Here is a 112,883-nt window from a genome sequence, read left to right as displayed (position 1 = left end):
GCGTATTGCGGCTTCACCAGTTACGACCTCGTCTACATCATCGCGGACGCGATCAGGCGCAACAAGGGCTCGTCCGATCCGGACCAGATGGTCGACGCGCTCGAGAAAACCGACTACGTGGGCACGATCGGGCGCTGGCAGTTCTATGGTAAGAGCGATCAGTTCACGCACGCGCTGAAGTACGGGCCCGGCTATATCACGGGTATCAACCTGCAATGGCAGAACGGCAAGCAGGTCGCGATCTGGCCCAAGTCGATCGCCAACGGCGCGGTGAAATTCCCGACCTTCATCAAGGTGAAGCAGGCAAGCGCGAACTAGCCGTACGACGATCGCGACTGTCCGGGAAGACCCGGACACCGCACGAATCGACACCCTAACCAACATGAAAGGCCGGGCATGTTGCTACTGCAGATTCTCGTCGACGGCTTTGCAATCAGTTCCCTCTATGCGCTGGGCGCGATCGGCTTCACGTTGATCTTCGGCGTCTCCGGCATCCTGAATCTCGCGCACGGCGGCGTGATGCTGGTCGCGGCGCTGATGGGCTGGATGCTCGCGGGCGAGGCGGGTCTTGGCACCTATCTCGGCACGCTGCTCGGCGTGATCGCGGGTCTCGTGACGGCCTTCGTCACCTACTTGATGGTGGTGCGGCCCATTCAACGCTCGGCTGCGATTCCCGGCGAAGAGAAGGAAATCTTCGTGCTCACCGGCACGCTGCTGTGGGGCATCATGATCCAGCAGGGCATGGCGTGGCTCTTCACCGACAACCCGGTGACGATGCGCCCGCTGATCAGCGGGGTGGCGATGGTGGGCAGCGTGCGTGTGCCGTACAACGAAATCATGATCGCCGTGGTCTGCTGGGCCGTGATCGGCATGCTGTGGCTGTTCGTGAACCGCACGCGTGCAGGCAAAGCGCTGCTCGCGGCTTCGATGAATCCGCGCGGTCTCACGCTGCTCGGCTTCGAACTCTCCAGGATCTATCTTCTCGCGTGGAGCATCTACGGCGTGCTGGCCGGCATTGCGGGCGTGCTGCTCGCTTCGTTCCTTGGCGTGAGCACGAACAATGCGGGGCAGCTCACGGCCAGCGCGTTCTCGATCGTCGTGCTGGGCGGACTCGGCAGTGTGTCGGGCTCGTTGATGGCCGCGTATGTCGTGGGTTATCTGGAGACGGTCACGGCCTATCTGATCGCGCCGACGCTGCGCCCGCTGCCCGCGTTGCTGCTGCTGGTGCTGGTCGTGTATGTACGGCCCCAGGGCTTCCTGGGACGCCGCTAACCGTGCGAATGGAGCGTACCCCTATGTCCGTTCTTCTCCGTTCGCGTGGCGCATGGATCGCCGTTGCGCTCGCCGTGATCGCCGCGACGTTGCCGTGGTGGCTTTCTGGCTACATCCTCGGCGTGCTCACGGTTGCGTTTTACTTCGGCGTGTTCGCGATGTCGTGGGACCTGTTGTTCGGCTTTGCCGGCGAGGTCAACTTCGGGCCGACGTTCCTGATCGGACTCGGCGCCTATTCGGCTGCGATCCTCAACGCCAGATGGGGCCTGCCCATACCCGTTTGCGTGCTCTCGGGCGGCGGCGTCGCGCTAGTGGGCGGCTTGCTCCTCGCGGTGCCCGCGCTGCGGCTGCGCGGTCCTTACTTCGGTCTGGTTACGCTCGTGGCCGTGCTGCTGCTGCAAAACGCCATCGTGATTTTCGCGGGCATAACGGGCGGCGAGATCGGCATGATGGTGCCGGACGTGATGTCGGTCGATGCGAACCATAACTACTGGATCGCGCTCGCGTTCCTGATCGTTTGCGCGATCCTGCTGTTCGGCCTGTCGCGTTCGGCAGTCGGTCTGATCCTGCAGGCGAGCGGCCAGGACGCGACCGGCGCGCAGGCGTTGGGTTTCAATGTCACGCGGCACAAGCTCGTGGCCTTCTGCATCAGCGCCGTTTTCTCGGGCGTGGCCGGCGCGATGCTGGTGTTCTATCAGGGCACGGCTTCCGTGAGCACGGTGGTGGATCTCAGCGTGGGCGTGCAGATCATCATCGCGGCCGTGCTCGGCGGACGCCGGACGATACTCGGCGCGGTGATCGGCTCAATCTTCCTGATCGTCGCCGGCGAGTTCCTGCGACCGCTCGGGCAGCTCAACACGTTCGTCGTCGCGGCGGTCGCGCTGGCTGCGCTGCTGTTCTTTCCAGACGGTCTGCTCGGCAATCTGCTACGTGCGAGGGAGCGCCAATGAACGACACGCCGCTGCTCTCCGTACGCGGGCTGACCAAGCGCTTTGGCGGTCTCGTCGCAGTCAAGGATATCGGCTTCGAGATCCGGCCCGGCGAGATCCTCGGTCTGATTGGACCGAACGGCTCGGGCAAGTCCACGGTCATGAAGCTGATCATGGGCATCGAACGGCCCAATGCGGGGTCGGTCAAGGTGAACGGCGTGGAGATGGCCGGCTGGGCGCCGCACCGCATCGCGCGCGCGGGCGTGGGCATCGTGTTTCAGCATTCGCGGCCGCTGCATCGGCAAACGGTGCTGGAACATATCAAGCTCGCGCTGCTGCCTGATTCGCTCGTCAAGCTCGCTGCCGAACCCCACGTGCACCAGCGCGCGCAGGAAATCGCCGAGCGCGTGGGCCTTGCCGGCGTCATGCATCGGCATCCCGCGACGCTGCCGTTTGCGGATCTGCGCCGCATGGAGATGGCCAAGGCGATTGCGCGCGACCCGCAGGTCGTGCTGGTGGACGAGCCGTTCGCGGGACTGACGGTGGCGGAATCGCACGCGTTTTCCGAGCTGATTCGAGGCTTTCGCGCCGAAGGGCGCGCGGTGCTGCTGGTCGACCACAACGTGAAGAGTCTGTCCGCGCTCGCCGACCGCGTGCTGGCGATGTACCTTGGCGAGCGTGTCGCCGAGGGCACCGCCGAACAGGTGATGCAGAACGAGACGGTGCGCCGCGTCTATCTGGGCGGCAAGCTGGAGCTGCGCCAGCGCACTGGAGCCGCGGGCAATGCGAAGCCCACGATCCTCGAGGTGAGCGGTGTGCGCGTGCTCTACGACAAGGCGTGCGCACTCGACGACGTCAGTCTGCAAGTGCGCGAGGGCGAGTTCGTCTCGGTTGTCGGCCTGAACGGCGCGGGCAAGACGACGCTTTTCAACGCGCTCTCGGGCCTCGTGCCGTACAAGGGGACGATCCGCTTCGACGGCCGCGATCTGCGCGGTATCAGCGGTGCCGCGATCTCGCGCGCCGGCCTCGTGCAATGCCCGGAAACGCGCGAGCTATTCGGCGACATGACGGTACGCGAGAATCTCGAACTCGGCGGATATCATCTTGCTGATTCGGCGCGCGCTAAACAGCTGTCGTGGCTGTTCGATCTGTTTCCGATCCTGAAGTCGCGCCAGGGCCAAACCGCGCGTACGCTGTCCGGCGGCGAGCAGCAAATGCTCGCGATCGCGCGCGCGCTAATGACCCAACCGAAGCTGCTGATTCTCGACGAGCCGACACTCGGCCTCGCGCCCGTGATTCTCGAGCAATTGTCGAAAGCGCTGGATTCGCTGCAGAAGTCCACGCCCATCACCGTCTTGCTGGGCGAGCAGAACGTCAGGTTTGCGCTGCCGCATGCCGATCGCGTTTACGTTCTCGAACACGCGCGCATCATCTGGGAGGGCAGCGCTGCGCGCTTCGAGGCGGAGATGGGGCGCGGTTTTCTCGAGGCGGTGCCTGCCAATGACGCCGACACCACGACCTCCGGCGGCTCGCGAACCTAAGGCGTGTCGCGGCACGCGAGCCTATAGCGTGGCATCAGGACAGGGACGCAAAGCGGAATCGGCCAGCCGCCCGGGTCAATAGGCCAGTCTGCTCGGTGAGCGACGCGGCCGCGGCGGCTGCCTGTTCGACCAGCGCGGCATTTTGCTGCGACATCTGATCCATCTGCGTAATCGCGCGATTGACTTCCTCGATGCCATCGCTCTGTTCGGCCGAAGCCGTCGCGATGTCGCTCATGATCGACGTGACGCGACCGACGGCCGTCTGTACTTCGCCCATGGTCTCACCGGCCCGGCCGACGAGGCGCGAACCGTCGGCGACGCGCGCGGTCGACGCGTCGATCAGCTCCTTGATTTCCTTCGCCGCGGTCGCCGAGCGCTGAGCGAGATTGCGTACCTCGCCGGCGACGACGGCAAAGCCGCGTCCTTCCTCTCCGGCGCGCGCGGCCTCGACAGCCGCATTCAACGCGAGGATGTTGGTCTGAAAGGCGATGCCTTCGATCACCCCGATGATCTCGCCCATTCTTTTCGCGCCGTCGTGAATGTCGCGCATCGCGTCGATGACCTGACGGACGACGTCCGCGCCCGCACCGGCCGTCGCCTTCGTCGCGTCGGCGAGCTCGCGCGCTTCACGCGCGTGCGCCGCGTTCTCCGTGACGGCGTTGGTCAGTTGTTCCATACTCGCCGCCGTTTCCTCGATGGACGCCGCCTGCGCCTCGGTGCGCGCCGACAGGTCCGCGTTGCCGGCCGAAATTTGCTGGGTCGCGGACGCGATCGACTCGCTGCCGCGAGCGATCTGTTCGATCATCGTGCCGATGTCCTTCTGCATCTGCCCAACGCTTCTGACAAGGCGACCCATTTCGTCGTTACTGTCGAACCGCAGTTGCTGCGACATGTCGCCCTGAGCGAGTCGCTCGACATGGCGCACCGTCATGTCGATCGGGCGCGCGATTGCGCGAAGCAGCGTGAAGCCGCAGGTGACGCAGGTCAGAAGACCGACGGCGATCGCGACTGCGGTAATGGTCACGAGGGTGTCGTAGCGGTCCTGCGCTGTCGTGTAGCGGTTATTGCCCTGCGCGTTGCGAAACTTGTCCAGCTCCGCGGATTTCTGCGTTAGAGCCGCGGCAAACGGCGGCATAACGACCATCGCGATCTGGTCGGCACCCTCGTGGTCGCCACGGCTCATCGCGTCCATCATCGGCTCGAGTGCGCCATGCAGCATCGCTTCGCGGGCGTCGGCGACAGCCTTAGACAAGGCCGCTTCCGCATCGGAGACGGGCAGTGCGCGGTACTCTTTCCAGGCTTTGTCGGAGACCGCTAGATAGTTGCGCGCCTTATCGATGAGGGCGGCTCTATCCGCCGCCTCCGGGTGCAGCAGCACGCGATCGAGCGTAGTGCGCACTACGGTCAGGTTCAGGTTGGACTTGCCGAGCGCGGTCGCGGCGGCCACGTCGTTGGTATACGCCTGCGCAACCGCATGGTTCGAACCGCGCATGCCGGCGATACCCAGTACGCCAGTCACCGTCAGCAGGAACCCGAGCAGGGTGAGGGTGGCGAGAAGACGGAACTTGATGGTCAGTTTCATGCTGAATTCGGAAGAGTGAGATACCGCTGAGTTAACGGCACACGTTCCGAAAAGTTCAGTTCTATTGATGGTTCGCTGAGCCATCGAGGAGCGCCTCCGCTTCAGTCGGCAATGTCGGCGAGACTGCGGGTTGCGTGGCAGGACTGGGTGTCTGGACGTGAGCCGTGTTGTCGCGATTCAGCACCGCGCGCGCCAGGTTCCTATCGAGTTGGCCCTCCCAGCGAGCGACGACGACGGTCGCAACGCCATTGCCGATCAGGTTCGTGACCGCACGCGCCTCGTTCAGAAAGCGGTCCACGCCGAGCAGCAGCACGAGGCCTTCGACGGGAATCCTGTGCATCGAGGCAAGCGTCGCGGCCAGTGCGACGAATCCCGCCCCGGCCACGCCCGCGGAGCCTTTCGACGTGAGCAGCAGCACGCCGAGCACGAGCAACTGGTCCCAGATACTGAGGTGGACGTTCATCGCCTGGGCGATGAACAACGCCGCCATCGTCAGATAAATCGCCGTTCCGTCGGCATTGAACGTATAGCCGGTGGGCAAGACCATGCCGACCACCGGGCGAGCGCAGCCCATCGCCTCCATCTTGATCAGCATCTGCGGCAACACCGCTTCCGTCGATGCGGTGCCAAGCGTAATCAGAATCTCGTCCCTTATGTAGCGAAGAAACTTCCATAGCGAAAGCCCGCACATCTTCATGACAAGGCCAAGCACGACGAACACGAAGAACAACGAGGTCAGATACAGACAAAGCATCAATTCGCCGAACGATGCCAACGTGCCGATGCCGTATTTGCCGATCGTGAAGGCCATGCCGCCGAATGCGCCGATCGGAGCAACGTACATGACGATCCGCACCACGCCGAACATGCCTTGAAGGAACATGTCGAGCATGTCGACGAATGGTGAGGTATGGGGTCCGAGCTTCGCCAGCGAGATAGCGAGCAGAACTGAAAAGAAAATGATCGGAAGCATCTCACCCTTGGCGAATGCCCCGACGATGCTATTCGGAACGATGCTCATGAAGAAGTCGAGCATCCCGTGTTGCTGTGCCGCGTGCGTATAGGTCGAAATCGCGGCCGCATCGATCTGCGAGGGATCGATGTTCATGCCGCTGCCGGGTTTGATGACATTGACGACCACCATCCCCGCAATCAGCGCGACCGTCGATGCCAGTTCGAAATAGAGAAGGGCTTTCACGCCTACCCGGCCCGCCTGATGGAGGTCGTTCATGCGCGCGATCCCGACCACGACCGACGCGAAGATGATCGGCGCAAGCAGCATCCGGATCAGCTTGATGAACAGGTCGCCCAGCGGCTTCATCTGCGACGCGAGATCGGGGTAGAAGTGGCCCAGCAGGACACCGGCCACGATCCCGATGAGGACCTGAACGTACAGCTTGGAAAGTGCTCTTCGTACTTTCGATACTGGCATGTCTGTGTCCTGTGCGTGGCGTCTTCAAAGGGAAAATGCGGCCTTCCCACGCGAGCAGCGTGGGAAGGCCGCATTGAGCCGGCTTCGTTCCGTCTTTTTATGAACCATTCAAGCGGGAATGTTTGTCGGTATTGTTGCGAGCGCGCGTTATTCAGCCAGCTTGCGCATCTCGGCGATCAGGTCGGATTTGCCTTCGAAGCCGATGCCGGGCAGCTCCGGCATCGTGATATATCCGTTCTCGACGCGAACGCCGTCCGGAAAACCGCCGTATGGCTGGAACAGGTCCGGGTACGATTCGTTGCCGCCGAGTCCGAGGCCCGCCGCGATGTTCAGCGACATCTGGTGCCCGCCGTGGGGAATGCAACGGCTTCTCGACCAGCCATGCTGATGCAGCATATCGAGCGTTCGCAGATATTCGACGAGACCGTAGCTCAATGCGCAATCGAATTGCAGCCAATCGCGATCGGGGCGCATACCTCCGTAGCGGATCAGGTTGCGGGCATCCTGCATCGAGAACAGGTTTTCACCGGTCGCCATCGGCTTGTCATAGTAGTTGCGCAGCGTCGCCTGCAACTCGAAGTCGAGCGGGTCGCCCGCCTCCTCGTACCAGAACAGGTCGTACTGCGACAGCGCCTTCGCATAGCTGATCGCGGTATCGAGATCGAAGCGGCCGTTGGCATCGACCGCGAGCTTCTGGCCGTCCTGCAGCACGCTGAGGATCGAGTCGATGCGCCGCAGGTCTTCGTCGAGCGACGCACCGCCGATTTTCTTCTTCACGACCGTGTAGCCCCGGTCGATGTAGCTGCGCATCTCATCCTTGAGCTTCTCGTGGTCCTGGCCCGGATAGTAGTAGCCGCCCGCCGCGTAGACGAAGATCTTGCGGTTGGCCTCGCCATTGCCGTACCGCTCGGCGAGCAACTGGAACAGCGGTTTGCCGGCGATTTTCGCCACCGCGTCCCAGACGGCCATATCGATCGTGCCGATCGCGACGGAGCGCTCACCGTGGCCGCCGGGCTTCTCGTTGATGAACATCGTCGCCCAGATCTTGTGGGGATCGAGGTTGTCGCCGGAGTCGTCGACGAGCGCGGCCGAGTCGGCCTCGAGCAGTCGCGGGATGAAGCGCTCGCGCATCAGTTTGCCCTGACCGTAGCGGCCGTTCGAGTTGAAGCCATAGCCGATCACCGGCTTACCGTCGCGGATCACGTCCGTGACGACCGCGACGAGACTCAAGGTCATTTTGCTGAAGTCGATGTAGGCGTTCCGGATCGGGGAACTGATCGGAACGGTCTTTTCGCGGATTTCAACGATTCTCACGCCATTGTCTCCAGAGATTTGAACGGTTATTGAGCCACCCTGGCTGCAATGTGGTGCATAGCTTAGCCGCGAAAGAGCTTGCTAGAATTCACTTGCGTTCACTACATATTTCACCAAAAGTGAGTACTGCACCCGTATCCGACTTCGAGTTCTTCATTCTTCTTGCGAAACTCAGGAGCATGTCCGGCGCCGCCCGGGCGCTCGATCTCAGTCCGCCAGCGGCGACCAAGCGGCTGGGGATCATCGAGCAGCGGCTCGGCGCCCGTCTGGTCAACCGGACTACGCGCAGCGTCAGCCTGACGCCCGAGGGAGAGACGTATCTGCGCTACGCGTCCCAGATCGTCGGGCAGGTCCGCGAGATGGAGGAGGCCATCTCCGGCGCCCGGCGCGATCCGCATGGGCCGTTGCGCATCAACGCGACGCTGGGTTTCGGCAGGACGACCATCGCGCCGCTCGTCTCCGACTTCGCCAGGCGTTTTCCGAACGTCGAAGTGCAGTTCGAGGTGACGGACCGGCCGGTCGATCTCGTCGAAGGCGCCTTCGACATGGCGATACGGTTCGGCGAGCTGCCGGACAGTCGGCTGAGCGCGAGGCGCATCATGAGCAATCGCCGTTTTCTTTGCGCGTCGCCGAAGTATCTGGAGCGTTTTGGAGCGCCCGAGCGCGTGGAGGACCTGCATCAGCATCGCTGCATCATTCATCGGCAGAACGATGATGCTTATGGCGTGTGGCGCTACATCGTGAACGACCACATCGAGGCGATCAAGGTCAAGGGCGTGCTATCGAGCAACGATGGCGACATTGCGCTTCGGTGGGCGCTCGACGGTCACGGGATTCTGATTCGCTCCGAATGGGATCTGGCCAAGTACGTACAGAGCGGGCGCCTCAAGCTGGTGCTGCCGAATACCGTGCTGCCGTCGGCGGATCTGTTCGTCTACTACCCGAGGCAGCGCAATCAGACGGCGCGGGCGCGAGCCTTCATCGATTTCCTCGTCGATCATTTTCAGGCGCCGTTCACACCGGTCGACACTACCGTCGAAGTTCCGGAAAGGAAGAAGAGGGGCTCGCGGAAGTGAGGTTCATATCGCTAGGCGTCGCCGCGACAGGTGCATAGCACTTGTTGGGGCGAAGCTTTCGATTACCCGACCAAGCTAGTCAGATAACCCTCAATATTTTGAGGGTATTGCCGTTAGAGCGTCCATTGACCGACATTCCGGCGCCTTCAGCAGAGCGCGGTGCCTCGCTAACGACCTTCATGCGCAATAACCAGCCTGTAACACAACGCGAATTCGATTTCCCCGCCTCGGAGATGCTTGTCTCGGCAACCGACCTGAAAGGAAGGATTCAGTACTGCAACCCCGCATTCATTGCGATCTCAGGCTTCGTGCGAGAAGAGTTGCTCGGCGCGCCACATAACATCGTCCGGCATCCCGACATGCCGCGCGACGCGTACGCCGACATGTGGGAGACGATCCGCGCGGGTCAGCCCTGGACGGCGCTCGTGAAAAACCGCCGCAAGAATGGCGACCACTACTGGGTATGCGCAAACGTCACGCCGGTGATCGAAAGCGGTCAGACGGTCGGCTATCTGAGCGTTCGCACCAAGCCTTCTCGCAACGAAGTGAGGCTTGCCGAGTCAACCTATGCGCGGATGCGCGAAGGCACGTTGCGCTCGCACAAGTTGCGCCGCGGGAAGCTGGTGCGTACCGGGATAGCCGGCAAGCTGCAGGTACTGACGCACTTGTCCGTCGTGGCGCGCATCGGTATCGGCTATGCGATCGCGCCGCTGGTCTTCCCGCTCGTCGGTGCGGCGCTGTACGGCGGGATGCCGCCGCTGCCGTACTGGAGCGCGACTGGCGTCACCGCGGTGCTGGCCGGCCTGGCCTGGCTGGCGTTGCGAAAGCAATTGGGTGCGCCGCTCGCGGGGCTCTCCAGTTTCGCCACCCGTATGGCTGCCGGTGATCTGACCGCCGAAATGGGCATCTCGAGGAACGGCGATTTCGGCGACGTACTGAGCGCGCTGAACCAACTGAAGGCGAACCTCGGCGCGATCGTGCTGGACGTGCGTGGCCAGATCGGCGGGGTGGTGGACTCCGCTCGTGAAATGTCGAGCGGCAATGAAGATCTGGCGCGCCGCACTGAATCGCAAGCGGCGTCGCTCGAGGAAACCGCTGCGACCATGGAGCAATTCACCACCAGCGTGAAGGCCAATGCAGACGCCGCCGCGTCCGCGCTCGGACTTGCGCGGGAAGCACAGGATGCCGCGGCGCTTGGCGGCGAGATCGTCGGTCAGGTTGAGCGGACCATGTCCGGCATTACGTCGGCGTCTCAGCGTATCGCCGATATCACGGGCGTGATCGATGGCATCGCCTTTCAGACCAACATCATTGCTTTGAACGCGGCGGTCGAAGCCGCCCGTGCCGGCGACGCCGGCCGATCGTTCGCGGTCGTCGCCACCGAAGTGCGCATGCTCGCGCAACGTTGCGCGGAGTCCGCGCGGCAAATCAAGTCCGTGGTGGATCTGACCGTCGCGGAAGTCTCGCAAGGAACGGAACTGATCGACCGCACCGCGTCGCAGATGAAAGTGATCGACGAGACGGTCAGACGCGTACTGACCATCATCGACGATGTGTCAAACGCAAGCGACGAGCAGGCCAAAGGCATCATGCAGGTGAATCAGGCAATCACGCACCTCGACAGCGCGACCCAGCAAAACGCCGCGCTGGTGGAGCAAGCGACGGCCACCGCGCAACGGCTGATCGACTCCGCTCAAGTGCTGGATGAGACCGTGCGCCTTTTCACCATTTCCGGTCAGCGTGAGTCGTCGCTCTCGGCCGCTCGATGATCGGTCTGTTGCTTTGCAGTCAACCTAGTTCGAACGTACTCACCCCGAACACGCGTTGCACGGGAATGGCCGGCGCGGCGCGCGTGTACATGCGCGCCGTTTCGAATGCGCTCACCATGCCGTAGCGTTCAGCGAGCGCGACCGCAGCCGCGTTGACTTCCGGGACATCGAGCGCGATGACTTCGCCTGCGGCGCTCGCGACCAGCCCGTCGAATAGATCGTTGGCAATCCGTGCGTCGTCGGCAAAGAGCGGACCGATCTTGTAGCCGCTCCTGCAGCGGCGCAGCACACCGTACCCTCTAATCTGATCGTTGCGCACATCCGCCAAAGCCAGCGCCTGTGATTGCGCGATCCAGTCCGCGAGGAAGCGGGAACGGTTGGTCGAAAAACATGCGCTGTCGTAGGCGAGCAGTTGCGCGAAGGGTACCTCCCGCGCGTTCGTCAGCCTGGGCGCCGACGCGGCTCGCACGACGCCCTGGAAGCGGATGTTGCGATACGCGAGCTGGAAGCCGGATTTCTTATAGTTCTGCTGTTGGGCAACGACACCATCGAGGCCGATCGTCCGATCTCCCAGATAGCGCATCGCGTGCTGCCACGTGCGCAGACCGAAACCCCTGGCGCGAAATGCCGGCTTGACGATGTAGAGGCCAATGAAACCGAAGCGCTCGTCGTAGGCGACTGCCGAGATGCATGCCACCGGCTCGCCGCGCCAGATACCGACGAAAAAGCCATTGGGGTCTGCATTCCAGAAGCATCGCGCGTCGTCGAGGCCCGGATTCCATCCCTCTGCCGCAGCCCATTCGATCGCCAGATCGACCTCGCTGGACGACATGTTGCGCACAACGAAATCGCTATGATCATCCATGCTCAAACGCAGCAACGTGATTGGCTACAACGTCTATGCGGGCGTGAAGACGACAGCGCCATGCCCGGCAACTTGCGCGAAGGTCCGGGCGAAGCGATAGGCCTGTCCTTCGATGACCACCTGGTTGAATCCCGACCGGGTGGTCTCCAGAAGCGCGTGGACCATCGTGTTCGGAATGGCCGCGCAGCTTGTCCAGTCCGCGTCTGGCTCGCCGGGGTCGCCAAGATAGACTTCGCTATTTTCGCCGTGAGAGAGCACGAAAATCAGGCTCTGTCCCTTGTCTAGCGAAAGCTCCAGGTACTCCGAAAGCGTGGATGCCGCCTCGGTCGCTACTTCGAGCGGGGCGCGAGAGGAAGAATTCATAAGTGGCCTTTGTGGTCGGGCGTGGCATCCACGGGTTACAAGACATCGCATACCAGCAAGACGATCAATCCGGCGACTGCCCGGGCGCACCATCCAGAATGCGAAGCTTGTCGTCGATATCGGAAAGCTGATGGCCGGCCGCGCGAAGCTCGTTGACGAGCCGATGCGCGGTTGCACGACACTGCGCCAGCGTCTCATGCAGTCGCGGTTCGCCCCGCAGACCCGCCACCACCTTTTCCAACTCGGAGGGGGGCTCGCTCAGCAGCGCGGGCACCACCTCTTCCGGCGGAATCAGCGACCCGTGGCTCAAAAGCTGAGCCGTCCAGTCGCATCCATACAGCAGCGCGCGCCGCTCGGTCCGTTTCGCTTCGTCCTGCTCCAGGGTCACGAGACTGTGCCGATTCTTGTGAATCGAAGCGCGCCAGGTTGCAAGTATGTCGGCGCGCAACTCCGCAATTGCATTGCCGAGAGACGTGCTCTGTCCGCCAACCACGAGCCGGCGTTCATCGAGCCTGTCGACGTGGTCCCGGTATCGTTCGAGGAAGGGCTGCCAGTTCAACGGCAATTCGGTCGTCTCGGAGAACGAGCGGCTGATCTCATTGAGCTCGCTCCTGACCTCCTCGATGGCCCGCGCATCGGCAAGTCGTGCCTCATAGACCTCGTGAGCGGTCACCATCTGGCGATGAAGCGCGAACAGCGGATTCTTGTGGCGCCGTTGCAGGTGTCGCTCGGCAGCGCCGGGATGAGCGCTCCATCGCCAGTTGGGCAGCGATTTCGCGTCGAACTCGACCGCGTCTACCATCGGCCGGAATACCGCCAGCCCCTCTTCGGTTGCATGGCGGAAACAGTCGGCCAGTTTGAAGTCGTTGCCTTGCACGTGAGTGCCTTCGGTCCCCGCATATGGAGAATCCGGTGCGAGCCGCAGGAAGGCGGTAGCGAGGAAAAACTCCATCGGCAGCTCGACGGACAGTCCCTCCAGGCGGAAGGTGCGCTGTTGAGCGGAAAGGTCTTCGACAGAATGCGCGAGGCGGTTTTCGAGCTCGAGGAGCGTGTCGATCTTCTCACCGGACGACGGCTGCATCGCGTCGGCGAGCAGGCAAAAAGATTCGCGCACCATTTTTGCCGCGATGGTGCCGTGCTTCTCGGCGAAAAGCCACAGCCAGAGGGCAAGCTGATAGCCCCGCACTCCGTTTCGGGCGAGCGTTTCGACTTCGGGCGTGAAGGTGATCCCGGGCGCGGCCCAGTTCGCAAACGGTGGCGAGTCGCTGACCAGGTACATGTCCAGAAGCTGCTTCAACGACTCATGCGTCCCGCTCGGCCAGCTTCGCGTCTCGTCGTTCTGCTTCTCGGTCTTCCAAAGTTTCCAGGCCATCGTGGACCTCGCAAGAGTGTGCGGGATGCGGCTTGGTGAAGATACTTGCACACTCGGTCGGGGGCGTAAACCGGCGCTTGACCTTGTTGACCCGGACAGGCTACTGCGGCGCGATGGGGGCTTAAAGCGGGTCAAAACGCTATGACGGAGACGCGGGTTCTGGCCGATCAATGCCGCCATAAGTCAGGCTATCTCTGCCTGTTCGACGTAGGTCTTATGCTAGCCGGATACGGCTTTTCGGGCAGCCGCGGCGCGGATCGTGCGCCGCGACGGCGCAGGTTTCCTGGATGCCGGGATCGCTTCAAGATAGACCCGCAACGAGCCACGTGCGGTACGCGACGACCTCCGGAATTCGGGAATTCGTGGCGTCGTTCGCCGGAGGCCCGGTTTTCGTACTAGGCTAGAAGCCGGATCGACGAAGACCGGCTGACGCGCGAACCATCCGCAGTCGGGCTGGCCGGTGTTCGACGTGTTTTCATCGGCGTGTTGCCGCAATGGAGCGAGGTCCACCATGCAATTGTCCGCCGTCAAGGTCGTCAAGCCCGAAGCGACCAACTTCATCCTCGGGCAAAGCCACTTCATCAAATCCGTCGAGGATATTCACGAAGCGATGGTCGGCACGGTGCCAGGCATCAAGTTCGGGCTCGCGTTTTGCGAGGCCTCCGGCAAGCGCCTCGTGCGGCGCTCCGGCACGGACGACAGCCTCGTCGAAATCGCATGCCAGAACGCGACCAACGTCGGCGCGGGCCATAGCTTCTTCGTATTTCTCGGCGACGGCTTTTTCCCCGTCAACGTGCTGAACACGATCAAGGCCGTGCCCGAGGTCTGCCGCATCTTCTGTGCAACGGCGAACCCCGTCGAAGTGCTGATCGCTGAAACGGATCAGGGGCGCGGGATCGTCGGCGTGATCGATGGCTTTCCACCCGTCGGCACCGAAAGCGCGGAAGACGTTCAATGGCGCAAGGATCTTTTGCGCACGATAGGCTACAAACTGTAGCCGCTGCGCTTTCACTCGCTTTACACGCGCCGCCCTACCTGCCGACATGCTATGGAACGACAACGACGCCTGATTCCGGGCACGCTGTGGCCCGCCATTCTGCGACAGACCGACCATGCGCTCGGTTGCGGCGCGCTGCGGCCGATCGACACGCAACAGTGCATGATCGACAGCGGCGGCATCCGCTTTCTCGTGCGTCAGGTGTCGAGCCTGACGCACAAGGAACAACAGCGCGAGCAGGCGCACAAGCTGCAGACCGCAAAGCGCCCGCAAGCGGACCCATTTCTTCCTCCAGACCCGGATCTGTTCGTCGCCGACATCTCCGACACGCATCTAGCATTGCTCAACAAGTTCAACGTGATCGATCATCATCTGCTGATCGTCACGCGCGAATTCGAACCGCAGGAAGCGCTGCTCGATCTTGCCGATTTCGAAGCGCTGCTCGCGTGCATGGCCGAATTCGACGGCATCGGCTTTTACAACGCCGGCACGGAGGCGGGTTCGAGCCAGCCGCACAAGCATCTGCAGATCGTGCCGCTGCCGCTCGGGGACGCCGATCCGCCCGTGCCTATCGAGCCCTTGTTGGGTGCGCAGGACCGCGTGCCGGAGCTGCCGTTTTGGCATGCGTTCGCGCGCTTCGACGCGGATGATCTGACGCGCGCGGATGCGCCGAAGCTGGCGCTGTCCCGCTATCGCACGCTGCTCGAAGCGGCGGGTGTCGGCGCGCTCGAAATCGATCGTGTGTGGTGTCATGCGGCGCCCTACAACCTGCTGGTCACACGGCGCTGGATGCTGCTCGTGCCGAGATCGCAAGAGCGTGTCGAAGGCGTGTCGGTCAACGCGCTCGGCTTTGCGGGTTCGCTGTTCGTGCGTGACGCGGCTCAACTGGACGTAATCGAAAGGCTAGGCCCGATGACGGTATTGGAACGCGCCGCGCTGCCTGCGAACACATAGTGACCGAGCGGCGACCTCACGCACCGTCCGACTGCAAGTACCTGTGCGCGAAAGCAATCGCCATGCTGCCTTCGCCGACGGCCGAAGCGACGCGCTTCACAGGGCTCAGCCTCACGTCCCCGCACGCAAACACGCCAGGCACACTCGATTCGAGCAGATAAGGATCGCGGTGATGATACGGCCAGCGTGCGGCCTTGACGACGTCGTCGCCGGTCAGGACATAGCCGCGTACGTCGCGCGCGATTTCGGACGGCAGCCATTCCGTCTGCGCATCGGCTCCGATGAAGACGAACAGGCCGCCGCAGTCGTGCCGGCTTACTGCGTCCGTCGTCGAATCGCGAATGTCGATCGCCGTCAGATGCGTATCGCCATGCGCGCCGACGACTTCCGAGCGCAAGCGCACCGCGACATTCGCTTTGCCCGCAAGCTGTTCGACCAGATAGCGCGACATGCCCTTTTCGAGCGAATCGCCGCGCACGACGAGCGTCACGCTGCGCGCATGATTGGCGAAGAACAACGCCGCCTGGCCGGCCGAATTGCCGCCGCCGATCAGATGGACATCGAGGCCGTGGGTCGCGCTCGCTTCGCTGCGCGCCGCGCCGTAGTAGATCCCCTTGCCGATAAAGCGGTCGAAGCCGTCGATGGCAAGCCGCCGCCACGTGACGCCCGTCGCGAGAATGATGGTTCGAGCGTGTACGGCGTCGCCGCCGTCGAGATGAATCCGCCGCGTCTTTACATCGATGCGCTCGACCGAGCGCGTCACGAGGATTTCCGCGCCGAGCCGCCGTGCCTGTTGCAGCGCGCGGCTCGCCAGTTCGTCGCCGGAAACGCCATTGGGAAAGCCGAGATAATTCTCGATGCGCGACGACGTGCCCGCCTGTCCGCCCGGCGCCTCGCGCTCCAGCACCAGCGTGCGCAGACCTTCGGACGCGCCGTACACCGCGGCAGCCAGCCCCGCGGGGCCGCCGCCGATGATCGCCGTGTCGTATCCGTCCAGACGCGGCTGCGTCTGAAGGCCGAGCAGTCCCGCCAGTTCGCGGGTCGCGGGCCGGCTCAGCACCGTGCCGTCGACGAGGCGCAACGCGGGGCACTCGCGTTCCGTTGGACAGGTGCCAGGCCAGCGCGCGGCCAGTTCGGGCGCATCCGGCGCCAGCCAGTCGGCGCTGATCTGATTGCGCGCGAGAAACTGGCGCAGCAGCGTGCACGCATCGTCCCAACGGTTGCCGACGATCGTCACACGCGCTTTCGGCGGCTCGGCGGAAAGGCTTTGCAGCCCGCCGATGCGTTCGCGCGCGAGCGCCCCCATCTTGAACGCCACCTCGGGCGACGCCGCCGCGAGCGCATAGTATTGCGGCGCGTCGACGCGCATCACGCGCGAAGGCTCGGCTGCGCGATAGGCGCCCGGAAACGGCGAACTCAGCGCAAGCGGCACTTCGCCGAAGATCGTGCCGGGCAGACGCCAGCCCAAGGTCCGCTCGATGCCGTCGAACGTCTTGATGACTTCCATCTTGCCCGACAGCACCGCGTATAACGCGCGCTCGCCGCCTTCATGAACCGCGAACTCGCCCGCGCACAGATGCAGGTCCGCGGCCGTGTGCGCGAGGGTTTCCAGTTCGCTGTCGGGGAGGGTGGAGAACAGCGGCACGGCGCGAATGTCGTCGATCGTCAGCATGGCTTTGTTTTCCGTTTGTCGAACTCGCGCCAAGGCATACGCGGACAACGCGCATAGCCACCAACCGCATCGACCCAGTATAGGATTTTCGGATCGCGGTGCAGACGATCGAAAGTCCTAAGATGGGTGAAGAGCCAAGATGTGAGTGGCGTATTTCGTCGTTGCCATGCAACCAGTACCAGGCGATCAGCGCGGAGGTGCGCAATGATGTTTCGATGGATGCGAATGGTCGGTCTGGCGACGTATGTGTGTGCCAGCGCGGACGGATGTCTCGCGGCGGATGCGTCGGCAGCGCTCGCGGCTGCTGCCGCGCCGCCGGTTGTCTATGTCGCCGATTTCGATCTCGACGCCGCGAATATCGCCCCTGACAGCGGGCCGGGCCACCGCGCGCGGGGCATCGTGGGCAATCTGGTGCCGGCGGGTCCGTTGCGCCAGCAGCAGGACCCGCAGGCGCGGGCGCGAGAGATCGTCGCGCTGATGGCGCAATCCTTGACGGACGATCTGAAGAAGGCCGGAGTAGACGCGCGCCGCGTCGCGCCGGGTGAGCCGCTGCCTCACGACGGCTGGCAGGTGCGCGGTGTTTTTCTCAGCGTCGACGAGGGTAACCGGCTGCGTCGCGCGATGGTGGGCATGGGCGCGGGCCAAAGCCAGTTTCAGGTCGCGGTTTCCTGCGATAACCTGGCTGCGCCGGAGTTGCCGCCGCTTTATGAAAGTGTTGAAGAGGGCAAGAGCAGGGATATGCCGGGCGCGGTGGTCAAGCTCAATCCGTACGTGATCGCCGCGAAGGTCGTTCTGTCCGGTCGCGATGAAAAGATGGCGGTCAGAAACAGCGCGCAGCAGATAGCCGACGAGCTCGCGCGACGGCTTCAGACTGGCGCCAGGTAGAAGACTCGACTTCGTTGCGACGACTTTCGACCGGAACTGCGCGGGCGGAGCAACAGCGCAGCCCCCGCCCGATAGGCGGCCGAAGCCGCCTGATCAGCAGCCCGTCTGCTTGATGCGCTCGACCGGGAGGCCGAACAGCGGACGCAGCTTGGTGCCGACCACGTTGCCGAAAAATGCCGCGACGAGCCACAGCCAGCCGTGCAGGCTGCCCGACACGATGCCGCTGAAGTACGCGCCGATATTGCAGCCGTACGCGAGACGCGCGCCGTAGCCGAGAATCAGACCGCCGACGATCGCCGCGATCAGCGAGCGCAGCGGCAGACGCCACACCGGCGCATAGCGGCCGGCCAGCGAAGCGGCGAGCATCGCGCCGATCACGATGCCGATGTCCATCACCGACTTCATGTCGTGGCTGATCGGTGCGGCGAGGGCGGCCGCGTTCGGGCCGGTGCTCCACACCGGCCAGCTCGCGACGTCGACGCCCATTGCGGAAAACGCCTTGGCGCCCCACAGCGCGAACGCCGACGTGATGCCCCACGGACGACCCGACAGCGCGAGCGTTACGAAGTTGAGGATGGCGAGCACGACGCCGCCGGCGAGGAGCGGCCACGGGCCATGCAGCCACGGCGATGCGTTCGGTGCGCGCTCCACCTCGCTGACCAGACGGCCGTGACGGCGCTTCTCGATCAGCACGGTGAGCGCGGCGATCGCCGCGAACACCACGAGGTTCAGCGCGATCCCCGGAACCACGCCGAGCGTTTGCACGAGCGAGATCGGCGGCAGATGCGGCAGCGCGGACCAGAACGGCATGTGCGCCGTGCCGATCACCGAACCGATGATGAACGCGATCAGCGTGACCACCATCCGCGTGCTGCCGCCGCCGACCGTGTACAGCGTGCCGGACGCGCAGCCGCCGCCGAGCTGCATGCCGATGCCGAACATGAACGCGCCGACCACGACCGAGGTGCCGACGGGCGACACTTCGCCGACCACCGGATGCCCGAACAGCGTGCCGGCGGACAGCGCCGGGAAGAACAGCAGCACGCCGACCGCGAGCATCAGCATCTGCGCGCGCAGGCCGGCGCCGCGGCCGTCGGCGATGAACACGCGCCATGCGGACGTGAAGCCGAACGCGGCGTGATAGAGCGTGATGCCGAGCAGCGCGCCGAGGACATACAGCGCGGCCTGCTTCACGCTGACCGTCTGCGCGAGATAGATCGCGCCGAGCACGACCAGCGCGAGCCCGACGGCGAGCGGCTTCGGATTGATGTTGACGACACGGCGAGGCGCGCCGAATGGCGTGGAGAGATCGGACATGATGAGTGGAGCGGACGCGCTTGTCGCGCGAAGGCGGCGCGCCGGTCAAACGGCGGTCGCTGCGCGGGAAGTGCCGCGAATAATCGTTTCGGGAAAGCCCGGGAGTATACCGAAATGTCAGGTTGCGGCCGCTGCCTGCCAAGGTTCGCGCTACTCGACGGCAACTCGGGGCGCGTGCGGTGTCGCGAGCCGGCAATGCCCGCCGGACGGGGTTTTTGCGGAGATCGACGGTGGTCGGAGGTCCGTCGTTTAATAACCTGTCGTAATAACGGTATTTCAAACTTGCATTGAAATCGTCATCAACGTGGAAGGCGGTGGTAATAAACGGCGTCGCGAAGCCACGGCCTTCAAACCAAGCGGCCGTCGTGCGGCGAGACCGGTGCAAAAGCCTTACACGAAGGCGCAAATCGTTGAGATTGCCTGCAACTGGCGAGGAGGCGAACTGCTAGTCTTCATACGGGGCGCAGCCGTTTCGCGCGAGCGTGGAAGGGGGGATGTATGAGAACTCGAAGGTCACCTCTGCTGCGACGACGTGCATCGCAACGTCGTCATTCAAGTGGGCGAATTTCATTCGCCATCGTTGTTTCATTGACCGGACTTTTCACGACGCACGTCGCGTGCGCGGCGGGGACTCTGCCGCAGGGCGGGCACTTCGTCGCCGGCTCCGGAAGCATTGCTCAGAACGACGCCGGCATCAGCATCACGCAAGCGGGCTCGCGCGGCATCATCGAATGGAACAGTTTTTCGATCGGATCGCGCCGCACGGTGTCGATCGACAACGGCACCGGCGCGACGCTCAATCGCGTGACGGGTAACGATGTGTCGGCGATCTACGGCACGCTGAAGGGCACCGGCAGCATCTACCTGATCAACCCGCATGGCGTGCTGATCGGGCCTCGCGGCGTGGTGTCGACGGGCGGGCGCTTCGTCGCCTCGACCCTCGACGTCCCCAACGATGTCTTTCTCAACCCGCCCGTGATCGGTGGGTCAGTCTATACAGGCAGTTCTACGGCGGATGTCGTCAATCTCGGCAAGATCAGTTCGTCGGGTGGAGACGTGTTCCTGATATCGGCCAGCAAGGTCACGAACGCAGGGACGATCGTTGCGCCGAACGGCAATGCCGAACTCGCCACGGGCCGTCAGGTGCATCTATACGACGGCAACTATCAACAAGTCTTCGTGGACGTGGGAAGCGGCGGCACGGTGACGAACTCGGGCACGGTGCGGGCGGCGATCGTCAACCTGCAGGCGGCCGACGGCAACATCTTCGCCCTCGCGGGTCATTCGGGTGCGCTGCGCGCCACCGGCACCGCGACGCGCGACGGCCACGTATGGCTCGTCGCGAACACGACCGTCAACGGAGTCCTCGTCAACTCCGGCAACGTCGATGCGCGCGGCGCCCAAATCAGCGCGCGCAATGCGGACGGCAGCGGTGGCACGGTCGACATGTCAGGCAAAGACGTCAAGCTCGGCGGCGCCAACGTGCGAGCGAAAGCATGGAACATCACAACTGGGGACTTCATCGCGGACGTCCCGACCGCCACCACGCTCGGCGCAAGCCTGAACAACGGCACGACCATCTCCGTGATCGCGAATGGCGGGGACGGCAAGCTCGGTGCGACCGGTGAAGGGGACATCGCGATCGAAGCGAGCGTGCGCTGGCACGGGGCCTCCGCGCTGACGCTCGATGCGGCTCACTCGCTGACGATCGCACCGCGGGCGACCATCGCCAATAGGGGCGCAGGGTCGCTCACGCTGTCCGCCGATACCTATGGATTCGACAACGGCGGCAGCCTGACCAATCTGGGCACGATCGACTGGTCACGCAGCATGGGCGTCGTCAGTGGCTTGTACGACATGAACGGCAGCTACACGCCCGGCACCGTGCGCACCAACGCATTCTGGCACCCTGCGCCGTTCAGTGGGCTCGTCACGCAGTTCACGGCCTATCAGCTCGTCAACTCGATGGCGGACCTGAGCGCCGTGAACAACAACCTGTCCGGCAACTATGCGCTGGGCAGCAGGGGGCTGGAATTCGCGGGTGCGCCGGACTTCGGCGGCATCGGCACCGCGGCGAATCCGTTCACCGGTCAGTTCGACGGCATGGGGCATCTGCCCGCGGACCTGCATCTGTCGACCGCGGCCGATACCGGACTCTTCGGCGTGATCGGCAAGGGCGGCGTCGTGCGCAACTTCACGCTGGCGGACGGCGCCGCGACCTCATCGGGAGGAACGGTCGGCTTGCTGGCCGGCGTCAACTACGGGTCCATCGTGAACGTCGGCGCAACGGGGACCATCAATGTGACAGGCAACACGAGTACGGTGACCGGCGGCCTGGTGGGCGAGAACTTTGGACGTATCGAGCGCTCGTGGGCTGGTGTGAGCATCAATGGCGCGGATCAGGTCGGTGGACTCGTCGGCCTGAACGATGGCCGCATCGGTCAGTCTTTCGCGATCGGCCGGGCAACAGCCGGTGCGCAAAGCATAGTCGGCGGACTCGTCGGCACCAACCGTGGCGCGATCGCCCAATCGTATGCAGACGAATTCCTGAGCGGCGGCGCGACTGTCGGAGGGCTTGTCGGCAGCAATGCGGGCTTCATCCGCGAGTCGTATGCCGCGTCCAGGCTCACGGCGGGCGCGAACGCGACGACAGGCGGTATCGCGGGCACGAACAGCGGCCGCATCGCCGCGAACGTGTTCTGGAACCGCGAATCGTCCGGAGCGGCGGCGGGTGTCGGCTCGGGCACGGCGGTGGCCAACTCGAGCGGACTCACCGATCAACAGCTGCTCGAGCCGGCGAGCTTCGGTCCCACGTGGGATTTCAGCGCGAACGGCACGTGGGTCGCGGGCTATCCGGGGCCAGAGTTGCGCTGGCTGGCGGGGCCCTGACATCGAGGGTCCGATAGAGGCATGCGTCGGGGGCAGCCATGAGGCCGCGCGAGCCGGCTTGCGTGATGCCGATGCCGGCGTCGTTCTGAGCGACGGTTGCCGGGCCGGCGACGAAGTGGCGGCCCTGAGGCGGGGTCCCCGCCGCGCACGCGACGCTTTCGGTGAGCGCATCGGCTACCATATAACCATGGTCGCAACCTAGAAAGGAGGCTGCCATGACTCAGTCAATGATCGGCCTGGTAGTGGCGTTGGCGGCCCTGCTGGTCATCGCGTTCGTGTTCGCGCGGCGATACAGGCACGCGCATCGACAAGAGACCATGACCCAGTGGCTCGACGCCCATCACATGGGTTGGCTACATCACAGGCACTGATTCCGGAGCCTGGCGGGTAGAGTCCCAGATGACATCCCGGCGATCGAACTCACCCCGATCGGCATTCGGTCGTGCCTGTCACACACGCGCCGCGCTGTTCTGCGCGGCGTTATTCGCGCTCGGGGCCTGCGCGCAGCCGTGGGAGGCGTTCCATGCAGGCGAACCGGAATCGGCCGTCGTCGCCCGATTGGGGCAGCCGCGCGAGGTCTACGAGATGCCCGACGGTTCCCGGCGGCTGATGTGGCCGACGCAGCCCATGGGGGAAGTCACCGTCGCCGCGGACATCGACCCGACCGGCAAGGTGATCCGCGTCCGGCAAGTGCTGCAGCCGAACGAGTTTTACCGCGCGGAGCCTGACAAGTGGACGAAGAATGACGTTCTGATCAACTTCGGCCGCCCGGAGGAAACGACTTACTTTCCGGTGATGAAACGCGAAGTCTGGAGCTATCGCTATCTGGAAGACAACGTGTGGTACCTGCTGTTTAATTTCTATTTCGACGACACCGGCGTGCTGCGCTCAACCCAGAAGAGCCCGGACCCGCTCCACTTGCAGGGTGGCGACAACAAGCCGATGTGATGTCGATTTCAGCTTCGCTAGCGCTCCGACGACTGCTCGCGCAGGAAGGCCTGCGCTTCCGCCTCCGTCTCATAGACATAAGGTGACAGCCCGCGCCGCGTCAGTGCGCCGCCCAGCTTGGCGCGCATGAAAGCGCTGGTAGTAAAGCGCGTCACGCCGAGGTAGTAGCGCTGCACCATATCCTCGACCATTTCGACATACGCGTCTTCCAGCGCGGGGTCCAACACGAAACCTTCGTAGTTCACCACTGCATAAACCTTGTGGTCCAGTGGTTCGCAGACGCGGCATACCTGAGCCCGGATCGCGGCGATGTCGTCGGGACGCTTCACCTCGAGACGCGAGAAGTTGAGAAACATGATGTTCTTGTCGTCGTCGTAGATGAAGCGCGCTTCCAGCGGCAGCCGCAAAACATTCGAGCGCAGGCCCATCGGTTCCGGCAGGAAAATCCGCTCATCCATCTGCTTCGGCGAACGCAGGATCGGTGCGAAGTCCATCCTGGCCAGAATATCGCGCTCCAGATCGACGCCAGGTGCGATCTCGATGAGTTCCATGCCCTCGGCGCCCAGTTCGAACACGCAACGCTCGGTGATGTAGAGGACCGGTTGTCCCGCTGCCGCCGCATACGGGCCAGAAAACGTGCGATGCTCGACTTCCTCGATGAACTTCCTGGCCGTGCCGTCACGGTGGATGTGCAGCTTGCCGTCGACGACTGAAATCTGGCTTTGGCCCGCCATGAACGTGCCGACAAACACGACCTTCCTGGCATTCTGGCTGATGTTGATGAAGCCTCCGGCACCAGCCAGGCGCGGCCCGAATCTCGACACGTTGAGGTTACCCATCCGATCGGCCTGCGCGAGGCCGAGAAACGCGATGTCGAGCCCGCCGCCGTCATAGAAATCGAACTGGGCGGGCTGATCGATGATCGCCTGCGGATTGGTCGCCGCGCCGAAGTTCAAGCCTCCCGCCGGAATGCCGCCGATCACGCCGGGCTCGGTGGTCAGCGTCAGCAGGTCGAGGATTCTTTCCTCGTTGGCGACGCTGGCGATGCCCTCGGGCATGCCGATTCCGAGATTCACCACGCTGTTCGGCTGGAGTTCCATTGCCGCGCGCCGCGCGACCACCTTGCGCTCACTCATCGGCATCGGCGCCACACTGCTCACGGGCACCCGGATTTCGCCGGCGAACGCCGCGCTGTACGGTGTGGCAAAGGTCTGCTGGTGGTTCTCGGGCGGCGCCAGCACGACGCAATCGACCAGCACGCCGGGGATCTTGACCTGTCGCGGATTGAGCGAGCCGCTTTCGGCGATTCGCTCCACCTGGACGATCACCAGACCGTGGCAGTTGTGCGCGGCCATGGCGATCGCCAGAGCCTCCAGGGTCAGCGCTTCGCGCTCCATCGTCACATTGCCGTCGGGATCGGCGGTGGTGCCGCGCACGATCGCGACGTTGATCGGGAAGGACTTGTAGAACAGATATTCCTCGTTGCCGATCTGCATCAACTCGACCAGGTTCTCGGTGGTGCGTTCGTTCAGTTTGCCGCCACCGAAGCGCGGATCGACGAAGGTACCGAGGCCGACTCGTGAAAGATGGCCGGGTTTTCCGGCTGCAATGTCGCGAAACAGGTGACTGATCACGCCCTGCGGCAGGTTATAGGCTTCGATCTGGTTATCCACCGCAAGCCGCTGTAGCTTCGGCACCAGACCCCAGTGTCCGCCGATGACGCGTTTGACGAGTCCCGGCGTCGCCAGGTGGTTCAGTCCCCGATCCTTGCCGTCTCCCTGACCGGCCGCATAGACCAGCGTCAGGTCGCGGGGCTTTGGGAGGGTGACTAACGCATCCTCGTCACGGGTCGTACAGAGTTCCTCGATGGCGATAGCGATGTCTTCGGCGAAGCCGATGCCGACGAAGCCGCCTGTCGCGACCGTATCGCCGGCGCGGATCAGGCGCACGGCATCGCGCGCGGACGCCACTTTGCCGGACGAGCGGGAAAGGATCGCCGGTGAAGGCGTCCCCGCGGTTGATTGCGTGCTCACGTTTCACCTCGTCTGATTCGAGCGCGACCGTCTAGTAGGCGCCGCCGGTATCGATGGTCAGATGGAGCATGTCGTCCTCGAGAACCCGGATGAAATGCTCATCCTCCTGCAGGAGTTCCTCCAGCACGTCACTGTCGGAAAGCACGCCGATGACGCGCCCCGATTCGATAACAGGCAGGTGCCGGATCCGCTTCGTGTGCATCGACGCGAGGCATTGATCGCAGGTATGCTCGGGTGTCACATAAAACACCTGAGTGGTCATGATGTCGCCAACCTTGGTGTTGGCGGCGTTGCGGCCGAGCACATCGACTTTGCGCGCGTAGTCGCGCTGGGACAGCACGCCAACCAGATTGCTGCTTTGCAGCACCAGCACCGTCGTCACATCCTTGTCGGCCATTAGCTGCAGCGCGCTGAGCACCGTGTCGTCGGGTCCGACCGAAACCACCTCCCGCGGGTTCGCGGACAGAATTTGCCGTGCTGTCTTCCTCTCCTTTTTCATGAGCGCCTCCACACAGAAAGGGGAGCATGTGCGGACTCCGCCTGATCAAAGCGAAATCGGAATACTGTCGTTCAGGTCCAGCCAGGTCTGGCGATCTTTTGTCTTCGTCGAATTGCAGTGTACGTCGCTTGATCTGCGCCGAACGAACATTTTCCGTTCCGGCCTATGTGGAAGAGTGCGGTTGACGGTGCGGCGACTTTCACATTCGACCGCTCAGGTGAATGTCGATGGGACCTCTATTGCCTTTCGGTTGTTGCGAATGATTGGCCGCAAATTGACTCGCAGACTGTCGCTCGATATTGCGATCGACTGGAGTTCACTCGCGACAGCAGTAGCGACGTCATAGCAATTAGAGAAGTTGTCGATCCGTCCGCCGCTTGCTACCGCGAACGGTCGGCCGTGAGCCCACCTCGTGGTCCGCGCGCGGTTCGTCATACGCAGTGGCGACGGCCCGCAGCCCCTGCCGGACGCGGTCGATCACGTTGCCTTCCTGTCGTCTCGCGTACACCACGTACGCCGACCATGAGAATTCCGGCGCGCCCGTGACGAGGCGCAGACGGCCGTCCCGCAAAAACGGCTCGGCGGTGCCGATGCGAAAGTAGCCCGATCCGCCAACTGACAGCAGATAAGTCAGCGCCAACGGTCCGAGCGAAATGGAGACAGGTGGACTACCGAGGTCAGGGAAGGCCGCCTGATGGTTTGCCTGAAAGCTCGGCCCCCAGTCGACATAGACATACTGGGCGGGATCCATCGCGCCATCTGGCGCGCTCGTCACCATCACCAGCTTTTCTTCGACGAGCAGTTCCGAAACCAGGTCAGGACGTTGCGGAGGGTTGTAAAGAACAGCGATGTCGAGCGATCCTTCATGCACGCGGTCAAGCAAACGCATCGGACTGTCGACCTCCGCGCGCAGGGCGATCTGCGGGCATTCGCGATGCATCCAGATGAGCCAGTCGGCGAGGAGCGGATGCCACAGACTGAGTTCGCCGCCCAGACTGACACCCTCTTCGCGTCCGGGCGGGAGCGCCACATGCTGACGAGCTTGTTCCCACACCTGCACGAGGGTCGTTGCATGCCGGACGAAGCGTTCCCCAGCCGTCGTCAGACGGGCGCCAGCCTTGTTGCGCACGAACAGCCGGCGTCCCAGCTGTTCCTCCAGGGTGCGGATGCGCGCGCTCACCGCCGTCTGCGTCAGGTGCAAACGCTCCGCGGCCGATATGAAGCTGCCACTTGCCGAGACTTCGAGAAAGGTGCGAGCTAGCGTGATATCCATCGTTTTATATCAAAATTTTTGCTTTCAATTGGAATGATAATCCATTTGCCTGCGGATAACCGGTGCCGGAAGATGGCTGTTGGTTCATCACCAAGTTGACCTGTCGAGGCCCGCGCGACACGCTCACGCGGACACCCCGGGGCAGCGCACGTCTGGAGTCGATAGAGAGATGGCTATTGCGGAATTTCGGGACCCGGGGCTGACCGAGGCCCAGTGGGAACACATCAAGGCCCTCACGACCTCGCTCGACTCCCGGCAACTCGTCTGGGTCAGCGGATATCTGGCGGGGTTCGATCAAGCCAGCACACTGCGAGCCGAAGCGCGCGCACCGGCTGCTGAAGCCGATCTCGGCGGCGCTTCGGCACGCCGGCTCACCGTGCTCTACGGCAGCGAAACCGGCAACAGCGCGGCGCTCGCCCGCACGCTCGCCGAGCAGGCGGCGCAACGCGGTCTCGTCGCATCGCTGCATGACATGGCGAGCTACAAGATTCGCCAGTTGAAGGACGAGCAGGATGTCCTCGTCGTCGTGAGCACCTATGGCGAGGGCGATCCGCCGCAGTCGGCCACCGACTTCTTCGAGTTCATCGAAGGACGCAAGGCGCCGAAGCTCGGCGGCATGCGTTTTGCCGTGCTGGCGTTGGGAGACTCGACCTATGAACACTATTGCGAGGCGGGCAAGCGGCTCGACCGCCGATTCGAGGAGCTCGGCGCCGAGCGCCTCGCGCAGAGGGTCGATTGTGACGTCGATTACGAACAACCGGCGAACGCCTGGATCGAGCAGACCCTTGCGCTTCTGGGCAGCAATTTATCCGCAGGCGGTCAGCCGCCCAGCGCCGAGCCGCGCGCGCCCGCAGGCGCGTTGCCGCAACGGCGGGCCGCCATCGACAGGCAACATCCATTTCACGCCCGCGTCATTGAAAACATTGCGCTGACGGGGCGTGGATCTTCGAAGGAAACCCGGCATATCGAGCTGTCGCTCGAAGGCTCGGGCCTTAGCTTCGAACCGGGCGACGCGTTGGGCGTGGTGCCGACGAATGACCCATCAGTGGTTCGCGCGGTACTGCAGGAACTCGATCTCGATGACTCGCAAGCCGTCGACGTGAAGGGCAACGACACCACACTCGGCGATGCGCTTGGCGCGGGCTTCGAAGTCACTGCGCTCACGCCACGCTTTCTCGAGCATTGGGCACGGCTTTGCGGTGCGGCGGAGCTCGAACGTCTCGTCGACAACGCGCATGCGGGCGAGCGAACCGCCTACATGCGCGGTCACCACATCATCGACGTGCTCCGGCGGTTTCCCGTCAAGGGCATCGACGCGCAACACTTCCTCGCTGCGCTAAGACCTTTGCAGCCGCGCCTCTATTCGATTGCATCGAGCCTCGCCGCGGCACCCGATGAAGTGCACCTGACCGTTTCGGCGCTGCGCTACGAACTGCACGGCGAACCGCGCGCAGGCGTAGCGTCGGGGCAATTGTCCGAGCGCATCGAGCTCGATGCTCAACTGCCTGTGTACATACACCGGAATTCGAACTTCCGGTTGCCCGGAGGCGACGTGCCGATCATCATGATCGGCGCCGGCACCGGCATTGCGCCGTTTCGCGCCTTCATGCAGGAACGCGAAGCACGCGGGGCCAACGGACGGTCGTGGCTTTTCTTCGGTGAACGCAACTTCCGCACCGACTTTCTCTATCAGACGGAGTGGCAACGGCTGCTGAAAGACAACGCGTTGACGCGGATGGACGTTGCCTTCTCGCGCGACCGGCGCATCAACGGCGAAGGCAAGACCTACGTGCAGCACCGGATGCAGGCGCAGGGCCACGACCTTTTCGCGTGGCTGGAAGAAGGCGCGCACCTGTACGTCTGCGGCGATGCAAGCCGCCTCGCGCCCGATGTCCATCACACGCTTCTCGAGATCATCGGCAGCGAGGGCGCGCTCGATACCGAATGCGCGCAAGCGTACCTTCAACAGCTTCAACGTGACGGGCGCTACCAGCGCGATGTCTACTGAGCGACATGATGAGCAACCCACATACCGAACCGGATCGCAGCCGCGACCTGTCACAGCCCGTCGAACGCTTGAGCGCGGACGAACGTCTGAAGGCCGCGAGCGACCAGTTGCGCGGCACGATAGGCGCAAGCCTTGCCGATCCGCTGACGGGCGCCGTAGCCGATACCGACACGAAGCTGCTGAAATTCCACGGCATCTATCAGCAGGACGACCGCGATTTGCGCGACGAGCGCCGGCGGCAAAAGCTCGAACCGGCGTTTCAATTCATGATTCGCGTGCGGATGCCAGGCGGCGTTTGCGCGCCTGCGCAATGGCTCAAACTCGACGAGCTCGCGCGTGCGAACGGCGGCGAAACACTGCGGCTGACGACGCGGCAAACGGTCCAATTCCATTGGGTGCTCAAGGACGACCTGCGACCCCTCATCCAGGGCCTGCGCGAAGTGCAGCTCGATACGATCTCTGCCTGCGGCGACGACGCCCGCGGCGTGATGTGCTCGATCAATCCGCATCTGTCGTCGCTCCATGCCGCTGTCTATGACCTCGCGCGCCGCGCCAGCGACCAGGCGATTCCACGCATGCACGCTTATCGCGAGGCCTGGTATGGCGAGACACGCATCGAGGGCCCGGAACCCGAGGAGCCGTTCTACGGCAAGACCTACATGCCGCGCAAGTTCAAGATTGGCTTCGCGGTTCCACCCGTCAACGACATCGATGTTTATACACAGGACCTCGGATTTATCGCCATTGCCGAGCATGGCGAACTGAAGGGATTCAACGTCGCGATCGGCGGCGGAATGGGCCGCAGCGATCAATCGGCGGCGACCTATCCGCGCCTCGCCGACGTAATCGGCTTCGTCACGCCGGATCAGGTGCTTGCCACCTGCGAAGCGGTGATGAGCGTTCAGCGCGATTACGGCGACCGCAAGGAACGCGCGCACGCGCGCTTCAAGTACACGATCGACGATCTCGGTCTCGACTGGGTCAAAGCCGAGATCGAGCGGCGGCTGGGCTTCGCACTCGGAAACGCGCACCAGTTTGCCTTTACAACCAACGGCGACGCACTGGGCTGGCAGACGGGCGACGACGGCGCACATCACCTGACGCTGTTCATCGAGAACGGCCGCCTGAGCAACGGGCCGGACCATGCGCTGCTCGATGGTCTGCGTGCAATCGCGCGCGTGCACGTCGGCACGTTTCGCCTGACGCCTAATCAGAACATCGTGATTGCTCAGGTGCCCGACGCGAACCGCGAGCAAATCGAGCGGCTCGCCGAAGAACACGGCCTGCTCGCTCACGTTCGTGACAGCGCGTTGCGCCTGAACTCGATGGCCTGCGTGGCGATGCCGACCTGTGGTCTGGCGATGGCCGAAAGCGAGCGCTACCTCCCGTCTCTCGTGACGAAGATCGAAGCCTTGCTCGAAAAGCACGGGCTGACGGATGTCCCGATCACGATGCGTATGAGCGGGTGCCCGAACGGTTGCTCGCGGCCCTATATCGCAGAGATCGGCCTGTCGGGACGCGCGCCGGGCAAGTACAACCTTTATCTCGGTGGCGGCTTTCACGGGGAAAGACTCAATCGCCTGTATCGCGAGAACGTCGGCGAACAGACGATCCTCGAGTCGCTCGACACGACGCTCGGCCATTTCGCCAGCGAACGCGTCGAGCACGAGCACTTCGGTGACTTCGTCATTCGCGCAGGTTATGTCGATGCCGTGACCTCGGGCCGCGATTTCAACCGTTGATCAAGTGTATTGCACGGTCTGCTTCGACGATGTCGCTTTACTTTCGGTCCATGAAGGAGAATTGGATTTGCGCCGCCGACGCGGGCGTCGGCGGCGCGAGGCAGGCGTTCGGACCCGGCTTCAGGAACGAGGAATGCTGCGATCCTATGGGTTCAACCACTGGAGAGCACAATCATGTCCCATCGACTGAAAACAGGTGATCGCGTTACGTGGAACACTGCGCAAGGCGTGACGACAGGCACGATCGTCCGCAGGATCATCAGGGAGACGGAACTGGACGGTCAGGTTGTCAACGCGTCGACGGACGACCCCCATTACGAGGTCGAAAGCGAGAAAAGCGGTCAGCATGCGGTGCATCGCGCGGACAGTCTGGAGAAGGTGCACAAGCACTGATCCGCGCCGGATCGAGAAACGACGCGATTGCACCGGGCTGCGTCGTTGCAAGGTAGGCCATCAAGACTCGCACGGCATGATCGGGCCGGCAGGGTACCGGCCCGCCATGCCTGCTAGGCGATCTTCTTCGCTTCGTCGCGCCAGTAGTGTTGCTGTTTCCACCCAAGAAGGCGCTTGAGTTTCTCATTGCTGAGCAGAGTCTCGAACTCGCCGAGTTGCTTTCTGAGCGGCACGCCCGGGTAGTAGCGCCGAAGCAGTTCCGCTGTGGGTACGTCGGACGATACGTCGTCGGCCGCGACGTTCATGACCTGAAAGCCGAGGCCATCCTTTTCGATGGCGAGCCGGCACGCGCTCGCGAGGTCGCGGCCGTCGATATAGCTCCACGCAATCCTCTTGCGCAGTGCCGGGTCTTTGAGCCACTGCGGAAACTTCGCGTAGTCGCTGGGTTCGAGCACATTGCCGATACGTAAGCAGTAAATGTCGGAGCCGGTTCGCGCGTGAAACGCCTTCGCCGTCACTTCGTTGATCACCTTGGACGTCGCGTAGCTGTCCATCGGGTCCACCGGGTATTGCTCGTCGAGCGGGAAGTATTCCGGACTGCGGTCGCGGTGCGCGAACACGATGCCGTAGGTGGTCTCGCTCGATGCCACGATCACCTTGCGGATGCCAAGCTTCGACGCCGCGTCGAGGATGTTGTACGTGCCCATCACGTTGATTCGGTAAACCTCGTTGTCGGGCGTGATCATGATGCGAGGGATCGCCGCGAAATGAACGATCGCGTCAATCGGCTTGGGTTCGAGGTCGTTGGCGAATTCCCCCGCCGCCGTGCTCGATGCCAGCGCATTGAATACCTGGCCCGCATCGGTGATGTCCGTAATCAACGTGCGCGCGGTGCGCGCTGCCATCGGCACGCGATCGACGTTCATCACCTCGTAGCCGTGCTCGATCAGGTCCTGGACGACCCATTTCCCGGCCAGGCCGCTGCCGCCGGTCACAATCACTCGCTTCGTCATGTGCTCCTCTTCTCCTGTTGTCCTTCTTGTTCCGGTGGCGCTGCGTGTCCCTGATGCGGCAGTGCTGGTCTCTGCTCAATGCGTTCGGCTGAGACGACGTTCAGGCGTTGATCCAGGCTCGCGCCTGTTCCAGCTCGTTGACGCGAAACGCCTTCATTTCGGCCTTTGTAAAGAACCGCGCCAAATGCATCGACGCGTGAATCCAGCCCGCGTCGGCCACCACGGCGGCGCGCGTGACTTTGCGGGCGACGGAGACGCCGAGCGTCAGGTCGGTCCACAGCGCCTTCGGTTCGATGCCGCTGAAATGCTCGATGCGTTCGAGCACGCGGGTCTTACCGTTCAGTTCAAGATCGCCACGCATGCGCTCGATGGCTTCGCGCAGTTCGTGGTCGGTGATTTTGCCTTCGACGGTTATTTCGATGACCGGTGAATCGGGTACGGTGTGATACACGATCATGGCAGGACCCCTGGCGAGAGAGACGTTACACGCTCAGGCACAGATGAACCTGGCGTCCGACGGTGTGCTCATGGTACCCCTTTCCACACGCCCGGTTGGGTTGCGAGCGTATTGCCATCGAGATCGACGACGAGCGGCCGGCCGCGGTCCGGCGTGATCGGCGCGTGGTTCACGACTGCGGCACGATCACGAACATTTGGTAGGGACGCGCGGGCAACTCCCGTCCCCACGCGGTCTTGCCCACCTCGAGCGCAACCGGCGCTGCATGGCTTAGCGACGATGCAGTCGCGATGCAGTCCGAGTCGTCGCCACGGCACACGATCAGCGTACCCTGGCGCGCGAAATCGGCGGGTGTGATCCAGGGCGTTGCCGCCGGCCAGTGGAGATCCCAGAAGCGGGCGCGGCCGCCGTCATAGAACACCATCGAAGCGGCCTCATGCGTCGAGCCCGCCACGATCGACAGCGGCCGGCTGGTGCGTTCGTGCCACACCGCCTGCGCGGCCGCCGCGAGTTCCGCGCGTGGCTCGGCCGCGTCGTCGGTATTGCGCCGCGCCCCCGTGTAGCCGACCACTGCCGACATCGCGAGCACCAGCGCCCAGTACACCGCCATCGCGCGTACCGCGCGCCGCGGCGCGAACTCGACGCGGGCTTGCGCAAGCACGGCAAGCCAGAGCGGCACGATCGCGAACCACTGCGCCATGCCCCAGACCGAGGCCATCTGCGTCTTGCCGGTCACGGACAGCACGCCCACGGCGAACAGCGGCCCCAGCGCGAGCCACCAGAGATCCGGGTGCGACGCGGGCCGAACGACGCTCAGCGCCATCAGCCGCGCAGCCCCACGGGTGCGCACCATCAACAGCACGAAAACGAAACTGAGCGCGAGATAGCCGATCTGCGCGAGCGTGTAGATGCCAAAGCGCCCGACCGCGGCGAGCAGGGTGCCGCCAGTGCGTTGCGCGGCATACTCGAGCGTCGGGAAATGATTGACCATCATCCAGTGGACGTGCGGGGCCAGCACGGCGACGCCGGCCGCCACCGCGAGCAGCGAATCGACGCTGACGAGGCGCGCACGCCATGCGGGGCGCGCGAGCAATGCCAGCAACAGCCCGAGCAGCAGCACGATCGTGAAGTACTTGCCCAGCACCGCAAGCGCCGCGCACGCCCCGAGACCGAGCGCCGCGCCGCTGCGCGCGAGGCGGCTGCCCGGTTGCGCGTAGCGGACGAAAAAGTAGGCGGTCCACGGCCAGACCGACAACAGGATCGAGTTCGGATTGAATTTGATGGCGAGATTCGAGTAAAGCGGCGATACCGCCATCGCAAGCCCGGCGAAGATCGCGATCTGGCGCGGCACGAAGCGGCCGGCGAGCGCGACGATCCCGGCGAGGCCGACCAGCACGTTCACCGCCGACAGCGCGAAATACGCGAGATCGGTATGCGGGAACACGTTGAACCAGGCCGCTGCGACCCACGACGAAAGCGGCGGGTGCTTTGCGTAACCGGCCTGCCACTCGATGCCCCAGACGTAGGTCTCGACCATGTCGCCCTGGATGTCCAGATTGCCGCGCGCGAGCCAGGCGGCGAGAGTCCAGACGACTGCGTGGAAGGGGAGCAGCCAGCCGAGTGATGCGATGCCTGCGGCGGCAGGTTGGTCGGAGGCCGAGGCGAGCGACGGAGGATTCGAAAGCTGGGTCGACATTGAGCGTGATGGTCCGAGTGCCGCCGTACCGGGCGGCGTTTTTAGCCCGGCATTGTAATATGAGCTTATGGAACAAGTGGGCGAAACTGACAGACCACCCGGCAACCCATGGCGCCGATCGAGTTACAAAGGCTTGAGGGAGGAAGGACGCTCGCGGCGAAAATTGGCCCGTGAAGGGGGCGCGTCCATCGACTAACAGAGCGGCATGCCGCTAATGGGCCTGGCATCAGCCGGCCGCCGGGCGAATGAAGAGGAACGCCGTCACGACCATCAGCTGCCGCGCATCTTCGGCAGCCGGGTGACCGTTGTACCAGCCGGAGATCAGGGGGCGGTTCCGGCTAGCGCACATACATCATGTCAGAAGACGTCCCCATTCATAATCGACACGATCGGGTAGCATGGGACTTACGCCGGCCCCCGGCGTAAAAGTGAGTTCGCCGAAGAACACCCGGTCAGATGGTGAGTACAGGTCGACGCGTACATAATCGAAACCCTCGGACAAAAGCGCCGCCGTATCAAGCAACAACTCCAGATTGTTCGGCCGCGGTGCCGGTCTCGTGCTGCGAACGTAGGGAGCAAACTCGAGGTCGATACGGTTCCATTGTGCGTCGTATGTGTCGCCGCGCGTATTACTTCCGAAACGGTCTGAGATCACGAAGATAAACATCACAGGTCGCCCCGATCCGTTCGCAAAGCAGTGAACCTTGTAGTCGGCTGGAATCATGCCGTGCTCGTCGAGCAGCAGACTCTCGAAGTAAATGCGTGGCTGAATTCCTCGGTAGTGCCGTTCCCGCGCATTTCTGTAGAAATTGGTGGATAGCCATTGGCTGGCGAGAAGCTGGAGATGTTCGAAACTCTGCTGCGACTTGTCCCGGACGATTTCTACAAAATTGTTTCCATGATTTGCCTTCATGACAAAGGAATTCGGCAACATGTCGAAAACATTCTGCGTAAAGTCCGAGGGTGCGGAGATGATCGGGATTAGGTATTTCTCACCGATCTTTTCTCTGACGTAATCGCGCACGGTCAGTTTGTCGGTCAACGCGCTGTATCGCGAGTCCGGCCGCAAGCAACGTAGCAGGATTTTCTCGTTGTAGGTTGTGGGGTGAAATAGTTTAGGGAAGCGCCCGATACGCTTCCAGTGTAGCAAGCTGAGGAAAACCGCATCGGGAAGAAGCTGTTTCGCGTTGTCTTTCGTCCATTGAACAATGGATTGGGACGGGTAGGTCATTACACGTCTCCCAACAATGACTACGCACGGGTATCAACATTCCTGAAGCTGCGACTGACAGAAGTTCGATGCAGGCAGCAGGGGACATGATCATTCGGCAAGAAGCCAACGTCAAGAGCGGTGCCGCCGCATGTAGTAGCTATTGATATGCAGCAAAGCCGCTCAGTGCAAATAATCAGAAGTAATGGGCCGCTGACCTTGTTTCCTGACCGGATGTGTTCGCAATGAAAGCGTCATGAACGCGCTTGAAGTGGAAGGTACCGTACGCATGTGTATCGTCGCCTTGATCAACGACTGCGCGTCGAGCATGCGCGCAACGTCACGCATTGCCGGAAGAAGCGCCGCAAGGCTGACCTGTCCAGCAACGTGATCCTGCAACGCACTGCGGACATCGATTGCGGTCACTACCGCGAAGTACGATTGTCTGCGTGACGACGCGAAGAGTTACGCGGGTTCGCTTGCCCTGAGAAGTTCTATCGCCCATTCGACGAATACGCGCACCTTGGAGGCGAGATGCCGATTGGCCGGATAGGCAACGTGCACAGCGACGTCATCGCCGCGCCAATCGGGAAAGAGGCGCACGAGTGCGCCAGAGCGAAGGTGCGGGGTGACGAGGAACGCATAGGTGGTGAGTACGCCGAGCCCTGCAAGTCCAGCCGCTAGCGCGGCGCTCGAGTCGTTGACGCTTAACCGATGACTGCCGTGGATTTCGAAGAGCTGTTCGTCCCGATGGAGCTGGAAGACGAAGTCTCGCCCCGAGCGCGGAGAATTCATGCGGACGATCGTATGGCCTTGCATGAGGTCCGCGGGCTCGCGCGGTAGGCCGTGGCGCTGAATGTAGGCGGGCGACGCGCACGTCACGAGCGGCAGCGTACCGGCCGAGCGCGCGATCAGTGAGTCGCTGAGTAATGGCCCGAGACGCAGAACACAGTCAAGGTTCTCGGCGATGAGATCAACCGACCGGTTACCGACGCTCAGCTCGACCTGCACATCGGGATAGCGCGCAAAGAAGTCGGGCATGGCCGGGACGACCAATTGGTACGCCAACGAGCCGGGCAGTTCCACCCTGATTTTTCCCTTCGGCGAACGGGTTGCGCTCAGGACGCTGCCATCCAGCGAGCCAACCTCGTCAAGCACGCGAATCGAGCCCTCGTAATAGATCTGGCCTTCCTGCGTCAGCGTGAGTTGACGACTTGTACGGTGCAGCAGCCGCACCCCCAGTTCTTTTTCGAGTTCCTGTATGAGGCGGGTGACGGACGATTTGGGCACATTCATGAGGTCTGCAGCACGCGTAAAGGTGCCTAAATCGACGACACGAACGAAGGTCTGCATCGCGGCCAGCTTATCCATGCATTAGTCCTGTCAGATTGGGATGCATGCGGGTCGCGGGTCGATATGGATATTTGCGTCGTGCGAGGATGCATGCGATGTGCTGCGGCATTCTCGCACGGCGCAGGCGCCGAAAGCGTGTCGTAAGCGTCGGTCGCCCGTACGCTTGCGCCGCCATCAAGCCTCGCTCAGGAAGCTGACCAATGCCTGATATGCGTGCCCCCGGTTCTTCTCGAGCATGAGCATGTGGGTTGCTTCGCCCAGTTCGAGCCAACGCTTGTCCGGCGACCCGCTCAGATGCGCGAAGTAATCCTGCGCAAGCGCGAGCGGCACGTCGACATCCCATTCTCCATGAATCAGCAGGACCGGCACTTCGATGTGGCCCGGGTCATAAAACGCCTTACCTGCTCCCCAGTACTCGCGAATGTCCTGAATCGGCCCGTTCGCGACACGGATCGACTGGTTCTCGCGCAACGCCTCGTCGGGCTCCGTGCGAACCGTATTGTCGAGCCATGCTTCGAAGCCACCATCCGGTATCAGTGTGCTGCGCTTCCACTCGGGGGCGGCATTGACCCAGCGCTCGCGCGCATCGGCCGCGCGCACCACCCGGTAACCACCCAGCGGGCCACCTGGGTCCAGTGGGATGGGCTTGTCGCTGACCCACTGTGGCGCGACGAGCCCGAGCCTGCGAACCTTGTGACCGTTGCGGGCGGTGAACGCGCCACTCACGCTGCCGCCCCAGGACATTCCGATCACATTGATACGCGCGATGCCTGAAGTGCGCAGCACGAAGTTCACGGCGCTCGTGAAGTCGCGCAAGCCGGATTCGGTACGCCCCAGCGGCTCGCTCTGCGCAGCGGCGACACGCATTTGCGGTGGTCGTGTCGATTCACCATAGCCGCGCGCATCCACGGCGTAAACATCGAAGCCTGCGCGAGCGAGGTAGTCCATAAACGAATAACCGCCGATCGGCGTGTCGTAGAGGCTGCCGGATCCGTAGGTGGCGCCGTGCATCAACATCACGGTGCGTGCTTCACCAAAGTCGGTGCGGCCTGCCGGCCGCTTGTTGCGGATGTGAAGCTCGATCTCGGGCGTATCGCTCGGGATCATGAAGTCGCGGGATTCAATCTGTGCTTGGGTTGCCATGATGTTTGCTCTCTGGTGGAGAGGTTCAGCGGGGCAGCCAGACGAAACCGCCGGCCTGCCTTTCGACCACGCCCACGGATGTTCCGGGGAAATGACTGCTGAAGAACAGCGAGTGCCGATCTGCGGCGTGGTTCAGCGCCCAGAGCCGCGAGCGCTCGGCATCGTCGGGAAACTCGCAGAAAGTCGAGTTCCACTCGGGCTTGGCTATCTGAATCGGGTGATGCATGACGTCGCCTGAAAACAGCGCGTGCTGCCCTTCGGAAGTGAAGCCGATCGACAGATGGTCGAAGCTGTGGCCTTTGGTTCGATGGAACGTGAACCCCTCCAGGCCTTCGAGCGTGGGCTGGCTTTGTGCGTCGATCAACAGGGCCTGGCCCGCATCGATAATCGGCTGCACGCTGTCCTCGAATACGCCAGCGCTCGGTGTCTGCACGTGCGCTTCGTCGGCATAGAAACGGTACTCGGCATTCGAGAACACGTAGGTCGCATTGGCGAATGTCGGGCGCCACGCGTCACCTTTGCGCACCGTGTTCCAGCCGACGTGATCGACGTGCAGGTGCGTGATCAGCACGACGTCGACGTCGGCCGGCTGGACGCCGGCTGCCGCAAGGCGCTGCAAGTAAGGCGTATCGAGTTGATCGAACACGGGGTTCAGCGGTCGATGCTTGCCGTTGCCGGCACCCGTGTCGATCAGGACGGTTTTGCCCTCTGTCTGCACGATCCAGCTATGTACGCTCAACGCGAGCGTCTCACCGTCTTGCGAGGCGTTCTCGCGGCCGATCCATGGCGGCGGATCGTTGGCAAGGATCGAGCGATCCCGGTCGGGAAACAGGTAGGCTGAAGGAATCTCGGGAAGAACGAGATCGGTGACCCGTGTCACGGTCGCACTGCCGATCCGATATCGATGAATGGTGTCCACTTTGATTGCACATCCTTTTGGAAGAGGCCGCGGCGATGTGTCGAGGCATGGACGTATAGTCCTGCTTCCCGCCGTCTGGAAGAAGCGGGGCTGGGCGAAAGCATGGTTGCGGAAAAACGAACGTTGTGACGCCTGGACCGGATCGCCGCTGAGGGTGCAACGGCGCTGTCTGACGGACTGCGGCGACAGCTTTTGCCGGCTTTCCGGGTGCCGCGGTCCGGGTTGTCATGAATGACGCGCACCGTACTCAGGAAGGCGACATAACCGCCGGGCTGTTTCGGCCTAGAATTCTCTGAGGAGGTGCCAGTCATGTCAGCTACCAGGCGCAACGATCCAGGCCATCGCGCCTATCAAGCCGCACTGGACAGAACGACCCGCTACCCTTCGGAGCACGTCACGTTGACAGCTAGTTCCAGGAAAAGGCTGCGCCCCAGTGCGCCGCATCGCAAGGTCGGGCGCGGCAAGATCGGCGTCGGCGGCAAGCGCAGCGAAAGGTAGGCGTATTGACGGAACTCCCGGCAATCGTGACGTTCATCGCAGAGGTGTCGTTGCATGCCGCGGTTTCCGCACACGCTCGACAGACGATTGAGACAGCGTTTGCGCAGATCGAAAGCAAGCTCAGCGACGGGTGTTCGTACTCGTTGCCGTGCGGCTATACGATCGTCGATCCGTTTCTGCTTGTTCTCTATCGGTGGGGCATGCGCATCGGCCTACCGATGGGTGACACGTATCAGGCTTGGACCGCATCGGCGCGGCGCGTCCTCGAGCGGCCGGCCGTACAGCGTGCACTCCATAGTGAAGGCATTTCGCTCGAGTTTTGACGGCTGCTCCGAGTCTTATCGACAGAACTGCAAGATGGCATCGGCGACGTCCCGCGGCGCTTCGCGCTGCGGAAAGTGGCCGACACCATCGAGAACCTTCCGCTCATATCGCCCACGGAAGTACGACTCCGGTCCGCTCGAACTATCGGGATGATTGCAAGTGTCCGCACCGCCGTGCAGCACCAGCGTTGCAACCGATAGCACCGGTGCGGGATTCAGACGCGTTTCATCGTCGGCATAGGCGGGGTCTCCGTCGACAAAGCCCCAACGATGTCGATAGGAATGGAGCACGATGTCGGCCCAGTCGTCGCCCACGAATGACTGCGCCGCTTCGGCGAAGTCGGCCGGCGTGTACCAGCCGGCCGGCGCCCAGCTATCCCACATCTGCCGGGCGAAGGCCTCACGCTCGTCCCGAACCACGCGTGCGCCTCGCGGCGTGGCCATAAACCAGTGGTACCAATAATTGCGTGCCTGCTGCAGGGTCAATACCTGGTCCGGGGCATTGGTGCCGTATCCCACCGAGAGCATTACCAGATGTGAGGCCACGCCGTCTCGCAGGCCGCACGCATTAGCGACCGCGCGTGCGCCCCAATCATGTCCGACGAGGACCGGCCGCTCAACTTGCAGCACGTCGACGAAATCCAGAAGATCGCGCCCCAGCGCGGACAACTGGCCGCTGCGAGGCGTGCTCGTATCGAGAAACCGGGTGGGCGCGAAGCCCCGCAGTGCAGGTGCGAGCACGCGGTAACCCGAATCGGCCAGAATGCGCGCGACGCTCTTCCAGCACTGCGGGCTGTCCGGCCAGCCATGCAGCAGCACCGCTGTTCGCGCGCCCTGCGGGTTCCATTCGAGATAGGCAATGTCGAGCCGCTGGGTAGCGGCGTGGCGGTAGGTGTTCATGGTTTTCCTCGTGCAAACAGGGTAGTGCCACGATAGCTCGACGTCTCGTCGCGATTGGTGAATAATCACGACTCATTGGTGATTATTTGTGTTGAATCGTTTCAATGGACATTCTGCCCGCTGCCGACGGTGTTCCGCTCGATACCGTATTGCTCCGCACTTTTCTCGAAGTCGTGGACAGCGGCAGCTTTGCCACGGCCGCCGAGCGTCTGGCGCTGACTCCTTCGGCCGTGAGCGGCCATATCAAGCGCCTGGAACAAATGGTCGGCGTTGATCTGCTGACACGCACGACTCGCCACCTGGCGTTGACGCAGGGCGGCGACACCTTGTATGCGTACGGCCGCAACATTCTCGATCTGGAACGCGAGGTCCGCGCGAAACTGCGCGGCGCGCCGCTGCGTGGGTTACTGCGGGTCGGTGCATCGGAAGATTTTGCCGGCACCTGGCTACCCCAGGTGCTACAGCGTTTTCGACAGCGACATCCCGAGGCGACAATCGACCTCAAAGTCGGCATCACGGCCGATCTGTTGCGCCAGCAGGAGCGCGGTCGTCTGGATCTCGTGTTCGGCAAGCAATGCAGCCGTGTCGGGAAAGGTGGTGAACTGCTGTGGGAAGAACCGCTGGTCTGGGCCTACGCGCAACATGAACCTCTGGATCTCGACCGGCCGCTGCCGCTGGCCGTCTTTCCCGATCCCTGCATCTATCGAGAGTCGGCAATCGCGGCACTCAACAAGGCGGGGCGCGCGTGGCGCCTCGTGTTCGAGAGCAGCAGCATGGCGGGCTGTCTGTCGGCGGCGAGTTCGGGTTTTGCCGTTACCGTCATCGCCGATAGTCAGCGAGTCGAAGGTTTGCGCCTGCTGGGTCGCAAAGAAGGCTTGCCCGCGTTGCCGGTTGCACGTTTCTACGCGTTTCCCCGCTCCGACTCGCCCGCGTGCGCGGATTTGATAGCTGCCGCACGCCGGGCAGGCCAGCAAGGTCGCTTCGGTCCACGCTCACTTCGCGCGTGAGCGGTCTGTCGCCCCATGAGAAAATTTCACCCGCGCGCGCCGTGCCTTGAACACGTAGGTCCATTGCCGTTACGCTATTTGCTGCTGCTCTGGCCCGAGACAGGTGCTCCATGCGCGCCAACCATGCTTTGCCTACGCAAACCGGCAGGCCCGTGCTCCAGACGACGGGCCATCTCTCCTCATTCGGCAACGACGCGATTGCATTGCGCTGGACGCACGAGAACGAACGTCTCGCCGGTTTCTCGCTGATCGATTGCGAGCGCAAACGCACGCTGCTCCTCATCGCACCGTTCACGCTCACGCTCGCTGACGGAACCACCACGGGCCTGGCCGAGATGAAGGTCGTTGCGCCGGTGAGCGACGCGGCGGTCGAACCCAACCCGCGTGCGTCCCGCCTGGGCGAACGAATCGCAGGGCGGCGCGCGAGCATCTCCCTTGTCGATACTCATGGACGCCTAAAGGTGCAATGGAGCGTCGAGCAACGCGACGGGTCACGATATCTGCGCGTCCAACTTGCGATTACGGCGCTTGTTCGGGACGAAGCGATCACCGCCGTGTCATTGCTGCAGACGCGCGCTGCTGGCGCCAAGGCCAGTCCTGAGCGCAAGGGCACGCCGGTCGTTGCGGGCAACTTTTATCTGGGCTTCGAGCATCCGCTGGCGACAAGTCAGGTAGAGGGCGACACCCTTGGCTTTACGCTGCATCGCGCGTTGCCTCTACAGAAAAACAGAACGCTGGTCTACTCGGCTGTGGCAGGTGTAGCCAGTGACGGCCAGATTCGGCGCGACTTCGGCATCTATCTGGAGCGGGAACGCGCCCGCCCGTATCGGCCGTTTCTGCACTACAACAGCTGGGGCGACATCGGCTACCTGACGCCATATTCGCAGGAACAGGCGCTCGAACGCATCGAAACGATCGGCCACGAGTTGCATGCAGTGCGCGGGGTGCAAATCGATTCGTTTCTGTTCGACGATGGCTGGGACGACCTTGGCGGCGGCTGGCAATTCAGCAATGCATTTCCAGATGGCTTCGTTCCGCTGCGCGACGCTACCGCGCGATTCCGCGCCGCTCCCGGCATATGGCTTTCGCCGTGGGGCGGCTACGGTACGCCGAAACAGGAACGCGTAGCACGAGGACGTGCCGCTGGTTATGAGGTCATCGACAACGGTCTCGCGTTGTCGGGTCCGACCTATTACCGGCGCTTTCATGAGGTCGTGATGGACATGCTCGACAAGGGCGGCGTCAATCAATTCAAGTTCGACGGCACGGGCAATGCCGACAGGGTGTTTCCTGGCAGCCTGTTCGACAGCGATTGGGACGCGGCGATTCAACTGATCGAGGACATCCGCGCGGCCAAGCCCGAAACCTTCATCAATCTCACGACAGGTACGCATCCGTCGCCGTTCTGGCTGCGCCATGTCGACTCCATCTGGCGCGGCGGCAGCGACGATGGCCTGGCGGGAAGCGGCACGAACCGCGAGCGCTGGATCACCTACCGCGACACGCAGACGTATTACAACGTCGTCGAGCGCAGTCCGCTCTTTCCACTCAATTCGCTGATGCTGCACGGCATCCTCTATGCGCAGTGCAATCCACGCCTCAATACGTCGACGGGAGATGCATTCTCCAACGAAGTGTGGTCGTACTTCGGGACCGGCACGCAATTGCAGGAGCTATACATCACGCCTGCGCTGCTGGGCGAGCACGACTGGGATGAGCTTGCGCGCGCCGCGAGATGGGCGCGCGAAAACGGCGACATCCTGCGCGACAGCCATTGGATTGGCGGCGCGCCGGACGAACAGGCGGCTTACGGTTGGGCAGCGTGGGCGCCGCGCAAGTCGATCGTGACGCTGCGCAATCCTCACACTCGCACACAACGCTTCATACTCGACCTGCGGCGCCAACTGGAGTTGCCGGATGGGGCGGCGGGACGATTCGAAGCGCGCAGCGTTGGGCGTGCAAGGGCTTCCGGCATTCCCACTCAACTGGACGCTGATGTACCGCATGCAGTGCAACTCGCGCCGTTCGAAGTGCTCACGCTCGAACTGCTGCCGGTTGCCGCCGCGAAACGGTGAAGGGGAGAAGGCGTGCGCGCTAGTACAGGCGATCGGCCAGTGGAATCGGCCTCGCGTCGATCTGATGGAGGTCGAAGACCAGTACCTCGTTGTTACCTCGCACGAGCCACGGCGCGGGGCAATACAGGCGCTTTTGCGGGCCGATGTTCCAGTAGCGTCCCAGGTTGTGACCATTGACCCAGACGAGACCCTTGGTCCAGTTGCTCATGTCGAGCCAGGTGTCGCCGACTTCGGTCAGCAGCACACTCGCCTTGAAAAAGAGACCGGGTTTGCTCGGGTTCGTGCAGCCTTCGTTGAGGTTGGCGATGAACGTGTCATCCATCGGCAACAGGTGGACGTCCCATTGCTCGAGCAACGAGACTGAGCCGTCTACGTGTTGCATCGTGACCGGTTCGAGCAGACCTTTGCGGTCGACGAGCGCGGGTCCGAAGTTGACGCGTCCCATGGCCTCGACGAGTATCTCCAGCGGTACGAGACTGTCCGTGCTCGACCCTTGATTCTGCCGCGCCGAAGGCAGGGCAAGCGGCGCGCGATGCATCATGTGGAGCGACTGCGCGTACCTGCGCGGCAGTTGCGCTCTCGATACGCCGCCCGCGTACTGTTCACCAAGAAAAACGGTCGCATAGTCGTGAACGCCGCTGATATCCAGCACACCGCTCGCGTGCTCCGGTAAAAACTTGCGATACAGCACGAAGCCGAACGCCTGACCGTAGTGTTCGAACGACTGCGGTTCGACGCCTTGCTCGTGCGGCAGTGCCGCTGGCAGGTTGTCCCAGATCGACGCGTAGAGCGTTGGCATCAAGGCCCCAACGCCTGCGCAGTCAAGCGTGGCGATGGCATCCGGTATGGCTGGCAACGGTTCGGGCAGATAGCTGGCGATCAGGTCTCGATATTTGAGGTACTTCGGCGTCGCCATGCCTTGCTCGTTGATCGGCGCGCAGTAGTCGTAGCTCGTGATGTCGGGCTGATAGTTGCCCGAATCGTCCACGTTCGCGCCGGCAAAAAAGCTGAAGCTCGTGCCGCCGTGAATCACATACAGGTTGAACGACAGTCGCGCCTGCATGAACGTGGCCAAGCTGCTGGAGAGGTCGTAGTCCACGCCCGCGAAGCCCGCTTCGCCCCAATGCGTGAGCCACCCCGGATACACCTCGCCTGCCATCGCGGGCACCGAGGGGAAATTGCGGCGCACCGTTGCGATTTGCGCTGCGTTGCCGTTGCTCAGCGCGATCGCGCCGCCCGTCACCGTGGTGTGATTGCGTTCGAGTTGCGCGAGACCGTCTTCGGTGTAGAACGGCCCGCTTATGCCTCCTTTGAGCCAAAGCTGCCTGAGCTCTTCGAGGTAAGCCGGATTGCTCGCATACGAACCGAATTCGTTTTCGATCTGGATCATCAGGATCGGACCGCCGTGCTCGCTCATCAATGGCTTGATGCGCGGAACCAGTTCGTCGATATAGCGAGCCACCGCCGCCATGTAGCGAGGATCGGTGGCCGAGTCGGTCCGCAACTGGATGTCCGGCTCGCGCAACAGCCAGGCAGGCAGACCGCCCAGATCCCACTCTGCGCAAACGTAAGGCCCGGGGCGCAACAGCACCCACATCTGCTCGGATCGACATAGGCGAATGAAGGCCTCGATATCGCGATTACCGCTGCGGAAGTCGAACATGCCTCTGTGCGTCTCATGGTAATTCCACATGATGTACAACGCGACGCAGTTCATCCCCATCGCCCTTGCCATGCGGATGCGGTGTTGCCAGTATTCGCGCGGGATGCGGGCTGGATGCATCTCGCCGCTGCGAATCTGGAACGGCAGGCCGTCGAGCAGGAAGTGTTCGCCGTCGGGGCTAAAGGAGAAGGTGTGGCCGCGTTCGAGGTTCACGATGGGCGTCGTCAAGTTGGCGAATGTAGGCTAACTGTATTCGATAGAATGAATACACGCGACGGCATTGCGGCATTCCGGGCGAAGCGATGCGCCGCACAACGCTGTAGCGGTAATTCTGTAGGCCTGACTGGAAATGAGTACGGGCAAGATTTTGTCCGGCATCGCGATGGCCGCGCTGTCCACCGCATGCGCCGCTGCGGGGGCGTCCGGTGCGTGTGTGCCGTCGTTCTCCGAGGTCGCCGTCAAGGACGGACTCGAAGTGCGGACCCGCTGCGCTGTCTCCGCGCCCGCGCTCCCACGCGTCACCGAACGGCTGAACCGCGCGGTGAAGCACGACGGGCTCTCCGCCGAGCAACGTGCCGCGCTGGCGACAGCGGCTAATACGATGCTGCGCGCGATCTTCTCGCAGACAGATCACGACGAAGCCACCAACGAAGCCGCGCTCGCCAACTTCGAACCGATCCTTGAAAGCCTCGCATCGCAGATCAGGACGCGCTCCGATATCGACCTCAGAGCCGAGGCTTCGGAATGGAACGCACGCTATGAAGAGCTGCTGCGCAGGTTGTCGATCACGCACAGCACGGCCTCCACCGAACTGCAGGCCGCCGCCGCCGTGAGGCGTCTCGATCTGGATCGCGCCTCTGCGTTGCTGATGCGGCTCATGGCCGAGGCAACCGGTACGGCCCAGCTAAGCGCCGCGCGCAACTACGAAGCGGCGAGCGTCGAACTGCTTCGCTTCATGCCATGGAACGCACTGCCGTACCTGGAGCATGCCCATGCGCTGCAACCCGACGATAAGGACATCGCCACCGCATTCGCCGACACGCTGCTCGTGCAGCACGAGCCCGAGCGTGCCGAGCCGGTGTATCGGGCGCTGCTGGTCCAGTATCGGACGCTTGCGCAACAGCGTCCCGCCGCATGGCAGCCGTCCATCGCGCGGACGCTCGGCAAGCTTGGCAGTCTGTATGTGATGCGGCAGCAGCAGAAGGAAGCCGAAGCCGCATGGCTGCACGCGCTCGAAATCTACTGGGCGCTTGCGCGCGTGGACCCTTCGGTCTACGGTCCCGCAGTGGCTAACTCCTTCGATAGCCTCGCAACGTTGTACCGCGACACGCAGCGTCTGCAGGACGCGGCAGACGCGTGGCGCGAAGCCCTCGCCCTCGACCGTGCGCTGGCCCGACAGGACCCGGCAAAGTACCGGCCCGCGGTCGCGATGACGCTCAACGACCTCGGCATCCTCTACAGTGCGACACAGCGCACCCATGACGCGGAACTCGCCTATCTCGAAGCGCTCGGCATCCAGCGCGCACTCGAACATGACAATCCCGCTGCCTGGCGTCCGGCGCTTGCGCGCACGCTGAATAACCTCGGGAACTGCTACAGCGCAAGCGAGCGGCTGCCGGAAGCTGAGCGCGCTTACCGGCAAGCTCTGAAGATCCGTCAACAGCTCGCCCGCGAAAATCCCGCGATCTACGAGCCCGACGTGGCGCATACGCTGGGCAATCTGGGCGTGCTGTACCGCCTCGAACGGCAGCCGGCCAAGGCGCTGCAGACTTACCAGGACGCGCTGCAGATCGTCCACGCGCTGTCGCGCGATACGCCGGTTGCGTACCAGCCTGACGAGGCACGGATACTGAACAATCTGGGCGTACTCTACAGCCGCACCGGCAGGCCGCGCGAAGCGGAAGACGCATGGCGCCGAGCGCTGGATCTGTACCGCAGACTCGCCCACGACGATCCGTTGACCTGGCGGCAGGATCAAGCACGCACGTTGCGGAATCTGGGCACACTGCTCAGCCACACGCAACGTTCGGCGGAAGGCGACGCATTGGAACGCGAGGCCGACGAGCTCATCGATTCAACGCGGGTGCAATAGCTCCCGAGGCAAGCCGCCGGGCCGCAACCGAGACGCACCAGTGGGGAAACGTCGGCTGTCGGCGCTCATCCAAATACGCCCCGGATCACGTCTTTCTCAAATTCGACTGTCCACGCGGTGCCGTGCCCCGTCTGGTACTCCCGTTCCCGCAGTGATGACGTGCGAACGACGGTGACACTGCCCCTCAGCGGGTAGACCTCGTCCACGATATCGGTCGCTCCGGTCTCCTGAAGGACAAAGTCGGACTCGGCGAGATGGTGCCGACGCAAGACGGCGAGAAAATCAGCCCTTTCGTCGGGTGCGATCACTGACATTGGGCGCCTCCTTTGGGCTGAGTCTCGCCGAAAAACCCGTGATCGATCGAGACGTAGCCGGCCCCTCATAAGGTACAAACCGTGCTTTCATTCTAGGCGTTTGCGCCACTTGGCGTGCGGATTGCCGGTGCGTGAACTATTCTGAAAAGATCGCAAGTGTTCATTCCTTTTCAGATATTCGACAGGAGGTGTGCCATGGCGATGTCGCCAACCTTGCAGGAGTGCCTGCGCAGCAAGGGTTCCCGCTACGAAGTCGTGCGTCATCCATACAGCCACTCGAGTATCGAAACGGCTGCGGCGGCGCACATTCCGGGTGACCGCCTTGCCAAGACCGTGCTGCTCGAAGACGAACACGGCTATGTGGCCGCCGTGCTGCCATCGACTTACGCCGTGCAGCTCTCCGAGTTCTGGAGCAAGACCGGGCGCCGGCTTGCTCTCGCCACGGAAGTCGAACTGCGCGAATTGTTCAAGGACTGCGATGCCGGAGCGGTACCGCCGATTTGTATGGCGTATGGCATGAAAACCTACCTGGAGTCGAGTCTGGCAGGCCAGCCCGACGTCTACTTCGAGGCGGGCGATCACGAAGAACTGGTTCATATGGAAGCGGATCAGTTCCTCGCGCTGATGGACGATGCGGAGCGCGCGCATTTCGCACGGCGGATGCGAGGGTTGGGCGGCCGGGCCTGAGGCGGGGCCCGAGTGGTGCCGCCCTCAGTCGCAAAGCAGCCCTACCATCGGAATCGCCGGGGTTCGTCCCGCGATCAGGTCGGCCGTGATTCGAGCCGATCCGTGTGACATCGTCCAGCCGATATGACCGTGGCCGGTGTTTAGATAAAGGTTGCGGTACTTCTTGCGCCCAAAAAACGGCAGGTTCGTTGGCGTCATCGGCCTGAGGCCGGCCCACATTTCGGCGCGATCGTAGTTGGCGCCGGCCGGGTAGAGTTCCTGCGTCACGCTCTTCATGAAGGCAAAATCAGAAGGCTTGTGGCTCGTGTCGTAGCCAGCAAACTCCGCCGTTGCCGTAACCCGGAGCCGATCGCCGAAGCGCGAGATTGCGACCAGGTTGTGCTCGTCCACCGCTGCAACGGCGGGTGGCATGGGCCGCCCATCGATCGGAATCGTCAGCGAGTATCCCTTGATCGGATAGATCGCAAGATCGATGCCGATCTGTCGGGCGAGAACCGGACTATAGGGGCCGAGGGCGAGCACATACGCGTCGCCTTTGACAAGGCCTCGGCTCGTTCTCGTGCCTGCTATGTCCTGCCCGGCGGTTTCGAAGCCGTCGATCGTCGCATCCGTCAGAAGCGTACCGCCACGCGCGACGACCTTTTCCGCAAGGGCGCGGGTGAACTTCGCAGGATCCCCGGTCTCATCGGTCGGGCAGTGAATGGCGCCCGCTATCCTGTCTTTTGCCGAAGCCAGCGACGGGTCGAGCGCGACCACCTCATCGGGGCTGAGGACCCTGATGACTTGCCCGTCGGATTCCAGCAGTTTCATATGTTCGATTCCGCGGTCCTGCGCCTCCTGAGTCCGATGGAGATAGAGAATTCCGCGCTCGTTTCGATCGTATTCGATGGCCTCCTCAGCGATTACATCCTGTAGTACTCGCTGCGAATACGCGGCAAGCCGATGCTTGAGCAGGGTATTGCGGCGTGCCTTCTCCGATGTGCATTCCATCAGGAAGCGCCACGACCAGCTGTAGAGCCTCGGATCCGCCGAGAACTTGAAGCGCAACGCCTGATCTTTCAGCACCAGCGATTTGAGCAGAATCATCGGCGCTTTGGGCGAGGACCAGACAAAGGAATGCCCGGGCGCGATCATGCCCGCGTTACCCCAACTGGTTTCCGCGGCGACTAAAGGCTGCCGCTCGACGATCACGACCTCATGGCCATCTTTCTGCAACTGGTACGCGGTCGTCACACCGACCACCCCGCCGCCGAGCACGATAATTTTCATAATGTCCTGAGATACAAGGGGGCTGCGGCAGTCTCACTTCCATTGCGGCTGATTCAGCACCATTCCGTGCTGTCCCTTGTAGGCAGCCACAGCCGGCGGCGCCCACCCGTCCAGCATCTGCGGCGCGAGTTGCCAGACCTCGATGCCGAGCGGCCGGCACACTTCCAGAGGATCGCGCGCGTCGGGCCCCCACATCGGCACTGACAGATCGCCGCCCGGACAGGTCGACAGTGCGCACAGCAAGTCGATCTCCGCGAAGAATTCGAGGTAATCGCCTTTCTTTGCCGGACACGCCTTCATGAAGTATTTGTCGTCGAGATTCAGGCCGGTGCACTGGAACACGTTGAGCACGTCGTGGACGTCGTACTCGGTCAAGCCATACGGGGCGATGGCGCGCGTCAGGTTGGAGTGGCAGTGGAAATGAAAATCCTCGCCGGTCAGCATGCGGTTCACGTACGGATCGCAGCGCGTGCCGAGCAGATCGTGGACGCGGCCGCCGTGCTCGTCGACGCCGTAGCCGGCGAGACTGTCATCGGTGATGGTCACCATCGGACGCAGGAATGGCAGCGTCGACCACAGACGGTCGAACGTGCTCACGTGCGCCTGCTGCAACTGGCGCGTGCGCGACGCCCACATGCGCTCGCGCGGGTTGTGCCGGTTCCATATGTTCAGGTCGGCAACCTGCGGGCCTTCGATCGTGACGATCCGAAACACGTGCCCGGCCGGCACGGTCCACGCTCGGCCCGAGCGGATCGGCACGACGATCGATTCGACCAGCGTGCGGGTATCCTGCTGTGAGGCGATGCGCTGATAGAAGGTCTTGTCGACGTCGAGCGCCGAGCCTTTGGTGGACTGATAGGCAGCAGGGTAATTCAGCATCATGCGTTCTCCCTCGAACTCAGGCCTGAGCCTGTATTAGGATTTCCTCGCGCGGCTCGGTTGGCGGGTTACTCTGCCGACATGGCACTGCCCCCCAGATAGGCAGCGCGGACGCGGCTGTCCTGAGCCAGCTCGCGGGCGGACCCCGCGAGCGCAATGCGCCCACTTTCCAGTACGTAAGCCCGATGCGCGATTCGCAGCGCCTGGCGGGCGTTCTGCTCGACCAGAAGTATCGACGTGCCTTCGCGGCAGATGTCGGCGACCATGCCGAAGATCGCGCGGACCAGCTTCGGCGCGAGTCCCATCGACGGTTCGTCCAGCACCACGATACGCGGCCGCAGCATCAGGGCTCGGGCAATCGCCAGCATCTGCTGTTCGCCGCCACTGAGCGTGCCTGCCAGCTGGCTGCGGCGCTCGCCGAGCCGGGGGAAAGTCGCATACAGCTGATCCCTTCGCTGTTGCAATGCGGTACTGTCGCGCCGGATCAGATAGCCGCCGAGATGCAGGTTTTCCTCCACCGTCAGCGCTCCGAAAATGCGCCGCCCCTCCGGCACATGACCCAGGCCCAGCGCCACGATCTGGTGTGCGCGCAATCCCATCAGGCGCTGGCCATCCATCGCAATGTTGCCCGCGCGCGGCCGGATCAATCCGGAAATTGCCCGCAGTGTGGTGGTTTTTCCCGCGCCGTTGCTGCCGAGCAACGCGACGACCTCGCCCTGTGCGACGTCCAGCGAGATGCCGTGCAGCACTTCGACGGTCCCATAGCTGACGCGCAGATCGCGGATTTCTAGGAGTCCCACAGCGATTTCTCCCCGGCGGTATCGTCGCTCGCCTCGTCCTTTTCGGCTGTGCCGAGATAGGCATCGATCACACGCGGGTCCGCCTGGATCGCGGCGGGCGGGCCCTCGGCGATGATGACGCCGTGATCCATCACGATGATCCGGTCCGACACGCCCATCACCAGCATCATGTCGTGCTCGATCAACAGCACCGTCACGCCATGATCCCGGATTCGCCGGATCAGTTCCATCAGCGCGCGTTTCTCTGTGGGGTTCATGCCCGCTGCGGGCTCGTCGAGCAGCAGCAGGCGCGGGCTGCTGGCGAGCGCACGGGCGATCTCAAGCCTGCGTTGGTCGCCGTAGGGCAGATCGGCGGCGCGCTCGCCCGACCTGCCGGCAAGACCGACGAAGGCGAGCCAGCGCAGGCCCTCGGTGGAATGGTCCGCGGCCTCGGCGCGCGCGGACGGCAACGCCAGAAGCTCGGCGGCGAGCGGTGTCCGAAGCCGATGATCCATGCCGGTCAGCACGTTTTCGAAGGCCGTCATGTGGCCGAACAGGCGGATGCCCTGGAAGGTGCGCGCCATGCCTTGATGGACGATGCGATGGGGCGCGCCGCCAGCAAGCCGTTCTCCGCACCAGACGATCTGGCCGCCGGTCGGGCGGATCACGCCGGTCAGGCAGTTGAACACGGTCGTCTTGCCGGCGCCGTTCGGACCGATCAGGCTCACGATCTCGCCGCTTCGCACCAGGAAGCTGACCCCGCCGACCGCCAGCACGCCGCCGAAGCGGCGCTGCATGTCGCGCACCTCCAGCAGGGTCTCATCGGTGACGGCGTGGCTGGGCGCCGGCGCCCGATCGGCGTCAGCGCCCTTGCGCGCCGGCGCGACGCGGCGCAACGGCGCTGGCCACAAGCCCTGCGGCCTTAGCAGCATCAGGACCACGAGCCCGATCGCGAAAGCGAAGATGCGCCAGAGGTTGAGAAACCGCAGTATTTCCGGCAAGCCGGCGACGATGATGGCGCCGAAGATCACGCCCGGAATGCTGCCGCGGCCGCCGAGCACGACGACGATCAGGATCGTGACCGATTGCAGATACGTGAAGCCGGTCGGATCGATGGTGCCGAAGCGGGCGGCGAACAGGCTGCCGCCCAGCCCGCCGATCAACGCACCCATCACATAGGCGAGCAGCTTGACGCGCAGCGTCGGCACGCCGACGGCCTCGGCAGCCGCCTCGTCCTCGCGGATGCTGGTCCAGGCGCGGCCCAGCCGCGACCGGCCGAGCCGGATCGCGAACACGAGCACCACCACGAGGAACGCCATGCCCAGTTCGTAGAGCGCTTGCGGCGAACTGATCTCGAAGCCGAACAGGCTCGGGCTCGCGATGCCGAAGATGCCGTTCGGGCCACCCGTGATGTCGAGATTGGTGGCGACGATACGCGTGATTTCGCCGAACCCCAGCGTGACGATCGCCAGATAGTCGCTGCGCAGGCGCAGGGTGGGGTAGCCGATCACGATGCCCGATACCGCGGTGAACGCCAGACTGAACGGCAGCGTTTCCCAGAACGAGAAGTGCAGCAGGGTTTCCAGCAACGCTGTCGTGTACGCGCCGATCGCGAAGAAGGCCGCGTAGCCCAGATCGAGCAATCCGGCATAACCGACCACGATGTTCAGCCCAAGACCCAGGATCGAATAGGTGACGATGGTCAGGCCGACATCGACGACATAGTTGCTGGCGACTGCGGGCGGCGCGACGGCGGCGGCCAGCAGCGCAGCGCCGACAGGCCTGGCCCAGCGCGCGGAAGCTTGACGGGCGCTCATGAACTACATTCTCTCGACGACGCGTTCACCGAACAGCCCGGTCGGCTTGATCACGAGCACGGCGATCAGCACGCCGAAGACGAACACGTCGGTCCATTGCGAAGAGACATAGCCCGCGCCGAAGGCTTCGAGCAGGCCGATCAGGATGCCGCCCGCCATCGCGCCCGGGATGTTGCCGATGCCGCCGAGGACGGCGGCGGTGAACGCGCGCAGGCCCAGCACGAAGCCCATGAAGAAATTGATCTGCGTGTAGTAAAGCCCTTCCATGACGCCCGCCACGGCGGCCAGCACCGATCCCAGCAGAAAGGTGAGCTGGATCAGGCGTTCGACGTCGATGCCCATCAGACGCGCGGCGTCCTGATCGATGGCCAGCGCGCGCATCGCGGTCCCGAGGAACGTGTGATGAACGAAGAAATACAGCGCCAGCATCAGGGCCAGGCTTGCGACGATGATGCCGATCTGCGCGAAGGTGATCTGCACGCCGTGGAGCTCGAACCCCGCCTGGCTCAGCACATGCGGATAGGTGCGAAAGCCCGCACCGTAGATCAGCAGCACCCCATTTTGCAGCGCCAGCGAGACGCCCAGCGCGGTGATCAGAATCGACAGCCGCGGCGCGCGCAGCAACGGCTGATACGCGAGCCGCTCGATCAGCAGGCCGAGCGCGCCGGTGACCGTCATGGCGGCCGCCAGAGCGATCAGCAGTGCGAGGGCGAGCGGCAGATGCGCGGACGCCAGCACCATCAGGCCGGTCCAGCCGATGAACGCGCCGACCATGAACAGGTCGCCATGAGCGAAGTTGATCAGCCGGATGATTCCGTAGACCATCGTGTAGCCGAGGGCGACGAGCGCGTAGAACGAGCCGGTCGTCAGCCCTTCGATCACGAACTGGAAGAAGTCGCTCATGACGGCGCGGGGTGCGCAAGCGCGCCTACTTCATCGCCACCCAATGTCCGCTCGCATCCTGCCTCTGGTAGGGCTCGAACTTGTCGTCGTGCACGACGATGGTGATGTACACGGCTTTGCTGCGGTCTCCCTTCGGATTGAAGTCAATCGTTCCGGTCGCGCCCGGGTAGTTCTGGATCTTGTGCAGAGCAGCGGTGATCGCGGCAGGCTGTGCCGACTTCGCGTCCGCGATGGCTTTCGCCGTGACCCCGACCGCATCGTATTCATAGACCGAGTACGGTCCCGGCCCTTGCCCGTAAGCCTTCGTATAGTCATCGACGTAGGCGTGCGCGCCGCTCAGGAACTGCGCGAGCGGGGCGGTCGTGATGATCATGCCGTCGGCGGCGGGACCGGCCGTCTTCATCAGGGTCGGGTCATTGGTGGCGTCGCCGCCCATGAAGGTCATTTTCAGACCCAGTTGCCGCGCCTCCTTGACGATCAGGCCGGCTTCGGAGAAATAGCCCGTGTAGTAGATCACGTCAGGCTTGAGCGAGGAGACCCGTGTGAGCGTCGGTGAGTAGTCCATCTGACCGGGCGTGATCGAATTGGCGTACACCACATCGACGCCGTCCTTCTTCAGCGCTTGCACGGTGTTCTGGGCGAGGCCTTTGGAATAGGTCGTGTTGTCGTCGATCACCGCCACGTGCTTCGCGTGCAGCACGTCTTTCATGAAACTTGCCGCGAACGGACCCTGCTGGTCGTCACGGCCGATCGTGCGGAACACGTTGTCGTACCCCATCTCGGTCAACTGCGGATTGGTCGACGCATCCAGCACGTAGGGAATCCCGGCGCGATGAAAGGTGGTCGATTCCGGCAGCGCCGCGCTGGAGCAATAGCCGCCCGCTACCGCGACAACGCCCGCATCGACGAGTTTCTGCGCCGCCTGCACTGCGGTCTGCGCATCGCAGGCGTCGTCCTCGGGCACCAGCTCGATCTGCTTGCCGAGCACGCCGCCGGCCGCGTTGATCTTGGCGGCGGCGAGCTTCGCGCCATTGACGATATCCGTGCCGGCATTGGCACTGCTACCCGACAGCGGAACCGGCACGCCGATTTTGATGGTGGCGCCCTGGCTCAGCGCCGAACCGGGAACCATGCCCGCAAGCAGGGCCACGGCGGCCGCAACGCCCGCGACAGTCGTTCGCCGCGAGCCGCGCTCTGCACCGGACCAGCCAATCGTCTGAGCAAACATGTTAGCGACTCCTTTTGTGAGAGGGATCGGACGATCCGCCACACGGGCATACCGGTGACATCGGAAAGCGGACGGAAATGGGGTGATTGCGAGTGATTCAGTGATTCATACCCACCAGGTCAACAGCGTGACGGCTGGCTTGCACCGGAGCGCGGACACAAAAAGCGCTGCTTTTATGATAGGAGCCGGGGTGCGTTGAGACGGTATAGGGTATTTGCGTATAAACCGTTACACAAAGGCGCCTTCGATCCTCTACCTTTAAGAGGCAGCCGAACGCGACAAGACAGGACGACTCCGAAATGAGTGCGATTGCACAGCATGACGACGTGTACACGAGGCTCGATTTCACGCTGGACGACGGCATCTGCCGTCGCGCCGCGATTGGGCTCGTGGTGCTCGCGACCGATCATACGATTGAGCATGAGTGGCGGGGCTTGATGACGCAGGAGGGCGTGGCGTTCTACGAAAGCCGTGTGTATAACTCGGCGGACATCACGCCTGAACGGCTAGCGGAAATGGAGGACCGTATCGCACCGGCGGTCGCGCTGATCCGTCCGGCCGAGCGTATCGACGTGGTGGCGTTTGGCTGCACGTCCGCGTCGATGGTGATCGGGGAAGACAAGGTGTTCGCGCGGATTCGCGAAGCGCGTGCGGACGCCGCGTGCACCACGCCGATCACCGCGGCGCTGGCGGCGCTTCGTGCGCTAGGCGTCCAGCGTACGGCCTTGCTCACGCCCTATGTGCGTTCGATCAACGAATACATGCGCGACTATATCGAGTCGCGTGGTCACCGCATTTCGCGCATGGCGTCGTTCGAGCATGCGAACGATAACGAAGTGGCGCGGATCGATGCACTGTCGTTGCGAACTGGCGTCGAGCGACTTGCGCTCAATCGTGACGTGGACGCGATTTTCGTATCGTGCACGAGCTTGCGCATCGCCGGGTTGATTCCGGAGCTGGAAGCCGCGATCGGCAAGCCGGTGATCTCGAGCAACTACGCGATGGCGTGGCACGCATTGCGGCTCGCCGGCGTAGCTGACTCCGAGCCTCATCTTGGGCGGCTGTTTGCGCTGTGACGTTGTAGCTTGAACCGCGACGCAGCGGCACGCTGCGTTGCGCGAGCACAGCCCCTTTTGATAGTTCCACAGGACAGGAGGATTTTCCATGCCTGCTCATTCGCCCGATTTGCATGATCGTGTCGCCCTCGTGACCGGCGGATCGCGAGGAATCGGCCGCGCCGTTTCCCTCTCGCTTGCATCGGCTGGCGCAGCGGTGGCGGTCAACTATCGGCAACGCGGGAACGAGGCTGCTCAGATCGTCGGGCAAATCGAAAGTGCGGGAGGCCGTGCAATCGCGGTGCAAGCCGACGTATCGGTCGCGTCCGACGTCAAGGCAATGATCGATGAGGTGGAAAGCCGCCTTGGCGTCGTCGGTGTTCTCGTCAACAACGCGGGCACCGGAACGATCGTCGATATCGATAGGCTCACGGAAGCCGAATTCGATCGAACACTTGCGGTCAATCTGAAATCGGCGTTTCTGTGCACGCAGGCGGTGCTGCCCGGAATGCGCGCACAGCGCTGGGGTCGCATCGTCAACCTGTCGTCGGCCGCTGCCCGCGGCGCTGGGCTGGTGGGTGTGCACTACAACGCCTCGAAAGCTGGCCTCGAAGGGTTGACACGCGGTTATGCGGCGCGGCTGGCCCGCGAAGGCATCACCGTGAACGCCGTGGCCCCGGGACCGATCGACACGGAAATGGCCGCGCCGCTGAAGGCCGCGAACGTCGCGGAACGGCTTCCCGTTGGACGCCTCGGTGAAGTCGACGAGGTCGCCCAGGTCGTGCTGATGGTGGTCGGCAACGGCTTCGTTACCGGCCAGACGATCCCCGTCAATGGCGGCGTGAGCTTCATATGAGCCTCGGGCGGCATCAGCGCGAACGTTTCGCCGATGCTATTCGACACACGCTTCGTCTGACGGTGCTCTGATGTTCACCGCCCCGTCATTTTCCGGAGGATTTTCTGCACGATGCGCTCATGCTGCTCCAGCGCCTCATTGAGCGTACGTGCTCCGTAGCTCCTGTTGTCTTGCGTCTGCATTCCGGCGACGCGCGTGACGAACAGCAAAACCTCCGCGGTTTTCGGATTGGACACACCACGGAAGCGGGTCGTGACCGTCACACCGTAGTCGTCCAGCAGTGTGCGGCGGAAGATCAGTTCGTTTTCCGTCATCCAGCGCGACCACGCGTCGTGGTCGAACACCTCGACTGGCCGGTTCTTCGCATCGAGAACATAGATGCGTGCCGAGCTGGACGGGACCGGTGGCGTCTTCATATTTCAATGCGAAGGCGTGAGCAGGAAGTCCGTCGCCTCCCGCCACCAGGTTTGGTCGACGTGGCCAATCCAGTCGTTATGGTCAGCCGCCTTCACCATCATCAGTTTTCTCGGTGCGGACAGCGAGTTGTAAAGCGCCTCGCCGAAGCGCGCGGGGACGATGCTGTCGCGTTCGGCAACCATGACGAGAATCGGGCGGTCGAACGACGCCAGGTGGGTCGCGCTGTCGTATCGGTCGCGCAGCAGCCACCTCACGGGCAGCCACGGAAAGTGATGAGCGGCGACGTGCTCGAGCCGATCCCATGGCGTGATCAGCATCATGCCCGCGATCCTGTCGCGTTCGCGCGAGCCGGCCGCAGCCGCCACGCCGGCCCCAAGCGATTCGCCGATCAGCACGAGCGGCGCTCCATAGAGGCGATATGCGAGCGCGATGGTTTGTTGCGCATCGTCGACCAGACTCGCTTCGCCTAACGCACCGGTGCGCGGCCCGTAGCCTGGATATTCGGCGAGAATCACGCGCAGCCCGAGCCGGGTGAGCGCTGCGGCATAGAACGAGCGGTGGCCGGCATGCCCGGCATTGCCATGAAAGACGATGACCGTGGCGCGCGCGGAACCGTCCGGCTCTGCCACGAGGCCCCGGTACGCCTCAGGTGTCGGCCAGGCGCGCAGTCCGCCGGAGGTGATCTCCTCGATCGTGGCCTTCTGAGGGAAGTAGAGCAAACGATCCTGCAAGATGGCGACTCCGGCTAACACGATCAGGTACGTGACGGCGAGGCCGATCATCATTCGGGTGAATTTCATCGTCTTGCGCTCGACCCACCGAACTTTTCGATAGCACGCACCCAGTTTAGCGCGCAGTCGCCCCGGCAACGGATCAGGGTTGGCGTTTGCCCCGGCCACTAGCGGGCTTGCCAGCCGGCTTGCGTGAACCCGCAGCGGGCTTGCTGGCGGGTTGGCTGCGTGGCTTTTGCACGCTAGATGAATGACCGCTGGACGAGCGCGCGCCTTTGCCCACGGCCGCAGCGCGCTGCGCCGCAGGTTTGCGTTGGTTTTCGCCACTTTGCCGGCGCGGTTTTTTTCCGGGCGGCTGCATGGCGCCCGGTGCGGCTTGCGGCACCTTGGGCGGCTTGGGCTTTTTGGGCTTTTTGGGCTTCTTGATGATCTGGCCCGTCGCGCTGGTTTGCGGCACGCGGTGTTCGGCTTCGAAACCCGGCTCTTCTTTACGGGGCAGCGTTTGCCGGATCAGCGCTTCAATCGCGGCCAGTTGCGGCGCTTCGTCGGCACACACGAGAGACACCGCCACGCCGCTGGCGCCCGCGCGGCCAGTCCGGCCAATACGGTGCACGTAGTCTTGCGCCACGATCGGCAGATCAACGTTGATCACCAGCGGCAGGTCGTCGATGTCCAGCCCGCGAGCGGCCACATCGGTGGCCACCAGCATTTGTACTTCGCCTGCCTTGAAGCGCTCCAGCGCACGCAGGCGCGCGGGCTGCGGTTTGTCGCCGTGGATGGTGTCGACCGCATAGCCCGCTTCATCCAGCATCGCCGCCAGGTAATCGACGCCATTGCGGGTCTTGACGAACACCAGCGCGTGCTGCCAACGGTTCTCAGCCACAAGGTGCAAGAAGAGGTCAGGCTTGTTCTTTTTATCCACCGGCACCACCCACTGCTTGATCCTGCTGGCGGTGGCATTGGGCGGGCTGACGCTGATATTGACCGGGGCGCGCAGAATGTTCGCCGCCATCGCGCGGATATCATCGGTAAACGTGGCCGAGAACAGCAGGGTCTGGCGCTGAGCGGGCAAGGCGGCAAACACGGCGTTGAGTTCGCGCGCAAAGCCCAGATCCAGCATGCGATCTGCTTCATCCAGCACCAGCGTTTGTACCTGATCGAACTGCACTGCGTTCTGGCGATTGAGATCTAGCAGACGGCCCGGCGTGGCAACGAGCACATCCACGCCTTTGCGCAATTTCATCATCTGCGGGTTGATGCTCACACCGCCGTAGGCGGCCAGAAATCGTAAGTCGAGGCCTTTGCCGTAAGCGATGAAGCTTTGCAGCACCTGTTCAGCCAGTTCACGCGTGGGCACCAGCACCAGAACCCGGGCGCGATTGCTGGACACCGCCGGGCCGCATTGCGCCAGCCGTTGCAATAGCGGCAGCGCAAAGCCCGCGGTTTTGCCCGTGCCGGTCTGTGCCCCAGCCATCACGTCCTTGCCACCGAGCACGGCGGGAATCGCCTTGGCCTGCACCGGCGTAGGAGTCTGGTAATTGAGGCCCTGCACGTTAAGCAGCAAGGGATCGATCAGGCCAAGCGAGGCAAAGGACATTGACGTATTCCGGGCTAAAACCGCAATTCTAGCGGCTGCCCGACGGCCTCAAAGGTATGCCGTCAAAGGTGCGGCAAATCGTCGATGCATTTTTCGACATGATCGCCCGGGACATCCGTGTCGATCCCGGCGGGTCCGTCGGTGTGAGAGACACATACGATTTTTGGCCCGAGATACCGTGTGCCGCCAAGTGTAAAAAGGGACCAAACGACATCTCCCCGGCGGATCGCGGCGACGACTTCGACCACCTCCACGATCGCAGGGGGGGACAGCCATTCACGCGTCGACGGATCGACGGGAGCCCAACGCACGTGGGTGAACCTGTCGTTCGCCGGGTTGATGCGAACGGCGTCGATAGCAAAGGTTGTCACATTCACCTCCATCGTCCTGACAAAGGGATGTTTGCATTATGCGCCGCTTATTTCGCTGGGGAACAGCGGGACCCGGGAACAGCATGGGCCTGACAGTGACGCCTAAGCGGAGTTCGCGTCGCACCACTGAATCGCCCAACGCTGCGCCGCCTCCATCGCATCCACGTCGGAGGGGTAATCGCCGAGGTCGCCCGAATACTTTACCTCGACGGCCTCGCCACTCGCCGACGCGCGCCGGTAGATCTTTGCGCGAGCGTAATAGCGGCCGCCTTCATCGAGAGGTGACGCGTCGATGTGGAACTGCTGGTAGTCGAAATGCATGGCTATCTCCAAACGATTGCCCTGGTCGTCGTCGCGTAGGGCGAGCTGGACCGCGTTGTCGCCGCCAAGGTCGCTCCATCATTCTGCGAAGACGACATGTACATCGTAGGCAGCAAAAGCGAAGCTCGCTGAACGGCGAGAGCAGGCCCTTTTTGACGACGATGCGCTTAGCGGAGGCTGCGCCGCACGGGTAAAATCTGCGCGAAAACCTTTGCCGCCGACGCGCCTTCGCACCGACCACGCGCACCGGCCAACTACAACCAACCATGAATCCCGGCATCGTCTACGCCTTTTCCGCCTTCGTCATCTGGGGGCTCTTTCCCGTCTACTTCAAGACGCTCCACCAGATTCCCGCGCTCGAGATGCTCGCCCACCGGATGGCGTGGTCGCTCGTGTTCATCCTTGCGGTGCTCGTCGCGCGACACCACTGGGCGTGGCTGCGGCCCGCGCTGCGCGACAGGCGCCTGATCGGCCGCTTCTCCGCGAGTGCCGCGCTGCTTTCGGCCAACTGGGGCATCTACATCTGGGCTGTCAACGCGGGCCATATCGTCGAGGCGAGCCTCGGCTACTTCATCAATCCGCTGATCAACGTGTTATTCGGCTTCGTCTTCCTGCATGAGCGGATGCGCTCGCTCCAATGGTGCGCGGTGGCGCTTGCGGCGCTCGGCGTGGTATGGCTCACCTGGCAGAACGGCGCGCCGCCGTGGATCAGCCTCGCGCTCGCGCTGACGTTCGGCGGCTATGGCCTGTTGCGCAAGACCGCAAAGCTCGGCGCCCTCGAAGGCCTCGCACTCGAAACGGTGCTGCTCTTTCCCGTGGCGATCGTCTATCTGATGGTGATCGGCATGGCCGGCGCGAGCCATTTCACGCATGCGTCGCTCGGGCTGCAACTGCTGCTGGCCGCCGCCGGACCTATCACGGCCGTGCCGCTGCTGCTCTTCGCGGCTGCGGCGCGACGCATCCCGCTCTCGATGCTCGGCCTGATCCAGTACGTGACGCCCACGCTTCAGCTCCTCACTGGCGTGCTGATCTACGGCGAGCCGTTCGGATCCGTGCGCGCGATCGGCTACGGCGCAATCTGGGCAGCCCTCGCGCTCTACTCGTTCGAAGGGTTGCGTGGCACGCTGGCCGCTGCGCGGCAGGCGCGCACGGCGGCTTGAAGAGGTGAGGGCAGGCGGGTAGCGGCCGAGCTACGTCGAAACGCGGGCGATCCTCTTCAACCTTCGGCACTCGCACCGGTCAACGCGCGAACCCGGCTTTCATCGGCGGCCAGGTCGCGTGAACGGCCGGCATAGACGATACCGCCGTCGTCGAGCACGTAAGCATGATCGGCAATCGCGAGGCCCATGTGCGCGTTCTGCTCGACGAGCAGGACCGAAATCCCTTCGTCGCGCATCTGCGACACGACGCGAAACACCTCGCGCACGATCAGAGGCGCCAGGCCCTGAGAGGGTTCATCGAGAATCAGCAGCCGGGGATTGAGCAGCAGCGCGCGGGCAATCGACAGCATCTCCTGTTCGCCACCGGAAAGCTGGCGTCCGCGGCTTTCCTTGCGCTCGGCAAGCCGTGGAAACAGCTCGTATATGCGCGCAATCGTCCAAGGCCCGCTGCGCGCAAGCGGCACACGGAGATTTTCTTCGACACTGAGATTGGCGAAGATTCTTCGTCCTTCGGGGACATAGCCCACGCCCGTCGCGGCGATCCTGAACGTCGGCCAGCGTGTCGTATCCGCGCCGAAGATCGTCACGCGCCCCCGGCGTGCGGGTGTCAGACCCATCAGGGTCCGCAGCGTCGTGGTCTTGCCCGCGCCGTTGCGGCCAAGCAATGCCGTGATCCGACCTTCCTCGACCGCGAGGCTCACGCCGTGGAGGATGTGGCTCTTGCCGTAGTAGGTATGAAGTTCCTCGGCGGTGAGCGCGATGTTCATGCCACGTCACCCAGATACGCCACCTGCACGACCTCGTTCGCCGCGATTTCCGCCGGCGCGCCCTCGGCGAGCAGCGAGCCCCGGTCGAGCACCGTGATCCGGTCGGCAAGATGGAACACCACGCGCATGTCGTGCTCGATCAGCACGATCGTGAATTTGCCGCCGCTGCGCAGACGGCGAATCAGCTGGGTAATTTCGTAGGTCTCCTCGCCGCCCATGCCTGCGGTGGGTTCGTCGAGCAGCAGCAGGCGAGGGCGCAGCGCCAGCGCCATGGCGATTTCAGCAACGCGCTGGTCGCCGTGCGCGAGCTCGCCGGTCAGCCGGCCGCTTTTTGCCGCTAGCCCGGTGAGTTCCAGTGCTTCTTCGACGCGCTCGCGCACTCGGGTTCTTTCGGCGCGGCCGACCCACGGCCGCAAGCGGAATCCAGCCGCAACCTCCGCGCTGATGAGCACGTTTTCGAACACCGTGAGTGCGGGAAAGATCTCGGTAATCTGGAACGTGCGGGCGATGCCGTTCGCGACGCGTCGATACGCCGGGACCGCCGTGATGTCCTGCCCGTCGAACACGATCGTTCCCGTGGTCGGCCGGAAGAAGCCGCTGATGAGATTGAAGAAAGTAGTCTTGCCGGCGCCGTTCGGTCCGATGATGGCACGCAGCTCGCCTGCTTCGACCGCAAGCGAGACGTCGCGTACCGCAGCGAGGCTGCCGAAGCTCTTGCTCACGTGCGTGACTTCCAGAACGCTCATGATTCGCTCCTGCGGCGCAGAACGCCGAGCAGACCCCGAGGGAAGAACAGCACGATCGCGATGAACAGCATGCCGACGAACGACATCCAGTTGACGGTGATGCTCGACAGGTAGTCCTGCAGCACGACGAATACCGCGGCGCCGAGAAGCGGTCCCCACAGGCTGCGCATGCCGCCCATCACCGCCATCATGACGAAGTCGCCGGACTGGCTGAAATGCAGCCCGCGCGGGTCGGCGAAGTTGTTCAGAAGTGCATAGAGCGCACCGGCGAACCCCATGAAAAAGCAGGAGAGAGTGAAAGCGATCCAGATATGGCGATCGGCGGGAATGCCGAGAAAGCGCGCGCGCCGTTCGTTTTCGCGGATTGCGATCATCGTGCGCCCGAATGGGGAACGCAGGATGAAGCCCATCAGACCGACCGCCAGCGCGAGGCAAAACAGCACGAAGTAATAGAACGCATCGGCATTCGAGAGGATGTCGATGGTCGTGATGCCAAGGTGAAGCGGCATGCGCGAAAATCCGCGCAGACCGTCGTCGCCGCCTGTCAACGAACTCCATTGGAACGCGATGTAGTAGAAGACCTGTCCGAAGGCGATGGTGACCATCGCGAAATAGACACCGCGCCGCCTCGCGCAGAGCGCACCGAGCAGCGCGCCGGCGATCCCGCCGAGCAGCGTTCCGCACAGAAGAGCGAACGGCGTGCTCGGTGCAACGAATTTCAGCGCGAGGCCTGCGCCATACGCACCCAAACCGAAATACGCAGCGTGACCAAACGACAGCACGCCGGTGAAGCCGAGCAGAAAATTCACCGACATCGCCGCGAGACCCAGCACGAGCACCCGTGTGCCAAGCGCGGTGTAGCCTCCGAGCGGCGGCATCCAGTACGGGGCGAGCAGCAACACGGTCCAGATCGCCGCAAGCGTGATCAGTCTGCGGTGCCTCGCCTGTCGCGCTGCGCTCATGTCAGCATGCCCTCCTCGCCGAGCAGGCCGCGGGGGCGCAGCAGCAGCACGACGGCCATCAGCACGTAGATGATCGCTTCGCTTGCCGCGGGCAGAAACACCGCCGTGATGCCGGAGGCGACGCCGATCAGCAGGCCGCCGAGCAGCGTGCCCGTGAGGCTGCCAACGCCGCCGACGATGATTGCAATGAAGCTCGGCATCAGGAGCCCGGTTCCCATCGTCGGCTCCAGGCCAAGCTGGCCGGCGGCGAGCACTCCGCTCAGACCGGCGAGAAAGGCGCCGACGGCAAAATTGAACGAACGCAGCCTGCCCACGTTGATGCCGAGCGCTGCCACGGTTTCGAGGTCGAGGGTACCGGCGCGGATACGGATGCCGAGTCGGCTATAGCGTAGCAGGACGAAAAGCAGCGCTACCGTCGCCGCCACCGTGACGACCATGAAGAGGCGATAGCCGGTGACGAAGAACAACGTATTGCTCAAAGGCTGGGACAGCACCGACGGAATGGTCACCGGTTTGCCTTGCGCGCCCCAGATGAAGCGGGTGCCGTCCTCGAAGATGAAGGCAAGGCCGAACGTCAGGAGCAGGCTGTAGAGCGGGTCGCGCCCATAGACTCGTCGGATCAGCACCCGTTCGATGGCGAGGCCGATCAGCGCGATGCACGGCGGCGCGATCAGCAGCGCGCCCCAGAAGCCGACGTAGGGCGTGATCGTATAGGCAACATAGCCGCCAGCAACGAGGAAGCCGCCGTGAGCGAAGTTGATGACGTTGCTCAGGTTGAGAATGAGCGATAACCCGAGCGCCATCAGCACGTAAAACGCGCCGATGATCAGACCGTTGGTGACGTTGAAGAGCAGCAGTTCAGTCATCGCCCACCATTCTTGTTATGGCGCCCGTGGCGCCCGTGCTTCGCTTCCGCTTGCGCAATGAGAACCGCGCCCGGCGATCCCGCCGGGCATTTGCGCTATCAGGAGGGCCACTGCAGCTTGCAGCCCGTTTCACTCTCGGGAGGTGCGGTCTTGTCACCCGCGATCACGCGTTCCACGCGGAACAGGTCTTCCGGGTCGCCGGCCGGCTGGGATAGCGCTTCGCCCACGAACGACGACGTCATCAGCTGGTGATCCCCCTTGCGGTAGTAGCACTTGTTCGGCTGCAACCTGACGTCGTCCGCCAACTCGAAGCCGCCGAGCGCTTCGGCGAGCTTTCTGGCGTCGAGCGTCTTTTCCTTGTTGGCGATGGCGGCCAGGGTATGCACCGATGTATAGCCGAACCAGTGACGCGCGGTGGGAACCTTACCGCCGTTCACCTTGCGGATGTCGGCCACGAACTTCTCGACTCCCGGCACCCCCGGCTGCTTCCAGTACCACTCGAACATCCAGATGCCGACACGCGCGTCCGGCGGCATCGCCGCGAGCGATTCGAGCTCCTGCTGCAGCCCGGCGATGTGAATGCTCTTGCCGATACCGAACTGAGCGATCTGCTTCAGGCAGTTGACCATGTCGGAGCCTTGCGGGAGCACGAGCAGCACGTCGGGGTTCGCCGCGCGCGCCTTGATCAGATAGGCGGAGAAGTCGGTCGTGCCGAGCGGGGTGAGCTCGTTGCCGGTCATCGTGCCACCGAGCTTCTGCAGATCGGCGGCCGCGGCCTTCTGCAGCGTGTGGCCGAACGCGTAGTCCGGTGTGATGAAATGCCACTTCTTGCCGTACTTGGTGAACAGCAGGTTCGCGACGGCGTTCGCCTCCATGCTGGTCGTGTTGCAAACGCGATAAACGTTCCATTTGCAGTCGACGCCCGTGATCGTATCGGTGTGGCCGCCCGAAACGATATGCAGCACCTTCTTCTCATTGCTGACCTGAGAAATGGCCTGGGCGATACCGGAGTTCACGTCGCCGATGAGGAACGTGACCTGATCGCGTTCGATCAGCTTGCGCGCCTTCTGCACGCCGGTGCCGACGTCGTTTGCCGAATCTTCGACCATGAGTTCCACGGGGCGTCCCAGAATGCCGCCTTGGGCATTGATCTGCTGAACGGCAAGCCGTGCGCCCGTCACTTCATTCTGTGCTACCGCAGCATAGACGCCCGTCAGCGGATCGACCATGCCGATTCGCAACGGAGCTTCGCCGCGCGCCTTGATGATGAAGGGCGGCGCCAACTGCAGTGCGGCTGTTGCGGCAGTTGCTTTGAGTATGGTGCGCCGACTGAAAGCGGGGACACGACCTGGTGTTTTCATAGGGTTCTCCCTCACCGTGATGTCGAATCTTTCGAACCGCGGAATGGTGTGTCCGCGCGTGCGAAACGCGCGCTATTCGATCTTGAACGCGTTCAACGGAATCCACAAGACTGCGTTTTCCCGCTGTCGGATGCGCGACCGCGCCTGTACATGGGCTGCCGTATAACTTCTGTCTGGAAGCCAATCGTCTGCGATTCGCAGACGCGATGCGAGCGATAAAGTTGGCGGGCGTGTGCCGCGCAGTCGAAAGACAAGGCGCAGCAAACTAAATTCTCGAGAAGTCGTAGTCTCGTTCAACGAGGCAAATACGGGTTTTGTAGGATTCGTACCATTTTTCCCGGCCGGTCTGTTGTGCTACCAGATGCATTGAATCACGTTTCCAGGCGGAGATGGATTCGAGGCTATCCCAATAGGAAACCGTAATTCCAAGTTCCTCCCGCGCAGACTCGACGCCCAGGAATCCGGGCTGTTTTGCGGCCGCTTCGACCATTGCATCGGCCATGTCTTCGTACCCGTTGTCCCCGGGGGTTCGGATGGACGTGAAGATCACCGCGTAATAGGGAGTGGCTCTGGTGTTCGCTATAGACATTCTTACCTTCCTTCGGTCTTTTGCTATTGATGGTTTTGAAGTGCACATTGTCGGCGATCCGTGTCACGTCGTCGAGCCGCGTGTCTGGAACCGGGGCAGCGAGCTATCTTCCGTGCAATATACTTCCGTATAGCCAGGAGACTCACCGTCGAAGCCAGGGCGGATAGCGGTCCCCCGGTAACGAAGTTGCTAATAGGGGGCACTTAAATGCGAAACTGGCTCCTGATTCCAACAAAAGAACAATGGAATAAATGGTCTTTGCCCAGCAAGCTCACTTTTGCGGGGACTTTCGTCGGAGTTCTGAGTCTTCTTTTGACAGTTCTGTTCTTTGTTTTGCCGCTGATCTTTGCGTCCGATCCGACAGAAAAACGGTTGGACGGTGCGTTGCTTGCCGCAATCGAAGATGCCAAATCCATCAGGAGCCAGCTCTCGTCACTCAAACAAATGGGGGAATTGAAATCGAAGGGTAACGATATTGCCGTTCCTTCATCCAAAGACGGCCCAGCGATAGTCGAGTCTTCCGCAATGAAGCAACTGATGGATGACGGCGATTTTTATCAACGATTGTCACCGCTTCTTCGCGAAAGACTGCCGAAGTTCATCCAAATAAGAAATGCTCTACTGAATGGGCTCGGCCGGGCACAACCAGATATTACGCAGCCCGGGACGCTCCGTCTTTTGGATATCGAGCTCGAAACCGAAACTAATTGTCTCATTCTCGAACGTCAGCTTCGTTCAGGCGAGATGACGAAGGATCGGCACGACGAATTATTTAATGCGGCGCTCGAACTTCAGGCGTTAAGAATGCGTCTTCCAGCACCAGGCGACCGCGGTAACCTCCCTGGCCACACGCCTGGCCCCTCGGCAGAGGGCCAGGTAAAAGATCCGCCGGGGCAGTGAATCATGCTGCTTTAACCGCCGACTTAATAGTTATTGCGAGACGCGTCGCTCACGACCGCTGAGGTGCGAACGGCCAAGGAGTGCCGACCGACCAGGGCAACGTCTGAACGTCAGCAATGACCTGACTGTGTCAGGCCGGCGGCAGCACTACGACGACCACCCGTCATTTCCCAGCATGGTTCGACGACATGCCGGTGCACCGCAATGACACGCGTACTGGGCGCGAACCTCGTCGGTGACCGCACCGTCCACTGACAGACCGTAGTTGATGAAAAGCTCCTCCCCGGGGGCGATCGTGGCGAGCGCATGAATGAACACCCGGTCGCCCGTTTCGATGGCCTCGCAGTTGGGGGCGCACGCATGGTTCAGATACCGCGCGCTGTTGCCGCCGCGGCTGCCGTCGATCACGCGTCCATCGGACAGACCGAACACGAACGTGTGGCCCGCGTCGGCTCGCTGGCGGGCGGCGGCGCGCCGCCAGCTGGTCACTTCCCCCTTGTACTCGATGACCCGTTCGCCCGCGGCGATCGGCTGCAGCGCGAACAGTCCCATGCCATGCACGGGTGAGCGTCGTGCGGTGATGCGTCGCAATCGCATGTTGTCGTTTCCTTCGCGACCCTCGGTCGTTGCATGTGGTTTAGCGGCGATGCGAAGCATATCGCCACGCACTCACGCGCTCAATATATTTCTTAATAAAACTGCAACTAACTGTCAAGGACCGCCGCGCCAGGAGTTCCGGCTTCGCCGCAAAGAGGCTGGCAACGCCCGACGGTCAGAGGGAGGCCATCAAGTCGCATGTCGACGCCATCGCAGTGGCGCAACAGTCGCCTCAGGCAAACGAGCGGCTGGCCGCCGCCGCGCGCTTGCGCAGCCAGTTCATGCAGGCGAAGAGGGCGATCGCGAACGCCATCAGCAGGGTGGCCACGGCGAGGATCGACGGGTCGATCTGGTCACGGATGCCGCTCCACATCTGCCGCGGCACGGTGCGCTGCTCCGGGCCGCCGATGAACAGAATGACGATCACTTCGTCGAACGATGTCGCGAATGCAAACACACTGCCGGTTGCGACGGCGGGTGCGATCAGCGGCAGCGTGACGCGACGAAATGCGACCCACGGCTGCGCACCCAGACCCGACGCCGCGCGAAGCAGGCTTTGATCGAACGACAGCAGCGAAGCGGTCACGGTAATCACCACGAAGGGCGTACCGAGCGCGGCATGCGCAAGCACGACGCCGGTATACGAATTGACCAGCCCGAGCGGCGAAAAGACCAGATAAAACCCCGCCGCGACGACGACGATCGGCACGATCATCGGCGACACGATGATTGGCATGATGATCGAGCGGTAAGGGAACTGCGCGCGGCTCAGGCCGAGCGCGGCCAGCGTGCCGAGCACCGTCGCGATCAGCGTCGACGCCGCGCCAATGCCGATGCTGTTCGCAAACGCGCGTTGCCAGTCCGGCGAACTCAGCGCCTGCGCGTACCAGCGCAGCGAGAAGCCCTGCATCGGGTACGAGAAGAACGAGCCGGAGTTGAACGACAGCGGCACGATCGCGAGGATCGGCGCGACGAGGAAAAAGAAAATCAGCGCGCAATGCACGCGCAGTGCCGCGCCCGAGATGCGTTCCGAGAGTAGCCGGGTTCGTCCGTCTTTCATCTGAGTCTGCCTGTTGATCGACTATCCGAATGAGCGACAACCAGCTAGCGGCGTTTGCGCGGCGCGTTAGCCGAAGCGCAAGCGGTCGATACCGACCAGCCGGTTGAAGATGAAGTAGAACACCGCCGTGAATGCGATCAGATAACACGACAGCGCACCCGCGAGTCCCCAGTTGAGCTGATCGTTGGTCTGCGACGCGATCAGCTGGCTGATCATTTCGTCGCCGGCGCCGCCTAGCAGGGCAGGGGTGATGTAATAACCGAGCGCGAGCACGAACACGAGAAAACATCCCGCGCCGACACCCGGCAGCGTCTGCGGAATATATACGCGCACGAAGGCCACGGCCGGATGCGCGCCGAGCGATTTCGCCGCGCGCATGTACACGGGCGGCACGCCTTTCATGACCGAAAAGATCGCGAGGATCATGTAGGGCAGCAGGATGTGCGTCATGCCGATCAACACACCCGTGCGATTGAAAATCAGCGGCAGCGGATGGTTGATGATCCCGAAGCGGAGCAACGCGCTATTGATCACGCCACCGGGTTGCAGCAGCACATACCACGCGGTGGTGCGCACCAGCAGCGAGGTCCAGAACGGCACGATCACGAACAGAATCAGCCGGTTGCTCTGGTTCTCAGGCAGTGTCGCGAGCAGATAAGCCACCGGGTAGCCCAGCACCAGGCACAGCAGCGTGACCGTCGCACTGATCGTGACCGTGCGCCCAAAGGCCGCGCGGAAGATGGCGCTGTCCGCCGCGACGGACGTCACCGAACCATCAGGCGCGACTTGCGCGTCGACGGCGTTCAGCAAATAGTCGGGTGTGGGCGAGATCGACGCACGCTTGAGCAGACGCCAGGTTTCCGGCGCGTTCCAGCGTTCATCCAGATCGATCAGGGCGGGTTTCCATTGCGCCGGCGTCTCCGAACGTGTGGCACGCGCCGTCTTGAACAGCAGGCTGCGGAACTCCGGTTGATAGAAGTTCATGCGCCGCGCGATATTGCCGAGCTGGCCGGATTCGCTGGCGTCCTTCAGATCGTGCGCGAGTGCGGCGAAGGCCGGTTCGCCGGGCAAGCCCGCGCCGTCCCATCCGGCCAGCGTTGCGCTCAACTGCGGCATGCCGGTGCGCACTTCAGGGTTTCGCACGCTGCGCGCGAGCAGGCTCGCGATCGGGGCAACGAACGTCACCAGCAGAAAGACGAGCAACGGCAAAGCCAGCAGCAATGCGCGCATCGCGGCCTTGCGGCGCGCAGCCCGGAACGACTCGCGGTTCGCGGCCTGCGGGCCGCGGCCGAAAGGGGCGGTGGATGGCAGGGGCGTGTTCATCGTGCTCGATCTCTCGGGTGACGTTCGTTCGATCCGGCGTTACTGCGTCAGCCAGTTCTGGAACCGCTTGTTGATCGCATCCGCGTTGTCGGCCCAGAACGTCGCGTTGATTTGCAGCGGACGCTTGAAGTTCTCCGGCGCCGTCGGCAGATCGTTGAGACGCGCCTTGTCGATCAGCGGAATGGCGTCCTTGCGCGGCGGCGCGTAAGCGATGTACTTCGACAGGTCCGCATAGGCCTGCGGCGTCGAGGATGCGACGATGAACTTCTGCGCCGCGTCGGCATGCTTCGCGCCGTTGACCACGGCCCACCATTCGTAGTCGTACACCTGCGCATCCCAGACGATCTTGAACGGCTTCTTGTCCTTGTGCACGGCGTCGTCGATACGGCCGTTGTACGCCTGGGTCATTACGACCGCGCCGTCGGCGAGCAGCTGCGGCGCCTGCGCACCCGCTTCCCACCAGACGATGCTCGGCTTGATCGTGTCGAGCTTCTTGAACGCGCGGTCGACGCCGGCGGGCGTGGAGAGCGTCTTGTAGACGTCCTTGGGCGCCACGCCATCGGCGATCAACGCCCATTCCATCGCGACCTTCGGCGACTTGCGCATGCCGCGCTTGCCGGGGTACTTGTTCAGGTCGAAGAAATCGTTGATGGTGGTCGGCGCGGTTTTCAGCTTGCTGCTGTCGTATGCATAGACGGTGGACCACACCATCGCGCTGACGGCGCAATCGCTGATCGAGCCCGGCAGGAAGTCGCTGGTGTTGCCGAGTGCCTTCTTGTCGAACTTGGCGATCAGGCCTTCGTCGCAAGCGGTGATCGCGTCGTTGGTTTCGAGGTCGATCAGATCCCAGGTCGGGTTCTTCGACTGCTCCATTGCCTGCAACTTGGCGAGGCCGCCATCGTAGGACTCGGTGGAAAACTGGTTGCCGGTTTTCGCGGTGAACGGTTCGAACCATGCTTTTTTCGCGGCCGCTTCATACGCACCGCCGAAGGTGACGACGGAAATCGTATCGGCCGCGTAAACCGTGGTGGTGGCAAACAGCCCGAGCGCGCATGCCCCGAGGGTGGTCCGGAATGACGAGAACGTGGTCTTCATTTCTAGTTGGCTCCTGCGATAAGTGGCGAGGCGGACGAGGGAACGGCAACGGTGGAATAGTCGGCGCCGCCGGACACGGCGGAAGATTTCGGCGCGGCCGCCATCGCGGGCAGCACCTTGCAGTCGTCGCGTCGCCAGGTCACGGCGGTCTGACGGCCGAGTGCGGGCAGATCGTGGTGCTGTGTGTTCGGCACCTTAACGACCATGCTTTCGCCATGGCCGAGCTTCAGATGTACGCGATGATGATCGCCGCAGTAGACGAGTTCCTCGACCAGTGCGTGCACGACGTTCATGTTCTGCCGTGTCGCTTCCTGCACGGCTTCCGGCGTCGCGGCGATGTGTGCGCGCTCGGGTCGCAGCGCCAGCACCGCCGCGTCGCCTGACGCGAGCCCGGCGCCTGGGCGTCCGCGCACCGTGCTGCCGTCGGCCAGCTGCATCGCGGCCCATTCGCCGCCGTCGGAATTGACGCGACCGGTCAGTCCATTGTTCTCGCCGACGAAATTGGCAACGAATGCGTTTGCCGCGTTTTCATAGAGTTCGGTCGGCGTGGCGGCCTGCTGGATGCGTCCATCGGAAAACACGGCGACGCGGTTCGACATCGTCAGTGCTTCGTTCTGGTCGTGGGTCACATAGACGATCGTCAGCGACAGTTCGCGATGCAGCCGCATGATTTCGTATTGCATGGTTTCGCGCAGGCGCTTGTCGAGCGCGCCGAGCGGCTCATCCATCAGCACCACGCTCGGCTCGAAGACCAGCGCGCGAGCCAGCGCGACACGCTGCTGCTGGCCACCCGACAGTTGCGACGGCCGCCGCCCCGCCAGATGCGATAACTCCACCATGTCGAGCACGCGCGTCACGCGCGTTTTCTGTTCGCTGCGGCTCACCTTGCGCACGGACAGCGGAAACGCGACGTTCTCGGCAATCGTCATGTGCGGGAACAGCGCATAGTTCTGAAACACCATGCCGATATCGCGCCGATGCGGCGGCTTGTCGTCCAGACGCTTGCCGGCAAGGCGGATTTCGCCGCGGGTCGGCGATTCGAATCCCGCCAGCATCATCAGTGTCGTGGTCTTGCCGGAACCGGACGGACCGAGCAGCGAAACGAATTCACCGTGCCCGACGTCGAGATCGAGTCCCTCGACGACGCTATGCACGCCGTCGTATGACTTGCTGACGCCGTCGAACGAGATAAATGGTTGGCTTGACATGGGCATCTCGGCAAAGTGTTGGCGGTCTACGCGGGGCGGCGCATCACCTCGCGCCCACGCGTCCCGCCAGATAGCGGGCGAAGTCGTAATTCGGCCGTTCGAGAGGGCTCAGGTGGCCGGGCTTCGCGAGTGGCGCGTGCACGCCGCGAAACACCGCCTCGACGCCGCGCCGGTCCTCGGCGTTGACTTCGTCGAGCAGCGTCTTGAGCGTCGCCATGTAGTCGGCGGCGCGCGGATCGTCGACGAATTCCGGCGCGAGGCCGCCGCCGAAGCGGATATGCACGCGGCCGACGCCCCGCGGCTGCAGGATCAGATACCAGAAGTAGCCGGGGGTCAGCGTGATCAGGTGGGTCGGGTAGATCGCCAGCAGCGCGGTGGTACGACGCCAGTGCCCTTGCAGGCGCGTGTTGGCGGGATGCGCGTTGCCGATCGGCAGCGATGCTTCCTTGGTGATCCAGTGATAGTTGAACGCCGGCAAACCCGGCGGACATTCCATTTCTTCGAGCTTCGAGTGCGGTCCGACCGTGGCGCGATGCAGCATCGGCAGGTGGTAGCTCTCCATGAAATTTTCCGCGAGGATCTTCCAGTTGGTGTCCCACTCGTGCTCTTCGTGGAAGGTCTCGACGTAGTCGCCCATGCCGTACGGCGCGATCAGCTTCGTCAGCTCGGACAAATGCGATTCCACCGCAGGCGCGCGCGCGTTGAGCGTCACATAGATCCAGCCTTGCCACGTCTCGCAGCGCACGGCAGGCAGCCTGTATTGGTCCTTGCAAAAGCCCGGCTGCTTATCCATCAACGGCGCGCCCGCGAGCGCGCCATCGAGCGTGTAGTTCCATGCGTGATACGGACACACGATCCGGCGCACGTTGCCGCGCCCTTCGAGCAATACCGACATGCGGTGCAGGCAAACATTAGAGAATGCGCGCAACGCGCCGCTCGCATCGCGCAGCACGAACACGGGCTGGTCGTCGATCTGCGCGCTCAGGTAGTCGCCGGTCTGTGCCAGCGCGCTCGCGCGGCCCACGCACAACCACTCGTTGCGAAACACGTCGCGCTGTTCGAGCGCGAGAAACGCCTCCGACGTGTAGACGGCCGGCGGCATCGCGTGTGCATCCTCGAACGGACGCTCGCAGTTCTCGCGCAGCGCGTGAACGATGTCGAGCTCAGTGTCCGTCGACTGAAGAATGGCTGACATAGGGGCCCCCATCAGTGTTTGCATCCGATGTGCACCAATCTAACAATCCAAATTGCTAGGTAAAATATTGTTTTTGCATGCAGTGCATAGTGGATGACTATGCAGTGACACTTCCGTGCTCCTATTAGCCGATGTGCAGACGCCGAATATACGTTTCACAGAATGCCGAAAAGCGCTTCACAACCTCGCGCGGCTTGACGGCGGCCGATAGCGCAATGCCAAGCGTCGTCGCATTGACACTCTCCCTGAAATGTTTAATCACGAAGTCTTCGCCGTCCACAGTCCGGGTCGACTTCAGCGGGAAGTTGAGTATGCTGTAACCCAAGCCGTTGGCGACCATGCCACGCACGACTTCAGGCTGTGACGAGCGGAAAGCCGCGGTAGGGCGGCTGCCGACCGCGTCGAACAGCGCAGAAAAGTACTCGCGGCTATGCGGAAGATCCAGCATCACATAGGGCTCGGGCAGCAGATCGGCCAGCGACACCTGGCGCGCCCGTGCAAGCCTGTGTGTTTTGGGCAGGATGACATACGGTGGCAGCGAAAGCAGCGGGGTAAACGCGATTCCATCGGTGATATCGAGGCTATAGGTCAGCGCGATATCGAGCGAGCCGTCGTGCAGGCCGCTCAAGAGCGTGTCCTGATGCGCTTCCGTGGTACGGAAGGTGATCGCCGAATAATCCTGCACGAAGCGGCTGATGATGCCGGGCATCAGCGGCGGCGCCAGCGACACCATGCAGCCGAGCGAGATGGAGCCCGACATGCCGCCGTCGATTTCGGTCGCGGTCAGCTGTAATTCTTCGGCGTTCTGAAGCAGATTGCGAGCGTGGCCGAGCAGATCGCGGCCCGGTTGCGTGAGCGACAACCCGCTCGCGTGATGGCGGATGAACAGCTGGACGCCGAACGATTCCTCCAGATCCGCGAGCGATGTCGAGATAGACGGCTGAGAGATATGCAGCCGCTTTGCCGCGGCGGTGAAGGAAAGCGTTTCGGCCGTGACGACAAAATACCTGAGCTGACGCAACGAGTAGCGGATCGAGGTGCCGTCCATCAATTGCTCCGTGTTCGGTCGAACCGATTGTCGCTCGACAATTCCCGATTGCATAGCGAAAAACGATGCAAAGCATTTTTAAAATATAGTTTTGGTTGCCCGCCGCGCGGCGTACATTCTGTCCGACCGAGAGACCCGAATCCAGAGCGCATTTCAGAAGGAGAAGGCCATGGCGGCTGAAAAATTGTCCATCGACACGCTGGTCATAGGCGCGGGTCAGGCTGGCGTGGCGATGAGCGAACATCTGAGCAATCTCGGCGTGCCCCATCTCGTGCTGGAGCGCGACCGCATCGCGGAACGCTGGCGTACTTGCCGCTGGGATTCACTGGTCGCCAATGGTCCCGCCTGGCACGACCGCTTCCCTAATATGGAGTTCGAAGGACTCGATCCCGATGGCTTCGCCGGCAAGGATCAGGTCGCCGATTACTTCGAAGCCTATGCGCGTAACTTCAATGCGCCGATCCGCACCGGCGTCGAAGTCACGAGCGTCGAGCGTCTGAAGGGCCGGGCAGGATTTGCGGTCGCAACGTCCGACGGCACGATCGAAGCCCATCGCGTCGTCGTTGCGACCGGGCCGTTCCAGCGTCCCGTCATTCCCCCCATCGCGCCACAGGACCTCGAGCTCACGCAGCTTCATTCGGCCCACTATCGGAACCCTGAGCAACTGCCCGAAGGCGCGGTGCTCGTGGTGGGCGCGGGGTCGTCCGGCGTGCAGATCGCCGACGAACTGCAACGCGCGGGCCGCAAGGTTTATCTGTCCGTCGGTGCGCATGACCGTCCGCCGCGCGCGTATCGCGGTCGCGATTTCTGCTGGTGGCTGGGTGTGCTCGGCGAATGGGACAAGGAAGTCGCCGTGCCGGGACGCGAGCATGTGACCATCGCTGTCAGCGGCGCGTACGGCGGCCAGACCATCGATTTTCGCCGGCTTGCGCATCGCGGCATGACGCTCGTCGGCACGACGAAATCGTTCGCGAATCGCGTTGTGACCTTCGAACCGGACCTCGCCGTCAATCTGAAGCGTGGCGACGAATATCTGATGTCGCTACTCGACACCGCCGACGACTACATCGAGCGCAACGGCGTCGATCTGCCGGAAGACCCCGACGCACGGCTGATTCCACCGGACCCGGAGTGCGTCACGCATCCGCTGCCGGAGCTGGATCTGCACCAGGCGGGGGTGAGCACGATCATCTGGGCCACCGGCTATGCGGTCGATTTCAGCTGGCTGCACGTGAACGCGTTCGACGATAAAGGCAAGCCGCAGCATCAGCGCGGTGTATCGAAGGAGCCTGGCGTGTATTTCCTCGGCCTGCCGTGGTTGTCGCGGCGCGCGTCGTCGTTTATCTGGGGCGTCTGGCACGACGCAAAGCACATCGCTGATCACATCGTCACGCAGCGCAAATACCTCGCCTATCGCGACGCGTCGCAGCGTCAGCAGGACGCGCGCGGCGCGCATGGCGCGCATGCACCCGATACCGCGTGCGACGCATCGTACGCGCCGAAGACCAAAGAAGTGGGAGTGAACTGATGCCTACGCATACCCGCATCCGCATGTTCAATACGAAGGACACGTACCCGAACCAGTCGCTCGATAACGATCTTTGCCAGGCGGTTCGCGCGGGCAATACGGTCTATGTGCGCGGCCAGGTGGGTACGGATTTCGACGGCAACCTGATCGGTCTCGGCGATCCGCGCGCGCAGGCCGAGCAGGCGATGAAGAACGTCAGGCAGCTTCTGGAGGAAGCCGGCAGCGACCTGTCGCATATCGTCAAGACGACGACTTACATTACCGATCCTCGTTATCGCGAGCCGGTGTATCAGGAAGTGGGCAAGTGGCTGAAGGGCGTGTATCCGATTTCGACGGGGCTTTGCGTCAGCGCGCTCGGCCAGCCGCAATGGCTGATGGAAATCGACGTGATCGCCGTGATTCCGGACAACTGGACGCCCGTGCAGGCTTAAAGGATTCCCATGACATTCTCGATCGTCGGACGTTGTGAGAAGACCGGTCAGCTCGGTATCGCGATCAGTTCGTCGAGCATTGCCGTGGGTGCGAGGTGTCCGTGGGTGCGCGCGGGCGTCGGTGCGGTGGCGACGCAGAACGTGACGCTGCCCGCGCTCGGGCCGCAGATTCTCGATCTGCTGGAAAGCGGGCGTATCGCGCCGGATGCGGCGCTCGAACGGGCGCTAGGCGCGAGCGAATGGAGCGAGTACCGGCAGGTGACGGTGGTCGACAGCGAGGGGCGCACCGCGCTGTTCACCGGCAAGGAAGCACTCGGCGTGCATCACGCCGTCGCGGGAAATCAGTGTGTGGCAGCGGGTAATCTGCTCGCCGGCAAGCCGGTGATCGACGCGATGGTGAAAGCGTTCGAGAGCGCGCAAGGCGCGCTTGCCGATCGTCTGCTGCACGCGATGCATGCTGCCGTCGAAGCCGGCGGAGAAGCCGGGCCCGTGCATTCGGCGGCTTTGAAGATCGTCGATACACACGTCTGGCCGGTCGTCGATCTGCGTGTCGATTGGGCGGATGACGATCCGATCGGCAAACTCGACGCGCTATGGCAAGCGTATCGGCCGCAGATGCGGGACTACATCGCGCGCGCGTTGAATCCCACCGCGGCGCCGAGCTACGGAGTGCCCGGCGATGAGTGAGTTGGCGAGCCGTACGCTGCTCGAACGGCTGATCGGTTTTGCGACTGTCAGCCGCGACTCCAATCTGGAACTGATCGGCTTCGTGCAGCAATACCTCGCGGATCTAGGTGTGGAAAGCGAGCTATTCCATAACGACGATCGCACCAAGGCGAATCTGTTCGCGACCATCGGGCCGCGAGACCGTGGTGGCATCGTGCTGTCCGGGCATACCGATGTGGTGCCCGTCGAGGGTCAGGCGTGGACCGTGGAGCCGTTTCGTCTCACCGAGAAAGAAGGTCGCCTGTACGGACGCGGCACGGCCGACATGAAAGGCTACATCGCGTCCGTGCTGGCGGCAGTGCCCGCATTCCTGAGGCTGAAGCTCGACGTGCCGGTGCATCTCGCGTTTTCGTACGACGAGGAAGTGGGCTGTCTCGGCGTGCGGCCGATGCTGGCCGAACTCGAAAAGCGCGCGCATAAGCCGCGCATGTGTCTGATTGGCGAGCCGACCGAATTGAAACCTGTGCTCGGCCACAAGAGCAAGCTCGCGATGCGCTGCCACGTGAAGGGCGCGGCATGTCATTCCGCTTACGCGCCGCAGGGCGTCAACGCGATCCAATACGCGGCGCGGCTGATCCACCGGCTGGAACAGATCGGCGACGAACTCGCGCAGCCGGAACACCATGACGCGCGTTTCGATCCGCCGTTCTCGACGGTGCAGACCGGTGTCATCAAGGGCGGACGCGCGCTGAATATCGTGCCCGCCGAATGCGAATTCGATTTTGAAGTGCGGGGCGTGCCGGGCTTCGATCCCACCAGGGTGGTGGACAAACTGCAAAGCTACGCGGCAACCGAACTGCTGCCGAAGATGCGCGCGGTGCAGCCCGATACCGATGTCCGTGTGCAGATGCTGAATGCGTATCCTGGACTCGCGACTTCGCCCGATAGCGACGCGGCACGCCTGCTCGCGTCGTTGAGCGGATCGAAAGAATACGCAACGGTCGCCTTTGGCACGGAAGGCGGACTGTTCACGCAGGCGGGCATTCCAACCGTGGTCTGTGGACCCGGCAGCATGGATCAGGGCCACAAGCCGGATGAGTTCATCACGGTCGAACAACTGAACCGGTGCGACGCGATGTTCGCGCGCCTCGCTGAACATCTAGCAGCGTGAAGTGGCCCAGACTCATCGCGACACACGCTCTACCGCATCGAGTACGAAGTGCGCGACCACGACCACGCCTGTGGTCAGGGTCGCGAGCCAGCAGAGCGCGCGTAAAGACCAATGCGCGACGAGTTCGCCGACCGCTTCGCGTTTCGCACTCAGCAGCACGAGAAGCACCAGCACGGGCGTAATCGTCATACCGTTGACGATGGCGCTCCAGTACAGCGCCTTGACAGGATCGACGCGCCATAGGCCGAGCGCGAGACCAAGCAGCGTCCCCAGTCCCGCGAGCGCAACGAGCAAAACGGCAAGGCGCCGATCACGTTGTTTGCCGCGGGGCCAGTCGAACGAACTCGCGACCGCTTGCGCAGCGGAACCGGCAAGCGAAGGTAGTGCAAGCAGCGCCGAGCCGACCAGCGCAAGCCCGAGCAGGGGGCCGGCATAGCCCTTCAGGAGCGGTTCGAGCGCTCGCGAAAGCTCCGTGGGCTCGCCGGGCTGGGTCTGTGCGCCATGCAGCGTCGCCGCAGCCGCAATCATCATGCACGCTGCCGCCACGCTCGATAACGCGGTGCGTATCAAGGTCTGGTTGCGCAATCGGCGAAGCTGCTCTGACGAACTTCGATCGCCGCGCGCGGCGTGCTGTTCGTGCTGCCGATGTTCTTCCTGGGCTTCCTGCTCGGCCTGCGAAAAAAGCAGATACGGACTCATCGTCGTACCGAGCACGGCCATCAGCATGGTCACGAAATCTTCTTTCCACTCGACGTGTGGCACCAGAGAGCGCAGCACGATCGTGTGCCACGGCACATCGACGATCAGCAGCACGCCGACATACGCGAACATCGGCAGCATCAACCATTTGAGCACCTGCGCATAGCGCGCATATGGGATGAACCACTGCAGCGCAATCGACGTGCAACCGCATGCAAGTGTCAGCAGCCAAAGCGGCCCATGCGTGAAGCGTTGGATGACTACGGCCATCGCCATCACATTGACCGCGATGTTCAGCGTGTTCGCAATCACGAAGCGCGCCACGGCGAAATAGAAGAACACCGGCGAATAGTGCGCGCGCATGTTCGCCGTCAGGCCGTGTCCCGTGACGGCCGCGACACGCGCCGAGACCAGTTGCAGCGCAACCATCGACGGATACGACAGTACGCAGGTCCACAGCATGTCGTAGCCGTACCACGCGCCCGCGAGCGAATAGGTGGCGATGCCGCTGGGGTCGTTATCGCAACCGAGACTTGCCAGCCCCGGTCCGAGATCGGCGGCCCATGAGCGCGCAGGCTGCGACGAGGAAGCGGGCGTACTACCTTGTGCGGCGCCGGACGAGCTGCGTCTGTCGGGGGGAGAGTGCATGCGGTTGATCGTCGGGAAACCGGGGATGCTGTAGCGCTCGCACGAAACGTTCCTTCGTCGAATCGAACCGTGGGCTACGCCGACTACTACTCCACGCTCGACGCCCCGATGGTCGCCACCACTGAAGCGCTATCCGGTGCTATATTTTTTGCGTCGTCATTTCTATGACTATTGCTACCGCGCGCCACATGCAGCAGACGACGCCGACGGTAAAACCGGACATGTCGGAGATTCCGCCGTTAATGACACTTGAAGAGAATGCGCATCGCATGACCACTCGCGCCGCAACCGCAGGGGTCGTGGGCTAATGGAAACGAGCGACTACGACGGGTACACGTTGTGGGGGCATGCCATTCTTCAGCAAGAAGGCGAGGGCATCCTGCAACCGGAGCGCTATGCGGCGAGCGGAACCATCACCCGGGGCGGAAAGCTGGTCGAAGCATCGGGCATTCTGGGATTATTCGATAGCGAGGAAGAAGCCCACCATGCAGGCCTCGATTGGGCGCGCGCGTGGGTGGATGCGCATGGATGAGCGTGAGCGTGGCCGTGGCCTACGTTTCCCGCTTGCTGCGTCCATAAAGCAGCAGCATCGCTGCTATCACCACGCCGTAGATGATCTGACGTCCGGCTTCCGGCATCTGCGCGACTGAAAGGATCGACTGCAGCAGCGTAATCAGAATCGCGCCCGCCACGGTGCCGAGGTATGAGCCTCGGCCCCCCAGAATCGACGTGCCGCCGAGCACGACTGCCGCGATCGCCGGCAGCAGGTAGGCATCGCCCATCGACTGCGCTGCCTTCGATGCATAGCCGGCCAGCAATACGCCGCCGAACGCCGCGAACCCGCTGCACACCGCAAATGCGGCCACGGTCACGAGCCGCGTATTGATGCCGGACAGATAGGCGGCGCGCTCCGTATTGCCGATCGCGTACAGCGTGCGCCCGAAGATCGTACGCGACAGCAGGAACACCGTGGCGCCGCCGATCACCACCCACAGCGCAACGGCATTCGGCACGCCCGGCACGAGCCAGCCCGCGGCGAGCCATCGCATCACCTGTGGCGCGGAATCCTGCGGCGACGATCCGCCGGTATAGACGATCATGATGCCCTGCGCGACCGCATTGGTCGCGAGCGTGGCGATCATCGACGGGATGCGCAGCAGCGCGACGAGAATGCCGTTGACGACGCCGATCAGCACGCCGCAACCGATCCCGACCGGAATCGCGAGGATCTGTCCGAATTCGCCGTGTCCCGCTACCGCGCACGCCATCATTGCGCCGACCGTGATCGTCCACGGCAGCGACAAGTCGATGTGGCCGAGCAGGATCACCATCATCAGGCCGGTCGCGATGATGCCGAGGAAAGCGCCGACCTTCAGTTGCAGCAGGATGTACTCCGGCGACGTGAAGCTGCGCGAAAACATTCCGCCGACGAGCAGCAGCGCGACGATGCACGCGAACGCGATCACGATCGGTTTGTCGATTCTGCGCGTGAGCTTCGACACGAACGTGCTGAGGCCGTTTGCCGAGACGTGGCTCATTGAAACCACTCCAGGCGATTGCGTACCCTGAACAGCCCGCATGCGCCGATCGCGACAGCGAGCAGAAGAATCACCCCCTGAAATAGCGGCTGCCACAGCGCATCGACGTTGAATACGAACAGCAGGTCACCGATCGAGCGAAACGCGAATGCGCCGAAGATCGCGCCGATCGCGCTGCCCTTGCCGCCGAGCAGCGACACGCCGCCTATCACCACGGCGGCGATCGAAAACAGCGTGTACGAGTTGGCGCTGCCGAGGCTCGCTTCGCCGGTGTCGGTGAAGAAGGTCAGAAACAGGCCGCCGATCGCGGCGAGAAGGCCGGCCAGCGTATAGCTCGCGAACTTTGCGCGGCGGATCGGCATGGCGGACAGAAACGCCGCGGGTTCGGACGAGCCGGTCGCGTACGCCGCGCGCCCGATTGCCGAGCGTTTGAAAGGTACCCAGACGAGCAGTGTGGCGGCGAGCAGAATCAGCAGGCTCGCCGGCAGCACGCCGGCGACCTTGCCGGTCAGTGCGTCGGCGAGGTCCTCGTTGATCGAGCCGCCGGGCACGGGGCGCAGCAGCAGCGCCAGTCCATAGAAGACCGCGCTCGTCGCGATCGTCGTCACGATTGGCTGCAGCCGGCCGAAAATGATGATCAGACCGTTCAGCGCGCCGCACAGCGCGCCGGCCGCGAGCACGCCTGCGATGCCGAGCGCGCTGTGCAGCGCGTCGCCGGTGACGATCCACGAGCCGATGCAATTCGTCAGCACCAGCGTCATGCCGATCGACAGGTCGATGCCGGCCGTCAGCACGACGAGTGCTTGTCCCATCGAGACGAGCGCGAGCAGCACCGCCTTGTTCGCTGCGGTCTGAAACACGTTGGCCGACAATGCGGACGGATAGTTGAGCAGGTAGATCGCGAACATCAGCACGAACAGGCCGAACGCGAACACCGCCCCGCGATTCTCCGCATACCAGTAACGCAGCCCGCTCATAGCGCGACTCCCGTGGAAGGCGAAACCTGTCCGACGGGCAGGTCCAGCGCGCTCGCAATCAGGTTCTGCTCGGTGATCGCCGAGCCGACGAGTTCCTTCTTGATCCTGCCTTCGTACAGCACCAGCACGCGGTCACAGCAGCCGATCAGCTCGTCGTAGTCGGTCGAATAGAACACGATCGCCGCGCCTTCGTCGGCGAGGCGTCTGAGCAGCTGATAGAGCTCCTGCTTGGTGCCGACGTCGATGCCGCGCGTCGGGTCGCTGAGCAGTAGAATCCGCGGCTGCCGGACCAGCCACTTCGCGATCACCACCTTCTGCTGGTTGCCGCCCGACAGCGAGCCCACGGGCGCATCGATGCTGAACGTCTTGATCGCGAGCAACTCCATCATCCGGTCGACCAGCGACTGCTGGCGGTCGCGATCGATTACGCCGGCGCTGGACATGCGATCGAGCGCGGCAAACGACAGGTTCTCACGCACCGACATCGGCAGCATCAGGCCTTCGGTCTTACGGTCCTCCGGGATCAGCGCCATGCCGATTCCGTTGGCGCGCGCGGCCCTCGGGCTGCCGATCGACACCGCTTTGCCATCGACCTCGATCGTGCCCGCGCACCCGCGCAACACGCCGAACAGCGCGAGCAGCAGTTCGCGCTGGCCTTGTCCGTCGAGGCCGCCGAGGCCGAGTATTTCACCGGGCTTCAACGAAAAGCTGATGCCTTGCAGCGTGTCGCTCCACGCGAGATCGCGACACGCGAGAACCGGAGCGGCGCTGCGTCCGTTGGCGGGTTTGGCCGGGAACACATGCTGGTACTTGCGGCCGATCATCATTTCGACGACTTCGTTGTCGGTGCGCGTGCCGGCCTCGAAACTCATTACATGACGGCCGTTCCGGTAGACCGTGCATTCGTCAGCGAGCGCCTTCACCTCGTGCATCCGGTGCGAGATGAACAGCAGCGCGAGGCCCTCGTCGCGCAGGCGCTTGAGCACCTCGATCACCCGCGCGACGTCGGCCGCGGTCAGCGCCGACGTGGCTTCGTCGAGGATCAGGATGCGAGGCTCGTGCGCCAGCCCCTTGGCAAGCTCGACCATCTGCTGGCGCGACAGCGGCAGGTCCCGGACCTTTGCAAGCGGATTGATGTCGGCGGCGCCCGCTCGGGCGAGCGCCTCCTCGGCCTGGCGGCGCTGGGCCCGGCGGTCGATCATGCCGAAACGTCGCGGCGGGTTCGAAGCGAAGATATTGTCGGCTACGCTCAAGTCGGGAATGAGCGACAGCTCCTGATACACGCAGACGATGCCGGCCGCGTTCGCCTCGGCCGGCGATGCGAACGCGACCTGCCTGCCATCGTAGTGCATCGTGCCCTCGTCGGGCTGCACGACGCCGGACATCACCTTCAGCAACGTGGACTTGCCCGCGCCGTTCTCGCCGAGGATCGCGTGAATGCGGCCCCTGTTCACCGTGAGCTCGGCGTGATCCAGCGCGACCGCGCCGCCGTAGCTTTTCGACACGCCAGACATCTGAAAGAACGGCTGCGCTGCATCCTGCGGCATGCTTCGTCTCCCGTCACATTCCGGCCATCATCCGATCACTGGTTGCCCTGGGTCTGCTTCATGATCTCCTGCGCGGAGAAATTGATGCCGCAAGTCGGAAACGAGTTGCCGACGAAAAAGTTGTCGGAGTCGTTCGGGAAATAGTTGACGCCCGACTTCAGCTTCGAATCGTCGGTGACGTCTAGCGGCAGCTTGATCGAGACCGGGACCGTCTGGCCGTCCAGCGCGGCGAGCGCCGTCTTGATCGCTACCGCCACCTGCGCGGGACCGGTGCCAGCCGACGTGCACTTCAGGCCCTGGCCCCCATACTGCGCGCAGAACTTGCGAAAGCCGTTCTCCGTCTCGCCGCCGAAGGGCACGAACGGATGCTTCGCATCGATCATCGCGCGCACGACACCCGTGTCGCCGCCTTGCGCCGAGATGCCATCGAAATGACCCTGCACGGCGATCGCGTCGGCGGCGGCCTTTTGCGCGACCCCGTCGTCCCACTTGCCGTAGACCTGGACGACGTTCCACTTCTTGCCGGTGTCGTCCAACGTTTTCATGAAACCATTGTGCCGGTCCGTGTCGACCGACGTGCCCGCCACTCCGCGAACCTCGAGCACCTTGCCGCCGTTCGACAGGTGGTTCGCGAGCCACTTGGCCCACAGCACGCCGAGCCCGTACTGGTCGACGTTGACGTTGATCGCGTCTTCGCTGTCGAGGATGTTGTCGAACGCGATCAGCACGACGCCGGCGTTCTTCGCGCGGCGGATCGCAGGGCCGAACGAGGTGGGGTTCTGCGCGTCCACGATGATCGCGTCATAGCCGGCATCGATGAAGTTGTTGACGGCCGAAATCTGCGCCGGCACGTCCTCGCCGGTCGAGACGACCTTGAACTCCTTGAGCTTCGCGGCGACGGCCGGCTGTGCCGCATAGGCTTTGGCCGTCTTGATCATCTGGATGCGCCAGGTGTTCGCGATATAGCCGTTCACGAGTGCGATCCGGTAGGGCCCGTTCTTCTTCGGATACTTGATGTACTTCGTGTCGCTCTTCCAGGGGACCATGCATGTGGGATCGCTGGACGGCCCGGAAACGATCGTTGCCTGCGCGAAAGCCGCGCTTGCGCATAGCGTGAATGCCGCGGTCGCCGCCGCTCGAAGCACCTGGATTCCTGAAAGCATGTCGTCTCCTTTTTGTTGGATTGAACTTGCCGATTGCCGGCGAACATGGCGGTCATGAATCGCCGCCGAATTCTGTGCGTGAAGCAGGGAATCTTGCGGAATTGTGCTGCAGCGGGGCTGAATCGGACTCGCCGAAGCAGCGGAACGACTTCTTCAAAGGCGTCGCCTCCGAAGCAAAACGAAGGGCCGGCGCGAACTCAGTCACGTCTGACAGTACTGGCATACCAATCCGCGCGCGATAGTGGTTTACCACGGCGTCGCGGGGGGACTCGAACAGTCTGAAACCCCTGCTGAATCGGCTCGAGGCCAACAAAAGCGGCGGCGGGCCCGTGGCGGCCTGATCCGTCAATTGGTGTACCATTTTGTCGAACTCGAACCGATCCTTTGGCCGCTTCGAAGCTTTCGGGAATCCTGAATGGACGAGCTTTCACACACGCCGAACGGCCGCGGTGCCGATGAGGACGCGACCGACCGTTCCTATGTCGGACTCGCGAAGCAGATCTACGATCTGATCGCTGCCGGCGACGTCGGGCCGCGTGCGCGCCTGCCTTCCGAGCGCACGCTGGCCGAACGCTTTGGCGTGAGCCGCACACAGGTGAGGGAGGCGATCATCGCGCTGGAAGTGCAGGGCGTGGTCGAGGTTCGCGTCGGCTCGGGCATCTATGTGGCAGACGCGCCGGACCCGCGCTCCGCCATGTTCAAACTGCCGCGCGGGCTAGGCCCGATCGAGACGCTGCGCGCGCGGGTGGTGATCGAAAGCGGGATCGCCGCGTTAGCCGCTACCGAACGCAAAGATTCAGACCTGGACCGGCTGTTCGCCGCGTTACGCGCGATGCGCGAAAACATGCATGACAAAGCGGCGAACGAGGCCGCTGACCGTGATTTCCATTTGGCAATTGCGCGGGCGACGGGAAACGAAATGCTCCGGCTCGTGGTGACCGCGATGTGGGACAACTCCCGCGCCGACCCGCTGTGGAAAAAGATCGAGGAGCACTTCCACACTCCCGCATTGCGGGCGGCTTCACAGGATGAGCATCAGCGCATCTTCTCGGCGATCATGGCGCGAGACGCGGCCGCTGCGCGCACGGCGATGCAGGCGCATCTGACGCGGGTCATCGGCGAGTTCACCCAGGCGTGGCGTTAGCGCCGCTCCAGGCTGTTCGCCTTGTGCCCGGTCACGGCTCTGTTTCGTCGCCAGCAAGGTTGTCGAGGAAGCGGGCGAGTCGTTCGGTGTCGGCCTTCGTCCAGCCGTCGGGCGGCACCACGCTGGCCCAGCCGCTGACGTAATCCTCCGAAGAGTAGTTGTGACCAAAACCCGGCGGCACGGCGAGCTGATGAATCTGATCGCCCACCGCCTGCACGCCCGAGACGATCGGAAACCAATGCATCGCGCGAGGCATGTCGAAGCCGCGAGGCGGAGCCATCCATTCTGGGGGCCACCAGAACGCTCTGACGCTCCAGAAGACAGCCGGATCGGCCGGATGCTGAAGGTACACGATTCGGGGGGCCGGCCAGTCCGCATTCAATGCCACCTGATGCGGATCGCGATTCAGGAACCGTACGACACGCCCGCCATCGAAGATCGGCTGCCAGAAGGGCGACCCGCGATCGCGCTCGCGGGTGAGTTGCGCATGGATGAGGTTGGTTTGTTTGGCGCCGGCGATCAGCACGCCATCGGTCGCGGCCACCATATTGGCCACCGACGCCGATGCGTCCGCTCCCACGAAAGGCGCTTCCACTCCCGCGGCGCCGAGGCTCTTGCCGAACAGAACGAGCTTCGGCCGCTTTTGCGGTGGGAGCGTCGACCAGCGGGCGCGAACGGCGTTGAAGAGCGTGATACCCGCCTCGTCCGCGAGCCCAGCGTCCACGAAGATGGCGTAGCGGCTAGGCAGGAAAGAGTATTGAATCGCCACGATCGCCGTGTCGCCGCCGTGCAGTTCCTCGAGCGAGGTGGCGGCTTGGGGCACGATCCAGCCCGTGCCGGTGGGTATCCACACGACCAGCACTTTGCGGTCGAACCCGCCCGCGCGCTCGAGCTCGCGGACCGCAATCCGCGCGCGCTGTTCGAGGGAGTCCGCAGAACGCACCCCCACGTAGACTCTCACCGGATCGACCAGCCTCGCATCTGATCCGTGGAACTTCGCAAGTTCTTGCCTGTTTGTCGCCGTTGCCACGAAGTCGCGCCCCATGCGTCCCAAGCTGTCCCATGCGACCAACGACATGCTGCTGCCGGACACCGTGGGCGACGTGGGGGACAGGGTTCCTTCGGTCGTGTTCTCGTTCCTCGGCTCGTGGACGAGATCGGAGCCCGTGGCGAGGGCGGGAAAAAACACTCCGCGACCGAGCGCGATGCCAATCACGATGATGAAGAGCGCCGTTGCTGGCACCGACACGATCGACGGGACGTGGCGCAGGATCACCCGGTTGACTGCGGCGACACCACGGGCCGCGACTCGCCCGATGACCACCAGCAGCACCGCCGCCAACGGCGACACCACGCTCATCAGCACGCCATCCAACCAGCCGATGGTTGTCATCCCCATGAAACTACGTTGCTCGTTCTGCCAGCCGAGCCATAGCTTCGCGCCAGCGAACAGTGCAATGAGCCACGCCGCCGCCAGAACGATTGCTATGCGCCGGCGGCTCTCGCTGGCGGGCACGCGCCCCCATCGCTGCAGCAGCCGATGCACCCCGCAGCCAGCCAATGTACCTACCCCGTAGCCGATGGCCAGACAAAACGCACCGACGACGGTTTGCGTTACCCACGACCGCGGAATCAGCGTTGGCGTCAGTGACTGCCACCAGAACACGAGCGCGAGCAACGAGCCGCTGAGCGTCGGCGTCCGAAGTGCGCCTCGGAGCCAGGCAGCTATCGGCTCGTGGGGGTTCCGCATGCGTGCTCGCTCAGATTGGCGCAGCTCGCACTTCGTCCCCGCGGGCCATCCGCAAAGGAGTCGAAGACACGAGCCGGCTTGATTTTGACGGTGCTTCGGGCCATGCATCGCATTGTATTTAGCTTTCTCCGAGTCGAACAATCTCGTAGCCTGCCAGTGACTTACCGAATCGGCGCGCACGCTGCTTGCTCGTGGTGCTGCGATCGGCTCCCACGACTGAATGCCCGCAACTCAAAAATGAAAGATCGATCCACAATCCTATGCGTGCGCGACAGCAAGCTGCTCCTGGTCGCTCGCTCGCGCTCGCGCTGGTCGCTGCCCGGTGGCACGATAAAGCGGCTCGAAACCCCGCTGGACGCTGCTCGACGCGAACTGGAGGAAGAAACGAACGTGGTCGAGGTCCACCTGACGTATCTGTTCCAGTTTGGCGGGCTCAACAAGCGGCATCATGTTTTCCTTGCCGAGTTCGCGCGCGACATATCACCTGAGCCCGGCAATGAGATCGCCCAATGCCGATGGTTTACTCCGATCAAGATCGAGACTTTGTCAGCCAGCATACCCACCCGGGAGATTGTCGGCCTGTTCGTTCGGATTGACGATCGCGGCTATGGGCGCGCGGCCCGCTGAAGACAGGTGCGGCACGGTTTTAGCTACGCGGTTGTGGCAGATGGCCGTTGTAGCGAGGAGCACTGTCGTGAAAAAGGCGTTCTCAAAAAATTTTCCGGCTCCCGACCAACGGGCGCCTTTACTGGCAGAGCTTCGCCGGCACAAAATGGCTCGCACGGCATACGACTACGTACGCGGAGGCGCCAGGCGCTTTTATGCGTGGCTCGACAGCCAGCCTCCCGGCGCGTTGCCCGATGGTCCGCCGGTGTGGATTTGTGGCGACTGTCATCTCGGGAATCTCGGCCCGGTCGCGGATGCAGCGGGTCACGTGGCAGTCCAGATCAGGGATCTGGATCAATGCGTGATCGGCAATCCTGTGCACGACCTGCTTCGGCTGGGACTGTCGCTGGCCACCGCCGCGCGCAGCGCGGACTTGCCGGGCGTAATCACCAGCTGCATGGCGGAAGCGCTCATCGACGGCTACCAACAGGCCTTCGACGACACCCGCAGCAACGAGACGAAGCGGGCGCAACGGCCGGCGGTCGTGCAGGTCGCGATGAAAAGGGCACTGCACCAGTCGTGGCGCAAGCTGGGCCGGCAAACGATCGACGGTGCGGCGCCGTACATTCCTCTTGGCAAACGTTTCTGGCCGCTGTCAGAAGAAGAAGCGCAGGCGGTTCGATCCCTCTTCGCGCCGCAGTCGGACCTGGCGATGGCAGAGGTGCTGGGCGCGGCGACGACAGGCGACGCGAAAATCGAGGTGCTGGACGCGGCGTTCTGGGTCAAGGGGTGCAGTTCTTTGGGGCGCCGCCGCTACGCGGTGTTGCTGGACATCGATGGAGAATGTTCTGCTGGCGGGCCCCCCTGTCTTGTCGACATCAAGGAAGCCGCCACCGCTGCCGCGCCGGCACACGCTGGCGCCCCGATGCCCCGCGACAACGCAAAGCGCGTAGCCGAAGGTGCCCGGCACGTGACTCCCCGGCTCGGTGACCGCATGCGCGCCGCGCGTCTGAACGGAGCGGCAGTCGTGATCCGCGAACTGATGCCGCAGGATCTCAAGTTCGACGCGGACCGGCTCACCGAAGCTGATGCCGTCAAGGCAGCCCATTTCCTTGCGCTCGTGATCGGGCAGGCCCATGCGCAGCAGATGGATGCCTCGACTCGTAAAGCCTGGCTGGGCGATCTGCAGGCAAGTTGGCCCAAATCGATCAAGGCGCCATCGTGGCTGTGGCGCAGCATGGTCGAATTGACCGTCGCAAACGAAGCGGAATATCTGGAGCACTGCCGGCGCTACGCTGTCGACCGCCGGGGCGACCAGGTCAGATAGCGAGAGGCTCCCGACGACGCGCCGGTGAGCGAAAATGCAGTCATTTCCGCTGACGAACGCCGGCCAGCACGCTTGCGAGTTCGTCGATGGTGAACGGTTTGCTCAATGCGGTCCAGCGAAATGGCATCGATGGCAATTGCGGGTTTGCGTATCCCGACGCAAACACGACATGGAGTGAAGGCGCTCGCGCGGTCGCCTGCTTCGCCAGTTCGATACCGTCGATATCCGGCATCCGCAGGTCCGTGATCAGCACGTCGAAGGGTTCATTTGCCAGCCACTCGAGCGCCTCACGCGGCGACGTCGTGAATTTTCCCGCATGCCCAAGCAAGCCGATCAGTTCGTTGGTCGCTTGAGCCAGGTTCACGTCGTCGTCGACCAGCAGGATACGCAAAGGGGCGACCGGGCCGCCGGGCGCCGCATCGCGCGAAGTTTTGCTACCCACGGGGTCGCCGACATCGAGCACCTGACGGATCTTACGCGCAAGCTGCTCGCGGCTGTACGGCTTGCTGAGCAGGTCGACGCCCGGGTCGAGCCTGCCGCCATGGACGATCGCGTTCTGCGTATACCCCGACGTGAAAAGGACCTTCAGATGCGGCAGCAGCCGCAGACCCTGAGCGACCATGTCCGTGCTGCGGAGCGGACCCGGCATCACGACATCGGAAAAAACCAGATCGATATGGACGCCGCTGCGCAATACGGCGAGCGCTTCCTCCGCGGCGTCGGCTTTCAGGACCCGGTAACCGAGGTCCGAGAGCGTGTCGAGGGCGGTCGATTGCACGTTCCTGTCGTCTTCCACGACGAGGATCGTTTCCGATCCTCCCTTGGGAGCCGGTGTGACGCGTGGCGGCAGTTCGACTGCCGGCCGGTCCGAGCGGGGCAGATACAGTTTGACTGTCGTGCCGTGCCCGACCTCGCTGTAAATCTTGATATGGCCGCCGCTCTGCTTGACGAAGCCGTATGCCATGCTGAGCCCGAGACCCGTTCCTCTTCCCTCCGGTTTCGTCGTAAAGAAAGGATCGAACGCGCGATCCACCACGTCCGGCGGCATGCCTGTGCCGGTGTCGGTGACGGCCAGCAGCACGTACTGGCCAGCCTGGATGTCCGGCACCGAGGCGACGTACTCGTCGTCCAGCATCGCATTGGAGAGCTCCATCGTCAGCTTGCCGCCCTCGGACATCGCGTCCCGTGCGTTGATCGCCAGATTGAGGATCACGTTTTCCAGCTGATGGATATCGACGAGAGTGTTCCACAAGCCGCCGGCGACGACCGTTTCCACGTCGATCGTCTCGTCGAGAGCCCGGCGCAGCAGATCGTCCATGCCGCGAAGCGCGGAGGCCAGGTTGATGACGACCGGCCGTAGCGGCTGCCGCCGTCCGAACGCGAGCAGTTGCGACGCGAGTTTCGAGCCGCGCTCGACCGCTGTTATCGCTTTTGCCACGCGCTCGCGAGTCCATTCGTCGCGGGAATGCCGGCTGTCGAGCAATTCCAGATTGCCGCGCAGGATTTGCAGCACATTGTTGAAATCGTGAGCAACGCCGCCCGTCAGTTTGCCGACTGCCTCCATCTTTTGCGACTGGAACAGCGCCTTGCGCGTGTCCTCCAGCATCCGGCTGGCTTCCATACGCTCGGTGATGTCGCGCGTGATTTTCGCAAAGCCGACCAGCGTCCCATCTTCGTCACGGATTGCATCGATCACCACGTGCGCCCAGAAGCGCCGGCCGTCCTTGCGCACCCGCCACCCTTCGGCTTCGAACCGTCCCTCACTGGCTGCGATCGACAGTCCCCGTTGCGGCAGGTCGGCCGCGGCATCCTCGGGTGTGTAGAAGCGCGACATGTGCGAGCCGATGATTTCCTCGGCGCTATACCCGTTGATCCGGCGAGCGCCGGCGTTCCAGTTCGTGACGATCCCGGCGGGAGAAAGCATGAAAATCGCGTAGTCCGTCACTCCGTTCACGAGCATGCGAAAGCGCCGTTCGCTCTCGACGACGGCATCGTGCGCGGTCTTCTTGTCGGTCATGTCGCGCACGATCTTGCCGAAGCCGAGCACACGCCCGGTGTCGTCGGTCAGAGCGGTGATCACGACATTGGCCCAGAACCGTGATCCGTCCTTGCGGATGCGCCAGCCTTCGGACTCGGAGCGGCCGGTGCTGCGGGCGATATCGAGCAACGCAGCGGCGCTGCCTTTGTCGCGATCGTCCTGCGTGTGGAAAATGTCGAAGCGCTGCCCGATGACTTCGTCAGCCAGAAAGCCATGAATTTTCTCGCCGCCGACGTTCCAGGTACGGATGATGCCTTCCGGCGAAAGTCCGATGACCGCATAGTCGATGACGGAGTCGATCCATCGCTGGGCCCAGTCGTCAGGCATGGACGGACCGGCTTGCGCGCCGTCTGGTGCTCGGTAGTCGTCGGGTTTCGAATGATTCATGCGATTCGATCCTGAAGAATATGATCTGGTAGCACGTGTTATGCCACACCTGGACAGGGTCGGGGAATCGGTTCGGGACCCGAGCCGGCCGCGTGACGCCGACCGGCTCGATCAGTTCGACCGCACCGGGTTATCAAGGCCCGGGAAGGAACTGGACATCCCCGTACCAGGCGCGTGTCGTGGTAGCGGTATTGTCGGTATCGGTGAGCAGCCCATAGCCTGTGATTCGTCCTGGCGGTTCGTGAAAGACCCGCTCGTAGTCTTGCACGATATTTCGGCGCAGACTTTGCCAGCGACCCGCATCGCCGGGCTGACCGGAGACCACGATCATCTGCACGCGGTTCGTGCGGGGGTTGGCAATGACGGTGCCCGGCGCGGCGTTGGTCGACCAGACGTACATCAACGTCGCATAGGGCAGGTCTTCGCCGCTCAGTTGTTTGGCCAGCCCCATCTTCGCCCGGTCGAACATCGACAGCTTGCTCTTGTCGCCGTCGAACATGAACATCAGCCGCGCTGGCGCGTCTTCCTTCGACGCGACGCGGTTATCGGCGCCCGCGATCGGCCCATCCGCTTTCCAGCGCCATGCCACGACGGGTGTGCGCGCGAGATCGATATTCCCTTCGTGCATCAACGCAGAAGCGGAGCGGTTCGCGTCCGCCTGCAGCACCGTGGTGTGGTCATCCTGAACCAGCGTGTATTGCGTGATGGGCTTGCCGCGCACCACCGGCAGGTTCTTCCAGCCAGCGGGCAGCGATGCGCCGGGCTCGCTCGTGGAAAAGGCGATACCGGGGTTTTCGTCCTGGGCAGGAAGGGGGAGCGGCAACAACAGGAGCGCGACACATGCGGCGATCCAGGCTGGCTGTGCGGTTCGTTTTTGCGCTCGGCGGCTCGAAGGAAGGTGCATGGCGGTCGCATTCGTCTCCAGGATAGCAACCATTGTAATGGGCAGCGCAGGTGACATTTCAGCGGCCGCTTACTTCCGCGCGTGTCGGGGGGATTCAGGATTTCCTGACGCCCGGATCAGGCTTTGCCGTAGTCATTTGCAGCCGCCGACGACTGTACGCTGGCGCCCGTTCATCCATCATCGGTGATGCTTGCGAAGATCGAAAGGCGATGTGCAAAATGATTGCGGACTTTCTGGACCGACGCAGGCGCTTGCAAGAGATCGACAGAATTTGCCAGCGCCTGTTCGAAACGTGGTGCGAGGCGCGCAGCCTGACACCGCTGACATACCTGCTGTTTTGCTGGCCGTTGCGCGACACCCGTCCTGTCGCGATACGACGTTTGCAGCAGACGTTGAAGGAATTGCGCCGCGATCATGCGGAAGGTTTCGATGCCGGCACGTTCGTGGCGCTCGATCAACTCGTCGACCGGCTCGACGAACTGGTCGATCGGGCAGAAACCCCGGTGACGTTTTCGCTGGTCACCTAGCCGGGCGCAACTTGCCGGCCGCGAGTCCTGCGAATGCGAGATGATCGGGCCAAGGCTTCACCAATCGGGCGCCTCACGCACGAGTTCGGATTCGGGACATGATCAAGATCCTCATCGCCGACGATCACGCGATCGTGCGCGGCGGCCTCAAGCAGATCATCGCAACTACCGCGGACATGATCGTGGTGGAGGAGGCTGGCCACGGCTCCGAGGTGATCGACAAACTTCGCAACTGTGACATCGACCTGCTGTTGCTCGACATGACGATGCCCGGCATCAGCGGCGTCGATCTGATCCGACGCGTGCGCTCGGACCGACCGGGGTTGCCGCTGCTCGTGCTCAGCATTCACAACGAGGCGCAGGTGGCGTCGCGCGCACTGAGGGCAGGCGCGACCGGTTACGTGACCAAGGACAGCGATCCGGACGTATTGCTGGCGGCAATCCGTAAGCTCGCCGACGGCGGACGCTTCATCGACCCGAAACTGGTCGACGCGATGGTCTTTGAAAAGCATGCGGGAGACGTGCCGCCGCACGAAGTCCTGACGGATCGGGAGTTTCAGGTGCTACAGCTGATCGCGAGCGGCCGGAGCATCAATGACATCGCGGAAGCGTGTTCGCTCAGCGCCAAGACGATCAGCACCCACAAGATGCGGCTAATGCAAAAGCTGGGTCTTTCGAATAACGCGGAGGTGATCCGTTATGCGATCAGGCACGGCTTGATAAGCGAGTAGTCGATGAAGCTGGACCAATGCTTTCGAACGAACCCGTCGCGCGGGTACACCTGGTGTGGGAGAACATCGCATGGAAGTGCTATCGGCGAGTGAAATCGAATTGCGGGCGTGGATAAGCCGATGGTATGACCATGCCGTCGCAGCGGGCCTCGTACGGCCGCCTTTTCTGCTCGACGATGCAAAGGCCATGCGCCTCGAATCCTACTTCACCGCGGGGTTGACGCCGGAGGAGGGTGCGCAACTGTTCTTTGGAACCGTGCATTAAGCCGCGCCGCTCCTTGCGGTTCATCGACCGCAAACTCCCTCTCGAACCTCGATGCCAGGCGCAAGTATCTGGCACTCGCTTCGTCGCCCGTCGCTCGCAATTCCGGTTGACTCCGTCGCGTCTCGCCCGCTCATCATAGGCGCGCATTTCCCACATATCGGGGAAACTCCCTGGCTCTCGAAATTTGGAATCCGACTTAACAAAGTTAGAATGACTGCTCTAAGACGGCTTCAGACCGTCTGCCCGACCGACGGCCCGGCGTGGGAACGACCTTCACGAATCGCAGTGGCAGCGATCACCGTGTCCGCGAGAACCTGAGAGATATCCCGTGAGCAGCCCAAAACAGATGCCATTTGCCCTATCCGTTCCGACCGACGTGTCGCAACTGCCGAACCAGCTCGTCGCCGGCTTTTGGGCGCTGATGAGACTGAACGTCGACACGTGCAGGTCCGCGGTCACAGGTGCCGCGCTGCACTGGGAAAGCGTATGGCGCGCCCAGACACCTGAACAGTTGATCAGACGCCAGGCCGATGTGATGCCTTGGCTCGTCCTGCAGTTCGCCGATTACACGCGCGGCTGGATGGATATCGCGTCGGAAACCATCACGCCGTGCCGTGCCGTTAGCAATCACGACGACGCGCATGAGCTCCAGGAGGGCACCATGTCCGCTGAGCAGCCGGCCTGCGCAACGGGTGTCGACCCGACGCTGAGCGAGGACATCGCGTCGCCGCAGGAGCAGCGGGCCGGCGAATCCGTCGCCGAAGCAGACGTAGAGGAAATGGTCCGCGCCATTCTCGAACGCGTTGCAAAGGCGACCCCTGACACGCCGGAACGCCGAAGTCCGCCTCGCGCACGCCGCTCGTCGACCCGATAGGCGACAAGCTTTCACACATCCTGCCGGGTCCGGTTCTCGCGTGCTGCGGATGCAGCCGTGGCCGGATCTGGTCACCCGTCGTTCCTTCCCGCCGCGAGGTAAGCGATATGTTGAGCCCGCACGAAGTGGCCACGCTGCTGCTGTTGAAGGATGCGCCTGAACGAATCGATCTGGATCGGGCAGAGCTTGGCGCGCTGCGCGAACTGCAGTTGATCACGAATGAGCCAGCTGGCTCGGGCTTCCGGCTTCCTCACGTGACGCCGCGTGGCGACGCTGTGCTGCGTGCGTTCGCAAGGGTCCGTTGACTGGTGCCAGACAGCAAATAACACAGCATTCTCCCGGCGCGGGGAACGAATTATGCGGCAGCTCGAACCGAGGCTCGCGGTTCGATACCTGAAAACATCCGACAGGACGCTGCCACCAGCTTATGAAATATCTCGCCCGGGTTGCCGCACTTGCCGGCCTGGCGATCGCGGTCTGGCTCGTCTGGCACGTCGACGCGCAAAAGGTGCTCGGTTTGATGCGCGCAGCCGGCGCCGGGCTCGCGCTTGCAGGGATGGTCCATGTTCTGCCGATGCTCGCCAACGCGAGGAATTGGCAGATGCTGATGCGCGGCCCGCTACGCCCGAATCTGTTCGCCGTACTGCGCCTCGTCTGGATTCGGGAGTCCGTGAACGGCATGTTGCCCGTCGCACGAGTGGGCGGCGAAGTCGTGACCTTTCGCATGATGCGCAAATGGGGCATGGAGCCGGCCCCCGCCATGGCGAGCCTCGTCGTCGATCTCCAGCTGACGCTGATCAGCGAAATGCTGTTCGCCATTGCGGCCATCGGCTATCTGATCGCCCATGCCGGCGCCACGGCGTTGCACCTCGCAGCCAGGCTCGGAGGCGGCATCGCCATTCTGGCGGTTCTGCTTCTGGCGTTTTCGTTCGTGCAGCGAGCGAGTCCGTTCGCCCGTCTGACGAAGCTGTTCAATCGCATCACCAGCGGCAAATTCCGCTCGCTCGTCGGCGAGTCGGTGCGCATCGATCAGTCGATTAGCGACCTCTGGCATCAGCCCGGTGTGATCATCCGTTACCTGCTCGTCTGGCAATCACTCCAATGCATCGCGACCGCGCTCGAGCTGTGGCTCGCGCTCTATTTTCTGTCGGCCAAAGCAAGTTTCCTTCAGGCACTCGTGCTGGAGTCGCTGATCCAGGCGCTCAGCAGCGTCGCGTTCTTTGTGCCTGGCGCGCTCGGCGTTCAGGAAGGTGGATTTCTGCTGATCGGTACGGTGCTTGGTTTTCCTCCGCAGCTTTGCCTCGCGCTCGCGGGTGCGCGCCGTTTTCGTGACATCATCGTTTTTCTGCCTGGGCTGATTGCCTGGCAGGTGGAGGAATGGCGCGACAAGCGGCGGGCTCCGGCCAATGCGACGGCAGGTGGCGCCGCAGCGGAACCCGGTGAACACCGTAGCCGCCCTTCGCAGAGGGTCGGTCGCAAATCATGATGCGAGACACTGGAAAACATGATGCGGTAGTGCTGTTCGGCGCCTTCGATCGCCACAACCTGGGTGACCTGCTGTTCCCTCATGTCGTCGCAAAACTGCTTGCGTGCGAGCGCGTGATCTTCGCCGGGCTCGCGCAGCGCGACCTGCGCGTCTACGGTGGCCACACTGTACAGGCGCTCGCGCAATTGGCCGCCGAACGCGGCAAGGATCGCGTGCATATCGTGCACGCAGGCGGCGAGATCCTGACTTGCGGCGACTGGGAGGCGGCGGTGATGCTGCTGCCGCGGGACGAGGCACAGAAGATCATCGCGCGACTAGATACACATCGCGGTGAGCGACGCTCGTGGGCACGTGCGCTGACGGGTCTCGATGCGCTTGCCCCCTACATGGCGTCTCGTGAGATGTTTCCCTTTGCGTCGAGCGTCATTTATCAAGCGGTTGGTGGCGTCGATGTCGAGCGGCTGGACTCCTGCATGCGAGCAGAAGTCCTGTCGAAGCTCACGCAAGCCGACGACGTCAGCGTGCGCGACGTCAACACGCAGATTGGGCTCGCCGCGGCTGGCATTCCCGCGCGGCTCGTGCCGGACCCGGCGGTGATGGTGGCCGAGTTGTTCGGCGCGACCATTCGCGCGCACACGGAGCCGAGCGGCGTGGCGAACTTGCAGCGGACGTTTCCCGATGGATATGTCGCCGTGCAGTTCAGTGCGGACTTCGGCGACGATAGAACGCTCGGTGTGCTGGCGCGCGAGCTCGATCGTGTGTCGAACGAGAGCGGGCTTGGTATTGTGTTTTTTCGAGCGGGTGCCGCGCCTTGGCATGACGACATGGCGTGCTACGAACGGATTGCGGCGCGGATGAAGGTCTCACGTACGCAACTCTTTCGATCGCTGGAGATATGGGACATCTGCGCACTGATCGCGGATGCCACGGCCTATGCGGGAAGCAGCCTGCATGGACGGATCGTCGCGATGGCGTTCGGTGTGCCGCGGGTGAATTTCGTTCATCCGGCGCGCGCGCATGACACGACGAAACAGTCCGCGTTTGCCGCGACGTGGGAGCCAGCGGCCGTGCCGGGCAGCGTCGGGATCGAGGCGCTTTCGGAAGCAATGCTCGATGCCCTGGCGATCGACCGGGTGTTGCTGAGGCGGACGGCCGCATACCTCGCCGCTCGCTATCGGGAGGGGTTCGCACAGATGCGAGCTGCGATGTGTTGCGCGTGAAATGCGGGGCCTTGCGCGACGAGCGCAAGACCCTGTCAGACAAACGCTGCAAGCAATGTCGTCAGATTTTCAGTCGAGAAACCTTGGTGCCGGCCAGCGACACGTCAGCCATCAGACCTGCATTCGTCAGCACGATCGCCTGGACGGGTTCGGTGGCTGTTGTCGTATCGATCGTGCCGTTCGCTCCGACCTTCACGAGCGCGACCGAACCTTCGCCACCGACCGACCATCCGTTGGATTTGCGAAAGCTGTCGAGCGCCTCTTGCGTCATGAACAGAAAGATCATGGCCTTCGACTGCGCACCCGCCTGCAAGCCGAACGACCCGGATATCGTCTTGAAGTAGCCGACCGATTTCCCGTGCACCCGCAAAGCGCCTTCACCGTATTGGCCACCCGCGATGAAGCCGACCTTGAGCACGGACGGGAACACGAGTACGCCGTTCGCCTTGTCGACGAGTTCTCTCGAACCTTTGACCGTCTCGAACAGCCGCGACAGGGTCTCGTTGACCTTGGCATCGATGACCTGCCGCTTCGACGCGTTGGATTCGGCGGCAACGGCGTCACTCATCGTGACCGCGGACCCGCTCAGCGCCACACCCGCGACTGCCAGAACCGCGGCACCTGTTTGTAAGAAGCTTCTTCTGCGCATGGCTGCCTCCATCGTGGTTCACGGTTTAAACCGTGATGCTGCAATGGTTGAAGGAATATATTCCACCGACACTTGCCAATTGCGTTGACTGCTGCGGGACCGACTGCCTGTTGCGTTGAAAAAATAAGCCGTGCATTCAGTCACCACTGATCGTAGAAGATGACCTCGCAATTGTATGTAAGGGGCAGCACGGGTATTGCGTTGACATGCGTCGATACGCGCAATTTGCGAATCGGCACAGAAGGCGGGCTCATTGTCGACGAGTGCAGAAAGCCCACGGAAATGGCCGGACGGCAGAAAGACTGAATTCCGTTTCGTTTCTCCTTTGCTTAGCCCGCGTGTGCGAGCGCGCGTGTCGTGCGAACCGTGGACGGGCGGTCGCGCAGCAGTAGTGGCATCAAACGCCGATTGGCTGTCCGCGCCGCCCACTCGCAATACGCGGCGCTGCCGAGCACCCAGCCGTTGAGCGTCGACTGCATCAGGTTCTCGACCTCGCATTCGTCAAGCGGCCGTGCGCCCAGATGGCGGTAAGCCTGTTGGCGCTCCAACGGCGTATTGCCGAGCGCCCGGTATAGCGCGTGATCCTTGATGAAGCTATCCACACGCTGCCCGATGTGATGCGCGCAGCTCGACCACTGGTAGTTTGCCGGGTCGGCAACAAGGCGGTTGCGCACCGGCGCCTGATCGATGACCTGGCTCGTGAGCAGGAAATACCGTTCGGGCTCGATCACCGTCGCCCGGTACCCGCCACGCCACACCGCACCGCGGCGTCCATGGCGGCGGTTGAAGGTCTCGACATAGCGACGGCACACTGCCTGCATCGCCATGGCCACGCTCGATTCGTATGAAGGCGTGACGAGGAACTGGACCGCGTCAGGCATGAGCACCCACGCGTGGACTGCCAGATCGGCGACGCGCGCGGCGTCTGCCAGACAGGCGAGGAAGTACAGGTAGTCTCCTTCGTCCAGAAATGCAGGGCCCACGATTCCCTGCAAGATTACGTGTTGCGGTTGTTCGGGGACGTAGTGCCGTGCGAGCCGTGTCATGCTGAATCAACTGGAAATCCGCTGTGGGAACGCGATCCCACAGATATCGGACGCGTCATGGTGCGTAACGCGCTATAGAAAATTCTATCGATCATCTGCGCGGCTTTGCATCGCGAAAAGGCCATTTTTCTGGCCTCTTTTCGCTGATTTGCCGCTCGCAGCCAGCGTCTTTTATGCCACCGCTGAATTGCGGCGCCGCTTCGCATCCCAGCTCTATCCGAAGAGCCGGGGATCCGCATCCGGGCGGTTCTCGCCACGATGCCTTGAGCGAGCTCGGACGCGATCACTCCAGGAAACATCGGATTGCCGCGTTGAACGCGTGCATGCGACGCGTGACGCGCGCGGTGAGGACCGGATGGCTTTCGTGGCGCCGCGTTTGCCTCGCGGCCGCGGCGGCGATCGGTGCTTCATCATTCCAGTCCCTCGTGCTTCATCGCAAGCTGGACGGCCGGACGCGCACGCATCCGTTCGGCAAAGGTTCGCAATTTCTCAGGCACTTCGATACCCACCTTTTGAGCCCAGAGCAGCATGGTGAACAAATAGGCGTCCGCCACACTCGCTTCGCTGCCGAACAGGTAATCGCCCTTGAACATGGTGGCGATCAACTGAAAGCGTTGACCCAGCTTCTCACGCGCTGCCGTTGCTTCAGCATCCGAAGTGGGCTTGAAAACACGGCCGAACTGCTTGTGGATTTCTGTCGAAATGAACGCGAGCATCTCGAGCAGGCGCAGGTTGCCGGGTTCGCTATTGGGCGCAAGGGCAGGCTTGCGCTGTGCGACCCACGAAAGAATCGCGATATTCTCCGTAAGCCGCTGACCGTCATCCATCTCGAGGGTTGGGACGTAGCTCTTTGGATTGATCTGATTGAACTGCTCCCCCGTTTCGGTCTCCTTCGACTTCAAATCGACGCGAACCCTGTCGAAAGTGAGGTCGGCCTCATGCATTGCGATATGGTCGGCGAGGCTGCAGGCACCTGGCGAATAGTAGAGCTTCATGGTAGGGGTCCCCTTTTCGTGAAATGAACTGAACCGTTTCATTGCAGCAAAGGGTATGCCGCCGTCATAGCCACGGTCCCGCAGACTCGAGAGCAGGTAGAAAGTAGGGTCACTAGTATTCTGATTGTGGCTCCTACAATAATTCAAGCTGTCTGACCCGGCCCATCCGAACCAGCATCACAACCGCAGCAGGGCATCGGCGACGGTTAGCACAGGAGGGACTATGCGGTCGGAAGTGAAGTCCGGCGTGCGTCTGAGACGTTATGCAATCACGGTGGCGGCCGTCGTCGTTGCCCTGATCGTCGTCGGACGCATCACCGGCGTCCTCGTCGACTGGCTGTGGTTCTCTTCGGTCGGCTATGGTGGCGTTTTCTGGACCATCCTTTCCGCGCGGGTGCTGCTGTTTGCGACGGTGTTCGCAATCTCGGCGTGCGCGATCTGGCTGTCGGGGATGTTGGCGCATCGTTACGCGAGGCGTGTCGATGTCTTGCGAGCGCAAGCAGGCGATCCGTCGCATGCGAGCGAGGTTGCCGTCGAACTGTCCGAACTGATCGCGCCGCACGTTCCCTGGCGCGCCAGTATTGCCTGCGCCGCGGTCGTCCTGGGGCTGGTTGTCGCCGCTAGCGAAGTTTCGAGCTGGGACATCGCGCTTCGCTTCATTTATCAGGTGCCTGTTGGCGAGCGCGATCCGATTTTCGACAGGGATATCGGCTTTTATCTTTTCTCGCTCCCCGCGTATGTCGCTCTGAAGAACTGGCTGCTGCAGCTAGTGTTCTGGAGCGCGGTCGTGGCAGGTGCTGTGTACGCGTTGCGCGGTGACATTGCGCTGGAGCGGCCACCACGCACGCTGTCGGCCGCCGCCATCACTCATGGCTCAGCACTGCTCGGTTTGTTCTTTGCGGTGAAGGCATGGTCGTGGTGGCTCGACCGCTTCCTGCTGCTCTATGGCGACAACGGCGTCGTGGTCGGCGCGAGCTATACCGATGTCCACGTCGAGTTGCCGGTCCTGTGGATGCTTGTCGGCCTTGGAGCCGCCTCGTCGGTTGCTCTTTGGATCAACATGCGCCAGCGCAGCCATCTGCAGCCCGTCGCTCTCGCACTTCTCGTATTCGGCAGTTCGATTGTGTTCGCCGAGATCTATCCTTCGCTGTTTCAGCGCTTCTATGTCAAGCCGAGCGAGCTGAAACTGGAAACACCCTATATTGAGCATACGATCGCGCTAACGCGCCAGGCGTACGGCCTTGCAAAGATCGAGGTCAAGCCGTTCGAGGCCGAGCAGGGGTTGACGCTCGACTCGCTGCAGGCCAATCGGGCGACCATCGACAACATCCGGCTTTGGGATGTGCCACCGCTGATGGATACCTACGCACAGTTGCAGGAGATCAGGACTTACTACAAATTTCTTTCGGTGGACATCGACCGCTATCAGCTCGATAGCGGATACAGGCAGGTGGTGCTGTCGGCGCGAGAACTGGAACCGGCGATGCTGCCGTCCAACGCCCAAACGTGGGTGAACCTGCACCTTATCTTTACTCACGGCATTGGCGTCGTGATGTCGCCAGTCACCGAGAAATCCACTGAAGGCTTACCGTCTTTCTATCTGCACGATATTCCGCCCGTCTCCAGCGGCGGGCCGGCGATTCGCGAACCACGTCTCTATTTCAGTGAAGGCCGGCAGGACTATGTGATCGTGAACGGCAATGTAGCTGAGTTCGACTATCCCCGCAGGCCGACCAATGCGTACACGAGGTATAGCGGGCGCGACGGCGTCACGCTCGGCGGTGTGGGACGCCGCAGTCTCTTTGCCTGGCAGCTCGACGATCCGAACATTTTGCTGAGCGGCTATATCACGGATCAGAGCCGGATACTGCTTCACCGCAACATTCAGGACCGCGTGCGTACGATCGCGCCGTTCCTGACTCTCGACCATGACCCCTACGTCGTCGCAAGCGATGGGCGGCTGTTCTGGATACAGGACGCCTACACCGTCAGCCAGTGGTTTCCTTACTCCCGGCCCGGTTTCGGCGACAACGCCAATTACATTCGAAACGCGGTCAAGGTCGTGGTCGACGCGTATAACGGCACGGTCGATTTCTACGTCAGCGATCCCGCCGATCCGCTCCTGCGCACCTACGAGCGCATCTTCCCCGGTATGTTCAAGCCTTTGGACGCGATGCCAGCGGGGCAACGGCAGCATATCCGCTACCCCGAGGATCTGTTCCTTATCCAGGCGCAGGTCTACCGCGCGTACCACATGGATGCGCCGGAAGTGTTCTACAACCGCGAGGATCTGTGGCAGTTTCCTCAGGAGCTGGTCGGCATGGACGGCGGAAGTTCCGCCAGCACGATGCCGCCGTATTACACGATCATGCGACTCCCCGGCGACCCGCGCGCCGAATTCATCCTGATGCTGCCGATGGTGCCGAGCCAGCGGGAGAACATGATTGCGTGGCTCGCGGCGCGCTGCGATCAGCCCGGGTACGGCAAGCTCATCGTGTATACCTTTCCGAAGGACAAGCTGATCTACGGGCCGTTTCAGATCGAAGCGCGCATTCAGCAGAATACCGAGATCTCGCAGCAGATTTCGCTGTGGAACCAGATGGGCTCACGCGTCATTCGCGGTCATCTTGTAGTCGTGCCGATCGAGAACTCGATCCTCTACGTTTCTCCGCTCTATTTGCGCGCAGCCTCCGGTCAGTTGCCGGAGATGAAGAGAGTAATTGCCGCCTATGGCGACCGTGTGGTGATGGAGGACACGCTGGATCAAGCGCTGGCGGCGCTTTTCCAGGAGACCGCGCGAGCGGCATCGCCATCCCGGGGCACAGTGGATGCTCGCGCGCGAGAGGCACTTGCTCACTATGACCGCGCGATCGAGCGACTGAAGGCGGAAGACTGGAGCGGCTTCGGTGCGGAACTGAATGCGCTGCGGCCGTTGCTCGAGGCCCTCGGTGCTGGCCGTTCCGATGATCACAAATGACCAGCGGAACAAGGAACGGGTCGTTGAAAGCCTGCGCGTCGATCAATGCGGTTCGCCGAGGCAAGCGTCGGCAACATCGACGATCGGCTCGCTGTCGGCGTGAGCTTCGGGAAACCGATCAACACACCTGATCTGAACGTAGGTCCACCAGGTTCCCGGTGGATCGTGACCCAGCCACATCACCGTGGCTGCGACCTTGGTTCGCAGCCCCCATTGCCGCCAGTCGGCGCCGGTTGGCGAAAAGTTTCCGTGAATGTCCTTATAAAGGTTGCGGTCCAGGCCGTACCGCTTCAGATAGGGCGGGTTGATGCGTTCCTCGGCTGTAGCCGGCTCGCCACGTCCGATGCCCACCTGCGCTATAGCCGTGTCCCGGCGGAAATCGCTGACCGCACGGCCGACCACCAACAGCTCGAACAGCAATACCCCGCCAACGGCGATGCAAGTCGCAATAATGCAAAGCGAGAGCGCCCAAAGCACCCGCCTTGTGGTCGTGGGTGTCTTCATCCCTGCCGACCTCCCTACCGGCATTGGGATTCGCTGCCAGCAAGAGCCAAGCCGGTCCGCAGTCCGGTGCGGGTACTTCAGGCCCTTTGTAGAAGGTCAATCGCCTTTTCGGCGTCGTCCAGCGAGTCGAGCGCGAGATAAGCGATGAATTGCGTGCCAAGCACAGCGGCCGAGACGCCGCGCAGATTGATCCCGCCATCCGCCAGCATCTGGCTCAATTGCGCGATGATGCCCAACTGGTCCAGACCCATTACACGGATGGAGTGAAGGCTCGGGGTAACGCTGAACCCCGCCTGGGTGGCGGCGCGGGTCGCACTGTCTCCCTGTAGCGGAGCGACGAACACGACTCCTTTACCCGATGCCTCTGGCGTGCGACGCGCCACGATGAACTGCAAGTCGGCACCAGCATCCCGCAAGACGCTTAAGACTTTCGCAAGACCTCCCGGTTTGTCGTCGATGGTAGCTGCCCAAACCTCGACACGTTCCACACTCAGTTCCATGGCCGTCCCTCCCGGCTCGAACCTCATTAGAAAAATCTACTTCACGAACGGCATGCGGGCAAGGCCCGTTGGACTGCGCACCGGTCGGCGATCCGCGTCCAACTTGCTGCTGCCCGGCATCTGTATCAAGATCAAGTCGCCTCTTCACAAACAGGCGACCCTGATGACAGACGATCCCGATGACGATCCCGACGCGCTGAAAGGCCCAGGCGGCATGAGCTTGAGGCAGATCCACGAACAGGTGCAGAAGTCCGTCCAGCGCGACCGCGAAGCGCAGACTGCGCGCCACGCGCCCGCTCCACCGCAAAGCCGCTGGCAGCGATGGGTGCGCTATGTATGGGGCCGTAGCGGGCGGCGTTAGCCGCAGGTTGAACAGGGCCCGCACTGCATCTACCCGGCTACCCATTTGGGTGGTGTGCGCCCCCTGTGGTTCTGTCATTGTGAATCCGTCGTCATAACGCAATGGGCAGGGGGCTTGAAATGGAAACCACATCCTCGAGCAGCAATCCTTTGATGGATCTCTCGGACAATCTGGCAGACATCGTCGCGCGAGTGGGGCGGAGTGTCGTGGCGGTACACGGCCGGCATCGCATGCCGTCGAGCGGCGTAATCTGGCGCCGTGGCGTCGTCGTGACCGCCGCACACACGCTCAGGCGCGAGGAAGGGATCGAAGTCACGTTGACCGACGGCCGTACGGTCGCCGCGGTCCTCGCGGGTCTGGACCCGGGCTCCGACGTCGGCGTGCTGAAACTGGACGGCGTCGATCTCGACCCGATCGATTCCGGCGACGCCCACTCACTGAAGCCGGGTCATCTTGCGCTCGCCGTCGCCCGTGCGGATGATTCCGGCGTTAGCGCTGATTTTGGCGTGATCGGCGGCGTGGGGGGGGCCTGGCGCACGTGGAGAGGCGGACAACTCGATGCGTTCGTGCGACTGGACGGCGGTCTGCGCCCGGGTTTTTCCGGGGCGGCCCTCGCGGATATGCGCGGGCAGGTCGTCGGCATCTGCACGTCGGCACTGATGCGCGGCGCCGGCATCGTGATTCCCGGGACGACCGTGGAGCGCGTCACCGATGAACTATTGGCGAAAGGGCGCGTGTCGCGGGGCTACCTTGGTGTCGGCACGCAGCGGGTCGGCCTGCCGGACGCCTGGGTCAAGGAAATGAACCTGTCGTTCGGCAGTGGCTTGTTGATCAGCTCGCTTGCGCCGGGCGGCCCTGCGGAGCAGGCGGGCGTGCTGATAGGCGATGTACTGATCGAACTGGACGGCAAGCCTTGCCGCGACATGGGCGACGTAAGTGCCGCGCTGGGCTCCGCAAGCGTTGGGCAGCAGTTGCAGATCGCCTTGATCCGAGGTGGCGAACGCCACGCGTGTTCGGTAACAGTGGGCGAACGGCCCCAACGGAATTCGTGCAGATGAGGTCCGGGAAGGGACGAAATGTCGGATGGACGGACGAGACAGACGGCGCCTTTGCGGGTCGCAGTGATTGCGGCATCGTGGCAAGAGCGCGCGAGCCTGCAAGCGCTTGTCGAGGCGAACCCCGCACTCGAGTTCCTGGGTAGCGCAGCCGATGCCGAAAAGCTCGTCGATTGCCTCGCCGGATCGGTGCCGGATGTGATCGTCACCGACACCGCGCCGGAGGCAAGCGACGCGTCCAAGACTCTACTCGAACTCTCGCACGCTACGCCGTCGCTCGTGCTGTTGAGCGACGACCCGGACAGCGACTGGATGCTCGATGGGTTGCCCACCGACGCAGTAGCCATCCTGCCGCGCAACGCGATGCCAGCCGAAATCGTCGTCTCCATCGAAGCCGTGGCCGCGGGCCTTTGCGTGCTGACGCCCGACATCCTCGCGAGGCTGCTCGCGGAAACGAGACCGTCGCGCCAGAAGGCACCCGGCGAAACGTTCGAAGCGTTGACGTTTCGAGAGATCGAGGTGCTGGCGATGCTCGCCGACGGACTCGGCAACAAGGAGATCGCGCGGCAACTCGACATCTCCGACAACACGGTGAAATTCCACCTGTCGTCCATCTTCGGCAAACTCGGTGCGACCAACCGCACCGAGGCGGTGATGCTCGGCATGCGGCACGGATTCATCATGGTGTAGAAAAGCTCGTGTTTCTCCACCCACGACGCTGGACGATGTCATGTTCGTGCGTTTTCCACTAGCGCGGCAATCCGCACGAACTCGGCGTCGGGGCGTACACCGTAAAGACCGGTTACTCGCTCGCGGAGCGCATCGGTGAAGAACGCTTTGGCTGCGTCCTCCGATTCCCTAACGTAGAAGTTCGTGGCTTCACGCTTTGCGGAATTGAGCGTGAAAGCCTTTGAACGTAGCCCGGGCATTCCCTCGAACCTTGCACGTGCGGTCTCGGCAATCGTCCGTACGGCTCGGCTTCACCCACCTCAACGAAGAATCATCGGTGGGATCTCCGCGACCAGTGCATCGATCGCGCAACGAGTCTTCGACGGAAGATATCGCGTGTTCGGCCACACCGCGTGGATGTCCTGTGGTCGCACGCCGCAACGCTCCCTCACCGCGACGAGTTCGCCCGTCATCACATATCGTGTCAGCAACCAGCATGGCAACTGCACGAGCCCCAGACCGGCGACACCGGCTCCGGCAATCGCCTGGATATCGTCGAGGCTCAGTTGCGGCTTGATCAGCAATTCCCGTTCAACCCCGTCCGTGTCGAGTACGCGCCATGGCGACACCACGCCGGCGCGCGAGTAAGCGATGCCCGCATGCTTCGCGAAATCGTCGATATCGACGGGCGTCCCATGCCGCGCAAGATACGCCGGGGCCGCTCCGATGCTGGTTTCCTGAACGCCGAGATGCCGTGCGGCGAGACTCGTGCTGTCGCGCAAAGCGCCGATGCGCACCGCAAGATCGATGTTTTCTTCAACGAGATCGACTGCCCGGTCTGTAAACGAGATGTCGATCTGTAGTTTGGGGTGCTTGCGTGCCAGTCCGAACAACACCGGAGCGACGCAATGGTGGCCGAATGCGAGCGGCGCGCTGACCCGCAGGCGACCGCGTGGCTCGCTGTATCCGGTCTCCAGTTCGGCTTCGGCGGCGTCCAGCTCGGCAAGCGCGCGGACGCATCGATCGTAGTAGCTGCGCCCAGCCTCCGTCAGTGTCTGGCTACGCGTCGTGCGCTGGAGCAGGCGTACGCCGAGGCGCGCCTCGAGCTTCGCAATCACTTTGCCGATGGCCGACCGCGTGAGGTGCATGCGTTCGGCCGCAACCGTAAAGCTACCGGCTTCGATCACCTTGACAAAGACCGCTACGCCATCGAGTTGATCCATCGAATTGGGTCCTCGGGGGAATAAGTCGTGGGAAAAAACCGCCTCAATAGGGACACTGGTTCCCGTTATAGTACATCGGACGTGATGCTGCTGGTCGATCAACTCCCTCCGTGCACGCCGACGTGTACTCGCAAACGCACCTTTTCCCTGCGATATCTCATGACACTCGCCACCCCTTCCAAAAATGCCGTGGCGCTCGCCGCGGTATGCCTGACCTCGCTGATGTTCGGCCTCGAAATTTCCAGTGTGCCGACGGTGCTCTCCACCCTTGAAGGCGTGCTGCACGCCGATTTCAAGGAGATTCAATGGATCATGAACGCCTACACGCTCGCGTGCACCACCGTGCTGATGGGCACCGGCGCGCTGGCAGACCGTTTCGGACGCAAACGCATCTACGTGGCCAGCATCGTGATGTTCGGGATCACCTCGCTCATCTGCGGCCTCGCACAGAGTGCGCCGGTCCTGATCGTCAGCCGTTTTTTTCAAGGGATGGGCGGCGGAGCGATGCTGATCTGCCAGGTGGCGGTGCTGTCGCATCAGTTTCAGGAAGGGCGCGACCGCAGCAAAGCGTTTGGCGCTTGGGGAATCATCTTTGGCATCGGCCTTGGGTTTGGTCCGATCATCGGCGGCATGATCGTCGCAGTCGCCAACTGGCAGTGGGTGTTCCTCGTCCACGCGTTGATCTCGATCGTGGCACTAGGTCTCGTCTTCGCGGGTGTGCAGGAGTCCCGCGACCCGCACGCGCAACACCTGGACGTTGCTGGCATGCTCACGCTTTCCGCGTCGTGTTTCGGTCTCGTCTATTTGATTACGCAAGGTCCGGATCTCGGCTTGGAGAGCCCCGCCGCGCTCGGCATCGTCGCGGCGACGGCGTCGAGTTTTATCGCGTTCATCCTCGTCGAGAAGCGTAGTCGTCGGCCGATGTTCGACTTTTCCGTGTTCCGGACCCGCCGGTTTTCAGGTGCGATATGCGGATCGATGGGCATGAACTTCAGCTACTGGCCGTTCATGATCTATCTGCCGATCTATTTTCAGGGCGCGCTCGGCTACACGGATGTGAAGTCCGGACTGTCGCTGCTCGCCTATACGCTACCCACGCTCATCGTGCCGCCATTTGCCGAGCGGCTTGCGCTGCGCTTCGATGCGCGCAGGGTCATTCCGCTCGGACTGTTCATTATCGGTCTCGGCTTCATCCTGATGAGGTGCGGAGCTGGCGTGGAGCAGGCCAGTTGGCTCACGATGCTGCCGGGGTGCCTGTTGAGCGGAATCGGGCTGGGGATGACCAACACGCCGGTCACCAATACTGCGACCGGCTCGGTCTCGTCGAACCGCGCGGGCATGGCCTCGGGTATCGATATGAGCGCGAGGCTGATCAGCCTGGCCATCAATATCGCGCTGATGGGTTACATACTCTTCGAGGGTGTGCTTTCTTATCTATCTCGCGCGCTTCCCGGCCCTTCCGAAACCTCGTCGCTGCGTTTTCTCGCGCAAAAGGTGGCAGCAGGCAATATCGCGCATCTGACGCGGGACAGCGCGAAACTCGCAACCGCCGATCCGCATGGCGTGATCGCTCAGGCGGCGCTCGTGCACGGCTTTGGTCTCGTGATGCTGTACGCCGTGATCTGTGTATGGGCTTTGGCGCTGCTCAGCGTCGTCGCGTTCGGACTGGGCACGTACGCGCATCGTCCGAACTCTGCGCTGGATGAGTGTGCCCGTCGCCCGAGCATGTAAGCCTGCTGAATCACGCGTCCCATTGGGGAGCGAAGGGGGGAACGACATAACGCTGATCCTTGCGAAGCGCTGCGATTGCTTTGCGGTCATCGTCGTCGAGTCGAACAGCCAGTGCATTCAGATTTGCTTGCTGGCTTTCGCGCCGCTGCGCCTTGGGGATCGCAATAACGTCGTTCTGATCGAGCAGCCAGGCAATTGCAATCTGTGCGGCAGTCGCACCGTGCTTGCTGCCGATCCGCGCCAATGTCGCATCGCTTGCCGCGCGTCCCTGTGCGAGCGGCGCATACGCGACCAACGGGATGTTTTTCGAGCGCAGATAGGCGAGCATCGCGGACTGATCCAGGAACGGGTGATATTCAAGTTGATGACAGGCGATCGGTGCGCCTATGTCCTCAACGGCCGCCTCGATCAACGGCATATTGAAATTGCAGACGCCGATGCCGCGGGTAAGCCCCGCCTCCTTGATCTGCATGAGCGTCTCCAAAGCAGCCGCAAGATTCATGTCGCGGGACGGCCAATGGATCATGTAGAGGTCGACGAAATCAAGTCGCAGCTTCTCGAGGCTCCTGGCAAATGCGCGGCGCAGGGCATCGGGTTCGAGGTTCTCGTGCCATACCTTGGTCGTCACGAATAACTCGTCCCGCGCGATGCCCGAGCCGGCGATGGCGGCCCCCACCGATTCTTCGTTCTGGTACATCTCGGCGGTATCGATATGCCGATAGCCGACTTCCAGCGCGCTTTCTACGACCGGCTGACAGTCGTTGCCGGGCATGCGGAACGTACCGAAGCCCAGGCACGGTATGGCGAGTTCTCCGCGTTTGATCGTTTCCATGCTGTTCCTCCGTGTTGGTGAGGCGTCCAATGTCTCACGCGCCAATTGATGAATAAAGTATGGATCAATCAAATCTGAAATGATTAAAATCACGAATCCATCAGTGTTCGAGGCGCATCATGACCTTCGACGGTCGATTGTTCGCGGGGATAACGGTGCTTGCCGCTGTCGCCGAAAGCGGAAGTTTCGTTCGTGCCGCGGAGGCGCTCGGCGTGTCTCCGTCCGGCGTAAGCAGAGCGATAAGCCGGCTGGAAAAGCAGATCGGCGTCCGCTTGCTCGACCGTACGACCCGATCGCAAACCTTGACCGACGAAGGAAGGCGTCTCTACCAGACTGTCAGCCCACATCTGGTCGGCATCGAGTGCGCGGCAAGTACAGCATCGGGTTCTGCCGGCGTGGTCCAAGGCAAGTTGCGCGTCAACGTGGACCCATTCTTTTCTCGGACCGTCCTCGCGTCGAAGCTGCCCGGATTTCTGCGGCAGTTTCCAGAGCTTTCGGTGGAATTGATCATGCGCGATGACGTGGGCGATCTCGTTGCGGATGGCTTCGACCTTGCGATACGCTTCGGGCCGCCACCGGTTGGTACTCTGGTTGCTCGCAAGCTGCTGGAAGCGCGGATCATCACGGTTGCGTCTCCGGCTTACCTCGAAAGCAACGGCCGCCCCAACTGTCCTGATGACGTCGTCGATCACGAACGCATACTTTTCTACAATCCCTTATCGGGACGCCCCTTTGAATGGGAGTTCCAGCGGGGCAAGGAAGTCGTCAGCATCCCGGTCTCCGGGCGGCTGCTGGTCTCCGATGTCGGCACGATGCTGAACGCTTGCGTAGCGGGCGCAGGAATCGCCCAGGTCATGTCGATCGGCACGGAAACACTGATCGCACAGCACGAGCTCGTCGATCTGTTTCCGGACTGGCCGGATGAACGTTTCCCTCTATATGCGCTCTATCCGTCGCGGCGGCACCTGGCCGCAAAGGTGCAGGCGTTCATCGCGTTCTGCGTTGATGCCCAGATCACGCCAAATGAGTCCGCGACCTCGGAGCAAGCAAAGCGGAGCCGATCTCCATCGAGGCGTTCGCGTTTCCGCTCGCGTTGATATGTGCGGAGAAGGCGAGGAGCGGGGATTTCGAATATTTAA

The 112,883-nt window shown here is 62.9% G+C and carries 108 protein-coding genes (1 of these 108 cut by a window edge); 46 read left to right on the top strand and 62 right to left on the bottom strand.

The annotated features are described in order from the left end of the window. From G5S42_RS34720 to G5S42_RS34705, 4 genes are all read left to right on the top strand, one after another. Nucleotides 1-318: the final stretch of an ABC transporter substrate-binding protein gene (locus tag G5S42_RS34720; RefSeq protein WP_176111271.1), read on the top strand. The gene continues 948 nt to the left of window position 1, outside the view; 318 of the gene's 1,266 nt are visible here — the last part of the coding sequence; its start codon lies beyond the left edge, outside the window; the stop codon is at nt 316-318. A 78-nt stretch (nt 319-396) separates the two neighbouring features. Beyond that, a complete protein-coding gene (locus tag G5S42_RS34715; RefSeq protein ID WP_176111270.1) occupies nt 397-1,272 on the top strand; it encodes a branched-chain amino acid ABC transporter permease in 876 nt (291 codons plus the stop codon). A 23-nt stretch (nt 1,273-1,295) separates the two neighbouring features. After that, nucleotides 1,296-2,222, top strand: a complete 927-nt coding sequence (locus G5S42_RS34710; protein ID WP_176111269.1) for a branched-chain amino acid ABC transporter permease — start codon at nt 1,296-1,298, stop codon at nt 2,220-2,222. Further along, nucleotides 2,219-3,742, top strand: coding sequence for an ATP-binding cassette domain-containing protein (locus G5S42_RS34705; RefSeq protein ID WP_176111268.1), 1,524 nt, complete (start codon nt 2,219-2,221; stop codon nt 3,740-3,742). Before G5S42_RS34710 ends, G5S42_RS34705 begins: the two co-directional genes overlap by 4 nt. Before the next feature lie 34 nt (nt 3,743-3,776). Here G5S42_RS34705 and G5S42_RS34700 read toward each other — a convergent pair whose 3' ends face one another. From G5S42_RS34700 to G5S42_RS34690, 3 genes are all read right to left on the bottom strand, one after another. Continuing rightward, complete coding sequence (locus tag G5S42_RS34700) at nt 3,777-5,324, bottom strand: methyl-accepting chemotaxis protein (protein WP_176111267.1); 1,548 nt, start codon at nt 5,322-5,324, stop codon at nt 3,777-3,779. 61 nt (nt 5,325-5,385) lie between these two features. Next, nucleotides 5,386-6,756 (bottom strand): C4-dicarboxylate transporter DctA, encoded by a 1,371-nt coding sequence (dctA, locus tag G5S42_RS34695; protein ID WP_176111266.1) that lies wholly within the window; start codon nt 6,754-6,756, stop codon nt 5,386-5,388. A 147-nt stretch (nt 6,757-6,903) separates the two neighbouring features. After that, complete coding sequence (locus tag G5S42_RS34690; RefSeq protein WP_176111265.1) at nt 6,904-8,070, bottom strand: mandelate racemase/muconate lactonizing enzyme family protein; 1,167 nt, start codon at nt 8,068-8,070, stop codon at nt 6,904-6,906. A gap of 179 nt (nt 8,071-8,249) precedes the next feature. On the opposite strand from G5S42_RS34690, the gene G5S42_RS34685 reads away from it, so the two are divergent. Further along, entirely contained in the window at nt 8,250-9,146 is an 897-nt protein-coding gene (locus tag G5S42_RS34685; protein ID WP_246392277.1) for a LysR family transcriptional regulator, read from the top strand. Nucleotides 9,147-9,325: 179 nt separating this feature from the next. Then, nucleotides 9,326-10,915: a methyl-accepting chemotaxis protein gene (locus G5S42_RS34680; protein WP_176111967.1), complete on the top strand. Its 1,590-nt coding sequence runs from the start codon at nt 9,326-9,328 to the stop codon at nt 10,913-10,915. A gap of 19 nt (nt 10,916-10,934) precedes the next feature. Here the strand turns inward: G5S42_RS34680 and G5S42_RS34675 are convergent, their stop codons facing one another. The 3 genes from G5S42_RS34675 to G5S42_RS34665 all read right to left on the bottom strand — a co-directional run bounded on the left by G5S42_RS34675 (nt 10,935) and on the right by G5S42_RS34665 (nt 13,329). Then, entirely contained in the window at nt 10,935-11,780 is an 846-nt protein-coding gene (locus G5S42_RS34675) for a GNAT family N-acetyltransferase (RefSeq protein WP_176111263.1), read from the bottom strand. Nucleotides 11,781-11,813: 33 nt separating this feature from the next. Beyond that, a complete protein-coding gene (locus G5S42_RS34670) occupies nt 11,814-12,143 on the bottom strand; it encodes a hypothetical protein (protein ID WP_176111262.1) in 330 nt (109 codons plus the stop codon). Nucleotides 12,144-12,207: 64 nt separating this feature from the next. Continuing rightward, nucleotides 12,208-13,329 (bottom strand): tryptophan leader peptide, encoded by a 1,122-nt coding sequence (locus G5S42_RS34665; RefSeq protein ID WP_312883683.1) that lies wholly within the window; start codon nt 13,327-13,329, stop codon nt 12,208-12,210. A 697-nt stretch (nt 13,330-14,026) separates the two neighbouring features. Here G5S42_RS34665 and G5S42_RS34660 point away from each other — a divergent pair. Continuing rightward, the gene (locus tag G5S42_RS34660; RefSeq protein ID WP_176111261.1) at nt 14,027-14,512 is read left to right on the top strand and encodes an adenosine-specific kinase; all 486 of its coding nucleotides are present in this window, start codon (nt 14,027-14,029) and stop codon (nt 14,510-14,512) included. 51 nt (nt 14,513-14,563) lie between these two features. After that, nucleotides 14,564-15,466, top strand: coding sequence for an ATP adenylyltransferase family protein (locus G5S42_RS34655; protein WP_176111260.1), 903 nt, complete (start codon nt 14,564-14,566; stop codon nt 15,464-15,466). 16 nt (nt 15,467-15,482) lie between these two features. Here the strand turns inward: G5S42_RS34655 and G5S42_RS34650 are convergent, their stop codons facing one another. Next, a complete protein-coding gene (locus G5S42_RS34650) occupies nt 15,483-17,138 on the bottom strand; it encodes an FAD-dependent oxidoreductase (RefSeq protein ID WP_176111259.1) in 1,656 nt (551 codons plus the stop codon). Between the two features lie 204 nt (nt 17,139-17,342). Between G5S42_RS34650 and G5S42_RS34645 the strand changes: the two genes are divergently transcribed. After that, nucleotides 17,343-18,023, top strand: a complete 681-nt coding sequence (locus G5S42_RS34645; RefSeq protein WP_176111258.1) for a DUF4410 domain-containing protein — start codon at nt 17,343-17,345, stop codon at nt 18,021-18,023. Between the two features lie 93 nt (nt 18,024-18,116). On the opposite strand, the gene G5S42_RS34640 is transcribed toward G5S42_RS34645, so the two are convergent. Continuing rightward, nucleotides 18,117-19,340: a YeeE/YedE family protein gene (locus G5S42_RS34640; protein WP_176111257.1), complete on the bottom strand. Its 1,224-nt coding sequence runs from the start codon at nt 19,338-19,340 to the stop codon at nt 18,117-18,119. A gap of 498 nt (nt 19,341-19,838) precedes the next feature. On the opposite strand from G5S42_RS34640, the gene G5S42_RS34635 reads away from it, so the two are divergent. The 3 genes from G5S42_RS34635 (at nt 19,839) to G5S42_RS34625 (ending at nt 23,177) form a co-directional block, all read left to right on the top strand. Continuing rightward, nucleotides 19,839-22,229: a two-partner secretion domain-containing protein gene (locus G5S42_RS34635; protein WP_176111256.1), complete on the top strand. Its 2,391-nt coding sequence runs from the start codon at nt 19,839-19,841 to the stop codon at nt 22,227-22,229. A gap of 215 nt (nt 22,230-22,444) precedes the next feature. Continuing rightward, nucleotides 22,445-22,600: a hypothetical protein gene (locus G5S42_RS34630; protein WP_176111255.1), complete on the top strand. Its 156-nt coding sequence runs from the start codon at nt 22,445-22,447 to the stop codon at nt 22,598-22,600. Nucleotides 22,601-22,628: 28 nt separating this feature from the next. Then, the gene (locus G5S42_RS34625; RefSeq protein WP_176111254.1) at nt 22,629-23,177 is read left to right on the top strand and encodes a hypothetical protein; all 549 of its coding nucleotides are present in this window, start codon (nt 22,629-22,631) and stop codon (nt 23,175-23,177) included. 17 nt (nt 23,178-23,194) lie between these two features. Here G5S42_RS34625 and G5S42_RS34620 read toward each other — a convergent pair whose 3' ends face one another. The 3 genes from G5S42_RS34620 to G5S42_RS34610 all read right to left on the bottom strand — a co-directional run bounded on the left by G5S42_RS34620 (nt 23,195) and on the right by G5S42_RS34610 (nt 26,982). After that, the gene (locus G5S42_RS34620) at nt 23,195-25,210 is read right to left on the bottom strand and encodes an acyl CoA:acetate/3-ketoacid CoA transferase (protein WP_176111253.1); all 2,016 of its coding nucleotides are present in this window, start codon (nt 25,208-25,210) and stop codon (nt 23,195-23,197) included. A 31-nt stretch (nt 25,211-25,241) separates the two neighbouring features. Beyond that, nucleotides 25,242-25,709, bottom strand: coding sequence for a CBS domain-containing protein (locus G5S42_RS34615; protein WP_176111252.1), 468 nt, complete (start codon nt 25,707-25,709; stop codon nt 25,242-25,244). A gap of 349 nt (nt 25,710-26,058) precedes the next feature. After that, entirely contained in the window at nt 26,059-26,982 is a 924-nt protein-coding gene (locus G5S42_RS34610) for a LysR family transcriptional regulator (RefSeq protein ID WP_176111251.1), read from the bottom strand. Nucleotides 26,983-27,151: 169 nt separating this feature from the next. Between G5S42_RS34610 and G5S42_RS34605 the strand changes: the two genes are divergently transcribed. The 3 genes from G5S42_RS34605 to G5S42_RS34595 all read left to right on the top strand — a co-directional run bounded on the left by G5S42_RS34605 (nt 27,152) and on the right by G5S42_RS34595 (nt 31,125). After that, the gene (locus G5S42_RS34605; RefSeq protein ID WP_176111250.1) at nt 27,152-28,990 is read left to right on the top strand and encodes an assimilatory sulfite reductase (NADPH) flavoprotein subunit; all 1,839 of its coding nucleotides are present in this window, start codon (nt 27,152-27,154) and stop codon (nt 28,988-28,990) included. 8 nt (nt 28,991-28,998) lie between these two features. Beyond that, nucleotides 28,999-30,732 carry an NADPH-dependent assimilatory sulfite reductase hemoprotein subunit gene (locus G5S42_RS34600; protein WP_176111249.1) on the top strand — a complete coding sequence of 578 codons (1,734 nt, stop codon included), beginning with the start codon at nt 28,999-29,001 and terminating at the stop codon, nt 30,730-30,732. A gap of 174 nt (nt 30,733-30,906) precedes the next feature. Continuing rightward, nucleotides 30,907-31,125: a hypervirulence associated TUDOR domain-containing protein gene (locus tag G5S42_RS34595; protein ID WP_176111248.1), complete on the top strand. Its 219-nt coding sequence runs from the start codon at nt 30,907-30,909 to the stop codon at nt 31,123-31,125. A gap of 113 nt (nt 31,126-31,238) precedes the next feature. On the opposite strand, the gene G5S42_RS34590 is transcribed toward G5S42_RS34595, so the two are convergent. The 9 genes from G5S42_RS34590 to G5S42_RS34555 all read right to left on the bottom strand — a co-directional run bounded on the left by G5S42_RS34590 (nt 31,239) and on the right by G5S42_RS34555 (nt 38,916). After that, on the bottom strand, nt 31,239-32,138 hold the full coding sequence (locus tag G5S42_RS34590) for an NAD-dependent epimerase/dehydratase family protein (RefSeq protein ID WP_176111247.1): 900 nt from the start codon (nt 32,136-32,138) through the stop codon (nt 31,239-31,241). 100 nt (nt 32,139-32,238) lie between these two features. Beyond that, on the bottom strand, nt 32,239-32,595 hold the full coding sequence (locus tag G5S42_RS34585; RefSeq protein ID WP_176111246.1) for a SpoIIAA family protein: 357 nt from the start codon (nt 32,593-32,595) through the stop codon (nt 32,239-32,241). A 169-nt stretch (nt 32,596-32,764) separates the two neighbouring features. After that, complete coding sequence (locus tag G5S42_RS34580) at nt 32,765-34,291, bottom strand: glycosyltransferase family 39 protein (RefSeq protein ID WP_176111245.1); 1,527 nt, start codon at nt 34,289-34,291, stop codon at nt 32,765-32,767. A gap of 226 nt (nt 34,292-34,517) precedes the next feature. Further along, nucleotides 34,518-34,640: a hypothetical protein gene (locus G5S42_RS45295; protein WP_281375143.1), complete on the bottom strand. Its 123-nt coding sequence runs from the start codon at nt 34,638-34,640 to the stop codon at nt 34,518-34,520. A gap of 3 nt (nt 34,641-34,643) precedes the next feature. Beyond that, a complete protein-coding gene (locus tag G5S42_RS34575) occupies nt 34,644-35,522 on the bottom strand; it encodes an ATP-grasp fold amidoligase family protein (protein ID WP_176111244.1) in 879 nt (292 codons plus the stop codon). Nucleotides 35,523-35,684: 162 nt separating this feature from the next. Further along, nucleotides 35,685-35,927: a hypothetical protein gene (locus G5S42_RS34570; RefSeq protein ID WP_176111243.1), complete on the bottom strand. Its 243-nt coding sequence runs from the start codon at nt 35,925-35,927 to the stop codon at nt 35,685-35,687. A gap of 39 nt (nt 35,928-35,966) precedes the next feature. Continuing rightward, a complete protein-coding gene (locus tag G5S42_RS34565) occupies nt 35,967-36,872 on the bottom strand; it encodes a LysR family transcriptional regulator (protein WP_176111242.1) in 906 nt (301 codons plus the stop codon). A gap of 156 nt (nt 36,873-37,028) precedes the next feature. Then, entirely contained in the window at nt 37,029-37,997 is a 969-nt protein-coding gene (locus tag G5S42_RS34560) for an alpha/beta hydrolase (protein ID WP_176111241.1), read from the bottom strand. 25 nt (nt 37,998-38,022) lie between these two features. Beyond that, on the bottom strand, nt 38,023-38,916 hold the full coding sequence (locus tag G5S42_RS34555; protein WP_176111240.1) for an MBL fold metallo-hydrolase: 894 nt from the start codon (nt 38,914-38,916) through the stop codon (nt 38,023-38,025). A 309-nt stretch (nt 38,917-39,225) separates the two neighbouring features. Between G5S42_RS34555 and G5S42_RS34550 the strand changes: the two genes are divergently transcribed. Both G5S42_RS34550 and G5S42_RS34545 read left to right on the top strand, forming a co-directional pair. After that, nucleotides 39,226-39,414 (top strand): hypothetical protein, encoded by a 189-nt coding sequence (locus G5S42_RS34550; protein WP_176111239.1) that lies wholly within the window; start codon nt 39,226-39,228, stop codon nt 39,412-39,414. 26 nt (nt 39,415-39,440) lie between these two features. Then, on the top strand, nt 39,441-39,737 hold the full coding sequence (locus G5S42_RS34545) for a glutathione S-transferase family protein (RefSeq protein ID WP_176111238.1): 297 nt from the start codon (nt 39,441-39,443) through the stop codon (nt 39,735-39,737). Between the two features lie 15 nt (nt 39,738-39,752). Here G5S42_RS34545 and G5S42_RS34540 read toward each other — a convergent pair whose 3' ends face one another. Beyond that, nucleotides 39,753-40,637, bottom strand: coding sequence for an alpha/beta fold hydrolase (locus G5S42_RS34540; protein ID WP_176111237.1), 885 nt, complete (start codon nt 40,635-40,637; stop codon nt 39,753-39,755). A gap of 104 nt (nt 40,638-40,741) precedes the next feature. On the opposite strand from G5S42_RS34540, the gene G5S42_RS34535 reads away from it, so the two are divergent. Next, nucleotides 40,742-41,644, top strand: coding sequence for a LysR substrate-binding domain-containing protein (locus G5S42_RS34535; protein ID WP_176111236.1), 903 nt, complete (start codon nt 40,742-40,744; stop codon nt 41,642-41,644). Nucleotides 41,645-41,754: 110 nt separating this feature from the next. Next, the gene (locus G5S42_RS34530) at nt 41,755-43,719 is read left to right on the top strand and encodes an enterotoxin (protein WP_246392275.1); all 1,965 of its coding nucleotides are present in this window, start codon (nt 41,755-41,757) and stop codon (nt 43,717-43,719) included. 19 nt (nt 43,720-43,738) lie between these two features. On the opposite strand, the gene G5S42_RS34525 is transcribed toward G5S42_RS34530, so the two are convergent. Then, the gene (locus G5S42_RS34525) at nt 43,739-45,610 is read right to left on the bottom strand and encodes a beta-galactosidase (protein ID WP_176111235.1); all 1,872 of its coding nucleotides are present in this window, start codon (nt 45,608-45,610) and stop codon (nt 43,739-43,741) included. Nucleotides 45,611-45,731: 121 nt separating this feature from the next. On the opposite strand from G5S42_RS34525, the gene G5S42_RS34520 reads away from it, so the two are divergent. Further along, a complete protein-coding gene (locus G5S42_RS34520; RefSeq protein WP_176111234.1) occupies nt 45,732-47,474 on the top strand; it encodes a tetratricopeptide repeat protein in 1,743 nt (580 codons plus the stop codon). Nucleotides 47,475-47,539: 65 nt separating this feature from the next. On the opposite strand, the gene G5S42_RS34515 is transcribed toward G5S42_RS34520, so the two are convergent. Continuing rightward, a complete protein-coding gene (locus G5S42_RS34515; RefSeq protein ID WP_018436237.1) occupies nt 47,540-47,788 on the bottom strand; it encodes a hypothetical protein in 249 nt (82 codons plus the stop codon). Nucleotides 47,789-47,983: 195 nt separating this feature from the next. Here G5S42_RS34515 and G5S42_RS34510 point away from each other — a divergent pair, with 195 nt between their 5' ends. Further along, nucleotides 47,984-48,475, top strand: coding sequence for an aminoacyl-tRNA deacylase (locus G5S42_RS34510; RefSeq protein ID WP_176111233.1), 492 nt, complete (start codon nt 47,984-47,986; stop codon nt 48,473-48,475). 24 nt (nt 48,476-48,499) lie between these two features. On the opposite strand, the gene G5S42_RS34505 is transcribed toward G5S42_RS34510, so the two are convergent. From G5S42_RS34505 to G5S42_RS34480, 6 genes are all read right to left on the bottom strand, one after another. Beyond that, a complete protein-coding gene (locus G5S42_RS34505) occupies nt 48,500-49,744 on the bottom strand; it encodes a D-amino acid dehydrogenase (protein WP_176111232.1) in 1,245 nt (414 codons plus the stop codon). Between the two features lie 33 nt (nt 49,745-49,777). Beyond that, nucleotides 49,778-50,623 (bottom strand): urea carboxylase-associated family protein, encoded by an 846-nt coding sequence (locus G5S42_RS34500; protein WP_176111965.1) that lies wholly within the window; start codon nt 50,621-50,623, stop codon nt 49,778-49,780. 68 nt (nt 50,624-50,691) lie between these two features. Next, a complete protein-coding gene (locus tag G5S42_RS34495) occupies nt 50,692-51,423 on the bottom strand; it encodes an ABC transporter ATP-binding protein (protein ID WP_176111231.1) in 732 nt (243 codons plus the stop codon). Then, nucleotides 51,411-53,219 carry a branched-chain amino acid ABC transporter ATP-binding protein/permease gene (locus G5S42_RS34490; protein ID WP_176111230.1) on the bottom strand — a complete coding sequence of 603 codons (1,809 nt, stop codon included), beginning with the start codon at nt 53,217-53,219 and terminating at the stop codon, nt 51,411-51,413. Before G5S42_RS34490 ends, G5S42_RS34495 begins: the two co-directional genes overlap by 13 nt. Nucleotides 53,220-53,222: 3 nt before the next feature. Next, nucleotides 53,223-54,122 (bottom strand): branched-chain amino acid ABC transporter permease, encoded by a 900-nt coding sequence (locus G5S42_RS34485; RefSeq protein WP_176111229.1) that lies wholly within the window; start codon nt 54,120-54,122, stop codon nt 53,223-53,225. A gap of 25 nt (nt 54,123-54,147) precedes the next feature. Then, the gene (locus tag G5S42_RS34480) at nt 54,148-55,350 is read right to left on the bottom strand and encodes a branched-chain amino acid ABC transporter substrate-binding protein (RefSeq protein WP_176111228.1); all 1,203 of its coding nucleotides are present in this window, start codon (nt 55,348-55,350) and stop codon (nt 54,148-54,150) included. Nucleotides 55,351-55,649: 299 nt separating this feature from the next. Here G5S42_RS34480 and G5S42_RS34475 point away from each other — a divergent pair, with 299 nt between their 5' ends. Continuing rightward, nucleotides 55,650-56,426 carry a maleate cis-trans isomerase family protein gene (locus G5S42_RS34475; protein ID WP_176111227.1) on the top strand — a complete coding sequence of 259 codons (777 nt, stop codon included), beginning with the start codon at nt 55,650-55,652 and terminating at the stop codon, nt 56,424-56,426. 88 nt (nt 56,427-56,514) lie between these two features. Continuing rightward, nucleotides 56,515-57,261 carry an SDR family NAD(P)-dependent oxidoreductase gene (locus G5S42_RS34470; protein WP_176111226.1) on the top strand — a complete coding sequence of 249 codons (747 nt, stop codon included), beginning with the start codon at nt 56,515-56,517 and terminating at the stop codon, nt 57,259-57,261. A gap of 74 nt (nt 57,262-57,335) precedes the next feature. Here the strand turns inward: G5S42_RS34470 and G5S42_RS34465 are convergent, their stop codons facing one another. The 5 genes from G5S42_RS34465 to G5S42_RS34445 form a co-directional block, all read right to left on the bottom strand. Next, nucleotides 57,336-57,677, bottom strand: coding sequence for a hypothetical protein (locus G5S42_RS34465; RefSeq protein WP_176111225.1), 342 nt, complete (start codon nt 57,675-57,677; stop codon nt 57,336-57,338). A gap of 3 nt (nt 57,678-57,680) precedes the next feature. Further along, on the bottom strand, nt 57,681-58,478 hold the full coding sequence (locus G5S42_RS34460) for an alpha/beta hydrolase (protein ID WP_176111224.1): 798 nt from the start codon (nt 58,476-58,478) through the stop codon (nt 57,681-57,683). 73 nt (nt 58,479-58,551) lie between these two features. After that, on the bottom strand, nt 58,552-60,006 hold the full coding sequence (locus G5S42_RS34455; RefSeq protein ID WP_176111223.1) for a DEAD/DEAH box helicase: 1,455 nt from the start codon (nt 60,004-60,006) through the stop codon (nt 58,552-58,554). Nucleotides 60,007-60,068: 62 nt separating this feature from the next. After that, nucleotides 60,069-60,377, bottom strand: coding sequence for a hypothetical protein (locus G5S42_RS34450; protein WP_176111222.1), 309 nt, complete (start codon nt 60,375-60,377; stop codon nt 60,069-60,071). Between the two features lie 102 nt (nt 60,378-60,479). Further along, nucleotides 60,480-60,698: a hypothetical protein gene (locus G5S42_RS34445; protein WP_176111221.1), complete on the bottom strand. Its 219-nt coding sequence runs from the start codon at nt 60,696-60,698 to the stop codon at nt 60,480-60,482. 266 nt (nt 60,699-60,964) lie between these two features. Here G5S42_RS34445 and rarD point away from each other — a divergent pair, with 266 nt between their 5' ends. Continuing rightward, nucleotides 60,965-61,858: an EamA family transporter RarD gene (gene rarD / locus G5S42_RS34440; protein ID WP_176111220.1), complete on the top strand. Its 894-nt coding sequence runs from the start codon at nt 60,965-60,967 to the stop codon at nt 61,856-61,858. 56 nt (nt 61,859-61,914) lie between these two features. Here rarD and G5S42_RS34435 read toward each other — a convergent pair whose 3' ends face one another. From G5S42_RS34435 to G5S42_RS34410, 6 genes are all read right to left on the bottom strand, one after another. Continuing rightward, nucleotides 61,915-62,625, bottom strand: coding sequence for an ABC transporter ATP-binding protein (locus G5S42_RS34435; RefSeq protein WP_176111219.1), 711 nt, complete (start codon nt 62,623-62,625; stop codon nt 61,915-61,917). Further along, on the bottom strand, nt 62,622-63,371 hold the full coding sequence (locus G5S42_RS34430; RefSeq protein WP_176111218.1) for an ABC transporter ATP-binding protein: 750 nt from the start codon (nt 63,369-63,371) through the stop codon (nt 62,622-62,624). Before G5S42_RS34430 ends, G5S42_RS34435 begins: the two co-directional genes overlap by 4 nt. Further along, nucleotides 63,368-64,333, bottom strand: a complete 966-nt coding sequence (locus G5S42_RS34425; RefSeq protein ID WP_176111217.1) for a branched-chain amino acid ABC transporter permease — start codon at nt 64,331-64,333, stop codon at nt 63,368-63,370. Before G5S42_RS34425 ends, G5S42_RS34430 begins: the two co-directional genes overlap by 4 nt. Then, nucleotides 64,330-65,199, bottom strand: a complete 870-nt coding sequence (locus tag G5S42_RS34420) for a branched-chain amino acid ABC transporter permease (protein ID WP_176111216.1) — start codon at nt 65,197-65,199, stop codon at nt 64,330-64,332. The genes G5S42_RS34425 and G5S42_RS34420 overlap by 4 nt, the downstream gene beginning before the upstream one ends. Before the next feature lie 98 nt (nt 65,200-65,297). Then, nucleotides 65,298-66,560: an ABC transporter substrate-binding protein gene (locus G5S42_RS34415; protein WP_176111215.1), complete on the bottom strand. Its 1,263-nt coding sequence runs from the start codon at nt 66,558-66,560 to the stop codon at nt 65,298-65,300. 265 nt (nt 66,561-66,825) lie between these two features. Next, nucleotides 66,826-67,149: an antibiotic biosynthesis monooxygenase family protein gene (locus tag G5S42_RS34410; protein ID WP_176111214.1), complete on the bottom strand. Its 324-nt coding sequence runs from the start codon at nt 67,147-67,149 to the stop codon at nt 66,826-66,828. A gap of 207 nt (nt 67,150-67,356) precedes the next feature. On the opposite strand from G5S42_RS34410, the gene G5S42_RS34405 reads away from it, so the two are divergent. Continuing rightward, a complete protein-coding gene (locus G5S42_RS34405; RefSeq protein ID WP_176111213.1) occupies nt 67,357-68,049 on the top strand; it encodes a hypothetical protein in 693 nt (230 codons plus the stop codon). Between the two features lie 147 nt (nt 68,050-68,196). Here the strand turns inward: G5S42_RS34405 and G5S42_RS34400 are convergent, their stop codons facing one another. The 7 genes from G5S42_RS34400 to G5S42_RS34370 all read right to left on the bottom strand — a co-directional run bounded on the left by G5S42_RS34400 (nt 68,197) and on the right by G5S42_RS34370 (nt 75,575). Next, complete coding sequence (locus G5S42_RS34400; RefSeq protein ID WP_176111212.1) at nt 68,197-68,646, bottom strand: SET domain-containing protein; 450 nt, start codon at nt 68,644-68,646, stop codon at nt 68,197-68,199. Nucleotides 68,647-68,878: 232 nt separating this feature from the next. Beyond that, complete coding sequence (locus G5S42_RS34395; protein WP_176111211.1) at nt 68,879-69,706, bottom strand: ABC transporter permease; 828 nt, start codon at nt 69,704-69,706, stop codon at nt 68,879-68,881. A gap of 66 nt (nt 69,707-69,772) precedes the next feature. Beyond that, complete coding sequence (locus G5S42_RS34390) at nt 69,773-71,029, bottom strand: ABC transporter permease (RefSeq protein WP_176111210.1); 1,257 nt, start codon at nt 71,027-71,029, stop codon at nt 69,773-69,775. Nucleotides 71,030-71,068: 39 nt separating this feature from the next. Next, nucleotides 71,069-72,124, bottom strand: a complete 1,056-nt coding sequence (locus G5S42_RS34385; RefSeq protein WP_176111209.1) for an ABC transporter substrate-binding protein — start codon at nt 72,122-72,124, stop codon at nt 71,069-71,071. 2 nt (nt 72,125-72,126) lie between these two features. Next, on the bottom strand, nt 72,127-73,332 hold the full coding sequence (locus G5S42_RS34380) for an ABC transporter ATP-binding protein (RefSeq protein ID WP_176111208.1): 1,206 nt from the start codon (nt 73,330-73,332) through the stop codon (nt 72,127-72,129). A gap of 43 nt (nt 73,333-73,375) precedes the next feature. Next, nucleotides 73,376-74,527 (bottom strand): SRPBCC family protein, encoded by a 1,152-nt coding sequence (locus G5S42_RS34375; RefSeq protein ID WP_176111207.1) that lies wholly within the window; start codon nt 74,525-74,527, stop codon nt 73,376-73,378. Nucleotides 74,528-74,651: 124 nt separating this feature from the next. Further along, nucleotides 74,652-75,575: a LysR family transcriptional regulator gene (locus G5S42_RS34370; protein WP_176111206.1), complete on the bottom strand. Its 924-nt coding sequence runs from the start codon at nt 75,573-75,575 to the stop codon at nt 74,652-74,654. Between the two features lie 169 nt (nt 75,576-75,744). Here G5S42_RS34370 and G5S42_RS34365 point away from each other — a divergent pair, with 169 nt between their 5' ends. The 4 genes from G5S42_RS34365 to argE are packed head-to-tail and all read left to right on the top strand — an operon-like array spanning nt 75,745 to nt 79,371. After that, entirely contained in the window at nt 75,745-77,103 is a 1,359-nt protein-coding gene (locus tag G5S42_RS34365; protein ID WP_176111205.1) for a flavin-containing monooxygenase, read from the top strand. Beyond that, nucleotides 77,103-77,534: a RidA family protein gene (locus tag G5S42_RS34360; RefSeq protein ID WP_176111204.1), complete on the top strand. Its 432-nt coding sequence runs from the start codon at nt 77,103-77,105 to the stop codon at nt 77,532-77,534. The genes G5S42_RS34365 and G5S42_RS34360 overlap by 1 nt, the downstream gene beginning before the upstream one ends. Before the next feature lie 9 nt (nt 77,535-77,543). Further along, nucleotides 77,544-78,221 carry a DUF1028 domain-containing protein gene (locus G5S42_RS34355; RefSeq protein WP_176111203.1) on the top strand — a complete coding sequence of 226 codons (678 nt, stop codon included), beginning with the start codon at nt 77,544-77,546 and terminating at the stop codon, nt 78,219-78,221. After that, nucleotides 78,214-79,371, top strand: a complete 1,158-nt coding sequence (argE, locus tag G5S42_RS34350; protein ID WP_176111202.1) for an acetylornithine deacetylase — start codon at nt 78,214-78,216, stop codon at nt 79,369-79,371. Before G5S42_RS34355 ends, argE begins: the two co-directional genes overlap by 8 nt. Nucleotides 79,372-79,383: 12 nt before the next feature. On the opposite strand, the gene G5S42_RS34345 is transcribed toward argE, so the two are convergent. Further along, nucleotides 79,384-80,718, bottom strand: a complete 1,335-nt coding sequence (locus G5S42_RS34345) for an NRAMP family divalent metal transporter (RefSeq protein ID WP_176111201.1) — start codon at nt 80,716-80,718, stop codon at nt 79,384-79,386. 307 nt (nt 80,719-81,025) lie between these two features. Here G5S42_RS34345 and G5S42_RS34340 point away from each other — a divergent pair, with 307 nt between their 5' ends. After that, nucleotides 81,026-81,250 (top strand): hypothetical protein, encoded by a 225-nt coding sequence (locus G5S42_RS34340; protein ID WP_176111200.1) that lies wholly within the window; start codon nt 81,026-81,028, stop codon nt 81,248-81,250. A gap of 19 nt (nt 81,251-81,269) precedes the next feature. Here the strand turns inward: G5S42_RS34340 and G5S42_RS34335 are convergent, their stop codons facing one another. The 4 genes from G5S42_RS34335 to G5S42_RS34320 are packed head-to-tail and all read right to left on the bottom strand — an operon-like array spanning nt 81,270 to nt 85,943. Beyond that, a complete protein-coding gene (locus tag G5S42_RS34335; protein ID WP_176111199.1) occupies nt 81,270-82,256 on the bottom strand; it encodes an ABC transporter permease in 987 nt (328 codons plus the stop codon). Continuing rightward, nucleotides 82,253-83,233, bottom strand: coding sequence for an ABC transporter permease (locus G5S42_RS34330; protein WP_176111198.1), 981 nt, complete (start codon nt 83,231-83,233; stop codon nt 82,253-82,255). The genes G5S42_RS34335 and G5S42_RS34330 overlap by 4 nt, the downstream gene beginning before the upstream one ends. Beyond that, entirely contained in the window at nt 83,230-84,780 is a 1,551-nt protein-coding gene (locus G5S42_RS34325) for a sugar ABC transporter ATP-binding protein (protein ID WP_176111197.1), read from the bottom strand. Before G5S42_RS34325 ends, G5S42_RS34330 begins: the two co-directional genes overlap by 4 nt. Before the next feature lie 35 nt (nt 84,781-84,815). Beyond that, nucleotides 84,816-85,943 carry a sugar ABC transporter substrate-binding protein gene (locus G5S42_RS34320; RefSeq protein WP_013093653.1) on the bottom strand — a complete coding sequence of 376 codons (1,128 nt, stop codon included), beginning with the start codon at nt 85,941-85,943 and terminating at the stop codon, nt 84,816-84,818. A 415-nt stretch (nt 85,944-86,358) separates the two neighbouring features. Here G5S42_RS34320 and G5S42_RS34315 point away from each other — a divergent pair, with 415 nt between their 5' ends. Beyond that, complete coding sequence (locus tag G5S42_RS34315; protein WP_176111196.1) at nt 86,359-87,087, top strand: FadR/GntR family transcriptional regulator; 729 nt, start codon at nt 86,359-86,361, stop codon at nt 87,085-87,087. A gap of 31 nt (nt 87,088-87,118) precedes the next feature. Here G5S42_RS34315 and G5S42_RS34310 read toward each other — a convergent pair whose 3' ends face one another. Beyond that, a complete protein-coding gene (locus G5S42_RS34310) occupies nt 87,119-88,765 on the bottom strand; it encodes an alpha/beta-hydrolase family protein (protein ID WP_176111195.1) in 1,647 nt (548 codons plus the stop codon). A gap of 309 nt (nt 88,766-89,074) precedes the next feature. Between G5S42_RS34310 and G5S42_RS34305 the strand changes: the two genes are divergently transcribed. Next, nucleotides 89,075-89,464, top strand: a complete 390-nt coding sequence (locus G5S42_RS34305) for an NUDIX hydrolase (protein ID WP_176111194.1) — start codon at nt 89,075-89,077, stop codon at nt 89,462-89,464. Nucleotides 89,465-89,504: 40 nt separating this feature from the next. Then, on the top strand, nt 89,505-90,770 hold the full coding sequence (locus tag G5S42_RS34300) for a DUF2252 family protein (protein ID WP_176111193.1): 1,266 nt from the start codon (nt 89,505-89,507) through the stop codon (nt 90,768-90,770). Nucleotides 90,771-90,810: 40 nt separating this feature from the next. Here the strand turns inward: G5S42_RS34300 and G5S42_RS34295 are convergent, their stop codons facing one another. Together G5S42_RS34295 and G5S42_RS34290 are read right to left on the bottom strand one after the other, a co-directional pair. After that, nucleotides 90,811-93,135, bottom strand: a complete 2,325-nt coding sequence (locus G5S42_RS34295; RefSeq protein WP_176111964.1) for a hybrid sensor histidine kinase/response regulator — start codon at nt 93,133-93,135, stop codon at nt 90,811-90,813. Between the two features lie 193 nt (nt 93,136-93,328). Then, entirely contained in the window at nt 93,329-94,099 is a 771-nt protein-coding gene (locus G5S42_RS34290; RefSeq protein WP_176111963.1) for a DUF3047 domain-containing protein, read from the bottom strand. 50 nt (nt 94,100-94,149) lie between these two features. Here G5S42_RS34290 and G5S42_RS44600 point away from each other — a divergent pair, with 50 nt between their 5' ends. The 7 genes from G5S42_RS44600 to G5S42_RS34255 all read left to right on the top strand — a co-directional run bounded on the left by G5S42_RS44600 (nt 94,150) and on the right by G5S42_RS34255 (nt 99,202). Then, nucleotides 94,150-94,626: a hypothetical protein gene (locus tag G5S42_RS44600; protein WP_246392273.1), complete on the top strand. Its 477-nt coding sequence runs from the start codon at nt 94,150-94,152 to the stop codon at nt 94,624-94,626. 98 nt (nt 94,627-94,724) lie between these two features. Then, entirely contained in the window at nt 94,725-95,357 is a 633-nt protein-coding gene (locus tag G5S42_RS34280; protein WP_176111192.1) for a response regulator, read from the top strand. A 70-nt stretch (nt 95,358-95,427) separates the two neighbouring features. Continuing rightward, complete coding sequence (locus G5S42_RS34275) at nt 95,428-95,622, top strand: hypothetical protein (RefSeq protein WP_176111191.1); 195 nt, start codon at nt 95,428-95,430, stop codon at nt 95,620-95,622. A 346-nt stretch (nt 95,623-95,968) separates the two neighbouring features. Then, the gene (locus G5S42_RS34270) at nt 95,969-96,496 is read left to right on the top strand and encodes a phasin family protein (RefSeq protein WP_176111961.1); all 528 of its coding nucleotides are present in this window, start codon (nt 95,969-95,971) and stop codon (nt 96,494-96,496) included. A 107-nt stretch (nt 96,497-96,603) separates the two neighbouring features. After that, nucleotides 96,604-96,801 (top strand): hypothetical protein, encoded by a 198-nt coding sequence (locus tag G5S42_RS34265; protein WP_176111190.1) that lies wholly within the window; start codon nt 96,604-96,606, stop codon nt 96,799-96,801. Between the two features lie 122 nt (nt 96,802-96,923). Next, on the top strand, nt 96,924-97,982 hold the full coding sequence (locus G5S42_RS34260) for a lysylphosphatidylglycerol synthase domain-containing protein (protein WP_176111189.1): 1,059 nt from the start codon (nt 96,924-96,926) through the stop codon (nt 97,980-97,982). Beyond that, nucleotides 97,979-99,202: a polysaccharide pyruvyl transferase family protein gene (locus G5S42_RS34255; protein ID WP_176111188.1), complete on the top strand. Its 1,224-nt coding sequence runs from the start codon at nt 97,979-97,981 to the stop codon at nt 99,200-99,202. The genes G5S42_RS34260 and G5S42_RS34255 overlap by 4 nt, the downstream gene beginning before the upstream one ends. Before the next feature lie 61 nt (nt 99,203-99,263). On the opposite strand, the gene G5S42_RS34250 is transcribed toward G5S42_RS34255, so the two are convergent. From G5S42_RS34250 to G5S42_RS34240, 3 genes are all read right to left on the bottom strand, one after another. Further along, nucleotides 99,264-99,851, bottom strand: a complete 588-nt coding sequence (locus G5S42_RS34250; RefSeq protein WP_176111187.1) for a BPSL1445 family SYLF domain-containing lipoprotein — start codon at nt 99,849-99,851, stop codon at nt 99,264-99,266. A 329-nt stretch (nt 99,852-100,180) separates the two neighbouring features. Then, nucleotides 100,181-100,897 (bottom strand): transposase, encoded by a 717-nt coding sequence (locus tag G5S42_RS34245; RefSeq protein WP_176111186.1) that lies wholly within the window; start codon nt 100,895-100,897, stop codon nt 100,181-100,183. Between the two features lie 410 nt (nt 100,898-101,307). Next, nucleotides 101,308-101,892 carry a glutathione binding-like protein gene (locus G5S42_RS34240; protein WP_176111185.1) on the bottom strand — a complete coding sequence of 195 codons (585 nt, stop codon included), beginning with the start codon at nt 101,890-101,892 and terminating at the stop codon, nt 101,308-101,310. 223 nt (nt 101,893-102,115) lie between these two features. On the opposite strand from G5S42_RS34240, the gene G5S42_RS34235 reads away from it, so the two are divergent. Further along, on the top strand, nt 102,116-104,869 hold the full coding sequence (locus G5S42_RS34235) for a UPF0182 family membrane protein (RefSeq protein ID WP_176111184.1): 2,754 nt from the start codon (nt 102,116-102,118) through the stop codon (nt 104,867-104,869). A gap of 42 nt (nt 104,870-104,911) precedes the next feature. On the opposite strand, the gene G5S42_RS34230 is transcribed toward G5S42_RS34235, so the two are convergent. Both G5S42_RS34230 and G5S42_RS34225 read right to left on the bottom strand, forming a co-directional pair. Next, a complete protein-coding gene (locus tag G5S42_RS34230; RefSeq protein ID WP_176111183.1) occupies nt 104,912-105,373 on the bottom strand; it encodes a hypothetical protein in 462 nt (153 codons plus the stop codon). A gap of 77 nt (nt 105,374-105,450) precedes the next feature. Then, nucleotides 105,451-105,873, bottom strand: a complete 423-nt coding sequence (locus G5S42_RS34225) for an ACT domain-containing protein (RefSeq protein ID WP_176111182.1) — start codon at nt 105,871-105,873, stop codon at nt 105,451-105,453. Between the two features lie 163 nt (nt 105,874-106,036). On the opposite strand from G5S42_RS34225, the gene G5S42_RS34220 reads away from it, so the two are divergent. The 3 genes from G5S42_RS34220 (at nt 106,037) to G5S42_RS34210 (ending at nt 107,979) form a co-directional block, all read left to right on the top strand. Further along, nucleotides 106,037-106,234 (top strand): hypothetical protein, encoded by a 198-nt coding sequence (locus G5S42_RS34220; protein ID WP_176111181.1) that lies wholly within the window; start codon nt 106,037-106,039, stop codon nt 106,232-106,234. A gap of 152 nt (nt 106,235-106,386) precedes the next feature. Beyond that, nucleotides 106,387-107,292, top strand: a complete 906-nt coding sequence (locus tag G5S42_RS34215; RefSeq protein ID WP_176111960.1) for a S1C family serine protease — start codon at nt 106,387-106,389, stop codon at nt 107,290-107,292. A gap of 18 nt (nt 107,293-107,310) precedes the next feature. Next, complete coding sequence (locus G5S42_RS34210) at nt 107,311-107,979, top strand: response regulator transcription factor (RefSeq protein WP_176111180.1); 669 nt, start codon at nt 107,311-107,313, stop codon at nt 107,977-107,979. 299 nt (nt 107,980-108,278) lie between these two features. Here G5S42_RS34210 and G5S42_RS34205 read toward each other — a convergent pair whose 3' ends face one another. Continuing rightward, the gene (locus G5S42_RS34205) at nt 108,279-109,181 is read right to left on the bottom strand and encodes a LysR family transcriptional regulator (protein WP_176111959.1); all 903 of its coding nucleotides are present in this window, start codon (nt 109,179-109,181) and stop codon (nt 108,279-108,281) included. Between the two features lie 159 nt (nt 109,182-109,340). On the opposite strand from G5S42_RS34205, the gene G5S42_RS34200 reads away from it, so the two are divergent. Continuing rightward, complete coding sequence (locus G5S42_RS34200; RefSeq protein ID WP_176111179.1) at nt 109,341-110,912, top strand: MFS transporter; 1,572 nt, start codon at nt 109,341-109,343, stop codon at nt 110,910-110,912. Nucleotides 110,913-110,922: 10 nt separating this feature from the next. Here G5S42_RS34200 and G5S42_RS34195 read toward each other — a convergent pair whose 3' ends face one another. Further along, nucleotides 110,923-111,744: an aldo/keto reductase gene (locus G5S42_RS34195; RefSeq protein ID WP_176111178.1), complete on the bottom strand. Its 822-nt coding sequence runs from the start codon at nt 111,742-111,744 to the stop codon at nt 110,923-110,925. A 119-nt stretch (nt 111,745-111,863) separates the two neighbouring features. Here G5S42_RS34195 and G5S42_RS34190 point away from each other — a divergent pair, with 119 nt between their 5' ends. Then, nucleotides 111,864-112,841: a LysR family transcriptional regulator gene (locus tag G5S42_RS34190; protein ID WP_176111177.1), complete on the top strand. Its 978-nt coding sequence runs from the start codon at nt 111,864-111,866 to the stop codon at nt 112,839-112,841. Nucleotides 112,842-112,883 lie beyond the last annotated feature (42 nt).

It is taken from the genome of Paraburkholderia youngii (assembly GCF_013366925.1).
GTDB classification, from domain to species: Bacteria; Pseudomonadota; Gammaproteobacteria; order Burkholderiales; family Burkholderiaceae; genus Paraburkholderia; species Paraburkholderia youngii.
The sequence above is the reverse complement of the archived record's forward strand: the minus strand, read 5'-3'. Positions and strand labels throughout refer to the sequence as shown.

What these genes read in the sequence shown, in the direction of transcription:
- G5S42_RS34715 (WP_176111270.1), top strand. Translation starts at nt 397, where the DNA reads ATGTTGCTACTGCAGATTCTCGTCGACGGCTTTGCAATCAGTTCCCTC.
- G5S42_RS34710 (WP_176111269.1), top strand. Translation starts at nt 1,296, where the DNA reads ATGTCCGTTCTTCTCCGTTCGCGTGGCGCATGGATCGCCGTTGCGCTC.
- G5S42_RS34705 (WP_176111268.1), top strand. Translation starts at nt 2,219, where the DNA reads ATGAACGACACGCCGCTGCTCTCCGTACGCGGGCTGACCAAGCGCTTT.
- G5S42_RS34700 (WP_176111267.1), bottom strand. Translation starts at nt 5,324, where the DNA reads ATGAAACTGACCATCAAGTTCCGTCTTCTCGCCACCCTCACCCTGCTC.
- dctA (WP_176111266.1), bottom strand. Translation starts at nt 6,756, where the DNA reads ATGCCAGTATCGAAAGTACGAAGAGCACTTTCCAAGCTGTACGTTCAG.
- G5S42_RS34685 (WP_246392277.1), top strand. Translation starts at nt 8,250, where the DNA reads ATGTCCGGCGCCGCCCGGGCGCTCGATCTCAGTCCGCCAGCGGCGACC.
- G5S42_RS34680 (WP_176111967.1), top strand. Translation starts at nt 9,326, where the DNA reads ATGCGCAATAACCAGCCTGTAACACAACGCGAATTCGATTTCCCCGCC.
- G5S42_RS34675 (WP_176111263.1), bottom strand. Translation starts at nt 11,780, where the DNA reads ATGGATGATCATAGCGATTTCGTTGTGCGCAACATGTCGTCCAGCGAG.
- G5S42_RS34670 (WP_176111262.1), bottom strand. Translation starts at nt 12,143, where the DNA reads ATGAATTCTTCCTCTCGCGCCCCGCTCGAAGTAGCGACCGAGGCGGCA.
- G5S42_RS34660 (WP_176111261.1), top strand. Translation starts at nt 14,027, where the DNA reads ATGCAATTGTCCGCCGTCAAGGTCGTCAAGCCCGAAGCGACCAACTTC.
- G5S42_RS34655 (WP_176111260.1), top strand. Translation starts at nt 14,564, where the DNA reads ATGGAACGACAACGACGCCTGATTCCGGGCACGCTGTGGCCCGCCATT.
- G5S42_RS34650 (WP_176111259.1), bottom strand. Translation starts at nt 17,138, where the DNA reads ATGCTGACGATCGACGACATTCGCGCCGTGCCGCTGTTCTCCACCCTC.
- G5S42_RS34645 (WP_176111258.1), top strand. Translation starts at nt 17,343, where the DNA reads ATGATGTTTCGATGGATGCGAATGGTCGGTCTGGCGACGTATGTGTGT.
- G5S42_RS34640 (WP_176111257.1), bottom strand. Translation starts at nt 19,340, where the DNA reads ATGTCCGATCTCTCCACGCCATTCGGCGCGCCTCGCCGTGTCGTCAAC.
- G5S42_RS34635 (WP_176111256.1), top strand. Translation starts at nt 19,839, where the DNA reads ATGAGAACTCGAAGGTCACCTCTGCTGCGACGACGTGCATCGCAACGT.
- G5S42_RS34630 (WP_176111255.1), top strand. Translation starts at nt 22,445, where the DNA reads ATGACTCAGTCAATGATCGGCCTGGTAGTGGCGTTGGCGGCCCTGCTG.
- G5S42_RS34625 (WP_176111254.1), top strand. Translation starts at nt 22,629, where the DNA reads ATGACATCCCGGCGATCGAACTCACCCCGATCGGCATTCGGTCGTGCC.
- G5S42_RS34615 (WP_176111252.1), bottom strand. Translation starts at nt 25,709, where the DNA reads ATGAAAAAGGAGAGGAAGACAGCACGGCAAATTCTGTCCGCGAACCCG.
- G5S42_RS34610 (WP_176111251.1), bottom strand. Translation starts at nt 26,982, where the DNA reads ATGGATATCACGCTAGCTCGCACCTTTCTCGAAGTCTCGGCAAGTGGC.
- G5S42_RS34605 (WP_176111250.1), top strand. Translation starts at nt 27,152, where the DNA reads ATGGCTATTGCGGAATTTCGGGACCCGGGGCTGACCGAGGCCCAGTGG.
- G5S42_RS34600 (WP_176111249.1), top strand. Translation starts at nt 28,999, where the DNA reads ATGAGCAACCCACATACCGAACCGGATCGCAGCCGCGACCTGTCACAG.
- G5S42_RS34595 (WP_176111248.1), top strand. Translation starts at nt 30,907, where the DNA reads ATGTCCCATCGACTGAAAACAGGTGATCGCGTTACGTGGAACACTGCG.
- G5S42_RS34590 (WP_176111247.1), bottom strand. Translation starts at nt 32,138, where the DNA reads ATGACGAAGCGAGTGATTGTGACCGGCGGCAGCGGCCTGGCCGGGAAA.
- G5S42_RS34585 (WP_176111246.1), bottom strand. Translation starts at nt 32,595, where the DNA reads ATGATCGTGTATCACACCGTACCCGATTCACCGGTCATCGAAATAACC.
- G5S42_RS34580 (WP_176111245.1), bottom strand. Translation starts at nt 34,291, where the DNA reads ATGTCGACCCAGCTTTCGAATCCTCCGTCGCTCGCCTCGGCCTCCGAC.
- G5S42_RS45295 (WP_281375143.1), bottom strand. Translation starts at nt 34,640, where the DNA reads ATGTGCGCTAGCCGGAACCGCCCCCTGATCTCCGGCTGGTACAACGGT.
- G5S42_RS34575 (WP_176111244.1), bottom strand. Translation starts at nt 35,522, where the DNA reads ATGACCTACCCGTCCCAATCCATTGTTCAATGGACGAAAGACAACGCG.
- G5S42_RS34565 (WP_176111242.1), bottom strand. Translation starts at nt 36,872, where the DNA reads ATGGATAAGCTGGCCGCGATGCAGACCTTCGTTCGTGTCGTCGATTTA.
- G5S42_RS34560 (WP_176111241.1), bottom strand. Translation starts at nt 37,997, where the DNA reads ATGGCAACCCAAGCACAGATTGAATCCCGCGACTTCATGATCCCGAGC.
- G5S42_RS34550 (WP_176111239.1), top strand. Translation starts at nt 39,226, where the DNA reads ATGTCAGCTACCAGGCGCAACGATCCAGGCCATCGCGCCTATCAAGCC.
- G5S42_RS34540 (WP_176111237.1), bottom strand. Translation starts at nt 40,637, where the DNA reads ATGAACACCTACCGCCACGCCGCTACCCAGCGGCTCGACATTGCCTAT.
- G5S42_RS34535 (WP_176111236.1), top strand. Translation starts at nt 40,742, where the DNA reads ATGGACATTCTGCCCGCTGCCGACGGTGTTCCGCTCGATACCGTATTG.
- G5S42_RS34530 (WP_246392275.1), top strand. Translation starts at nt 41,755, where the DNA reads ATGCGCGCCAACCATGCTTTGCCTACGCAAACCGGCAGGCCCGTGCTC.
- G5S42_RS34520 (WP_176111234.1), top strand. Translation starts at nt 45,732, where the DNA reads ATGAGTACGGGCAAGATTTTGTCCGGCATCGCGATGGCCGCGCTGTCC.
- G5S42_RS34515 (WP_018436237.1), bottom strand. Translation starts at nt 47,788, where the DNA reads ATGTCAGTGATCGCACCCGACGAAAGGGCTGATTTTCTCGCCGTCTTG.
- G5S42_RS34510 (WP_176111233.1), top strand. Translation starts at nt 47,984, where the DNA reads ATGGCGATGTCGCCAACCTTGCAGGAGTGCCTGCGCAGCAAGGGTTCC.
- G5S42_RS34505 (WP_176111232.1), bottom strand. Translation starts at nt 49,744, where the DNA reads ATGAAAATTATCGTGCTCGGCGGCGGGGTGGTCGGTGTGACGACCGCG.
- G5S42_RS34500 (WP_176111965.1), bottom strand. Translation starts at nt 50,623, where the DNA reads ATGCTGAATTACCCTGCTGCCTATCAGTCCACCAAAGGCTCGGCGCTC.
- G5S42_RS34490 (WP_176111230.1), bottom strand. Translation starts at nt 53,219, where the DNA reads ATGAGCGCCCGTCAAGCTTCCGCGCGCTGGGCCAGGCCTGTCGGCGCT.
- G5S42_RS34485 (WP_176111229.1), bottom strand. Translation starts at nt 54,122, where the DNA reads ATGAGCGACTTCTTCCAGTTCGTGATCGAAGGGCTGACGACCGGCTCG.
- G5S42_RS34480 (WP_176111228.1), bottom strand. Translation starts at nt 55,350, where the DNA reads ATGTTTGCTCAGACGATTGGCTGGTCCGGTGCAGAGCGCGGCTCGCGG.
- G5S42_RS34475 (WP_176111227.1), top strand. Translation starts at nt 55,650, where the DNA reads ATGAGTGCGATTGCACAGCATGACGACGTGTACACGAGGCTCGATTTC.
- G5S42_RS34470 (WP_176111226.1), top strand. Translation starts at nt 56,515, where the DNA reads ATGCCTGCTCATTCGCCCGATTTGCATGATCGTGTCGCCCTCGTGACC.
- G5S42_RS34465 (WP_176111225.1), bottom strand. Translation starts at nt 57,677, where the DNA reads ATGAAGACGCCACCGGTCCCGTCCAGCTCGGCACGCATCTATGTTCTC.
- G5S42_RS34460 (WP_176111224.1), bottom strand. Translation starts at nt 58,478, where the DNA reads ATGAAATTCACCCGAATGATGATCGGCCTCGCCGTCACGTACCTGATC.
- G5S42_RS34455 (WP_176111223.1), bottom strand. Translation starts at nt 60,006, where the DNA reads ATGTCCTTTGCCTCGCTTGGCCTGATCGATCCCTTGCTGCTTAACGTG.
- G5S42_RS34445 (WP_176111221.1), bottom strand. Translation starts at nt 60,698, where the DNA reads ATGCATTTCGACTACCAGCAGTTCCACATCGACGCGTCACCTCTCGAT.
- rarD (WP_176111220.1), top strand. Translation starts at nt 60,965, where the DNA reads ATGAATCCCGGCATCGTCTACGCCTTTTCCGCCTTCGTCATCTGGGGG.
- G5S42_RS34435 (WP_176111219.1), bottom strand. Translation starts at nt 62,625, where the DNA reads ATGAACATCGCGCTCACCGCCGAGGAACTTCATACCTACTACGGCAAG.
- G5S42_RS34430 (WP_176111218.1), bottom strand. Translation starts at nt 63,371, where the DNA reads ATGAGCGTTCTGGAAGTCACGCACGTGAGCAAGAGCTTCGGCAGCCTC.
- G5S42_RS34425 (WP_176111217.1), bottom strand. Translation starts at nt 64,333, where the DNA reads ATGAGCGCAGCGCGACAGGCGAGGCACCGCAGACTGATCACGCTTGCG.
- G5S42_RS34420 (WP_176111216.1), bottom strand. Translation starts at nt 65,199, where the DNA reads ATGACTGAACTGCTGCTCTTCAACGTCACCAACGGTCTGATCATCGGC.
- G5S42_RS34415 (WP_176111215.1), bottom strand. Translation starts at nt 66,560, where the DNA reads ATGAAAACACCAGGTCGTGTCCCCGCTTTCAGTCGGCGCACCATACTC.
- G5S42_RS34410 (WP_176111214.1), bottom strand. Translation starts at nt 67,149, where the DNA reads ATGTCTATAGCGAACACCAGAGCCACTCCCTATTACGCGGTGATCTTC.
- G5S42_RS34405 (WP_176111213.1), top strand. Translation starts at nt 67,357, where the DNA reads ATGCGAAACTGGCTCCTGATTCCAACAAAAGAACAATGGAATAAATGG.
- G5S42_RS34400 (WP_176111212.1), bottom strand. Translation starts at nt 68,646, where the DNA reads ATGCGATTGCGACGCATCACCGCACGACGCTCACCCGTGCATGGCATG.
- G5S42_RS34395 (WP_176111211.1), bottom strand. Translation starts at nt 69,706, where the DNA reads ATGAAAGACGGACGAACCCGGCTACTCTCGGAACGCATCTCGGGCGCG.
- G5S42_RS34390 (WP_176111210.1), bottom strand. Translation starts at nt 71,029, where the DNA reads ATGAACACGCCCCTGCCATCCACCGCCCCTTTCGGCCGCGGCCCGCAG.
- G5S42_RS34385 (WP_176111209.1), bottom strand. Translation starts at nt 72,124, where the DNA reads ATGAAGACCACGTTCTCGTCATTCCGGACCACCCTCGGGGCATGCGCG.
- G5S42_RS34380 (WP_176111208.1), bottom strand. Translation starts at nt 73,332, where the DNA reads ATGTCAAGCCAACCATTTATCTCGTTCGACGGCGTCAGCAAGTCATAC.
- G5S42_RS34375 (WP_176111207.1), bottom strand. Translation starts at nt 74,527, where the DNA reads ATGTCAGCCATTCTTCAGTCGACGGACACTGAGCTCGACATCGTTCAC.
- G5S42_RS34370 (WP_176111206.1), bottom strand. Translation starts at nt 75,575, where the DNA reads ATGGACGGCACCTCGATCCGCTACTCGTTGCGTCAGCTCAGGTATTTT.
- G5S42_RS34365 (WP_176111205.1), top strand. Translation starts at nt 75,745, where the DNA reads ATGGCGGCTGAAAAATTGTCCATCGACACGCTGGTCATAGGCGCGGGT.
- G5S42_RS34360 (WP_176111204.1), top strand. Translation starts at nt 77,103, where the DNA reads ATGCCTACGCATACCCGCATCCGCATGTTCAATACGAAGGACACGTAC.
- G5S42_RS34355 (WP_176111203.1), top strand. Translation starts at nt 77,544, where the DNA reads ATGACATTCTCGATCGTCGGACGTTGTGAGAAGACCGGTCAGCTCGGT.
- argE (WP_176111202.1), top strand. Translation starts at nt 78,214, where the DNA reads ATGAGTGAGTTGGCGAGCCGTACGCTGCTCGAACGGCTGATCGGTTTT.
- G5S42_RS34345 (WP_176111201.1), bottom strand. Translation starts at nt 80,718, where the DNA reads ATGCACTCTCCCCCCGACAGACGCAGCTCGTCCGGCGCCGCACAAGGT.
- G5S42_RS34340 (WP_176111200.1), top strand. Translation starts at nt 81,026, where the DNA reads ATGGAAACGAGCGACTACGACGGGTACACGTTGTGGGGGCATGCCATT.
- G5S42_RS34335 (WP_176111199.1), bottom strand. Translation starts at nt 82,256, where the DNA reads ATGAGCCACGTCTCGGCAAACGGCCTCAGCACGTTCGTGTCGAAGCTC.
- G5S42_RS34330 (WP_176111198.1), bottom strand. Translation starts at nt 83,233, where the DNA reads ATGAGCGGGCTGCGTTACTGGTATGCGGAGAATCGCGGGGCGGTGTTC.
- G5S42_RS34325 (WP_176111197.1), bottom strand. Translation starts at nt 84,780, where the DNA reads ATGCCGCAGGATGCAGCGCAGCCGTTCTTTCAGATGTCTGGCGTGTCG.
- G5S42_RS34320 (WP_013093653.1), bottom strand. Translation starts at nt 85,943, where the DNA reads ATGCTTTCAGGAATCCAGGTGCTTCGAGCGGCGGCGACCGCGGCATTC.
- G5S42_RS34315 (WP_176111196.1), top strand. Translation starts at nt 86,359, where the DNA reads ATGGACGAGCTTTCACACACGCCGAACGGCCGCGGTGCCGATGAGGAC.
- G5S42_RS34305 (WP_176111194.1), top strand. Translation starts at nt 89,075, where the DNA reads ATGAAAGATCGATCCACAATCCTATGCGTGCGCGACAGCAAGCTGCTC.
- G5S42_RS34300 (WP_176111193.1), top strand. Translation starts at nt 89,505, where the DNA reads ATGGCCGTTGTAGCGAGGAGCACTGTCGTGAAAAAGGCGTTCTCAAAA.
- G5S42_RS34295 (WP_176111964.1), bottom strand. Translation starts at nt 93,135, where the DNA reads ATGCCTGACGACTGGGCCCAGCGATGGATCGACTCCGTCATCGACTAT.
- G5S42_RS34290 (WP_176111963.1), bottom strand. Translation starts at nt 94,099, where the DNA reads ATGCACCTTCCTTCGAGCCGCCGAGCGCAAAAACGAACCGCACAGCCA.
- G5S42_RS34280 (WP_176111192.1), top strand. Translation starts at nt 94,725, where the DNA reads ATGATCAAGATCCTCATCGCCGACGATCACGCGATCGTGCGCGGCGGC.
- G5S42_RS34275 (WP_176111191.1), top strand. Translation starts at nt 95,428, where the DNA reads ATGGAAGTGCTATCGGCGAGTGAAATCGAATTGCGGGCGTGGATAAGC.
- G5S42_RS34270 (WP_176111961.1), top strand. Translation starts at nt 95,969, where the DNA reads ATGCCATTTGCCCTATCCGTTCCGACCGACGTGTCGCAACTGCCGAAC.
- G5S42_RS34265 (WP_176111190.1), top strand. Translation starts at nt 96,604, where the DNA reads ATGTTGAGCCCGCACGAAGTGGCCACGCTGCTGCTGTTGAAGGATGCG.
- G5S42_RS34260 (WP_176111189.1), top strand. Translation starts at nt 96,924, where the DNA reads ATGAAATATCTCGCCCGGGTTGCCGCACTTGCCGGCCTGGCGATCGCG.
- G5S42_RS34255 (WP_176111188.1), top strand. Translation starts at nt 97,979, where the DNA reads ATGATGCGAGACACTGGAAAACATGATGCGGTAGTGCTGTTCGGCGCC.
- G5S42_RS34250 (WP_176111187.1), bottom strand. Translation starts at nt 99,851, where the DNA reads ATGCGCAGAAGAAGCTTCTTACAAACAGGTGCCGCGGTTCTGGCAGTC.
- G5S42_RS34245 (WP_176111186.1), bottom strand. Translation starts at nt 100,897, where the DNA reads ATGACACGGCTCGCACGGCACTACGTCCCCGAACAACCGCAACACGTA.
- G5S42_RS34240 (WP_176111185.1), bottom strand. Translation starts at nt 101,892, where the DNA reads ATGAAGCTCTACTATTCGCCAGGTGCCTGCAGCCTCGCCGACCATATC.
- G5S42_RS34235 (WP_176111184.1), top strand. Translation starts at nt 102,116, where the DNA reads ATGCGGTCGGAAGTGAAGTCCGGCGTGCGTCTGAGACGTTATGCAATC.
- G5S42_RS34230 (WP_176111183.1), bottom strand. Translation starts at nt 105,373, where the DNA reads ATGAAGACACCCACGACCACAAGGCGGGTGCTTTGGGCGCTCTCGCTT.
- G5S42_RS34225 (WP_176111182.1), bottom strand. Translation starts at nt 105,873, where the DNA reads ATGGAACTGAGTGTGGAACGTGTCGAGGTTTGGGCAGCTACCATCGAC.
- G5S42_RS34220 (WP_176111181.1), top strand. Translation starts at nt 106,037, where the DNA reads ATGACAGACGATCCCGATGACGATCCCGACGCGCTGAAAGGCCCAGGC.
- G5S42_RS34215 (WP_176111960.1), top strand. Translation starts at nt 106,387, where the DNA reads ATGGATCTCTCGGACAATCTGGCAGACATCGTCGCGCGAGTGGGGCGG.
- G5S42_RS34210 (WP_176111180.1), top strand. Translation starts at nt 107,311, where the DNA reads ATGTCGGATGGACGGACGAGACAGACGGCGCCTTTGCGGGTCGCAGTG.
- G5S42_RS34205 (WP_176111959.1), bottom strand. Translation starts at nt 109,181, where the DNA reads ATGGATCAACTCGATGGCGTAGCGGTCTTTGTCAAGGTGATCGAAGCC.
- G5S42_RS34200 (WP_176111179.1), top strand. Translation starts at nt 109,341, where the DNA reads ATGACACTCGCCACCCCTTCCAAAAATGCCGTGGCGCTCGCCGCGGTA.
- G5S42_RS34195 (WP_176111178.1), bottom strand. Translation starts at nt 111,744, where the DNA reads ATGGAAACGATCAAACGCGGAGAACTCGCCATACCGTGCCTGGGCTTC.
- G5S42_RS34190 (WP_176111177.1), top strand. Translation starts at nt 111,864, where the DNA reads ATGACCTTCGACGGTCGATTGTTCGCGGGGATAACGGTGCTTGCCGCT.